The 86167-nt window shown below is 57.4% G+C and carries 64 protein-coding genes and 1 pseudogene; 31 read left to right on the forward strand and 34 right to left on the reverse strand.

The features are described from left to right. Positions 1-377: 377 nt before the first annotated feature. The 12 genes from ACFFK0_RS13410 to ACFFK0_RS13465 all read right to left on the reverse strand — a co-directional run bounded on the left by ACFFK0_RS13410 (position 378) and on the right by ACFFK0_RS13465 (position 18895). Positions 378-590, reverse strand: coding sequence for a hypothetical protein (locus ACFFK0_RS13410; RefSeq protein ID WP_377470755.1), 213 nt, complete (start codon positions 588-590; stop codon positions 378-380). A gap of 12 nt (positions 591-602) precedes the next feature. Next, positions 603-3122: a beta-mannosidase gene (locus ACFFK0_RS13415; protein WP_377470756.1), complete on the reverse strand. Its 2520-nt coding sequence runs from the start codon at positions 3120-3122 to the stop codon at positions 603-605. Positions 3123-3146: 24 nt separating this feature from the next. Beyond that, the gene (locus ACFFK0_RS13420) at positions 3147-4715 is read right to left on the reverse strand and encodes a helix-turn-helix domain-containing protein (RefSeq protein ID WP_377470757.1); all 1569 of its coding nucleotides are present in this window, start codon (positions 4713-4715) and stop codon (positions 3147-3149) included. Then, positions 4696-6468, reverse strand: coding sequence for a cache domain-containing sensor histidine kinase (locus tag ACFFK0_RS13425; RefSeq protein WP_377470758.1), 1773 nt, complete (start codon positions 6466-6468; stop codon positions 4696-4698). The genes ACFFK0_RS13420 and ACFFK0_RS13425 overlap by 20 nt, the downstream gene beginning before the upstream one ends. A 21-nt stretch (positions 6469-6489) precedes the next feature. Further along, positions 6490-7368 carry a carbohydrate ABC transporter permease gene (locus tag ACFFK0_RS13430; RefSeq protein ID WP_377470759.1) on the reverse strand — a complete coding sequence of 293 codons (879 nt, stop codon included), beginning with the start codon at positions 7366-7368 and terminating at the stop codon, positions 6490-6492. A 17-nt stretch (positions 7369-7385) separates the two neighbouring features. Then, positions 7386-8261, reverse strand: a complete 876-nt coding sequence (locus ACFFK0_RS13435; RefSeq protein ID WP_377470760.1) for a carbohydrate ABC transporter permease — start codon at positions 8259-8261, stop codon at positions 7386-7388. Between the two features lie 58 nt (positions 8262-8319). Beyond that, positions 8320-9651, reverse strand: coding sequence for an extracellular solute-binding protein (locus tag ACFFK0_RS13440; protein WP_377470761.1), 1332 nt, complete (start codon positions 9649-9651; stop codon positions 8320-8322). 215 nt (positions 9652-9866) lie between these two features. Further along, positions 9867-11222, reverse strand: a complete 1356-nt coding sequence (locus ACFFK0_RS13445) for a GH1 family beta-glucosidase (protein WP_377470762.1) — start codon at positions 11220-11222, stop codon at positions 9867-9869. A gap of 849 nt (positions 11223-12071) precedes the next feature. Continuing rightward, the gene (locus ACFFK0_RS13450; RefSeq protein ID WP_377470763.1) at positions 12072-14129 is read right to left on the reverse strand and encodes a methyl-accepting chemotaxis protein; all 2058 of its coding nucleotides are present in this window, start codon (positions 14127-14129) and stop codon (positions 12072-12074) included. A gap of 324 nt (positions 14130-14453) precedes the next feature. Then, complete coding sequence (locus ACFFK0_RS13455; protein WP_377470764.1) at positions 14454-15680, reverse strand: multidrug effflux MFS transporter; 1227 nt, start codon at positions 15678-15680, stop codon at positions 14454-14456. 133 nt (positions 15681-15813) lie between these two features. Further along, complete coding sequence (gene pdaA, locus ACFFK0_RS13460; protein WP_377470824.1) at positions 15814-16581, reverse strand: delta-lactam-biosynthetic de-N-acetylase; 768 nt, start codon at positions 16579-16581, stop codon at positions 15814-15816. Positions 16582-16825: 244 nt separating this feature from the next. Further along, on the reverse strand, positions 16826-18895 hold the full coding sequence (locus ACFFK0_RS13465; protein WP_377470825.1) for an RCC1 domain-containing protein: 2070 nt from the start codon (positions 18893-18895) through the stop codon (positions 16826-16828). Between the two features lie 276 nt (positions 18896-19171). Between ACFFK0_RS13465 and ACFFK0_RS13470 the strand changes: the two genes are divergently transcribed. Then, complete coding sequence (locus ACFFK0_RS13470; RefSeq protein WP_377470765.1) at positions 19172-19999, forward strand: sugar phosphate isomerase/epimerase family protein; 828 nt, start codon at positions 19172-19174, stop codon at positions 19997-19999. 39 nt (positions 20000-20038) lie between these two features. On the opposite strand, the gene ACFFK0_RS13475 is transcribed toward ACFFK0_RS13470, so the two are convergent. From ACFFK0_RS13475 to ACFFK0_RS13485, 3 genes are read right to left on the reverse strand one after another with little or no spacing between them, the layout of a single operon-like run. Continuing rightward, complete coding sequence (locus tag ACFFK0_RS13475) at positions 20039-20683, reverse strand: flavin reductase family protein (protein WP_377470827.1); 645 nt, start codon at positions 20681-20683, stop codon at positions 20039-20041. A gap of 26 nt (positions 20684-20709) precedes the next feature. Continuing rightward, a complete protein-coding gene (locus ACFFK0_RS13480) occupies positions 20710-21366 on the reverse strand; it encodes an alpha/beta hydrolase (RefSeq protein ID WP_377470829.1) in 657 nt (218 codons plus the stop codon). A gap of 2 nt (positions 21367-21368) precedes the next feature. Continuing rightward, the gene (locus tag ACFFK0_RS13485; RefSeq protein ID WP_377470766.1) at positions 21369-22340 is read right to left on the reverse strand and encodes a ring-cleaving dioxygenase; all 972 of its coding nucleotides are present in this window, start codon (positions 22338-22340) and stop codon (positions 21369-21371) included. Between the two features lie 148 nt (positions 22341-22488). Here ACFFK0_RS13485 and ACFFK0_RS13490 point away from each other — a divergent pair, with 148 nt between their 5' ends. Together ACFFK0_RS13490 and ACFFK0_RS13495 are read left to right on the forward strand one after the other, a co-directional pair. Continuing rightward, positions 22489-22803: a helix-turn-helix domain-containing protein gene (locus tag ACFFK0_RS13490; RefSeq protein ID WP_377470832.1), complete on the forward strand. Its 315-nt coding sequence runs from the start codon at positions 22489-22491 to the stop codon at positions 22801-22803. Positions 22804-22846: 43 nt separating this feature from the next. Next, complete coding sequence (locus ACFFK0_RS13495) at positions 22847-23209, forward strand: VOC family protein (protein ID WP_377470767.1); 363 nt, start codon at positions 22847-22849, stop codon at positions 23207-23209. A gap of 103 nt (positions 23210-23312) precedes the next feature. On the opposite strand, the gene ACFFK0_RS13500 is transcribed toward ACFFK0_RS13495, so the two are convergent. Then, on the reverse strand, positions 23313-29561 hold the full coding sequence (locus tag ACFFK0_RS13500; RefSeq protein WP_377470768.1) for a S8 family serine peptidase: 6249 nt from the start codon (positions 29559-29561) through the stop codon (positions 23313-23315). A 221-nt stretch (positions 29562-29782) separates the two neighbouring features. Here ACFFK0_RS13500 and ACFFK0_RS13505 point away from each other — a divergent pair, with 221 nt between their 5' ends. The 3 genes from ACFFK0_RS13505 (at position 29783) to ACFFK0_RS13515 (ending at position 35450) form a co-directional block, all read left to right on the forward strand. After that, complete coding sequence (locus ACFFK0_RS13505) at positions 29783-31543, forward strand: HNH endonuclease (RefSeq protein ID WP_377470769.1); 1761 nt, start codon at positions 29783-29785, stop codon at positions 31541-31543. Positions 31544-32331: 788 nt separating this feature from the next. Beyond that, the gene (locus tag ACFFK0_RS13510; RefSeq protein ID WP_377470770.1) at positions 32332-34650 is read left to right on the forward strand and encodes a multicopper oxidase family protein; all 2319 of its coding nucleotides are present in this window, start codon (positions 32332-32334) and stop codon (positions 34648-34650) included. A 164-nt stretch (positions 34651-34814) separates the two neighbouring features. Beyond that, positions 34815-35450 carry an FMN-dependent NADH-azoreductase gene (locus ACFFK0_RS13515; RefSeq protein ID WP_377470771.1) on the forward strand — a complete coding sequence of 212 codons (636 nt, stop codon included), beginning with the start codon at positions 34815-34817 and terminating at the stop codon, positions 35448-35450. A gap of 264 nt (positions 35451-35714) precedes the next feature. Here the strand turns inward: ACFFK0_RS13515 and ACFFK0_RS13520 are convergent, their stop codons facing one another. Continuing rightward, positions 35715-36152 (reverse strand): threonine/serine exporter family protein, encoded by a 438-nt coding sequence (locus ACFFK0_RS13520; protein WP_377470772.1) that lies wholly within the window; start codon positions 36150-36152, stop codon positions 35715-35717. Further along, positions 36149-36922 carry a threonine/serine exporter family protein gene (locus tag ACFFK0_RS13525; RefSeq protein ID WP_377470773.1) on the reverse strand — a complete coding sequence of 258 codons (774 nt, stop codon included), beginning with the start codon at positions 36920-36922 and terminating at the stop codon, positions 36149-36151. Before ACFFK0_RS13525 ends, ACFFK0_RS13520 begins: the two co-directional genes overlap by 4 nt. A 188-nt stretch (positions 36923-37110) precedes the next feature. Here ACFFK0_RS13525 and ACFFK0_RS13530 point away from each other — a divergent pair, with 188 nt between their 5' ends. After that, positions 37111-37995 carry a YitT family protein gene (locus ACFFK0_RS13530; protein ID WP_377470774.1) on the forward strand — a complete coding sequence of 295 codons (885 nt, stop codon included), beginning with the start codon at positions 37111-37113 and terminating at the stop codon, positions 37993-37995. A 56-nt stretch (positions 37996-38051) separates the two neighbouring features. Here ACFFK0_RS13530 and ACFFK0_RS13535 read toward each other — a convergent pair whose 3' ends face one another. The 3 genes from ACFFK0_RS13535 to ACFFK0_RS13545 all read right to left on the reverse strand — a co-directional run bounded on the left by ACFFK0_RS13535 (position 38052) and on the right by ACFFK0_RS13545 (position 39812). Then, positions 38052-38795 carry an MBL fold metallo-hydrolase gene (locus ACFFK0_RS13535; protein WP_377470775.1) on the reverse strand — a complete coding sequence of 248 codons (744 nt, stop codon included), beginning with the start codon at positions 38793-38795 and terminating at the stop codon, positions 38052-38054. Between the two features lie 182 nt (positions 38796-38977). Continuing rightward, complete coding sequence (locus tag ACFFK0_RS13540) at positions 38978-39532, reverse strand: class I SAM-dependent methyltransferase (protein ID WP_377470833.1); 555 nt, start codon at positions 39530-39532, stop codon at positions 38978-38980. 73 nt (positions 39533-39605) lie between these two features. Next, positions 39606-39812: a hypothetical protein gene (locus tag ACFFK0_RS13545; RefSeq protein WP_377470776.1), complete on the reverse strand. Its 207-nt coding sequence runs from the start codon at positions 39810-39812 to the stop codon at positions 39606-39608. A gap of 144 nt (positions 39813-39956) precedes the next feature. On the opposite strand from ACFFK0_RS13545, the gene ACFFK0_RS13550 reads away from it, so the two are divergent. Continuing rightward, entirely contained in the window at positions 39957-40340 is a 384-nt protein-coding gene (locus ACFFK0_RS13550) for a RidA family protein (RefSeq protein WP_377470835.1), read from the forward strand. 86 nt (positions 40341-40426) lie between these two features. Here ACFFK0_RS13550 and ACFFK0_RS13555 read toward each other — a convergent pair whose 3' ends face one another. From ACFFK0_RS13555 to ACFFK0_RS13575, 5 genes are all read right to left on the reverse strand, one after another. After that, a complete protein-coding gene (locus ACFFK0_RS13555; RefSeq protein ID WP_377470778.1) occupies positions 40427-40813 on the reverse strand; it encodes a VOC family protein in 387 nt (128 codons plus the stop codon). A gap of 325 nt (positions 40814-41138) precedes the next feature. After that, on the reverse strand, positions 41139-42014 hold the full coding sequence (aguB, locus tag ACFFK0_RS13560; RefSeq protein WP_377470779.1) for an N-carbamoylputrescine amidase: 876 nt from the start codon (positions 42012-42014) through the stop codon (positions 41139-41141). A 25-nt stretch (positions 42015-42039) separates the two neighbouring features. After that, on the reverse strand, positions 42040-43077 hold the full coding sequence (locus ACFFK0_RS13565) for an agmatine deiminase family protein (protein WP_377470781.1): 1038 nt from the start codon (positions 43075-43077) through the stop codon (positions 42040-42042). A 137-nt stretch (positions 43078-43214) separates the two neighbouring features. Beyond that, positions 43215-44675, reverse strand: coding sequence for a DUF4832 domain-containing protein (locus tag ACFFK0_RS13570; protein WP_377470782.1), 1461 nt, complete (start codon positions 44673-44675; stop codon positions 43215-43217). A 64-nt stretch (positions 44676-44739) separates the two neighbouring features. Then, the gene (locus tag ACFFK0_RS13575) at positions 44740-45447 is read right to left on the reverse strand and encodes a DNA alkylation repair protein (protein WP_377470836.1); all 708 of its coding nucleotides are present in this window, start codon (positions 45445-45447) and stop codon (positions 44740-44742) included. A 509-nt stretch (positions 45448-45956) separates the two neighbouring features. Between ACFFK0_RS13575 and ACFFK0_RS13580 the strand changes: the two genes are divergently transcribed. The 8 genes from ACFFK0_RS13580 to ACFFK0_RS13615 all read left to right on the forward strand — a co-directional run bounded on the left by ACFFK0_RS13580 (position 45957) and on the right by ACFFK0_RS13615 (position 54322). After that, positions 45957-46805: an AraC family transcriptional regulator gene (locus ACFFK0_RS13580; protein WP_377470783.1), complete on the forward strand. Its 849-nt coding sequence runs from the start codon at positions 45957-45959 to the stop codon at positions 46803-46805. 133 nt (positions 46806-46938) lie between these two features. After that, positions 46939-47535, forward strand: a complete 597-nt coding sequence (locus ACFFK0_RS13585; RefSeq protein WP_377470785.1) for a glycerol-3-phosphate responsive antiterminator — start codon at positions 46939-46941, stop codon at positions 47533-47535. Between the two features lie 138 nt (positions 47536-47673). Further along, positions 47674-49041 (forward strand): alkaline phosphatase family protein, encoded by a 1368-nt coding sequence (locus ACFFK0_RS13590; protein WP_377470786.1) that lies wholly within the window; start codon positions 47674-47676, stop codon positions 49039-49041. Further along, positions 49013-49948 carry a carbohydrate ABC transporter permease gene (locus tag ACFFK0_RS13595; RefSeq protein ID WP_377470787.1) on the forward strand — a complete coding sequence of 312 codons (936 nt, stop codon included), beginning with the start codon at positions 49013-49015 and terminating at the stop codon, positions 49946-49948. Before ACFFK0_RS13590 ends, ACFFK0_RS13595 begins: the two co-directional genes overlap by 29 nt. A 26-nt stretch (positions 49949-49974) precedes the next feature. Continuing rightward, on the forward strand, positions 49975-50802 hold the full coding sequence (locus tag ACFFK0_RS13600; protein ID WP_377470789.1) for a carbohydrate ABC transporter permease: 828 nt from the start codon (positions 49975-49977) through the stop codon (positions 50800-50802). Between the two features lie 38 nt (positions 50803-50840). Then, on the forward strand, positions 50841-52157 hold the full coding sequence (locus ACFFK0_RS13605; RefSeq protein WP_377470791.1) for an ABC transporter substrate-binding protein: 1317 nt from the start codon (positions 50841-50843) through the stop codon (positions 52155-52157). 18 nt (positions 52158-52175) lie between these two features. Beyond that, complete coding sequence (locus ACFFK0_RS13610) at positions 52176-53036, forward strand: HAD-IIA family hydrolase (protein ID WP_377470793.1); 861 nt, start codon at positions 52176-52178, stop codon at positions 53034-53036. Positions 53037-53311: 275 nt separating this feature from the next. Next, a complete protein-coding gene (locus ACFFK0_RS13615; protein WP_377470794.1) occupies positions 53312-54322 on the forward strand; it encodes an AI-2E family transporter in 1011 nt (336 codons plus the stop codon). Positions 54323-54537: 215 nt separating this feature from the next. Here ACFFK0_RS13615 and ACFFK0_RS13620 read toward each other — a convergent pair whose 3' ends face one another. From ACFFK0_RS13620 to ACFFK0_RS13630, 3 genes and pseudogenes are all read right to left on the reverse strand, one after another. After that, entirely contained in the window at positions 54538-62304 is a 7767-nt protein-coding gene (locus ACFFK0_RS13620; RefSeq protein WP_377470796.1) for an S-layer homology domain-containing protein, read from the reverse strand. Between the two features lie 504 nt (positions 62305-62808). Further along, complete coding sequence (locus ACFFK0_RS13625) at positions 62809-63237, reverse strand: catalase-related domain-containing protein (RefSeq protein ID WP_377470838.1); 429 nt, start codon at positions 63235-63237, stop codon at positions 62809-62811. After that, positions 63232-64433 (reverse strand): annotated as a pseudogene (locus ACFFK0_RS13630) (catalase); the annotation flags it as partial. The pseudogene ACFFK0_RS13630 and the gene ACFFK0_RS13625, both read right to left, overlap by 6 nt. Before the next feature lie 167 nt (positions 64434-64600). Between ACFFK0_RS13630 and ACFFK0_RS13635 the strand changes: the two are divergent. The 4 genes from ACFFK0_RS13635 (at position 64601) to ACFFK0_RS13650 (ending at position 68677) form a co-directional block, all read left to right on the forward strand. Further along, positions 64601-65590 carry a dimethylarginine dimethylaminohydrolase family protein gene (locus ACFFK0_RS13635; protein ID WP_377470798.1) on the forward strand — a complete coding sequence of 330 codons (990 nt, stop codon included), beginning with the start codon at positions 64601-64603 and terminating at the stop codon, positions 65588-65590. A 233-nt stretch (positions 65591-65823) separates the two neighbouring features. After that, positions 65824-67104: an ArsB/NhaD family transporter gene (locus ACFFK0_RS13640; RefSeq protein WP_377470799.1), complete on the forward strand. Its 1281-nt coding sequence runs from the start codon at positions 65824-65826 to the stop codon at positions 67102-67104. 98 nt (positions 67105-67202) lie between these two features. Continuing rightward, a complete protein-coding gene (locus ACFFK0_RS13645) occupies positions 67203-67880 on the forward strand; it encodes a TerC family protein (RefSeq protein ID WP_377470800.1) in 678 nt (225 codons plus the stop codon). Positions 67881-68065: 185 nt separating this feature from the next. Continuing rightward, positions 68066-68677, forward strand: coding sequence for a hypothetical protein (locus ACFFK0_RS13650; protein WP_377470802.1), 612 nt, complete (start codon positions 68066-68068; stop codon positions 68675-68677). A gap of 44 nt (positions 68678-68721) precedes the next feature. Here ACFFK0_RS13650 and ACFFK0_RS13655 read toward each other — a convergent pair whose 3' ends face one another. After that, positions 68722-69087, reverse strand: a complete 366-nt coding sequence (locus tag ACFFK0_RS13655) for a group I truncated hemoglobin (protein WP_377470803.1) — start codon at positions 69085-69087, stop codon at positions 68722-68724. A 181-nt stretch (positions 69088-69268) separates the two neighbouring features. Here ACFFK0_RS13655 and ACFFK0_RS13660 point away from each other — a divergent pair, with 181 nt between their 5' ends. The 5 genes from ACFFK0_RS13660 to ACFFK0_RS13680 all read left to right on the forward strand — a co-directional run bounded on the left by ACFFK0_RS13660 (position 69269) and on the right by ACFFK0_RS13680 (position 74869). Continuing rightward, entirely contained in the window at positions 69269-69964 is a 696-nt protein-coding gene (locus ACFFK0_RS13660) for a response regulator transcription factor (RefSeq protein WP_377470804.1), read from the forward strand. Beyond that, positions 69957-70964, forward strand: a complete 1008-nt coding sequence (locus tag ACFFK0_RS13665) for a sensor histidine kinase (protein WP_377470805.1) — start codon at positions 69957-69959, stop codon at positions 70962-70964. Before ACFFK0_RS13660 ends, ACFFK0_RS13665 begins: the two co-directional genes overlap by 8 nt. A gap of 101 nt (positions 70965-71065) precedes the next feature. Beyond that, positions 71066-71830, forward strand: coding sequence for an ABC transporter ATP-binding protein (locus tag ACFFK0_RS13670; protein ID WP_377470806.1), 765 nt, complete (start codon positions 71066-71068; stop codon positions 71828-71830). Then, positions 71820-73769, forward strand: a complete 1950-nt coding sequence (locus ACFFK0_RS13675) for an FtsX-like permease family protein (protein ID WP_377470808.1) — start codon at positions 71820-71822, stop codon at positions 73767-73769. Before ACFFK0_RS13670 ends, ACFFK0_RS13675 begins: the two co-directional genes overlap by 11 nt. Before the next feature lie 140 nt (positions 73770-73909). Continuing rightward, entirely contained in the window at positions 73910-74869 is a 960-nt protein-coding gene (locus tag ACFFK0_RS13680; RefSeq protein ID WP_377470809.1) for a hypothetical protein, read from the forward strand. Here ACFFK0_RS13680 and ACFFK0_RS13685 read toward each other — a convergent pair. From ACFFK0_RS13685 to ACFFK0_RS13695, 3 genes are read right to left on the reverse strand one after another with little or no spacing between them, the layout of a single operon-like run. Continuing rightward, positions 74829-75443, reverse strand: coding sequence for a DUF4097 family beta strand repeat-containing protein (locus ACFFK0_RS13685; RefSeq protein WP_377470811.1), 615 nt, complete (start codon positions 75441-75443; stop codon positions 74829-74831). The genes ACFFK0_RS13680 and ACFFK0_RS13685 overlap by 41 nt on opposite strands. Next, positions 75440-76975 carry a hypothetical protein gene (locus ACFFK0_RS13690; RefSeq protein WP_377470812.1) on the reverse strand — a complete coding sequence of 512 codons (1536 nt, stop codon included), beginning with the start codon at positions 76973-76975 and terminating at the stop codon, positions 75440-75442. The genes ACFFK0_RS13685 and ACFFK0_RS13690 overlap by 4 nt, the downstream gene beginning before the upstream one ends. Beyond that, a complete protein-coding gene (locus tag ACFFK0_RS13695; protein WP_377470813.1) occupies positions 76972-77847 on the reverse strand; it encodes an ABC transporter ATP-binding protein in 876 nt (291 codons plus the stop codon). Before ACFFK0_RS13695 ends, ACFFK0_RS13690 begins: the two co-directional genes overlap by 4 nt. Positions 77848-78061: 214 nt before the next feature. Here ACFFK0_RS13695 and ACFFK0_RS13700 point away from each other — a divergent pair, with 214 nt between their 5' ends. Both ACFFK0_RS13700 and ACFFK0_RS13705 read left to right on the forward strand, forming a co-directional pair. Further along, a complete protein-coding gene (locus tag ACFFK0_RS13700) occupies positions 78062-78802 on the forward strand; it encodes a response regulator transcription factor (RefSeq protein ID WP_512700673.1) in 741 nt (246 codons plus the stop codon). After that, positions 78786-79895, forward strand: coding sequence for an ATP-binding protein (locus ACFFK0_RS13705; protein WP_377470815.1), 1110 nt, complete (start codon positions 78786-78788; stop codon positions 79893-79895). Before ACFFK0_RS13700 ends, ACFFK0_RS13705 begins: the two co-directional genes overlap by 17 nt. 12 nt (positions 79896-79907) lie before the next feature. Here the strand turns inward: ACFFK0_RS13705 and ACFFK0_RS13710 are convergent, their stop codons facing one another. Then, positions 79908-81125: a stalk domain-containing protein gene (locus ACFFK0_RS13710; RefSeq protein ID WP_377470816.1), complete on the reverse strand. Its 1218-nt coding sequence runs from the start codon at positions 81123-81125 to the stop codon at positions 79908-79910. 204 nt (positions 81126-81329) lie between these two features. Here ACFFK0_RS13710 and ACFFK0_RS13715 point away from each other — a divergent pair, with 204 nt between their 5' ends. The 4 genes from ACFFK0_RS13715 (at position 81330) to ACFFK0_RS13730 (ending at position 85871) form a co-directional block, all read left to right on the forward strand. Further along, positions 81330-83069 carry a LytS/YhcK type 5TM receptor domain-containing protein gene (locus tag ACFFK0_RS13715; protein WP_377470818.1) on the forward strand — a complete coding sequence of 580 codons (1740 nt, stop codon included), beginning with the start codon at positions 81330-81332 and terminating at the stop codon, positions 83067-83069. A gap of 12 nt (positions 83070-83081) precedes the next feature. Then, on the forward strand, positions 83082-83879 hold the full coding sequence (locus tag ACFFK0_RS13720) for a LytR/AlgR family response regulator transcription factor (protein ID WP_377470820.1): 798 nt from the start codon (positions 83082-83084) through the stop codon (positions 83877-83879). 151 nt (positions 83880-84030) lie between these two features. After that, on the forward strand, positions 84031-84354 hold the full coding sequence (locus tag ACFFK0_RS13725) for a DUF485 domain-containing protein (RefSeq protein WP_377470822.1): 324 nt from the start codon (positions 84031-84033) through the stop codon (positions 84352-84354). Next, positions 84351-85871 carry a solute symporter family protein gene (locus ACFFK0_RS13730; protein ID WP_377470823.1) on the forward strand — a complete coding sequence of 507 codons (1521 nt, stop codon included), beginning with the start codon at positions 84351-84353 and terminating at the stop codon, positions 85869-85871. Before ACFFK0_RS13725 ends, ACFFK0_RS13730 begins: the two co-directional genes overlap by 4 nt. Positions 85872-86167 lie beyond the last annotated feature (296 nt).

Consider the following 86167-nt stretch of genomic DNA (forward strand, 5'->3'; position numbering starts at 1 on the left):
CCTGTTAGATTCCATATTGAATTCTCTTAACGGAGATGTCCAGATTTAATTCTAGCAGCAATAACGCCTCCGAAATCCGCTAAACTTGTTAGACATGGCGTCTCGAGCCAAATAACGGTTTCGGACACCGTTAAGGCTCACACAAGGTTTTCCGCATACCAGACTGGTTTGCTTGAAATCGTTAGGGAAAAAGCGGATAACCATAAGAAAAACTCCTATCGGAGTAATTCGAAGATGAGCGACCGCGTAAAGCGGAAGTTTTTATCGCCAGTCAGAAAGCTCAATTCGCAAAGCGAATTTTAAACTTTCTGACATAATAAAAAGCCGTCCCCCAAGCACAATAATCTGCTTGAGAGACGGCCTCCGAGTTTCTATTTTCATTGCCCTAATCGGGAAGAAAGCATCTTCGTATACAGACCCAACGCTTCCTTCAGCCACTTGGCCTGTTCCAAAGTCAGCTCGATGCTCTCGCTGCAGCCCTGTCCGTCGCTTTGGCAAAGCCACAGCGGATGCAGCGCCTCCGCCGACTCATCCAAGGTGGCGTAGTTGAGCTCCAAGGTGAGATTGCCGTTCCTGCAAGCGGGAAGCACTTCATTCGCCTCCTACTTCACATTGATAGCGGTCACTTGGAGCCCTTGCAGCGGCACGGCTCCGCCGCAAGGCCGACTCACGAGCACCTTCGCCGTTTCGCCGGGCATCAGATCGAAGAAGTTGTCGCTAAACCGCACATTGCCCTGCGGCAGATCGATCGTCACCATCCTCGCCATGCCGCCGATTGCCGTAACGCTCACGCTCTGCTCCTGCTCATTGACCACTATCTTCAAACTCGCAGCCGGAAGCCGCAAATCCTTCTGGTCGCACAAATAAGCGGTATTCGCAGGCGCCTCAAAGCCCTCGGCCGTCAGCTTGACGACAACGTCATCCGCCGGCTTGCCTGCCAGTGCCTCCGTCTCGCTCAGCTCGCCGACCTGCACCGCCCCGTTTGACGGAACCTCCGCCGGGAACGACCGCGCATACAGCTCATTGCCGTAAAAATCCAGCACCTGCAGCCGCACAGAGCCCCGATAGCTCTCGATCCGGTCGTTGACGACCCAGACCGCAAGCCGTCCCTGCTCCGGCTCATAGTCCAGCGACAGCAGCACCGGGTGGTAAAACCTCTTCGCATAATGATACGACGCCTTCGGCAGCAGCTCGTAGTCGATCAGCGACCAGCTCGTCCCCGGCCAGCTGTCATTCAGCTGCCATACCAGCGAGCCGCTCGTCCGCTTCTTGTTGCGCCGATAGTGCTCGATGCCGAACTTCAAGCCCTCGGCCTGCGTCAGCATCGAGAACTTCATGTACTGCTCGATATCCTGAGGGATGCCGGTGTACCCCTCCATCAGCAGAATGCCCTTCTGATGCGCGGTATCTTTATTGCGGTACGCCATCTCCGCCGAGCCCCAATAAAATTCCCCGGCCGGTATATGCCGCTGCAGCGTATACCGGTTGGCCGAAGCGTGCATGCCGAACTCCGAGCTGAACAGCGTAAAGTCCTTCTTGTAGTTCTTGAACGTCACGCCTTCTATGCTGTAATCGAGGATCGGCGCCTCGCCGGATTTGCGCGGGTAGACGGACCCGTGCCATACCTGCCAATTATGCCGGTCGCCGGCATCGGGATCGTTGGCGTCATTGCCCCCGAACGGCGATGACGGCCAGTAAGGACGGCTGTCGTCCAGTTCCTCCAGCACCTCCGGAATGAGCTCGTGATAGATCCGCTCCCCATAGAACGGACATGTGATATCCCCGCCGGATGTCTTCATATCGTACAGCCAGTCGATTTCGTTGTTGCCGCACCATAGCGCAAGACAAGCGTGGTTCCGCAGCCGCTTCACGTTATAGACGACTTCCCGGCGTACGTTCTCCATAAAGTCGCGGTTGAAGTCCGGGAACAGCGCATTCGCGAAGGCAAAATCCTGCCATACGAGCACGCCGAGCCGGTCGCATTCCCGGAAAAATATATCCTTCTCGTATATCCCTCCGGCCCAAACACGCAGCATATTCATATTCGCTTCGACGGACAGCTCGATCAAATCCGTATACCGCCGATCCGGTGCGGCCCCGATCATATTGTCGACCGGAATCCAGTTGGCCCCTTTGGCGAACAGCTTCACCCCGTTCAGGACGAACGCGAACGCCGGACGGCCTTGCTCGTCCTCCAGCTGCAGCTCGATCGTCCGAATACCGAAGTCCTGCTCGAACCTATCCACGACCTCCTCGTCGGACAGCAGCTCGACGATGAGCCTGTACAGCTCAGGCTGCCCGAGGTCATGCGTCCACCACAGCTTCGGCTCTGTGACCATCAGATCGGCAGAAGCGACAGCTGCTCCGCCGGCCCCAACCGGAATGCGCGCCGACGCCGCCTGTTCCCCTCCGGGCGCCACGAGGCGAACCTCGCAGGCCGTCGCCCGCTTGCGCTCATAACGCTTCACCTCGATATCGACGCGAACCGTGGCCTGCTCCGCCGCCTGCTCTACGGTCCTTGCATATACGCTGTCCAGCTTGGCATAGCGGTAGCGCACCAATCGAACGCCGCCCCAGATGCCGACGGTTACGATGCGCGGCCCCCAATCCCAGCCGAAATTCATCGCCGCTTTGCGGACCCAGGGCCGCTCCTTCGTATAAGAGGACCATTGGAGCTGCTCCTTGTCACGGTTATGCAGCCGCAGCGGATCGAGCTTGACCGCAATCGTATTCTTGCCGTTCTTCACGATTCTCGTCACGTCGAAGGTATGGCCCATTAGCGCATTGCTCGTCGTCCCGATCTCCAATCCGTTGACGAACACGGTCGCGAACGTATCGAGGCCCTCGAAGATCAGCTCATGCTTCTCTTCTTTATCCCCTAGCCGATACTCGAACTGTGTGCGGTACCACCACTCTTTGTCCTCGATCCAGCGGGATTTGAGATCGTTATGTCCGAAGTACGGATTGTCGATCACCTTCCGCTCCACAAGCGCCGAATGAATGTCGCCCGGCACCTTCGCCGTCATCCAGAACCGGTCGTCCAGCCCGGGCGCCGCCAGCTCGAGCGGCCGCTTCTCTCCCGCTTCCACATGATGAATTCTCCACAAGCCATTCAGCTCCATCTGTAGTCCTCTCCCACATTAACGTTATTCTTCCCGTGCCGGCTCCGCGTGAAGCGGGTCGCTGCGGTACTCGCTCGGCGTCTTCCCCGTAAATTTCTTAAACAGCTGACCGAAATATTTGACATCCTCATAGCCGAGCTTCTGGGCGATTTCACTGATCTTGGCCGGGGATGCGGCCAGCAGCGCTTTAGCCCGGGCGATCTTCTGCCGGGTCACATAGTCGCCGAACGTCATCCCCGTCTCCTTCTTAAATACCTCGCTCAGGTGGCTCGGATGAAGGTGAACTTGTCTCGCTACGTGCTGAAGACCAACATCGTCTTCCAGGTTCTGTTCAATATACGTCATGGCCTTCCGGACATGGGTCGTCTGCCCGTCCGCCAGACGGTTATGATACAGCTTCATGATCGCATGCAGATACCGGAACAGGTCTTCCTGCGGCAAGCCGGAGACCGCAGCGGCCTGAATGGAGCCGTCGTCTACAGCGGCTTCCCGCCCTGTCATCGCCAGCACACGGCGCAGCCAGCGAACCCCGCTTTCCTCCGCCGAACGCAAAGACGCCTGCAGCGAATCGACGGTCATCTGCGGGTCCTCCAGCCTCGTCTGCACATAGCGCTGCGCCCAGCTCCGCAGCGCGATCGGGTCGTTCTGCAGCAGAATGGCGGCCAGCTCTTGCTCGTCGGTCTCATTACAGATGCTCGAGCCGCCCCTGCGATGCTCGATTTGGTCGTAGGTCCATACGGCTTCGGGCAGCAGTCCCCGGTAACGAAACGCCTGCTCCGCCGTTTCATAAGATTGATGCAGCTGTTCCGGCTTCGCAACAAGCCTGCCTCCGGCAGCCGTTAATCGGCATCTTAGCAGATTCTCGATTTGCCCGATCATGCTGCGGGACGGCATCCCGGAATCAAGACCTTCCCGGGTGCGGACGACGGCGACGATCTTATTTTTCAAGAGCAAGGTTTCGCATACCATCAGCTCATTCAGCATATTGTCCACGGCGAACAGCAGAAGCTCGGACTTGTGCGTCTCCCCCCAGCCTTCCGCGCAGACGATGATAACCCGGTACCCGTTATGCGGTTCCGTACCGGAAAACAATCTCACGAGTGCAGTCGACAGCAGCTGCATATCGGCGCCGCCCGAGCCGCCCTGCATGACGAGACGTTCGAACAGCCGGTTGCGCGCCTCCCGGTTGCGCTGGAAATCGTGGCTGACCGCGGCCCACTTCTCTTCGACGCGCCGCTTGGCGGCCAGCACCGTCTTGACGATTTCCTCCGGCCTGCTCGTCTTCAGCAAATAATCGCCAACCTGCTGGCGGATCGCCTGCTGCGTATAGGTAAAATCGTCATAGCCCGATAGGATGACGACCTCCAGGTCCGGAAGCATCTCCCTCGCCTCTTCCGCCAGCTGCAGCCCCGTCTTGCCGGACATCCGGATATCCGTCAGCAGAATATGGGGGCGCTCATTCGGCATACGCTCCAAAGCTTCTTCGGCGGACTCCGCGGGCTCAAGCAGCTCAAGGCCGTACTCCTCCCATTTGATGACCTGGGCCAGCCCTGTCCGGATGATCACTTCGTCGTCAACGATCATGATTTTCATAGCTTCCCTCCAACATCGGGATCGAGAATGAAATCCGGGTTCCCGCCTGCAGCTCGCTGTCGATCGTGAGTCCGAACTGCGGACCGTAGTGAAGCCGCAGCCGCTCATGCACATTGCGCAGCCCGTAGCTGCTGCCTTCGCGCTCGAACTGCTCGTCCGTCAGCTCCAGCTGCGCGCGCACCCGCTCCAGCTGCTCCTGCGTCATGCCGATGCCGGTATCCTGCACCAGGAAATGGATGTACGTTCCGACCCGCTCCACATACACCGTGATTTTTCCTAGTCCGGGCTTCTTCTGAATGCCGTGAATCATCGCGTTCTCGACCAGCGGCTGAAGCAGCAGCTTGAGCATCGTCGCCTCTTGAATCGTCGGATCGACGACATATTCCAGCTCAAACTTGTCCGGATAACGAATCGACTGGACCTGCGTATAGTTCTTAATGTGGGCTAGCTCCTGATGCACCGTACAGAAGTCTTTGCCCTTGTTCAGGCTGAAGCGGAGAAACTCGCTTAGCGCCCCGACCATGTCCGTGATCCGTTTCTCGCCCGTCATCAGCGAAATCCAATGAATCGACGATAGCGTATTGTACAGAAAATGCGGGTTAATCTGTGCCTGCAGCGCCCGCATATCCGCTTCCTTCTTACGGGTCTCGTTCTGAATGAGCTGCTCCTTCAGGCGGGCGATGTGCATCCCCAGGCGATTGTAGCTGGCGGCGAGCCGTCCGACTTCGTCTGGCGAGTCCAGCGGATATTGCGGAAGCGGCTGGTCCGGATCGACACGGCCAAGCAGCCGGGTCAGCACCGTTAGAGGCTTCGTCACCCGCTGCACGAAAATCAGCACCATGACGCCGGTCGCCGCAACCGCGATTACGATAGCGAGTACGGTCAGCAATAAAATGTATTGATTCTGCGAGCCGTATTGCCGGTACGGCAGCACCTGAAGCAGCGTCCAGCCTGCTTGCGGCGCCTTGTAGAACAGAACGGTTTTCTTGCCCGCACCTTCCCCGTAGGTGACCGAACCGGAGCGCCCCGGTCCCAGCCGGCTCGTAATCCCGGCCAGCAGCGACTCGATCGGCCGGCTCAGCCATGTCTTATCCGTAGAGGAAAGAATGTCCCCCTTCTCGTTCACAAGGGCAAACGTGCTTTGGGCTCCGCTCCCGGAGGGATCCGCCCAGTAGCGCGATATCATCTTCTCGTCCAAGCTGATCGCCAGCCATCCTACCGTCTGATACGTGCCGATCGCGCGCAGGGGGCGGACGAAGGAGAGCACCTCGGACTGTCCGGCATACGTCGTAATCGGATACAGCCCGGTCCACAGCTTGCCCTCCACCTGCGACATATCGAATTGCCGCGGCAGCGCCGATTGATAAATATTAGCCGTCGAGACGGCGCTTATCGAATTCCTCGGATAGATTGTGATGTCCGCGATATACCTCTTGGAACTGGCCAGCGTAGACATCAGCCCGAGAATGCGCGCACGCATCGCCTCATCCTCCACATTCCCGCTCAGCCACGTCTGCACATCGCTGAGGCCGATCAGGAAGATGGAAATATTCTCAACGTCCTGAAGCATGAAGCTGACGTTCCCTTCGATCTGGCGAAGGGTATCGATGCCCGCCTGCTTCGCATTGCTCTCGGTGATCCGTGAAGAAAGGATGAAGCTTAACCCCCCAAGCAGCAGCAAAGGGATGATCGTAGCGACCAGCATGGCGAGCGACAGCCTTCTTCGCAAAGAGCTCCTGAGCCATTGTCCCATTCGATACATCCCCTTGTCCGGTTATCCTTTGACGGCTCCGGCCGTCATCCCCTTCATTACCTGTTCCTGGAATATCAAGTATACCAAGATGGTCGGAATCACAGCAATCGTCATCGCCGCAAGCGTCAGGCTGTAATCCGTAGCGAAACCGTCGGCGAACGTGGCGACGCTGAGCGGCAGCGTCTTGAGCGCCGATTTGCTGATGAACACCAGCGAGAAGGAATAATCATTCCAGAAGTGCAGGAAGCTGATGATTCCTACGGTCGACAGCGCCGGGGTCGAGACCGGCAGCATAATGCGGAAGAACACGCCCCACAGCCCGCTGCCGTCCATGTAAGCCGCTTCTTCGATTTCTTTAGGGAATGTGACCAAATAAGCAGTCAGGATGAAAATCGCCGTCGGCAGCGCAAACGCCACGTAAGGCAGAACGAGCGCCGCATACGTATTCAGGATCGACAGCTGCTTCATCAGGATGAACAGCGGCACCAGCGTGCTGTGCATCGGAATCAGCATGCCGACGACGAAGAAGCCCATGACGAAGCCCTTCAGCTTGAAATTGAACCGCGCCAAAATATACGAGGACAGCGCCGAGATTACCAGCGTCAGCGCAAGCGACACCAGGGAGACGATCGCCGAGTTCATAAACGCCCTTCCCATCTTGGACGTATCCCAGGCACGGGTGAAGTTGGACCACTGTAGTACGGCGGGGAAGCCGAACGGGCGGTTCATGAATTCGACGTTCGTCTTGAATGCGCTGATGAACAGCCAGAACAGCGGGTAGATCGTGAGCAGGCCGTATACCGCCAGTAGCAGCAGGACAACGCCTTCCTTCCATTTTCGCTCCCGAAGGCCGCCCTTCTGCGAAACGACCCGGGGACGCGTAACCGTAACATTGCTCATGTGAAGCTCCTCCTTCCTTACAATTTGGCCGCTCTATTCGAGAGCCATTGGCTCGTTCCGATAAAGATCAGGCTGATCAGGACGATTGACGTGGAGATGGCGCTGCCGAAGCCGTACCGGTATACGGTAAACGTGGAATTGTACATGTAGGTAGCAAGCAGCTCGGTAGCGTGAGCCGGGCCGCCCTTGGTCATTACGTACACCAGATCGAATGATTTCAAGCTGCCCGAGATGCAGAGGATGATCGCCACCTGCACCGTGCTCCAAATCATCGGCAGCGTCACGGAGAACAGCTTGCGTGCGCCGGTGGCTCCGTCGAGCAGCGCCGCATCGTGAATGTCGCCGGGGATGTTCTGGAATGCCGACGAGAAAATGATCAGGTACAGGCCGACGAAGCTCCAGACGAGCGGAGGCACCATCGAGAAGATCGCGATGCGCTCATCGGACAGCCACTGCAGCTTCCAGCTGCCGAGCTGGAGATAATCGAGCAGAAAATTCAGAATGCCGATCTGCGGGTGATAAATGTACTGCCAGATCATACCGATGATGACGGACGATAAAACCATCGGAATGAAGATAGCCGAGCGGAGGAAACGCTGCAGCATATTGTTCTTATGCAGGACAATGGCCAGGATGAGCGCGATCGGGATTTGTCCGAATACGGAGGCCAGAACGAAGACGACGTTGTTTTTGAGCGCCCGCCAAAACACCGAATCGTGAAAAATTTCAACGTAATTCTTGAGGCCGATGAACTTCATCGCCCCCATGCCGTTCCAGTTAAAGAAACCGTAGTAGGCGGACCAGATCACCGGAACGAACACGAAGAGCGTATAGATCAACAGTGCAGGCAAGAGGCCTGCGATCAGAAACCGCCGGATGTGTCCTGCTGTCATGGTCTCACAGCCTTTCTAAATAATGAGCCCTCCGTGAGGAGGGCTTGGATGAGAGCTCTTACTTGCCCAGCGCTCCGGCTTGGGCGTCCTGGATCTTCTTGGCGATCGCTTCCGCGCTGCCGCCGCTGAGCAGCTCCTGCAAACCGTTGTTGACCGCGTCGACAGCCGCGGAGCTCAGCTTGGAATCGTATACCGGGGAAATCTTCGTATTCTTCATCAGCTCATACAGCTCGGCGAACAGCGGATGCGCCTTGGACTTGTCGAGCTCGATCTTGTAGCTGACAAGCGTGGAGCTCTCCAGCGTAGCCTTCTGGCCTTCCGGACCGGACAGTGCATAGAGCAGCTCCATCGCTGCGTCCTTCTTCGCGCCGATTACTTTCTTGCTGACGCCCATTCCGGTACCGACAACGCCGGCCGTCTTCTGCGCTTCGCCCTTGCCGCCTTCAATCGCAGGCAAAATCGTCAGGTGCGTCGTGGCGAGGATTTCCGGCGGAGCCGTCTTGACCATGTTCGCTACCGCCCATCCGCCGTCGATGAACATTGCGGCCTTGCCCTGGTTGAACAGCTGCTGCATCTGGTTCTCGTCGATGCTGTTGAAGCCGTCCTGGAACGCCTTCGCCTTGCCGAGATCCTGCAGCGTCTTCAGTGCCTGGACAAACTCCGGATCGGTAAATTTGGCGCCGTCTTGCGCAGCCGCTTTCAGGAACCAGTCCGTACCGGTAACCCGGTCGCCGACCGTACTGAAAATCGTCGATTGCGCAACCCAGTTCGCCTTGTTGCCTAGCGCGATCGGAATGATATTGTTCTTGTTAAACGTATCGACAGCCGCCATCAGCTCATTCCACGTCTTCGGCACCTTCACGCCGTACTTGTCGAAGATGGCCTGGTTATAGAACACAAATGAGCTTGGCGCCAGATTCATCGGAACGGAGTACGTTTTGCCTTCGACCGTGAAGCCGTCCAGCGCGTTCGGAATGAAGTTGCTTTTCCACTCCGGCTTGCTGTTCAGGAACTCGTCGATCGGCTGCAGCAGGTTTGCGCTAACGAATTCCTTCGTCATCGCATCCGGCCACATCACGAACATGTCCGGCATTTCGTCCGCCGCCGCTGCCGTCCGCAGGCGTGTCTTCAGCCCGTCCGTCGGCAGCGCTTCGACCTGCAGATCGACGTTCGGGTGCGACGCCTTGAAGTCGTCGAGGATTTTTCTCATCGCAACGGCCTTGGCATCCTGCCCCGACCAGTTGTTCCATACCGTAAGCGTTACTTTCTCTTGGCCGCTCGCCGCACCGGACGAGCCTGCGGCGCCTTCGGACTGCTCGCCCGCCCCGCAGCCTGCCAGCAAGCCGGCGGCCAAGGCGGCGGAGAGACCTGCTCTATATATCTTCTTCATCTTGTTATCCTCCTCTGGGCATTCAAGTGGTTACGTTCTCATTGTAGAGGGTGCGCTCCGGTTCGGTAAGGGGACGATCATCGGCACCAGGGTAGAAAAATATCGGCTTGGTTCGGATCCACGTTTGACCGGCCTGCCCGGTTATGAGATTAGCCGGGGTTTGCCCCGGGGATGCCGGGGTTGCCGGGAGAGCCGGCTCGGCCGGGCGAGCCGGACTAGCGGCTCTCCAGCTCCAGCCAGTTTTTCCGGATCAGCTTCCGATACCAGTAATAGCTCTCCTTCGGCGTGCGCTTCAGGGTGCGGTAGTCGACGTGGACGAGTCCGAAGCGGCACGAATAGCCGAATGCCCACTCGAAATTGTCCATAAGCGACCACGTCAGATATCCCTTCAGGTTCACCCCCGATTCGATGGCGCGTCCCAGCTCGGCGATATGATTTTGCAGGAAAGCGATTCGCCGCCCATCGTCGACCTTGCCGTCCACCACCTCGTCATTGAAGCACGCCCCGTTCTCCGTAATGTAGATCGGGATGCTGCCGTAATGATCCGTGATCCAATTCAGCATCAGGTACAGGCCTTCGGGGAAAATGAACCAGCCCTTGTCCGACTTCTCATAGCCAAGGTCGACGTGCTCGAGATCGAGATAATTGTTGCCCGGCTTGCTGCGGACGATATTGCCGCCGTAGAAATTCAGACCGAGGAAATCGATCGGCTCGGCGATAAGCTCCATGTCGCCCGGAAGGATGTCCGGCTCGGCTCCCTTCGTCTGGAACCACGCCTTCATCCGGTCCGGATACGTGCCCTTGAACACCGGCTCGACAAACCAGTTGTAAATGGAGAAGGCACGATAAGCCGCATCCACATCGTCCTGCTTGCGGGAGAACGGCTCGTACCAGTACATGTCCGGGGCATAGCCGATCTGCCCTTGGGTGCCAAGCTCGCGGAACTTGCGAACAGTAAGACCATGCGCTACCAGAACATGGTGGGCAACCTGAAGGGCCGACGGCCAGCTGCGGATGCCCGGAGCATGGCGGCCGAGCAGGTGGCCGTTAATGGCGATGCACCACGGCTCGTTGAACGTCATCCAGTGCTTGATCATGCCGTCAAATTCGCGGAACATCGTCTCGGCAAACCGCACGAACGCATCGATCGTGCCGCGGCTCTCCCAGCCGCCCTTCTCCTGAAGCGCCTGCGGCAGCTCCCAGTGATACAACGTGCAGAACGGCTCGATCCCGTTCTCCAGCAGCTTCGCGACGAAGCGTTTGTAATGCTCGATGCCCTTCGGGTTGATTGGCCCGTCGCCCTGAGGGTAAATGCGCGGCCAAGACACGGAGAACCGGTATGCCTTCACGCCCAGCTCCTTCATGAGCGCGATATCTTCCTCGTAGCGGTGATAGCTGTCGCAGGCGACCTCCGCGTCGTCGCCGTTCCAGATCCGGCCCGGTATGGCAGCCAGTTCGTCCCAAATGCTCGGCCCGCGTCCGTCCTCCTGCAAAGCTCCTTCTATTTGATAAGCCGAAGTGGATACGCCCCATACGAAATCGGGCGGGAAAGAAACGATCGTGCTCATCATCGTCAGCTCCTTAATGAATTCTTATCAGGGACTAACTTTACCATAGCGGACTCGGCAGACAGGGTAGAAAATCATCGGCTTTACGGAGGGGAAATTTAGGCAGTTTATTGGCCTTGTCCAGCACGCTCTTGATGTGCTCCGGAGGCAGCGTCGACATGTCCGGGTGACTCCACAACCTAAATTGAAGCATGATTGCTTGTAATGGTTGCTTGTAATGGTTGCTTATAATGTTTGGCTTGTAGCGGTTACTTTTGGTGATTGCTTATTGCTTGTAGCGGTTGCTTGTAGTGGTTGAATATGTAAGCCTGCAAATATACAGGAATCTATTGAGCGGAATTGTTTATTGCGGTTCGTTGGTGCAAAAATGCAGGCTTCTGAACCCGAAACGACCTCTCTCACGCAATTCACAGAATATTACTGTACTTCCTGCATGCATTCCTTCCATAGGGCTCGAGTTAGAGCACTATTCCTGCACTATTGCATTCACCTTAGCTCGAAGAATTATTCCACGACGAATGTGGCAAGGCAACCGCGCTGCAGCGTCCGTAAGGGCATGCCATCCCCGCTGAGAATGGCAGACCTGCGCACAAGGATAGCCCCCTTGTCGCCCTAAACTGACGAGCGCGTTTACGGCGTTATGCCGGCTGTGAAACGTGGTGCCAGCCCCTCGGCTTCGATCCTCCAGCTTAACGCCACGGCGTTATGCCGGCTGTGAAACGTGGTGCCAGCCCCTCGGCTTCGATCCCCCCAGTTAACGCCACCTCAGCTAACCGGAGCATATACAGCAAAATATTCCCACGGAAAGCAAAAAAAAAGACGCCGGTTCCCCGGCGCCCTTCCTGCAAAACGTTACAATTTAAACTTCTCCACAATCTCCTTCAGCGCTTCCGCGTTCGAAATGCTCTCCTTCGTTTTCCGTTCCGCGAGCTCGGCAAGGGATACGTTCTCCGCCGTCGAAGCGGCGATTTCGTTAATCCCCTTAGCGCTGCTGTCCACCGTCGTTGCGGTTCCTTTGACCGAGCTGCTGATTTGGCCAAGCGCCTCCTCCAAACGGTTCGACAACGATTGAATGTTGGCCATCATCGCCGATATGGTCGTCGCATCGGAATTGTATTTTTCGCTGCTGGCAATAAACTTGCTGTAATCGTTTCGAATATCCTTATCCAGCAGCATTAGCATCGTCTCGGAGCTGCTCGTCATGTTGCCTACCGCCGTATTGACTTCCGCCACGATCTTCTGAATATTGGCTGCCGTGTTCGACGACTGTTCCGCCAGCTTCCTGATTTCCCCCGCCACTACGGCAAAGCCCCGACCGGCTTCTCCAGCTCTTGCCGCTTCGATCGCCGCATTCAGAGCCAGAAGATTCGTTTGGGAAGTGATTCCCAGGATGACGTCGGCCAGTGCATTAATATTTTCCACGGTTTTCGAGTGTTCGATGGCATGCTCCATCTTCACTTTCACATCATCGTATATCCCGTTGGTACGGTTCGTCGACTGTTCCGCATCCGCTTTCAGCTCATGCGCTTTCTGAATGATTTCCGCTGACAGCTGAGATCCTTGATTCACCTTGCTGGAGATATCCGACATTAACGCGACGACCTCCGTTACCGAGCGGGAGATCGCCTCCGCAGAAGCCGCCGTCTGGGCCATCCCCGCCGATAGCTCCTCGGTTACCGCCGAGCTTTCGTTGGAGTTCGTATATACCGTGTCAATGAAGGAACTGACCTCGTCCGTGTTTTTGCTGATTTGCTCGGACGACCGCTTCAGCAAATCGACCATCGAGCGCAGCGCCTCCCGCATCTCCATCATCGACCTGGACATCTCTCCCGTCTCATCCCGGTTCTTAAGGAGCTTGGCGTATGAGGCATCCTCCGTCAGATCGAGCCCGGCCGTTTTGTTGATCAAGCGCGTGACCATGGAAATAGAGGAAGCGATGTTATGGGAAACCATGTAGACGACGACTGCCGCCGCCAGCAAAATGATCAGCCCGACCAGCAGCAAGTAAGCAGCCATCCCTTTGGCGGAGCTTTTCAGATCGGAAACATCCAGCGAGAGAATGAGCGCCCATTTCGTTCTGGGAATGGAGGACACGATCGCAATCCGCTCCACCCCGTTCTCCGTGTAAGTGATGGAGGAAACCGGAATGGCCCCTTCGGCCTTCACCTTTTCGGCTATTTGTTTGAACGTTTCCGTTTCTGCGGGCTTCCCGATCAGCGATTTATCGGCATTATAGATATAGTTGGCCTTCTCGTCGATGAGAACGGCTTGGCTGGTTTTCGACTCGCCGAGCTTTAAAGTGCTCAAATACGAGGCCATGCTTTCAGCGTAAATCGACGTGCCGATATAGCCCAAAATCTTGTCGCCATTCTTCTCCATGATCGGATGGGTAATAACGACAATCTGCGTGTTCGTCGATTTGGAGGTTAATGTCTCGCTAATTTGCCCTTGCTTGGATTGGATCGTCGCAACGTTATAGCTCCGTTCCTTCAAGCTTGCGCCGATCAAGCTTTTATCCGTATTGCTGACCATCGTCCCGTCTTTATTGACAATAAATATCCGTTCCAGGTTTTTCTTGCCTTCCGAATATTTAACCAGCATATTATAGACAGCATCGGCATCCTTACCGGAAGTCAACAGGTTCTGTACCTCCGCAGTCGATGTTAAATAACTCGGCAAGAGGGTTTCTTTATCCAACAAACCGGATATGACGTTGACTTGGCTGGAGACGGTATCCAACGCCGCAGTTTGGGCCTGCTTCTCAAGCGTTTCGCCTACCTTGAGATTGACTAATACCCCCGAGGCTGCAATAGAAACGATTAGTATTCCCAGAAATACAGCCAACAATTTTTGTCTGATGCCGAACCGGATGAACCTCCGGCTTGCCTTACCTTTTTTTCCGCTGAACATGGTGTCCTCCCTTTAGGTCTGCTCTTGCTGCCTATTAATTAATATAGCGATGATGAAGCGCTGTGACTCCCTCCTGCCAGAAGTTACTTATTCAAATTTACACATTCTTCACATATCGATTGAATACCTCCCAATTTGTATACATCAATCGACAAATTTCGCGAACCCTAGGCATTCTTTAACGGGCATCCGGATTACGGCGTCAAGGTCTTGCCGGCGGCCCCGAACGGGACAATCCCTACACAAAGCAAAACGCCGCCCGCGGCCCCTACGGGAGCAGCGAGACGGCGTTTGCCCTCTTCTATCTATGAAAAGAAACGAATATTACCCAGCCCCGACCTGATTCCTGCGAATCAGCAAAACATAACACAGCACGGAGCTGAGCGAGGTAGCCGCAATGAGCACCCCCAAAGGCAGGGCCGTATGGCCGCCGCCGATGCCCGCAAGCGGGGACGTCACCGCACCGAACAGGAGCGACAGTACCCCGAGCAGAGCCGCCGCGCTGCCCGCCGTCTTCGCCTGGTTCTGCAGGGCGAGCGACGAGCTGGTCGGGCCGACGACGCCAACGCTGGACACGATGAGGAAGAAGGCCGGCCATACACCGCCTAGTCCGCCCCCGGCAAGCAGCGTGCCGAGCAGCAGCAAGCCGCCGACCGCAGCAAGGATATATCCGCTGACGAGCAGCTTGATCTCGGCCACTCTTCCTACCAGCTTCCCCGTCACCTGCGAGGCCAGCACGAAGCCGAGACCATTCACTGCGAAGATCAGGCTGTAGAACTGCGGGGAAACGCCGAAAATATTTTGCAGAACGAATGAAGACCCCGATAAATAAGCGAATAATGCAGCCGTCACGAAGCCGGACGAGAGCGCATACCCCATAAACACCCGATCCCGAAGCAGCGTCCCGAACACCGCTGCCGTTTGCCCGACTCCCCCGCCGGAGCGCCGATGCGCCGGCAGCGTCTCGCGCAGCCCGAGCAGCACCGCAAGGAACATCACGACACCCACCGCGCCGAGTACAATAAACACACCGCGCCAAGACGTGAACCGCAGCAGCTGGCCGCCAATGATCGGCGCGATAATCGGCCCCGCTCCGTTAACGATCATCAAGAGCGTGAAAAATTTCGTAAGCTCCGTACCGGAAAATAAATCACGCACCACAGCCCGCGAAACGACCATCCCCGCAGCGCCGGCCAATCCTTGTAAGGCCCGCAGCCCGATCAGCCACCAAATGTCGGAGCTGAACGCAATGCAAACCGAGCAAACCGCGTAGAGAGCCAAGCCGACCAGCATCGGCGTCTTCCGGCCCCGCATGTCGCTGATCGGGCCGGCCAGCAGCTGTCCGACCACAAGTCCGATTAGATAGAGCGTTAAACTAAGCTGGACGGATGATTCCGTTGTTCGAAACTCCGTAACGATGGAAGGCAGCGCCGGCAAATACATATCGATCGTTAGCGGCCCCATCATTGCCAGAGAGCCCAGAATGGCCACCAGCCCGGCCTTAGACTGCCGCGGTTCGGACCGGACCGGCAGCTGTTTCTCGTCATTCATTACCGTTCACCTCAGCTTTATTCTTGATGCGATATAATTCAACTATTGTACTCATTTCGGCGGCATCGGTAAATAGCGGATGGCGGCAAAAAAGACCGGGGTCTGCGATCCCGGTCTCTGCCTGCTTGCCTTATTAATAATTTTTCACCGTCAACTGATCCAGACTCTTGAACTCATACCCCTGCCGCCGCGCCTCGTCGATGATCGCCCCCATCGCGTCGGCGTTATCCTTCGAAACCGAATGCAGCAGAATGACGGCGCCCGGGTGGAGCTGATTCACCACTTGCGTGAACGCATACGACTTCCCGCGCTGGGCCTTCGTATCCCAGTCCTTATAGGCGATAGACCAGAATACGTTCGTGTAGCCGAGCTCCTTGGAAACCGCCAGTGTCCGTTCGTTGAAAATGCCCCGCGGCGTCCGCAAATACGCCATCCCCGTCTGTCCGGTCAGCGCTGCGACCGCCTCCTTCACCTTGTCCAGCTCGCTCTTGATGCGCTCCGGCGGCAGCGCCGACATGTCCGGGTGGCTCCATGAGTGATTTCCTACGATATGCCCCTCGGCCGCCATCCGCTTAACCAGCTCCGGCTGATCCTTTACATAATGCCCCGTAACGAAGAAGCACGCCGGCACTTGTTTCTCCTTCAGGACATCAAGAATTTGCGCCGTAAAGCCGTTCTCGTATCCGTTATCGAACGTCAGATACAGCTCCTTCTTGCCCGTATCCCCCAGGAAGATGGCGCCATGCTTCTCCAGCAAGCTCTGAAATCCTTCCCGCGCGATCGACGGCAGCTTGCCGTTCTTGCTCTTCGCAAAGCCGAAATGATACGGCTTGCCGCCTCCCGCCGCCTGGGCGGCAGCCTCGTCCGCTGCCGGTATGACACGGGACGAGAGCACCGGCATCAGACGTGTTTCGATCACAGACTTCATGCCTACGAAACCTAATACAAGCAGCACCGCCGCCGTCACCGCCGCGGCATACTGTATCATCCGCTTCATGCTGCGCTGTTCCTCCTTCGGAAATGGATGTTAGCTGGGAAAGTACCATGGCTTACTATTCCTCTCTTGCATGAAGGTTATGTGCGGACGGGAGCTAAAGTGCAAAAAGCGCCCCTGGGAAAGGAGCGCTTCGCTTACGAAATGGCGGTTAGACCGGAGGCGGCAGTGGTGGAAGATGTTCGATATAACGTGTAGACAAATATTGCAAGAGCAGGGTAAACACACCTCTTGCCGTGTCGATGGAACTCCCGAACGGATTCGGATTTTCATTCAAGTAGGCGAGCATCTTGCCGACCGTGATATGATCCGGGTCCGCCTCTGGCTGGGACGCCGCGATGCCGTCCAGCACAAGCTCCAGCTCGGCTTCCTGTATAATCGGGATCGCTGTACCGTCAAGCCCGGAGATGCCCTGGCCGTACATGTTCACCACCGCGCCCTCCGCGATCGTAACCGTTGTCGGGGCGTTTAACGTATCTTCAACGTAGTAGGCGTAAGTCTGGAGAATCAGCGTTCGCCGGTCTTCGCTCAGGAACACTTCCTCCGGATTGCTCCCACCATCGTACTTAATACTGTCACCATAGGCGTATGTGAGAAATTCCGGATCCAGCGGCTGATCGAAATAGATCGTAACCTCTTGAATGCGCGACTCGCCTTCCCTGTAATCGAAATACTGCGCTGTGGATGCATACATCGGCTTCGGTCCCGCCGTGTTGTCCGGCGCCGCGCCGCGGGTAATGGCGAGCGGAATAGTGGCGACTTCGGCGTAGCCGGCATAGTTATCCTTCACCACAATTTGAAACTCGTTCATGCCTGCAAATAAAGGAATATGATAGTAGAAGCTCCTGTCGTTGCTATCGACAATTTCATAGCTGTACCGGTAGCCGATCATATCCAGCTCGATGTCGACCGCATTCACCGTATTCGCCACTTCGTAGGCGAACGGCTCGTTCGGCTCTTTTGGCGAGATCGGCACGCCGTTCACCTTGACCAGAATTTGTTCGATGTAATTGCGATAGTCGCCAGGGGGATATTCCTCCAGGAATTTAGCTTTCTTCAGAGCGATTCCGCTGATCCCGGATTCGCCGTTCCCATACTGGCCCTCAACACCTCTCCCCCATGTGTAAAGCTCGTCGTCCGTGACAACAACACTATTCACATTCCGTGCTGAAATGTTCGACACAACGGGTACCGTAGACAAACCGAGATCTACAGGAATCGCATTCGGCTGATACGTCGAGGCATCCCGCAGCGTCATGGAGCCTTCCCCTTTTCCCCAGCCGTATACCGTTCCGTCGTTAATCAGCGCCAGACAATGCGAGAATCCGCAGCTAATCTGTTGGACCGGTCCCGGGAATCCACTCACTAGAACCGGCTCGGCGAAGTTATTGTCAGTCCCATCCAACCGGACCCCCCACTGATACACACGGCCGCTGCTTGTCAGAGCGGCGGCGCGCTGCTCGCCGGCGGCGATATCGACGATATACTCGCCTTCGGCAAGCTCGAACGGAATTTCTCTCGGCACAGGGTTCTTCATCGTCGTATCATTGGAGCCCAGTACACCGTACCGGTTATCTCCCCACGCATAGACGGCGCCGCTGACGGTCAGTGCCAGACTGGCGTCGCCGCCGGCTGCAATCTTGTCAACCGCCCCGTCAAAGCCGCTTACCTCGTAGACGGAAGACGTTACATCACCCGTAACGTCGGGATCGGCCCCCGTTTGTCCATAATAATTGAAGCCCCATGCAAAGACGCTTCCCGCAGCCGTTAGAGCTAGCGTATGCTCCCTGCCTGCGGCTACGGCTTCAACCCCCGATAATCCCGGCACCTGATTAAGTCCCGGGGCTGGGGCCGAATCGCCGATGCCAAGCTGCTTATTGTTGTTGCCGCCGGACGTCCACACCGTCCCATCAGAGCCCTTCACCAATGCTATGTGCACGTTGCCCAGCGTCAGATCCCTAATGTCGTTCTCAACTCTGGCATCAAATACCTTCTTAGGCGAGGTCACTCTCATATCGGTTTGCCCGGGAATCTGCTGATAATCATTCCCGCCCCATAAATAAGCATTGCCGTTGGTAGTGACGACGCCCGCCGTCGTTCCTGCCGAGGTAGGCAGCTTGGCGATGCCCACGCTGATTTCCGCTGCGGAAGCCCCATTCGTGGGCAGCAGCAACGAAGCTAGCAGTGCGAAGATGCCGAGCCCTATCGTTCCTTTCTTCATGCGTATCACCTTTCTGTCTCCTATACTGGTAGCTACTACTATATATCGGATACGCTTGTGAAGTCTGTTACATCGGCAACATTTTCTGCTGAAATTCATAGATGCGTAAACTTCCGGAACAAGATGGAATTGCCGGCCCCGGAACCGTTATAATGAAAAGGATGAAATAGGATTCAGGCCGGCCGTTGCCGTTGGCGGAAAGATCGGGCTGCTGCGGTATGCCGCAGAATGTCGGGCGGGCGGCTCAAGAAAATGAAGATGGTGGAGGCGGACTAGATGGGTTTCGGTTCTTTGGCACATTTGGGCGGCACTATGCCGTTGAAAGCGCTTGTGGAGCAGCTTGGCGGGTATGGGCTTGATTTTGTGCAGCTGGCTCTGGCAAAGGCGATCGGCGACATCGATACGAGCAACGGAAAGCTGAGCCCTGGGATGGCGAATACGATCGCGGAGCATTTCAACCGGCATGGCATGCGGGTCGGGGTGCTCGGCTGCTACATCGACATGATTCATCCGGACCCGGTGCGCCGGCGCCACGATTTGGATCGTTTCAAGGAGCATTTGCGTTATGCCCGCGACTTCGGCACGAGCATTGTCGCTACGGAGACAAGCTCGCTGACGACGTATCGGGACAGCGATCCGGAAGCGTACCTGGAGCGAGGGTGGCAGGTGCTGAAGCAGTCGGTGGAGGAGCTTGCCGAGGAAGCGGAGCGTTGGGGCGTCATTGTCGGCATTGAGCCGGTTGCCGTACATACCGTCAGCTCCCCGCAGCGGATGGCGCAGCTGCTCGAGGAAGTGCCGTCGAACAATATCGGCGTTGTGTTTGATCCGATTAACCTGCTGACGGCGGACAATTTTGCTCAGCGCGGCCAGATTGTGGACGATGCGTTCCGCTTGCTGCGGGATCGCATGGTGCTGGTGCATTTGAAGGATGCCCGCGTGGAAGGCGGACAGCTCATCGGCGGCAAGCCGGGCGACGGCGATTTCGATTACGCCGCGTTCTTGAAACGGCTGCAGCAGGAAAAGCCCCATATCGACGTATCGATCGAAAATACGGGGCCGGACGATATCGCCCGCATCGTAAACATGCTTCGGGCTGTTGTATAAGTAACGAAGCCGCGCTCGGCTGGAGCGCGGCTTCGGCGTTTAGCGCGGACGTTCGACGGTGAATCGCTCGCCGAGGCGGGAATAATCGTCGCCGGCGAGGCGGGCGACCGGGCGGAGCCGCTCGACGTCGATGTCCGGTGGCGCTTGCCGCGTTTCGCCGTCTGGGCCGGCGGTGTAGAGCGAGGCATCGACATGGAAGCGGACGACGCGCCCGATCAGCAGGTCGCACGCCGGCGCCTCGCCGGTGCCGCCGAGCGGGATCGCGCGCTCGAGCACGCACTCGAGGCGCACCTTGGCTTCGGCGAGCCCGGGCACCGCGACCGCCTCGCTCGCCACCGGCGTGAGCCCCGCGAGCGCGGGCTCGCTCTCCTCCGGCGGCAGCGGCGCCGCCGTCATGTTCAGCGCGGACACGTACGACTCGTCCGCGATGTGCACCACGAACGCGCCCGACGCGAGCGCGTTCCGGGCCGTGTCCTTAAGCGCGCCGCCCGGTTTGCGCTGAACGGACACGGACACCATCGGCGGCCGGGCCGCGACGATGTTGAAGTAGCTGAACGGCGCCGCGTTCAGCACCCCTTGCTCGGACAGCGTCGTCACGAGCGCGATCGGGCGCGGCACGACCGTGCCGATCAGCAGCCGGTAATTCGCCCGATCGTCCTGCTGTCCCGGATCAATCGAGAGCATCTCCCTTGGTTCCATGACCACGGCACTCACCCCTTAGCGTCAGACTGCGAAGCCTCGCCGCCAGACGGTCCGCCCGGCACGAACTGCCGCGCAAACCACTCGCTCGCCGCCGCGACCTCGGTCCGCGTCAGCTGATGGCCCGCCCGCTCCCAATGAATGTCCACGTCCGCACCCGCACCGCGCAGCAACCCGGCCAGCTCCTCCGTCTCCTCCGGACGGCAGATCGGATCGTTGTGTCCGGCACCAATAAATACCGGCACGCCGGCAAGCGATGGCAGCTTCAACCCCCGCAGCGGCACCATCGGGTGGTGCAGCACCGCACCTCGCAGCGCGCCCTCATAATGGAACAACAGGCTGCCCGCGATATTCGCGCCGTTGGAATAGCCGACCGCAACGAGGCTGCTGCGGTTGAAGCCATACTGTGCCGCAGCCTCGTCCAGAAATTCGTTCAGCTCCTTCGTCCGGAAGACGAGATCCTCCTCGTCAAACACCCCTTCGGCCAGCCTGCGGAAAAAGCGGGGCATGCCGTTCTCCAGCACGTTGCCGCGCACGCTCAGCACGCCCGACGCCGGCGACAAATACTGTGCCAGCGGCAGCAAATCCTGCTCCGTACCGCCTGTTCCGTGCAGCAGCAGCAGGGTAGGCGCCGCCGGATCGCTTCCCGGCTCATACACATGGATCATCGTCATCCCCGTTCCACTCCTTCCGGCTCCCGCACCCGAATCGGCAGCAGGTTCGCTTCAATAGCCTGCCGATGCGGCTCATACCAGTCCGGGAGCATCAGCTTTTCGCCCAGCTTCTCGAACTCCTCATCGACCGCAAAGCCCGGATCGTCGGTGGCTATCTCAAACAGGATGCCGCCCTCCTCGCGGAAGTAGATCGAGCGGAAATAGTTCCGGTCCAGCACCTCCGTAGGCTGCAGGCCATGCTCGCGTACCCGCTGCTGCCACTGGAGCTGATCCGCCTCGTCGTTCGCCCGCCATGCGATATGGTGAACCGTACCCGCACCGCCTGCGCCCCACGGCATATCGGCCGCTCTCAGGTCGACGATATTCCCCAGAGAGCCCTCCGACCGGAACCGGATATAATCTCCCTCCGCGCCAACGCGGGTAAGGCCCATCAGCTGCTCCAGCCGGTCAGCCGTCTGCCCGGCGTGCACGCTGTACAGCAGTGCGCCGCCGAACCCCTTGATCGCTACGTCCGGAGTTACCCCGGCGAACGACCATTCGCTTGCCTCCCCTTCGGCCCGCTCGACAATCTCAAGCCGCAGCCCGTCGGGATCGCTAAACTGCAGGAAGCTCTCGCCGAAACGCTCCGCCTCCATCACCGACACCCCGAGCTTCGCCAGCCGGTCCCGCCAGAACGATGCGGCACCCGCCGGTACGGCGAACACCGTCGTCCCGACCTGCCCGCCGCCGACCCGGCCGCGCCGCGCTCCCGGGAACGGAAAGAACGTCATCGCCGTACCAGGTGCGCCGGCCTCATTGCCGAAATACAAGTGATACACTTCCGGTGCGTCAAAATTAATCGTCCGCTTCACCAGCCGCAGCCCCAGCACACCTGCATAGAAATCGACGTTTTGCTGCGGGTCGCCCGCAAAGGAAGTAACGTGATGTATACCGGATGTCCGTTGTACTTGTGTTTGTTGTTGGCTCATTACCGATCCACTCCTTCAAATTTTGATATCTTTAATTTAAGATAATTATATTCCGTATTTGTGCATCCGTCAAGCAATGAGTTTTCAAGGACCTTCCAGGTGCTGAAATAGCCCAAATGATTGAGCTGCCGCAGGTACGCGACTTTGCCTGGCCGCCGGTTGCTCCGTCCGCGAGCTCGATCGCCGCTGTCAGGAGCTGACCGTCCTCGGTCCGAAGCGGCTGCTGATGGCGACCCGTTCTATTCAAGCCCGAATGCGGATGATGTTCAATCCCGAGCTGGACGTGTATGATGTGATGTCCTACTATGGATATTATGAGTATGCCCACTTCGCCAAAGACTTCAAAAGGTGTATCGGCATCACGCCGATCCAATACCGGATGTGGGTGCGTCAAGCTTCTCTGGGGAGGGCCGCGGATGTCGTATTTTTACATGACGGAGACGATACGGCTGTGATAGATTGAACCTGACAGCCCGGCTGTTCCAATAAGTTAGGAGGATGACCCGATGATTACAAAAATCGCTACGGCCGCCGTGTACGTGGAAGATCAGCAGCGCGCCAAAACGTTCTGGACCGAGAAGGTCGGCTTCGAGCTTGTCCGCGAGACCCCGATGGGCCCCGGCGCCTTCTGGCTCGAGGTTGCTCCGAAGGGCGCCCAGACGGCGCTTGTGCTTTACCCGCGCAGCATGATGAAGGATGCCGATACGATGCGTCCGTCGATCGTGTTCGAATGCGGCGATATCGAGGCCACCTATGCCGCAATGAAGGCGAACGGCGTGCAGTTCGAGGGTGAGCTGCAGAAGATGCAGTGGGGAACTTTTGCCCAATTCAAGGATGAGGACGGGCACACGTTCTTGTTAAAGGGCTGAGGCAGCCGCTTCACAGCTATTCACATCGCATAAGTAAGACCGAACAAATCGAAGAGGACCGCCCTTGCGTCAACGCACGGGGACGGTCCTCTTCGAATACAACTTATTCCATAAACTTCACATGCTTCATCAGCCTGTATACCATCGTTGCCAATTCAGCCCTCGTGGCGGGGGCTTCCGGCTTCAGCCCGGAGCCGTCGCCCGTTAACACTTCGGACTGCACCCACAGAGCCATGCTCTCCTTCGCCCAATCCGCGATGCGATCCCGGTCGCCGTACGAACGGAGCGCATCCGGGTAGCTTGCATCCGATGCCTGCCCGGCATAATGCGCCATGCGGCTCATGATGACAGCCAGCTCCTGCCGGGTCACGAGCTGCTCCGGCCGGAACGAACCGTCTTCATAGCCGGAAATCAAGCCCGCCTTTACGGCTGCCGCTACACTGCCGTAGTACCAGTCACCTCTCGCCACATCGCGAAACGCTGCGGTCTCACCGGCGCCCAAGCCAAGTGCGCGTACCGCCATGGCAACCGCCTCGGCGCGTGTGACCCGCCGGTCCGGCGAGAATTGATCCGGCGCCGTGCCGTTTACGATTTGCCGTGTGGCCATCGTCTGCACCGTCTGTTGAGCCCAATGCGAAGACATATCGGTAAAAGATACGGGCTCAACCCGCACGACCGTATATATGCTGTTACCGTTCCGCTTGAATACGACCCGGCTCATTCCGTTCTCATGCCGGACTGTAGTCGGCACGGGCACGAATTGCCCGGAGGCCTCGTTATACCACAGCACAATCGTATTGGCTGGGGGCAGCTCGCCCTTCACCGAGATCGTCCGCTCTACGAAAACCGGAAGTTCATCGATAGAGGCCGATTGCCCGCTGCTCCCGGTAACCCGCATGGTGAACTGCAGCGGAACCCCGATTGGCTGCATCCCGCCCGCCGCTTCGATCAGCTTGCGGAACTTCGCCACGTCTTTATCGTCCGCCTCGGCAATGACTACCTCGAAGCGCAGCTGCTCGGACGACACTCCGAGCCGTGCGGCATACTCGCCCAGCGGCAGTTCGGAAACCGGTAAGAGATACGAGCCTGCCGGCGCTTCCACCATCAGCTTGAGTTCAGCCCCGGTAGACTGCATATCGGCTATGAACGAAGGGGTAAGGACGACCCGGGCGGCTGCACCGTTGCCAACGACAGACAGGCGCACAGCCCCTCCATCCTCCCTGATCATATCCGGAGTTATCTCCGTTAACACGATCTGCTCGCTGTCGTTATTTTTTGCCGGCTGAGCGGGCTTAATCCCCGCGGCAATCGGCCCGCCGTTTTCGCCCGTCGAATCCGGTTCCTCCGGCCTGGCGTCCACACGCAGGATGAACTCCGTCTTAACCGTAGCCCCATCCGGGTCCGACACCGTTATCGTCACCGGTGTCTCGCCGGACTGCTTCGGCGTGATTGCGATATGCGCACCCACTACGGCAGCGTCGGCGATATTCGAGTTATAGACCGATGCCTGAACCGTCAGCGCATCCCCATCAGGATCATAGAAATATGGCGTCCAATTGAGTCGAATTGCACTGTCTCCGGCCGTTGCCGTCATCTTTGGAATGTCTTTCCCCCGCATCGGAGCGCTGTTCTCGACCATAATTTTTCGAACCGCTTGAAAGCCGCCCTGAACCGTTGTTACGGTAACCTCCGTCTCCCCTTTGCGGAGTGCGGAAAGCTTGCCGTCTTCGGTGACCTCGGCATAAGCGGGGCCGGTAATCGACCATCTCACGGATGGATCGGCGGCATTATCCGGCTCCACGATGGCCTTCAAAGCAACCGGCTCGTCGCCTGGCCGGAGGACCAGCGTTTCATCGGAATCGAATCGGATGCCGGCTACGGCGGCAAGGGTGATTGCCTCCACGCTGACCGTCATCCCGTCCGATTGCCCGCCGCGAACCGTTAACCGGAAACGGTACGGAGTATTATTGACGAGACCCGATACCTCAGCCGTTCCCTGCTCCATGTCAATCACCGCGTCGACGGGCTTCCATGCCGCTGCATCCGGGTCCCAGCGATCGATGTCATACGATGCGGCGCCGACAGCCCGCTTCCACGATAATGTAACGCGGTCATAGCCGATTGAGTCCGCCCGGAAAGCTTCGACCGGTTCCGAAAGCGTGGTCAGCTCAATCGAGTTGGATTCCCCTTGATTCGGTCCGCCCTCCACAACGAGCTTGAATCGGTAGGTCTGGTTCGGCACAAGCGACTCTGCACGAACTGACGCAGCGTCCGCGGCGAGAGCCGGTCCTTTTGCTTCGTCCCAGCTTATACCGGAGTCGGCGGATTGCAGCAGTCGAACCGAGATTGCGGCATCTGCCGCCGTCCACTCCAATATGGCTCCGTTCGATGTGATGCCGCCTTCCCTTATGCGCAGATCGGCGATCGGCTCGGCGGAGGTGACGGCGGGGACGGAATTGGACAGCCCCTCATGCACCCCGCCTGTAATTTCAAGACGGAAGCGATAGCTTTGAGCGGGACTAAGACCCTTCACTTCAGCCGTATTCGACGTGCTCGTCAGCACATCCGTTACCGCGGCCGACCACGTCGCGCCGTCGTCCGCCGATTGCACGACACGCAATGCAGCTGCATCGCCGATTGCCGGCCATTTCAGCTGAATTTGTCTGGACGCAATAGCACCGACTCCAAGGCCTGTGAATGGAACGGCATCCGTTCGAACCGATACCTCGTTGGACAAGCCTTCATTCTTGCCGCCGACGATGCGCAGACGGAAGGAATAGGCACGATTCGGAAGCAATCCGCTTATGGCCGCCGATACCGCATCCTCAGACAGACCGGTTAGCCGCTCCGTCCACGCCCCTCCTTCCTCGGCGCCCTCGACCACGATGCTTGCCGCTCCTTCGGCTTTCGTCCATCGCAGCTGCACGGAATCGCTCGAATGACTCTGAACGTTTAGGTCGGTCACCGCCGAAGGCGGCAGCACCGGCGTGACGATCGCCCGGATCATGGCATCGCTCTCCGCATCCGGCGTATATCCTCCGCTGCCGCGTGCAAACGTACGGCCCGCAATCCCCGCGGAACGGTCCAGTCCGATTCCAAGCGCAGTGGCTCCAACCGCCTCCGGCTTCGAAACGACTACAAAAACATCGTCATATAAATCTAACGGCTGCGGGAGCAGCACTGTGTTCCAGCCTTCCTCCAGCAAGGCCTCCGCGAACGCTGACCCGATCGCCGCCCCCGGTCCGCCCGAAGCCTCCACATGGTGGACGCTGAGCTGCACGATACCCGGTTTGGCCGTCCCTCCGGTCGAGCCCGCTTCGAAGCTCACTCCCTGCAGCTGCCTCCACCCGTTCGGGGATATCCGCAGCGCCCAAGCATTCTTATCTTGTTGGAACGGCACGAACTGCTCCGCTTGTCCGTCATCGTACGCCAAAAGATCGGAATCGAGGGATTCGCTCCAAGCCTCGAGCCGGACATCGACGTTCCTCACTTCGTTGCCGACGACCTCCACCGGAATATCGGCGTTGCGATATCTCGGCGCCGTTACCCGCATTGTATACATGCCGTCGGGGACATCGCTCATCGAGAAGGTTCCGTCCGCTCCCGTATACGTAATCGGCACTCCCATATATTCGCGCAGACGGAGTGTCGCATTCGGAATCGCCATCCTGCTGACGCTGTCGACGACATGTCCGGTCAGCTGTCCGTAAGTGATCGGCTCCAGAACGAAGTTCAGCTGCTGCTCGCCGGCAACAACCAGCTGCCTCTCTATCGTTTTAAAGCCCGGCGCGCTCACTCGGAGCGTATAGCGGTCCTGATCGTTCTTGGACTGCAGTGTATACATGGTGAAGCTTCCGGTTTCAAAATCCGAGCGGACCGTGCGTCCCGTCTCAACGACCGTCACTTCCGCAGCGATCGGATAAGCTTCCACAGGATCGGGCTCGTACACGGCAGCGGCGACTTGTTTGACGCCCGCCAGCGCGGATGCAGCTTCATTCGGCTCCAGGCTCGCTGCGGATGTCCCGCCGACGCTTTGACTGACCGGGGAGATGATAACATTCCCGCTCACCGAAGCGGGGTTCTCCGGTGCGCTCGTCGCAATCCGCAAGTTGTCGATAGACCATCGCTGCGGATATCGTTTGATCAGCCGAATATGCAGGGGCTCCGTCTGGCGGGCGAACTCGCTGAGATCGACAGAAACTTGCTCCCATGATTCGCTTGATACTTCGAAGGCCCTGCTATGTTTGCCAGTTATAGAATAATAGCCGTACAGCATTCCGCCGCTAGCCCACGAGTCGAATTGCAAATAAGCCTTATCCAGCTGCCGCATGTCGACCATCAGTTCGATTTCGCTAGCCGTACCCCCTGACGACGAAGCGATGTGCTCGCCGCCCGCCGGCAGCGGATTCACGCTCTTTTCCCGCGTCCATCCGTCGAGCTTCAAGGGACCCGCGTTATGTTCAAAATCAATCGTCCGCCCCGGCAGCAGACCAAACTCAGCGTTCATCCATTTCGGCTCCGAAGCTTCCTTATTGCCCGCCTCGTCGACGGCTTCGACATGCACGCGAATGCCCGGCGCTTGAACTACCGAACCCGGTATCGACGCTGTATATGCCGCTTCGGTACGTCCCCCGCTTTGACGCACCATCGGAATGGACGCCACCTCCGCACCTTGACCGTCCTCCACTTTGAGCCGCACGTCTTGAATCGAATAATTGTCATACACCACAGCGCTTACGGTCTGTTCCAAACCGACGAAACCCTCGTCTCCCACATCGGCGGTTACGTAAAGCTCGGGAGACTCCAGATCGCTGGCGGCCTGCAGCACCTGCCCGCTGATCGTACCGGCATGATCGGGCATGACGGAGGACACTGCCGCAAGTGCGTTAACCACGCCATAGCCGTAAGCCTCGTTCGGCGAGGCCGGATACTTGCTGTCCGTTGCCGGCGTCGCGGTCCCCTTCAGAATGTCCTCTACTTCCGCAACGGACAATGAGGCATCCGCAGATAGCAGAAGCGCCGCCGTTCCGGCAATATGCGGAGCCGCCATCGAGGTTCCTTCGTTCACCTTATATCCGCCGCCGGGTTTTGCCGATCGGATATTGACGCCGGGAGCGGCGATATCCGGCTTCTGGATGCCCGGGTACGGGGATGGGCCCCGGCTGGAAAATGACGCGATGGCATTGTTCGTATCTACAGCCGCGACCGAGAAGCTCTCCGGGTAATTGCCCGGAGGAGTAAGCGTAGAGCTTCCTGGCCCTTCGTTACCTGCGGCGAAGACGGGGACGATGCCGGCGTCTCGCCACTTCTGAATCACCTCGCGATAATACTCAACCACCCTAGTGGTTTTTATACTCCAAGAATTGTTGACAATATCCGGAGCTAATTCCGGATCGCCATTCGGCGCCAGCATAAATTCGCAGGCCGCCATCATGTCCGACGTTTCGCCCAGCCCCATGGCCGCAATCCAGGTGGCCTCCGGCGCTACGCCCGAGATATGGCCGGTATTCGGATCCGAGCCCAAAATCGTTCCCGCTACATGCGTACCATGACCGTCCGGGTCATACGGAAGCTGGCTGCCGTTCGAATCGAACCAGTTGCCGGCAGGGTTCGGATGGTCGGGATCGTTCGGGTTGTAGCCTCTCCACTTCCGCATCAGCTCGGGATGCGTCCAATCGACGCCGGTATCAATGATACCGACAACGACCCCGGCTCCTTTGACATTATAGAGACTCCACACTTGATCAGCTAAAATTTTGCCTATATTCCATTCCAACAGGCCGGAATCCGCATCTGCCTTCATGGCCGCCATAGACTTGACCGGCTCCGGGGGCGGCGCAGGTATGATGTCGATTTTCTCGTCCAGGGTAATTCTCACGACTTCCTTCCGCTGGGCCAGCTTCTGTATAACCGACCGGTCCGCCCGCACAGACAGCATATTGATGATGTAAAAGCTTTTGTAATCCTGCACGCGGCCCTGACTCTTCTGCACGTCAAGATAGCCGATCATGCCCTGCTGCGTATCTTCCGCAAGCGTCTTCAGCGAGGACACGACCTCTCTATGCGCCGCTTTCTTCTTGTCATAGCTGGTCGCCGCGCGGCCCGATCGCTTGCTCTGCGTTTCCAGACGCTGCTTCGCCGTTCTCGCTGCCGCCGCCGTATCTACTTGATCCGATAGCTCGACAAGCACCGAAACGTACTCGTTTTTCTCCAACTCATCGAGTACCGGCTGCTCGATCTTGCTCTTCGCTTCCACACGCGGCTTATCGGCGGCGTATGTCGGCGATAGATTCATAAACGAGATAAAGAATAACAATAAAGCCAACAATATCGGCAGCTTTCTCACTCTCACCGGGTATCTCCCTCCCATTTCCTTGTCATAAACTACCATATCGGAATTTTATCGTAAAAGAGAGAGAGACAGTTTTAAAAAAAATTATGAATGCGGGACAGCCGATACGCAGGTATATGCGGATGATGCAATTCGCTGTGCTCTGGCAGCGGAAGTTACAAGAACGCAGGTGTTGTGTATACTAAAGAGACAGGACATTGCGGGAACGGAGAAAATGACGGATGGACATCAAAGAGCAAGAGCCGCGCAGAAGAAGAAAGCACGGATCCGATACTCCGCTCTCGGAGGTTCCGGTTCCCCATTCGGACGGCGGCCCCGCCGCCGGTGCGGTACAGGCTGAAGAGCGGCATGCGGGAGGCAGCAGTCGGTACGCAAGGCAAGAGAGGCTCGTTGAAGAGCAAGGCAGAGAGCATGAACGTCGTCCGCACGACGGACTGATCGACGGGCAGGCGGAATTTGGGTTTGAGGTGCAGACAGATGAGCGGCAAACCGCTCAGGGAGGCGGAGTGCTTACCGTGCAAGCGGAATCAAAGCTGTGTGTGCATTGCGGTCAATGGTACCCGCTGAGCGAGTTCAAGCGGCGCACCGGACGGAGGTCCGGACGTACCGGCCGCCGGGGCGCTTGCCGGACCTGCCGGCTGCGGGCAGGGGAGCCGCCGCTTGGCGGAGCGGTTTCCGGCAGCGGGAAGCTTGGGCGAGCCGGTTACGGGAGCGAGCAGCTTCGTGGAACCGGTCGTGAGAGTGAGCAGCTTGGCGTAACAGGTAACAGAGGTGGGGAGCTTCCCGGAACGGGTTACGGGAGTGGAGAGCTTCGTGGGTCCGGCTACGGGAGAGAGGAGCTTCGCGGAAACGGCTTCATGAGCGAAAGGGCGGACGTCGATAGTGTCGGGGCACTGGGAGCCACATCGGCGGCTAGCTCCGGAAAGCTGCCGAGGGAGCCGTCACCAGGTTGGAGCGATGAGGCGCCGAATGACCGGAAGTCTACGAGCAGCAGCGGCCTGCCGGAGAATTCGGCGGCGGTAAGCGGCCATGGGAACTTGGTGGAGGCTAGCGGCCATGACAACTCGGCGGCGGCAAGCAGCCATGCCGTACTTGACGGTTCTCCGCCCATGATTGATCGACGGCGGTCCGACTTGGATGCCGCAATTGGCCGCATGGCGGCTGTAAGCGCTACCGGCAGCGCTCCGCGCAAGCGCCGGCGGCGCCGCCGCAAGAACGCGGGAACGGCGCAGCCGCCCGCGCCTGGAGCCGTTGCCGCGGCAGCGGCAACCACTGCCGCAGCGGCGCCCGCCCCGGACCCGGCTGATGCCGGGTCTCGGGCTCGCGCCGGCGCGGCTGCGCCGGAGGCGGCCCCCCTGGACGGGGCCGCCCACCCCGGCGATGCCCCCGCTGGGGCATCGCCAAACCCGGGCGCGGCCGCCGAGCCCGCCGCCGCGCCCCGCAAAAGGCGCCGCCGCCGCGGCCGGCGCAGCGCCAAGGCCGCCGCTCGCGCGCTGCTCGCCGGCGGCGACAACCCCGCGCCCGCGGCGGAAGCGCCAGCCATCCCGCCGCGGCGTGTCCGCCGGCCGCTGCCGGTGCCGCCGCCGCGGCCTCCCGGGCCGGACGCTTCGGTGCTGCGCCCGACTCGCGCCGGCGTCATCAAAATGCGCGGCCGCACCGACAAAGGCCGGCGCTGGGTGCAGGATACCGACCTGGCCACAGCCGTCAATCTCGTCGAAGAGCACGCCGCCGTCGTCATCAACTCCTATACGATCCGGCGCATCTATACGAACAAGTCGTTTCGAAGCTATATTTTGACACGGGACCGATACACGTGCTTCTTTTGCGGCGAATACGGCGACACGATCGACCATCTCGTGCCCCGTTCGAAGGGCGGGCATACGACGCCCGTCAACTGCGTGTGCGCCTGCCACCTCTGCAACCAGAGCAAAGCCAGCCGCGACCTCGACGAATTTTATGAGGACGACAATGAAGAAGCTTAAATATCCCTCTAAAATGGACGATCCCCGCACCTGAACCGGTACGGGGATCTTTATCGTATTCGCGGAAACCGCGAGCTAGTTCCAATGTTGACCTGTGGCACGTAAGCGACAAAAGCCCTGCCTCTCTTCTGTCCTTGCGGCTCCAATGACCGCTCCAGTGTTGAATTCGTGATCCGTTGTCCATCCTACTTGCAGCCTGAGTAAGAGAAAAGCTTGGAGGTTTGTTGAGGATTGTCGTGAGGAATCCTGCTAAACGCGGAACTAAAGGGGTTACCTTCAAATACTTTACTATCTTACCTGATCTGGAACGCTTTAGCAAGCACAGAATGCTGGAAAAATCAATTATAATTAATTGAACCTAAATCCAATCGCATGAAATTAGACTGATTTGAATGGGTTTTCGCTCAAACTTATTCGAATCCGCGGGAATGGGCCGGTTTCAAAAGACAGCCGTACACCCACGCATCCCGGCCGATACCGATTCCTATTCATGCGTACAGCTTGGGGCCGGCACCGGATGGACGGCACCGTTAATCGCCAATTTTGCGCCTGGAATATCATCGGTCACGAAAAAAGAAGTTCGATTCGGGCGCCCCCATAATACTGTACGGATTTGCAACTATGTCCGATTTCTATCAGCATGGGTGCATGACCCTCTCCAACGGCTTCATTATCCATCCTCCCCCCAACCAAAGTCGGGGCCGGACTTCCAACCTGCGCCGGTGTGCACGCCTCCCTTGGAACGTTACAATGGAGCCATCACGCTAGACGTTCAGGGGGATATTCACGTGTACTCACTATGGTCAGGCCTAGAGCTGCCGGCTCTGGCATTGCAGTTCATATTGGCTTGGATCGCAGCGTCCAAAGCCACTCGTATAGTCTACGGCGGAAGCACAGGTGTGATTCGCCGCCGCCTCGCCAAACAATGGGGCTGGTCCTTCCTGCTCCTCCTCCCTGCCGCAGGCGCCGCGGCCTGTATGTGGATGCTGATGTCCGCTTATCCGCCCGCCCTGTGGGAAGAACGACTTTACTTGGAGGCGCCTCTGCTTTTACTTCCTTTGGCCGCTGTCTGGCTGCTGTCCGTTCCGTCTCTGATCGGCGCCGGCGTTGCCGCCAGGAGTGCAGCTAAGCTCGAAGCCAAAGAGTCTGCTCCCGATATGGATGCTTTCACCTCCGTCGCAGCCTCCGAAGCCCCTAGCGCCGCGGCAAGCGCAGAGCTGAAGCTCCTTCGCAGAGCGGCATCGCCGTGGCTGACGCTTCCCTACGCCGCTTCGGCGCTTGGAGCGGCCGCGGCCTTATATTTCAGGATTGTCCCGCCTGCCTCTCTCAGCTGGCAGGAGCTTGCCATTCCGCTTGCCGCCGTGTTGGTCGCTCTGACTGCGCTATGGATGAGCCAACGCAGCCGGGCCGCAGCTGTCGAGCGTACGGGCGCCGCGGTGCGGGGGCCGCTTTGGAAACGGGCCGTGAGCGGTGCGGCCATCCTCGCGGCCGTTGCCGCCTCCGCCGCTTACCCGATCTACGCGGCTTACCAAAGCAGCTTGCTGCCCGGAGAGCTGAATATGATGGCGGGTCCTGTGGATGACGGCATCCCCGGTACAGCTGTCATCGGGGCCAATAACTTAGCTGCGGGTACTGTTCAAGCCGGACACCTTCACAGCATGACTGGCGCCTCGCTCGCCGCCGCAGCCGCCGCCCCCGCCGTATACGCTGCCGAGCCACGCGCTCGCCAGCTGACCGTTGATCAGCTGACAGGGCCTCAGACAGGCGATCCGGACCGGAGCTTCGAGCTGACCGCCCGCCGGGCCGTCGTCACCTTAAGCTCCGGCAAGCAGGTTGACGCCTGGACGTTTAACGGGGAGCTGCCGGGCCCCGAGCTGCGAATGAAGAAGGGCGAGCTGATCGAGGTGACGCTTCGTAACGAAGATATCGATGCGGGGGTAACGCTGCATTGGCACGGCCTCGATGTGCCGAATGCGGAAGACGGCGTCGCCGGCGTCACGCAGAATGCCGTTATGCCGGGCGAGACACACACGTACCGATTCCGCGCCATGCAAGCCGGAACGTTCTGGTACCATTCGCACCAAGTGTCGTCGGAAGCTGTCCGGAAGGGACTGTTCGGCGCTCTGATCGTCGAACCCGAAACCGCCGATATCCCTGTCACCAACGGCACCGCTGGCACCACTGGCACCGTTGAAACTTCCGGCACCATTCCCGCCTCGGCACCGGCACAGCCTGCGATGGATATTCCTGTCGTCACCCATGTTTGGGATGGGGCGGGTCTGGCCATCGGCTCGTCCGATACGCTGCAGCGGTCCAGCATCCCGGCCGGAACGAAAGTCCGCCTGCGGTTGCTCAACACCGACGACTGGGCACGCCGAACCTATGCGCTGATTGGCGTTCCGTTCCAAGTAGCCGCTATCGACGGTACCGACCTGCACGAACCGAGCATTCTGCAAAACACCCGGCTTGAGCTTACAACAGGCGGACGCTATGATGTCACCTTTACGATGCCGGACCGGCCCGTGTTCCTGAGCATCGGGGATAGTTCCGATAGCGGTCTCCTGATGAGCCCCGACGGTCAAGGGAATCCGCCGCCGATTCCGGCGCTGGCGACCTTCGATCCGCTTCATTACGGAACGCCGCAAGCCGCGCCTTTCGGTGCGGACAGCCGCTTTGACCGCGAATTCACGATGGTGCTCGATCAGAAGCTGGGCTTCTACAATGGCAATTTCGATCTGCTGTATACGATGAACGGCGCCGTCTTCCCTAAGACGCCTTCATTCCTCGTCCGGGAAGGCGATCTTGTCAAAGTGACGATCGTCAACCGCAGCTTCTTCGACCATCCTATGCATTTGCACGGGCACCACGTCCTCGTCCTTTCGCGGAACGGCGTTCCGGCGGACGGCAGTCCATGGTGGTCGGATACCCTGGATGTGACCCCCGGTGATACGTTCGAGCTTGCATTCCGCGCCGATAATCCCGGCATCTGGATGGATCACTGCCATAACCTTCAGCACGCGGCCGCAGGTATGTCCATGCATCTGATGTACGACGGCGTCACAACGCCCTACAGCGTGGGCTCCGCCACTACTAACCATCCGGAATAATTCCCCCGTCCGTGTTCCGTCAGCCGCTTCCTTTACTGGATGCGGCTGTATGATTTTTTTACAAATAATCAAATTACTTTTTATAACCTACATACTTGAAATACGTTGCACACTCCATTATACTTACTTTTGTGAAGTTAATAATTTTTTCAGGAGGAATTATCATGTCTACTGTTCTGTACATTACGGCGCACCCGCACGACCATCAAACCTCGGTTTCCATGGCCGTCGGCAAAGCGTTCGTCGATAGCTACCGCGAGGCGAATCCGCAGGACGAAGTCATCCACCTCGACCTGTATAACCTGAACATTCCGCATATTGACGCCGACGTGTTCAGCGGCTGGGGCAAGCTTCGCTCGGGCTCCGAGTTCTCCGCTCTGTCTGCCGAAGAGCAGGCCAAAGTCGCACGTCTGAACGAGCTTTCCGATCAGTTCGCCGCCGCTGACAAATACGTGTTTGTCTCCCCGATGTGGAACTTCTCCTTCCCGCCGGTGCTGAAGGCATACATCGACTCGTTCTGCGTCGCCGGCAAGACGTTCCGCTACACCGAGTCCGGCCCGGTAGGCCTGCTCGGAGGCAAGAAAGCTCTGCACATCCAGGCGAGCGGCGGTATTTACTCCGAGGGTCCTGCAGCTGAAGTCGAGAATGGCCATCGTTACCTGAGAACGGTACTCGGTTTTGTCGGCATTACCGACGTTCAAGCAATCTTCGCGGAAGGCATGAACGCGTTCCCGGACAAAGCGCAAGCCATCAAAGAAGCCGCAATCGCTAAAGCCGTGGAAGCCGCAAAGAGCTTCTAATCTTTCAAGAGAAAAAAGCCGTCCCTTAAGCAGATCGATCTACTTAAGGCGACGGCCTTTTTTTGCAAGGTAAGATGCATATAACACAATTGGCTCCGCTTACATTCCTGATTATTGCGGCATATCGGCGTTTTTCAAAAAATTAATAGTTTTTCCGCTAAACCACACAAATTGCAGTTTATTGCTGAATTAGCTTGAGGAATTCCGCCTAGCCATTAATGCAGCTGCCGTTGCACACCGGTACTATACTAGTCGCCCGGCAAATCAGCCCACGTTCTGCTTCCGGCGCATGAGCAGCTGATTGAGCACCTCGGAGAAGACGAGTCCGATCGCGATCGCTCCCGACAGCATGAACGCCTTAGCCGCAAGCTGCAGCGCCTGGTCGTACTGATTCTCCACAACGTTGCGCATCGCATCGTAGGCAATGCCGCCAGGCACGAGCGGGATAATGCCGGCGACGCTGAAAACAATAATCGGTGTCCGGAACAGCTTGGCCAGCACCTGACTTGTCACCGTTACCGCGAAGGAGGCGCACAAGGTCGCGATGATCGGATCGATAGCATGCTCGTATGCCATAAGCACATATACCAGCCACCCGGCCATGCCGACGAACCCGCATCGCAGCAGCGTATCCCGCGGCACGTTGAATATAATTCCGAACCCTGCCGAGGCGATAAAGCTCGTTATCAGCTGTGCAATCATAGACCCACCCCCTTGGAAAACAGCGACAGCACAAAGGCGACGCCCGAGCCGATCGCGAATGCGGTCAGGAACGCTTCCGCGCCCTTCGATATGCCCGACACCAAGTGGCCGGCCATCAGATCCCGCACCGCATTGGTAATAAGCACGCCCGGTACGAGCGGCATGACGGAGCCGACGATGATCGCATCAAGATCGCGCCCCGCTCCGTAATGAACCATGACGAAGGCAACGACGCCGATGATCCAGGCCGCCAGAAACTCCGCAAAAAACTTAATCGCCACCAGACGATGGAACCAATACGAGCCGTAATATCCGATTCCGCCCGCTAGGCAAGCCGCGCCAAAATCGTACCATTCCCCCTTGAACATAATAAGGAACGATCCGCTTACAAGCGCAGCCGCAACAACCTGCAGCCAAAGCGGATAAGACGTACCGGAGGCGTCGATCTGCCTCAGCATGGCGAGCGCCTCTTCGGCGGAGAGCCCGCCGCTGCTGATTCGGCGCGAAATCGCGTTCACCAGCGTCACCTTCCGCAGGTCGGTCGACCGCTCGGAGATGCGCACCATCCGCGTCGTCGGATGCGCGGAGCCGCCGTCGGCTGTAAATATAATCGCCGTTGGCATAACGAAGCTTTGCGCATCCTGAAGTCCTAACGCAGCGGCGATTCGCGTCATCGTATCCTCAACGCGGTACGTTTCGCCGCCGGATTGCAGGATGATTTTCCCGGCTATGAGGCAAGTCTCGATGGTGGCATTGAACTTCTCATCCATATATGCAGGCTCCCCCGGCTGTTCAGTAAAGAAGCCACCCGTGCACATGCAGGTGGTTTCTCCTATCCTATCATAGGAACAGGCAGCTGACAAAGGCGAACCTCGGCAAAAATAACCACGAATCGACAGGGTCCGCAGGTTCTTTATAAGAATTATTTATGATATCATATACAAGGGGGGTGTATCTTATGAATACTGCGAATGAGAACACCATCAAACATACAAGGCTTTCCTACGCCAAGCTGCTGCGCCGGATTTTGTTTCTCTTCCTCGGAGCCTGCATGGTGTCGGTCGGACTGGAAATTTTCCTTGTGCCTAACAGCATTATCGACGGCGGTATCACCGGGATTTCCATTATCGCCTCACACTTGAGCGGCTGGCCGCTCGGCTTGTTCCTGACCCTGCTCAACCTGCCGTTTTTATTTCTAGGGTACAAACAAATCGGCAAAACGTTCGCGATATCCACATTGTTTTCCGTCCTTGTGATGTCGATCGGCACGACCTTGCTCCATCCGGTTCCTCCGATCACCATCGATCCGCTGCTGGCGGCCGTGTTCGGCGGCATCATTCTCGGCATCGGCATCGGATTGGTCATTCGCTCGGGAGGCTCCCTGGACGGCACGGAAATTGTCGCGATTCTGCTGAACAAAAAGCTGCCGTTCTCGGTAGGCGAGACGGTGATGTTCTTCAATATTTTTATCCTCGGCAGCGCGGGGTTTGTGTATCAATGGGATCATGCGATGTATTCGCTGATTGCGTATTTTATCGCATTCAAGACGATCGACGTCACGATCGAAGGCTTCGACGAGTCGAAGTCGGTATGGATCATCAGCGACCAGTATAAAGTGATCGGCGATGCGATTATCGACCGGCTCGGCCGCGGCGTCACGTACCTGCAGGGCGAAGGCGCCTATACCGGCGATGACAAGAAGGTTGTCTTCTGCGTTATCAACCGCCTGGAGGAAGCGAAGCTGAAGTCGATTGTCGACGAGCTTGATTCGCACGCGTTCCTTGCCGTCGGCAACATTCACGACGTGAAGGGCGGACGGTTCAAGAAGCGGGATATTCACTGACCGGCATGAAAAATGGAACAACCTAGTCTGCTTTGGCAGGCTAGGTTGTTTTGGCATTATCGGCTTTCGGCAATCAGCTGACGCAGCTGCTGTCCTGCGCCTTCGGCGATGAGCCCTCCGTGGTAACAGACAATCGCTTCGATGTCGAGCTTCGCCAGCTTATGGAGAGAGCGCATCGCCTCCTCCATATCGAGTGTCGTTTGCGGGACAGGCCGGTGCAGCGCCCCGTTCACGATCAGCATGGCGTCGGCGGCGATCAGCGTCTTGCTTCGCTTTACATACAAGCTGATGTGTCCGTCCGTATGACCGGGAGTATGAATGACCTGGATGCCCCCGCCATACGGCAGCTCGTCTCCATCCGCCACAGTATCGGTCACCGGTGCCTTCGGAGGCTGCGAGAACATCGCCAAAGCTTGGCGTCGTACCTCATCCGGGAACCTCTCCAGTACGGGAGCCATTCGTTCCGGGGTCGTCTTGATCAGCGGCAGCTTCCCCTCGATATAAGGCCGGTCCAGCTCATGCGCATAGACGGTAAGGGAACTGCCGGATTGCCCGATGAGGTCGGGCAGACTGCCGATATGGTCGAAGTCCTGGTGCGTAACGACGATCGCCTGGAGACTGGCGGGATCGACGCCGTCCTTCCGCATAGCGGCGTGGATAAGCGGCAGCGAGCCGGGCATGCCGGTATCGATCAGTACGGCCCCGTTCTCATCCTGAATGAGCGTCGGACATAGTACCGATTTGCCTCCGAATCCGTCGATCTCCAGTTCAAGCATGTGAACACCTGGTGCAATTTTCATACGGCTAACCTCCTGGGAATGGGAATTGGGCAGCAATCCATTCTAAGTTGTACCAAATCGCCCCAGTAAGGTCAATACTCAAAATAATTATTATATCATAAAAATAATTTTTTGTCAATATGTAAAATTCACAAAATTGGATGTCCGTTTGTTACAATATTTTCGCTTTGGGATAAGCTCACTTACTTCACACATACCCCTATGCCGATAAAATAGCGCACCCCGTCCCGCGGCTTCTCGAACGTCACTCCGCGCTGATAATAGATGTCGACGTCGGCGTAGCGTTTGAACAGCTCCCCGAACTCCTCCGGCGTCAGTTGGTGCACATGGAACGGTTCGCTTGTCGGCATCCCCCGGCCGCGCCCGAACGGAGACGACAGCACTAGTATTCCCCCGGGCTTTAGCATCCGGTAGAGGTTGTCCATCAGCGCCGCTTCGTCGGCGATGTGCTCGAACGTTTCAAAGCAGAGGATCGTGTCAAACTGCCCCAGCCGCTCCGGAAGGGAACGATCCGCGGCGTCGCCCTGGAGGAACGTAATTTTTTGATGATGGTATTCGCGTTTTGCGTAGCGCAGCGTCTCTTCGTCGAGATCCACCGCCACTACCTCCGTCACTTCGCGCTTCCGTTCTTTCGCGATCATGTGGCTCCCGTATCCGGTGCCGCAGGCGAGATCAAGCACCCGGCCTCTCGCATACGGCGCAGCAAAATAATACCGGCTCACATGCTCCAGCAGCATCCCGTTCGTCGGCTTCAGCTGCTTCGGGATGATGCGCTCTCCTGTCCATTCCAATCCATGCACCGCTTTCCGGTTAATCGTTGTTGGCTGTCGATTTCAGATACGGCCGTACCGCTTGCAGAGCTTGAACGATCGCATCGAGCCGCTCCACATGCTCAAGCTGCAGACTGACGTACTTCGGCCGAATCCCGGAAGAGCTCAGCTCCAGCATCGCCAGCCCTTTCTCTTTATCTACCGATACCGAGAACTCGTCCTGATCATGCACATACTCCCAGCCCATCCGCATACTCCTCCAAACACAGCTTTCCTGTATCGTACCATACTTATCCGTCGCAGTGCTGTTTCATTTTCTTGCACTGTTTTGCCGGAACCCATTGTATAATTCACAGCTAAGAAACGTTGCAGAGGAGTGGTATTCATGAATTTGAAGAGGCAGCAAGTGTTCACAGGGTCTCCTTGGGAGCCGGTCGTCGGCTATTGCCGGGCTATTCGAGTAGGTGACCGGATCGAAGTAGCCGGTACAACGGCCATGAAGGATGGCGAGGTCGTCGGGGAAGGCAGCCCGTATGAGCAGACCGTCTTCATCCTGCAGACGATTGAGAAGGCGCTTCAAGAGCTTGGCGCGGACTTATCCCACGTCGTGCGCACGCGTATGTTTGTCACGGATATATCCCAATGGGAGTCGATCGGCAGAGCTCACGGCGAATTTTTCCGCGACATTCGGCCGGCTGCTTCCATGGTTGAAGTGAAGGCGCTCATCGACCCGCGTCTGATTGTGGAGATCGAGGCGGAGGCTATTGTCGGGTAATCATTGGAGAAGATAATGTGTGCCTTCTGATCATACGGAGAATAGGGCTGCCGCAGCAGCCCTATTCTCCGATCATTATTTTCCGCTTAACAGCTGATCATCCATAAGACGCCGAACTTGTCTTCCACTTCGCCGTACGACCCGCCCCAGAAAACCGGTTCTAGCGGCTGCCGCACTTGGCCGCCGGCTGCGAGCTTCTCGAACGCGTTTCTGCCTTCGGCTTCGGCTTTAAACTGCAGATTCAAGCTGATGTCGTTTCCCCGCGTTAATGGCGTCATGGAATCGGCCATAAAGAACGTGACCCCGGCGGCCGTAAAGCACATATGCATGACTTTGTCCTTCAGCCCTTCAATCGGCTCGGGAGCATCGCCATACGTCATGACGGAGTTGATCTCCCCGCCGAGCGCACCGATGTAGAACTCCGCTTGCGCCCTCGCATCCTCTGAAAATAAAAACGGTATCAGCGTTGCCATTACTCTCATCCTTCCCAGCTTGATTTGAACTGCCTCCGATTCCAATATAGCAGTTCTGCGTGGGCGGGATTTCTTTTCAATTGCTGAAATTGACGGCGGCCTGCGCCTGCCCTGGATAGCGGTTTTGAAGGTGTTATTTTGCTTGTTATCCTGCGGATGAAACAAATCACGGTTCCGTGGTGGCTCGGTGCCCGGAAGACGACCCTCTTTGGGCGGTCTTGGGACGCTGTGGCGGTTCGATGCCGAGAAGACGCCCCTTTCTATATCGGCGCAGCAAACGCAAAAAAGCCGCAAGCACCAAAAGGCCTGCGGCTTCCACTCGATATTAAATCATTCTTTCCCCGTCATACGTCGCGATCACCTTGTACAGATCCGGACGGCGATCGCGGAAGATGCCCCACTCAATGCGCTGCGTCTCGAGCTGATCCAGATCGAACTCCGCAACGAGCACCGTCTCTTCCGTACGGCCGGCTTCGGCAACGAAGTTGCCCTGCGGGCCGGCGATAAACGACGAGCCGTAGAACGTAATCGAGGAATCCTCATCGGACTCCACGCCGATCCGGTTCGATGCGATTACCGGCATCAGGTTGCAGGCCGCATGGCCGCGCATGCACATTTGCCAGTGGTCTTTGGAGTCGATCGAGCCGTCCTGCGGCTCCGAGCCGATCGCGGTCGGGTAGAACAGCAGCTCGGCGCCCATAAGCGCCATCACGCGCGCCGCTTCCGGATACCACTGATCCCAGCAGACGCCGACGCCGATCTTGGCGTACCGCGTGTTCCACACCTTGAAGCCCGTATCGCCCGGGTTAAAATAAAACTTCTCCTCATACCCCGGACCGTCCGGAATATGGCTCTTGCGGTACAAGCCCAGCACCGTGCCGTCGGCGTCAATGACCGCCAGCGAGTTGTAGCGGGCGTAATTCTTCTTCTCGTAGAAGGAGATCGGAAGTACTACCTGCAGCTCCTTCGCAATTGCGCGGAAGTGCTGAATCGCTTTATTTTGCTCAAGCTCCGTGGCGTAGACGTAGTAGTCGGACTTTTCCTTCTGGCAGAAGTACGGCGTCTCGAACAGCTCCTGGAGCAGGATGATTTGCGCGCCTTGTGCAGCGGCTTCCCGCACCAGCTTCTCGCCCTTCGCAATGTTCTCTTCAATATTCGTCGAGCAGCTCATTTGCGTAGCCGCTACTTTTACTTTTCTCATGGTTTCTCCCCCTATCCTTTGAAAATTAAGGCATTTGCTGTGTCGTACAGTGAACGTTGCCGCCTTCTTTAATGATGGCCATACCGTCTACCGTGCGGATGCGGCGCTCCGGGAATGCAGCCTGCAGCGCTGCGACAGCTTGCTTGTCGGTCTCTGCGGCCGTACCGCCGAAGATCGGCAGGATGATGCCGCCGTTCACAAAATAGAAATTGAGGTAGCTCAACGTCAGTCGCGAGTCTTCGAAGTCCACCCGCGGCGGCTGCGGCAGCTCGATGATTTGCAGCTCGCGGCCTTGGGCATCCTTTGTAGAGCGAAGTATGCTCAGGTTCTCTTGTGTAATTTCATAGTTGGCGTCCGAAGGATCGTAGCAGGTCTGGATAATCACCTTGCCCGGCGCCGCGAAGCAGGCGATGTTATCGACGTGACCGTCCGTTTCGTCGCCGTCGAGGCCGCGCTTCAGCCAAATCACCTTGTCGATATTGACGAACTTGCGGAGCTCTTCTTCGATATGCTCACGCTGCAGCTCCGGATTGCGGTTCGTGTTCAGCAAGCACTCTTCGGTCGTAAGCAGCGTGCCTTCGCCGTCGACATGGATCGAGCCGCCTTCCATCACAAGCGGCGCATCGAAGCGGCGTACGCCGTAATGCTCAAGAATTTGCGGTGCAACCGCGTCGTCGAGGTCCCACGGCGAATATTTGCCGCCCCAGGCATTAAACTTCCAGTTTACGCCGGCTACCTCGCCTTGGCCGTTTACGACGAACGTCGGACCATTGTCGCGCAGCCATGCGTCGTTGTGCTCGATCGGCAGCAGCTCGATCGGATGTACAGTCGGACCTTCCCGGTGGAGCGCTTCGCGCACCTTCTCGGCATCAGCCGCATTGACGACTACGCCTACCGGCTCGAATTCGGCGATGGCGCGAATCACCTGCGTGTAGCCGCCGCAGACGTTGGCATAATCGTCCGGGTAAACCATGGAGGCCTGAATCGGCCAAGAAATCAACGTGCGTGTATGTGGAGCCCACTCCGGGGGCATGCGATAATTCAGTTCTCTTGGATACGTCATGTCGGCATCTCTCATTTCTATGAGTATTCGGGATCAGCCAGCCATGTTGCCGTTTGTTGCTCGTGCTCGTCCCTGAGCCGACCCAAACAACATCATACATGAAACGTCCCTCGCACTCAATGAATAAATCTGGTCGATCAGGTGAGTGATTTCCCTAATCCGGCCAGCCATGCCCGCAGGCGCTCCAAAGCGCCGGGCATCCTCACCTGCAGCGAACCGAGCTCGTAGCGTCCGTCAGCCTGCTTTCCTTCCATAGCGAACTCGACCCCCGGCCGCCCCGTATCCGGATCGACGAGCGCGAGCCGCAGCGAATACAGGCCTTCGGGCAGACGGCTCGGCAGCCGAACCACGACATGGCTTGCCGTCTCGCCCGGCAGCCATGTCTGTGCCAGCCCCGTCACCCGCTCGCTGGCCACCGTCTCGCCTTGCCCGCTAACCAGCGCCACCTCTAACGGCCAGTCGTAATAGAACGAAGCAACTCCATCATTGCGCATCTTCAGCGATACCGGAACTTCGCCGCCTGTAACGGCCGATTCCGGATAGCTCAACTCGGCGACGCGCAGCCGATATCCCATTCGCTTCAGCAGCTTATCCATATTCGCCTGCTCGGCGGCGTTTACCTCCAGTCCCGCAGGGCTGCTCGGACCGAGCCAGGAGACGTGACTGCGCTCCACCATCTGCAGCACTTCGTTCACCCGGCCGTTTTGCACGTAGCTTCGTACCTGTCCGGCGTTGGCGAATTCCCCTCCGCTCGGCGCCTGCTTCCAAAAGTCCGGCATGCCGGGCAGCCTGACGTCGCCTGCCAGCAGCGACAAGTACCCGTTCTCGAACCAATCCACGAAATCCGCCGTCGCCCCCGGGCTCCCGAACATGTCGTTATACAAGCCGATCCCGTGTCCGCCGGCAATCGGGTAAGGCCGCCTCATCAGCAGCCGCTTCGTCGGGAACGCCTCCAGGTAATGCTTCACATAACGGTCAGAGGTCGCCATTGGAGGGAAAGGAATGTTCATCGTATCGTTGCTGTAGGTGTGCCACTCGCCCCAATGCCCGAGGCTGCCCAGTGCGATGAAGGCGACCCGCGGGTCTTTATCGTATCGCGCTCCCAGCGCGGCGATCGCTTCTTTGTGCCGCTGAATGAACGTCTCGTTGCTATAGTTCGGACTGAATCCTTTGCCGACCTCTTCATCATATTGGATCCCGTCGCGCCCAATCTCTTCATAGAGCCAATCCGGAATGTCGCGGTGGGCCTTGTCGGTTGCATAGTCGGCGACGAACCGGAAGATGACCCGTACGCCCTGCCTGCCCCATTCGTCAAGCTTGAACCTCCGCTCCAACCCGGCAAAATCATACCGTCCCCGCTCCGGCTCCAGCTCCCGCCATGTGACTACCGCATACACCAGCTTATGCGGCTGGCGGTACGGTCCTTGGTCGGCCGGGGGCGCGAAGCCCATAAAAGGATTGTATAGCACGGTCGTCAGCTCGCGCGGCGCCACCGTCACTTCGTCCGCAGCCGCTTCGCCCGGAGCCATGCCCGCGACCGTACCCGTGGCGGCAACGACGGCAAGCCCGATTATTGCACTCTTCATCCACATTTGCATGCTGACTGCCCTCCGCCTTCTTGCTGCAATGATCTATCTAAAGTCACGGCTTACGCACTATATTTTAGCAAATGCAAGTCTTCTTCTTCACGCCCAGCTTGCCGGCTTGCCCTACTTTGCGGATATAGTCCGCTGCCAGCGGCACTTTGCATGCGGTATCGCCTACATGGACATCCACTTTGCCGATTTTCTCCGCGATGCTTACAGCCTCGGCATGAAGCTCGGTGATGTAGCTGCCGACCGCAATGACGAATCCGTTCATCACGTAGCGCACCCGGTTTCTCTCTTGATGGACGGTCTCTTCCACCCGCCTGAGCAGAGCACGGAACTCGCCCAAATCAAGCCGTTCGTCCGGCGTAATCGCGATGTAATTCGCATAGGTGCTCCAGCCGCACGTGGCGACCATCTCTTCCGGCGATTCGATCCATTCCTTGGCGAGCTCCACCGCATAGGGGCTTTCGGCGGCGATCCAGGCTACGGTGTATTCGGCGATCATATACCAGTTCGCTTTGCGCACCCACGCCTGCAGCAGCTCTTTGGTAACCGCCTTCGGATTGACGGTCAAGCCCGCAAGGTACATGGCATCGCCGTTTCCCGTTTCATAGAGCGCTTTGGCCAAGTCCTGATCTTTCTTGACATCTTTCACCAGCTTCTTCAGATCGCCTACCTTGACGCCGAACAGCGGCTCCTTCGCTCCGTGGCGCAGGAAGATTTGCTTCGTTTGATGCGAGCCCATCGCCTCGAGCTTGTCCATAACGTCTTGTATGGTCATCGACATGTACGACTCACCCTCGTTTCAAAATGTCCCCCTACTGGGTTCGACCGGTCATTAACAAAATCCTCTACATCTTGATCGTAAAGGCTCGTTTCAATTCTTTGCAAAGCAGGTACCCAGCGCCAAAGCCAACCGCGATGCCAACGCTGTTGAACGTTGCGGCAGGTATGTCTGGAAGCAAGAGCGAGAGACTGACAAGCAGGGTTGTCCCTTCCGATTTCACATACGGATGCACCGCAGCATGAGCAGCCTTCATTGCAATGCAAAAAGGAATGTCAAGGCGCTCGACTGCCTTTTATCCAGCCTCCAATTCCCGCCTATCCCACCAGCTTGCCGCCTTCGTCCAGTCGATTCTCCTTTCCTTACGCGATACCTCGTGCACTCTTCTTGATCTTCGACTATAGTAAAATTAACTTCCTTATTCTCTCGTACCTGTCACCTCCGAGCACGGAATGACCGGAAGAGAGTCGGACGGCGTGATAGGATCATGACATGGAGGTATCGGGATGGAATGGCTGACGCGAATGAAGGATGCGCTGGACTTGATCGAATGCCGCATGGAGGAACCGCTCGATATCAATGAAATTGCAAAGGTCGCTTATTCGTCGCCGTTTCATTTTCAGCGGAAGTTCCACATCTTGACTGGGTTTACGGTCGCGGAGTATGTGCGCAGGCGCAAGCTGACCTTGGCCGCTCAAGAGCTGGCGGTTTCTTCGGCGAAAGTGATCGACATTGCGCTGAAATACGGCTACGAGTCGCCAGAGGCGTTCGCCAAGGCGTTCCGCAAGGCGCACGGGATCACTCCCTCCGCGGCGCGCGAGCCCGGCGTCAAGCTCAAAGCGTTCCCCCGCATTACCTTTCATCTATCCTTGAAGGGAGATAAGGAAATGGACTACAGAATCATAGACAAGGCCGCATTCCCGGTAATCGGCAAGGCGGTTCGCCTAACGTGCAAGGACGGCGAGAACTTGCGGGAGATTCCGAAGCTCTGGGGCGAGTTCAAAGCGGACGGCAGTGAGGATAAGCTGATCATAACTACAGGCGCCAAGGAAATCCTCGGCATCTGTATGGATCACACAGGCGAAGACTTTACGTACATGATCGCTGTGGAAGGAGACGCTGCCTCGGCTGAATTCGAAGTGCGCAGCATTCCTGCGGCTACCTGGGCGATATTCACTTCCGTTGGCCCTATGCCGGGAGCGATTCAACAAGTTTGGCAGCGCATTTACCAGGAGTGGTTCCCGGCCACAGGCTACGAGCATGCCGGAACGGCCGAAATGGAAGTCTATCCGCCCGGCGACCCGAATGCGGACGATTACCGCTGCGAAGTATGGATTCCGATTGTGAAGAAATAAGGGAGACCGGTTGCCTCGGGCAGCCGGTTTTTTATGTGATTTTGATAAAATTCATGATTTCAATTAATACCTAGTTAACACTAGGCTATTAACATTGTAGATAACTAGGTAATAGAGAGGAATCCTTCCCTCCATGTCCTTATTGTACAAAATAGGCAATAACCCGATTATCGCAGCAGTTCGATCACCTGAGGACGTCCAACAGGCGCTGGACAGCCGGGTTGAGAACATCTTCTTCATGGGCGGCAACGTTAAGGAAATCATCCACGCCGTCCGTTTGACGAAGGAGTCTAAGAAGGGTGCATTCGTTCATCTGGATCTGATTCGCGGCCTGTCGAGCACGGACAAGGAAAGTGTCGATTTCATCTCCGATTACGTCGGTGCCGACGGGATCGTCACACCGAAGAGCCATCTGATTAAGGAAGCGAAGCGAGCCGGTCTTTACGGCATCCTTCATCTGTTCGTTCTTGATTCTTTAGCGCTGCGGAACGGACTGAAGCTTGCCGCTAACGTTCAGCCCGATGCAATCGAGCTGATGCCCGGGGTCGTGACCAAAATCATTCAATCGTTCGCAGATTCAATGCCCGATACCCCGATCGTGGCCAGCGGTTTGATTCAAACGAGAGAAGAAGCCGCGGAAAGTCTTCATGCCGGGGCAACCAGCTTATCAGTCAGCGATGCGAGCTTATGGAACTTTACTTTCGCAGATTTGCGGGCAGCCGCCGTCTAGCCCAAATTGCATATATCGAAGTTTGGAGTGAGGGAGAAGAGAAAGCTCTGAACAACGAACAGGGACATAGTCCTTTGTTTGTTGTCGGCGCTTTCTCTTTTTTGCTGTCCGCTTGAACTATAACCAGGAGGGATTTAGATGAACATGAACGCCGAATCCAAGCAAAACAGACATGTAGTGATCATCAGCATCGACGGTATGGCGAACTACTACTTGCAAGATCCAAACGTACGCATGCCGAACGTCAGAAGGCTTATCGGCAGCGGTGTTGTCGCGGCAGGTATGGAGAGCGTGTTCCCGACGGCAACCTGGGCGATTCACTCCAGTATGGTGACCGGGACGTATCCCCGCAAGCATGGCGTGCTGGGCAACTGGACCGTCGAGCGTCCGAAGCATCGCGTCGGCGAGTTCTTCGGAGACCGAATGTACGATCAGCCTGACGTTCTCCGCTGCGAAACCTGGTATGATGCGGCCAAACGGGCGGGCTGGACGACCGCCTCCATCTGCTGGCCGGTCACCCGCGGCGCCAAAAATATCGATTTCAACATTCCTGAGTTCTATGAGCAGGAGCTGTTCGATTCTCTGTGCACTGCCTCGTATTGGGAGGAGCTCAAGGCCACCGGCTTGCCGATGGAACGATACGGCGAATGGAGCCGGGACCATGCACGCGGACCTATGCAGGATTGGCTGACGACCGAAATCGCCAAATATACGATCCGCATTCATCGGCCGAACCTGCTGCAGCTGCACTATTTGCTGCCGGACAGCCTGCAGCACGATTACGGTATCCGTTCCAAGGAAGCCTATTGGTCGCTGGAGTACGTAGATGAACGGATCGGGGACGTGTTAAAGGCGCTGGAGGACAACGACCTCCACGATATGACGGACGTGTTCGTCGTCTCCGACCACGGCTTCGTAGACACGACAAAGACGTTCTATCCGAACGTGCTGTTCCGGCAGAAGGGCTGGTTTAACACGGAGCAGCCGGGCCGCAGCCAAGTGATTGCTGTTTCTAACGGGGGCTCGGGCTTTGTATATGTGCTCGAGGAGGACCCTGACCGTCGGGCGGCGTTGGTCGCCGAAGTGCGGCAGACGCTGCAGCGGGCCGAAGGCGTCGGCCGGCTATTCGAGCAAGAGCAGTTTCCCGCTCTTGGCCTTCCCGCTCCCGGAGAGCTCGATACGTTCCGCCCGGACTTCGCCTTCGAAGCGGATATGGATAGCTTTGTACATTTTGGCCATGAAGGCGATGAAGTCATCCGTCCACTTACCAAGTTCAAAGGGATGCACGGATACTTGCCGCAGAGGGACGAGCTGAAGGCCATATTCGTTGCAGCTGGCCCTTCGATTCAAGCAGGCGTTACCCTGCCGGAAATCCGGCTCGTCGACATCGCGCCGACGATCGCCCGCCTTATCGGGGTAGAGCTCGGCAGCGCGGACGGTTCGGCACTGGATCAAATATGGAAGGAGGAGATGCAGCTTGGAAAACTCTATTCCGCTCAGCGGTAAACGGACTCAACGGACATCGGTGCTGCGGTGGCGCAGATTGCTCCCGAAGCTGTGGATTCCGTTTGCCTTCCTGCTGCCTGCGTTTGCGTTGTATGCGATATTCTTTATTTTCCCGTTCCTGTTCGCGGTCGGTTTGAGCTTTCAGGAATGGAACCTCATTAGTCCGGATAAAAAGTTCGTCGGTCTCGCCAACTACCAACATCTGCTCAAGGACGAAGTGTTCTGGATTTCCTTGAGCAACTCGGCCCTCTACGTGCTGTACACCGTGCCTTTCAGCATCGGCCTCGGTCTGCTGCTGGCCTTGACGGTGGAAAGCTTGCTGCGGGGCAAGAAGCTGTACCGCCTGATTTTCTTCCTGCCGGTCGTCTCTTCCATTGGCGTTATCAGTATCGTATGGAGCTTAATGTACAACCCGGACGTAGGGGCTATTAACGTGCTGCTGCGAAGCTTCGGCATCGATGGGCCGAACTGGTCGAACAATCCGGCAACCGCTCTGTGGGCGCTTGCCATCGTAGGGATTTGGAAAGGCTTCGGCTACAACATGGTCCTGTACATTTCCGGCTTGAAGTCGATCGACCGCAGACTATACGAAGCGGCTGCGATGGACGGCGGAGGACGATGGGCGCAGTTCCGGCACGTCACGCTGCCTTTACTGTCGCCGGTAACATTTTTCATTCTGGTTATGAGCATCATCTCTTCCTTCCAGGTGTTCGCAACCATCCAGATTATGACCCGGGGCGGACCGAACAATGCGACGAATGTGCTCGTGTACCAGATTTACCAGGAAGCGTTCCAGTTCTTCAATATCGGCGTAGCGATGGCATCGTCCGTCGTTCTGCTGCTTCTCGTCGGAGTGCTTACGATCATCCAATTGCGCCTGTCGAATCACACAGTCCACTACCAATAATTCATCTTTGGAAAGGAGCTTCCGCCATGAACCGTACGCTACGGCTTGTCGAGGAAGGAACGAAACACCTCTTCCTGCTTGCGGCCGCATTCATCTGCCTCATCCCGATACTCTGGATGCTGGCCACTTCCTTGAAGGCTCCGCAGGATGTGTTTGCCGGCCCGCTGTTTTGGACAAACCAGTTGAACTTGGACGGATATATGCGCGTACTCCGGGACATTCCGGTCGGGCTATGGGCCTGGAACAGCGCGTTTACCGCCGGCCTGCAGACGCTCGGGCAGCTGGTTGTCGGAGTTGCGGCCGCCTACGCGTTCGCCCAATATCGTTTTCCCGGCAGGGATGCGTTGTTCTTCTTCGTTCTTATGACGATGATGATCCCTCAGCAGGTAACGATGGTGCCGACTTACATGATCGTGAACGAGCTGAATTGGCTGAATACGTTTGCCGGCGTCATCGTCCCGCATCTCGCGAGCGGCTACGCTATCTTCCTGCTGCGGCAATCGTTCATGACCGTTCCGCGCGAGCTGGGTGAAGCCTCCGTGATCGACGGCTGCCGACCGCTGGGCACGTTGTGGCATGTATATTTGCGCCTGTCCGGTACGGTAATCAGCGCTTTGGCCGTCATTTTGTTCGTCGGCAACTGGAATGACTACCACTGGCCGCTGCTGATTCTGTCCGATAAGAGCATGCAGACGCTCCCGGTCGCTTTCGTCCAATTCCGGGAGGAGGAATCGCTGGAGTGGGTGCCGACGATGGCCGTCGCCACGCTTTCGATGGTCCCCGTGCTCGCCTTGTATTTGCTGGCCCAGAAGCAATTTATCGAAGGCTTTATGAATAGCGGCTTGAAGGGGTAATTGCCCCACTACATATAACCCAGGGAGGAACAACACTTATGAAAAAAATGTTTAGAACCCCTCTAATCGCCGTTTCGTTATCCGCCGCCTTGACGCTGTCCGCTTGCGGCAGCAGTGAGTCCGCTTCTTCCGCCAATTCGGCCGCAGGCGGACAAGCAGGCGCTGCCGCCAAGAGCGATGAAGTCGTCGAAATCGAATTCCTTCACGGCCACGCCGGCGACAACATCGACAAGCTGATTGAGGAGTATCACAAATCGCAAAGCAAGGTTCGCGTCAAGCCGGTATTCGTGCAGGGCTCCTACGAGGGCATTATCGAGAAGCTGCAGGCGCAAGCAGTCGCGAAACAGCTCCCGGACGTATTCACGAACGGCTATGTATATACCCGCTTCGCTATTGGGACGCTTCCGGTCGTGCCGGTATCCCAGTTTATCGAGAAAGAGAAAACCGACCTGTCGGACTTCTTCCCGCAGATGCTTCAGCTCGGCAAAGGCGATGACGGCAAACAATACGCCATGCCTTTCGCCGTGAGCACGCCGATCCTGTATTATAACGCCGACCATTTTAAAGAAGCCGGGCTTGATGCGGACCATCCGCCCAAGACGTGGCAGGAGCTGCGGGACGCGGCCAAGAAGCTGACCGTGAACGGGCGATACGGGATTTTCTTTAACTATCAAGTAACCGGCAACTGGATGTATCAGGCAATGACGGAAACGGCCGGCGGCCAGATGATGTCCTCGGACCTGAAATCGGTCGGCTTCGATTCCGATGCAGGCCGTAAAGCGCTGCAGTACTGGGTGGATCTGGTTAACGTCGACAAGTCGATGCCGAACTTGGACAGCAAGCAGGCGTCGCAAAGCTTCCAGGCCGGCAACATCTCGATGTATGTCGATACAACCGCATCGCTGACCGGCTTCCGCAAGCAGTCGCAGTTCGATCTGCGTACCGGCATTTTCCCTTCACTGGACGGCAAGCGCGTCGTTCCTGCAGGAGGTAACAACCTGTTCATTCTGTCAAAGGATCCGAAGAAGCAGGAAGCCGCTTGGGATTTCGTCAAGTTCGCCACGTCTCCGAAAGCGACAGCCATGGTGGCGCAAGGCTTCGGCTACATGGTCACGCGCAAGAGCGCCTTGGAGGACCCGCAACTGATGGGCAACTACTTGAAAGAGGTACCGGCTGCTAAAGTGACTTACAATCAAGTCGAGAACATGGTGCCTTGGTACAACTTCCCGGGTGCGGCCGGCTCGAAGGTATACAAAATCGTGCAGGACAACATTCAAGCCGCCCTGCTTCAGCAGAAGACGGTCGATCAAGCCATCAAAGAAGCGGCGACTCAGGCAAACGCGCTGCTGAAATAAGAGCGGAGGGTAACGAGTTTGGCACAGCATGGTTTTCTCCCGAGAATGCAAGCATACTTCTTTGACTTGGACGGCTGCATCTACCATGGCGACCGGCTATCCGCAGGCGTCGTCCCGCTCTTGGATCGGCTCCGGCAGCAAGGTCTCTCCTATGTATTCCTGACGAACAACTCCCGGCTCGGTGCGGCTGAAATCGGCTCCAGGCTGGAAGCGATGGGACTTACCGTTCCCGATGACCGCATCCTTCCGGTAACCGATATTGCCGGCAAATATCTGCGGGACAAGTACGGTAAGCTCTCTGTCAAGACGATCGGCAGCGATAGTCTCGCTCGAAATATTGCCGAAGCAGGACATACCCCGATTGCGTGGGATGCCCCGGGCGCCGATGTGGTGATCGTGGGGCGCGATACCGAGTTTCACTACAACAAGCTGCAGCGCATTGCAGCCGACATCGGCCATGGCTCGAGACTGATTGCGACCAATCCGGACCGATATCACCCGGGGCAGTTCGGCGAGCGCGTTCCCGAGACGGGCTCCCTGCTTGCCGCCATTGAGGCCGTCACAGGGAAAACAGCGGAATGTATCGGCAAGCCGGAGCCGTATATGTTCGAGCAAGCCATGCAGCTTTGCGGCGCCGCTCCTGACAGCTGCGTGATGGTCGGTGATAACCTGGAGACGGACATTCGTGGAAGCCGCCAGGCCGGACTGCGCTCGGTGTGGATTACAAATGGCAGCGCCCCCGGTCCTGCTGCAGAAGGTGGCGCGGAGGTGCTTGAAAGCCGTTCAAGCGCGGCCGGATTCGCTCCGTCGGGTCCTGCCCGCCCCGATGTAGTCGTGAACGATATGGAGGAACTATATCAGCTTGTCATGCAAGGATAAACGGCTTCGCCGTCCTTCAGGACGAGCGCGTTTACCGTAGCGGAATCAGCCAAACATAAGACAGCGTGAGCCGTCACGTGAAGGAGCCTCTCTCCGGGTATGGGGGGGGCTTTTTTCTCGTCGGGTTTAAGCTGTGATAGCGGGCTCTAGTATTTTGTCGTATAGTATAGATATTGTCACCTGACAGCTGTTTCTGTCGATGCAGCTATTTCTGATTCTTGCCGTCTGGTTGGTCGCGCAACCTGTAAGGCTACCCTCAAAGGAGACCGTTGCCGATGGATTTTATGAAGCAAATGTTTTCGAACCTGTCTGTCAGAAGATTCGGTATCCTTGCGCTGATCTGCGTGCTTCTCTTCCTCATCAAAGATATGCTCAATATCGTCCTGCTGACCTTCCTGATCGCATTTGTGATGAACAGCTTGCAGAAAGCGCTGTCCCGGCCGATCAACCGCATCATTCCGATCAATAGCAAAATCATTGTCGTGCTGCTCTACCTCGCTTTGGTCGCACTGCTTGTCACTTCGATCGCCCACTACTTGCCGACGGCGGTTATCCAAATCAGGCAGCTCAAGGATCTGATTCTCAGCTTCCGAAATGCGCCTCTTCCCGAGGACGAAGTGGCCCGGTTCATCGTCATGTGGGTGAAGGATCTCAACCTGCAGCTCTATGTGAAGCAAAGCTTCGAATACGTGATGCGCATCAGCAACTGGGGGGCGACGTTCGTCTTGTCGCTGATTCTGAGTCTGGTGTTTATTTTGGAGAAGAACCGCATTGCCGCCTTCACCTCCCGCCTCAAAGACAGCAAAATTTCATGGCTGTACAACGAGCTGGAGTATTTCGCGAAGAAGTTCGTGCTCTCCTTCGGCAAGGTGCTGGAAGCCCAAATTTTGATCGCGCTCTGCAACACCGTGTTTACCGTAATCGGGCTGTGGATCCTCGGCTTTCCGTATTTGTTTGCCCTGTCGATCATGATTTTCCTGCTCAGTCTCGTTCCTGTCGCCGGCTTTATCGTATCTTTGGTTCCACTCTGCATTATCGGCTACAACTTGGGCGGCATTATGATGGTCCTCTACGTGATCTCTATGATCGCCGTATTGCATGCGATTGAAGGTTACCTGCTGAATCCGAAGCTGATGTCGTCCAAAATGAACCTGCCGATGTTCTATACCCTCATCGTTCTCGTATTCTCGGAGCACTACTTGGGCGTGTGGGGCTTGATCGTCGGCATTCCGATCTTTGTGTTCCTGCTGGATATTATCGATGTGGATACGACCCGGAAGAGTTAGCTGTATGTTGATTAAGACCGGAGGCTCTGCCTCCGGTCCTTCGTATGCCCGCCAGAAGCCTGCGTAAATACAAGAACCTGCACTTTTACATGAATCCATCTGCTCAACATGTTGGAGATACCTACATGTCGAAAGCTGAAATAAAGACCTGATCCGAAGCCTTTCCCGGATCAGGTCTTTTAGCTGCTCTTACGTCCCTCGTGCCGCTTTGCAGCTTACTGCTCCTGCTTCCGCAGCAATCTGCCAAGCACAATGACGGCTTGCGCTCTAGTCGTCACACCTTGAGGAGCGAAGGTATCGGCCGTCATGCCTTGCATGTAACCTTCCTGAAGCGCCAGCACGACCTGCTCCTGCGCCCATCCCTGAACGCTCCCGCCGTCGGTGTACGCATCCAGTACGGATGCCGTGCTGCCCGTCGACTTCAGCTTCAGCGCTTCGTGCGCCCTGCCGATCATAACGGCCATCTGTTCGCGGGTAATCGTGTCATCCGGACCAAAGCGTCCGTCGGCGAGGCCGGTTGCGAGACCGTGGGAGGCTGCGGCGATCACCGCTTCGCGATACCATGCGCCGCTGTCCACATCGGTGAACGCCGCGGCGGTATCGGCTCCCCCTGCAGGCACCGGCAAGCCGAGCGCGCGAACCAGCATCGCCGCAAACTCCGCTCTCGTTACCGTCGCTTCGGGACGGAACTCCTGTGGCGTAACGCCGTTGACGAGCAGCCGCCGCGCCATCGCATCGATGTCCTGCTCAGCCCAATGTCCGGCTGTATCGGCAAACCGCCGCTCGAGGCTCATGACAGAGTAAGGCGCTTCCGGCTCCATATCAAACAGCAGCTGCTTTCCGTCCGCACTCTTCTTGCTGCGAACATAGGTCCACTTGGCGGCAGCTTCATCATACCGGTATACTTCCGGCTGCCCGAATGTGGATTTACCGCTCAATTGACCTTGGTAGCCTGGCTGCGCTGCGAAGGACAGCTTCACCGACTTCCCTTCGCTGTGGGCCTCGGCCGTCACGGTGACGACATCGGTCAGCAGCCGCAGCGACTCATTCTGGAGACGAGCCGCTTCAGAGGCAGCTTGCGTCAATGAAGCACCTGCCTTAGCGGCAGTCAATCGTACGATGGCTCCGTCAGCGATTTCATCCATACGAAGCATTGACGCATCCACCTCTACGCCCATCCAGGCCGTTTGGAGCAGCAGCCTTGCTTGTGCCGCAGCCAGCTGCTTCACCGCCCCGGCCGGAAGCTGCACGACGAGTTCATCGGCCGGTTCCTTAATGTCGACATACAGCTTTTGCTGTTTCTTGCCGTCCTTTAAGGCCGCTTCCACGGCAGACTTCTCGATTTCGATCAGGAGCGCCATCCCGCCGGAGGCCGTAGAGCGCTTCTCCATCCGCGCTCCGTCGCCAAGGTTCAACGGGTCCTTCGTGGAGCCTGCCGAGCCGCCCCCTGCGTTGTTTCCGGGAGCTCCGGGGGTAGACGGGTCAGACGGATCGGATGGATCGGACGAAGGCCCCGAATAGGTGACTTGGATCGTGTACGTCGTTTCCTTCCGGCCTTCCTGCTGTACCTGAATCCGGATGATACCGTCCTGCGGGATCGTCACAGACTTTGTTTCTCCGCTCTTCACCGATTCCGCCCCTATTGTCAGCTGTGCGCCGGAATTCGCAGCCGTCGCCGTAACGCCGAGCTGCTTCGTTCCCGAAGGAAGCTCTAACTTGTACGTCGTTATATACGCCCCGAATCTCGGCGACAAGCTTCCTTGGCCGAACGTCAATCCGCTTAACAGCGCACTGCTTTTATCCTGCAGCGTCAATGTCCGTTCCGCCGAGCCGTTTCCGGCAAGATCCGGTACAACCCCGCCCTGCAAGCTCAACGTTTCCGTTCCCGACAGCGTCAGCGGAACGTTCAGAGCCAGCACCGCCTCACGGGTATCGGTCTGGCTGTACACCGTGGCGGTCACCGCCGATACGATCGATGCGGACGAACCGGCGAGCTGCACCTTGCCGGCGTCGAACGTCAAGCCAATCGGCTCATTGAACCGGATGCGGATCGTTCGGCCTCCATTCTCCACCCAGGCTTCTTCCGCGACCGGTCCGGCCTGATCCAGCTCCGTCACATGGAACTCCCGCGGCGTCAATGCCTCCGCGCTTAACGCGGTGTTCGCATAGCTCGTAAAATAGCTCCTATCCATCGTGAGCCAATATCGCGCATCCTTCACGAGAGGCGTCTTCGGTACGAAGCGAATCGTACGCGAGAGCATCACCGCAGGGTCGGAAGCGCTAGCCTCGGCTCCGATGAAGCTCGCGGTACCCGGAACAGCCGTATTCCCCGCATCGGTAACCGCAACCGCGGCTTCACTCAGCGGTACGACTTTCACATACTTGGACAGTACGATGTCTACATAGCTTCCGCCCTCATACGTAACTCCCGTAACCGTGTCAATCACCGGCGCATCCCGGGATACGAGACCGGCGTTCACCTCCGTATGCGGCGGCGGCACATCCAGCTCGGCGCTGTACAGCGTCTCGTAGCCGGCCTTCTTCCACTGCACTCTCCACTTGCCCGGCGGCACATCCCAGCCGTATTTGCCGGCCTTATCGGTCTGCTGCGGGTTGCCCTGATCGTATTCCCCGGCGTTCCAGCTCTGCCACGTTCCAGTCCGCTCATCCAGAACCTCTACGGTCGCCGTCACATCCTCCAGAGGGTTGCTCTTGACCGCTTCATACACGTATCCGCTCGGATCGTAGATCCACTTCGGACTCAGAAGCTTCCGGCCCTTCTTCTTCCGCTTATCCGGATTGTCGTTGCACTCATTGTAGCCCGAGCCGACGGCGTCAATCTGCTCATCAACATAGTTATCGATCTTATCCTCGATGATGCTCGTCGCTACGCCGGCGACTGCCGCGCCGGGGCCGGTAAGCGCCATGGCGGCGACGCCCGCGTTCATAGCCGTCTTCGCCACTTCCCCAAGCACGACGGCGGCGAGCGCCTTACCGGCCTCCTTGGCCGTCGTCGGCATTTCGTCCAGGCAGTCCAGCCCGCTTTCGACGTTGTACATGATTTTGTTGATTTTCTCCGCGTATTCCTGATAGCCCTCGAACTGGTCCTTCACCTCGGAGATGGAGTCGTTCACGCCATCGACTTCCGTCTTGATCTCCATAAAATATTCCGCCGTATCCCCCCAACTCCCGCCGCTCGCGAACGCCGCAGTCCGCATGTCAAGGGAGGCGAGCTTTTCCGGGACTATATAGCTGCGCGGCATGTAGCCCTTCATCGTGACGGACATCGACTTCTCCGTCTCCGCCATCTCGTAAGCCGTTTGCACGGCAGGCACACCGGAGCGCTGCGCCGCCGCCTGCTCCTCGGCGGAAGGCTTGTAGCTAGACTCCGGATCTACCGTAAGCGTGACGCTCATTCTCGCATTGTTCAGCTGAGGGAAACGAATTTGGACCGCCCCCGCGTACTTCCCGCCTGTCAGCTGGAACGGGGTCACCGATACGACTTCAAAATCTCTCATCTTCGGCGGAAGCGACGCTCGAAGCTGATCGAGATTCGGCAGACTTCCGTCATATGTCCGCTCCGGACGCTTGACGTCATAGTCGACATAGATGCCGCCCAGCGCATCGTGCGTCGTAGGCACGACCGCCCGGAACAAGTCGCCTTGCCGCTCGGCCGGCACCGGCTCCCCTTCCTGGCCGTCCATGTACATGCGGACATTCTCAACCATATCGGGATTTGTGAATTTAAAATCAAACTGGAACGGATTCCCCGGCACAACGGTGTACACGATATTCGGCGCTTCCTGCCCGGTCTTTACCGATATCCAGCGCCCGGCCGGCGCCTGGGAGAAGGCCATCTCTACCAGCTGCGGACCGTTGCTGTCGTATTGAAGGTACGTTTTATTCGAGCGCAGCTCCACGTTGTTGACATTCGCCGTCGCCCAAAGCGCATGCAGACTCGAGCTGCCGAGATCGTTCAAAGTAACCGGCGCTTTCCACTGTCCGGACATACTTGCCGTCGCTGTGCCGATCTTCACTTCGGTATCGTAAATATGGACGGTGCTTCCTGCAGGCGCATAGCCGCTAACGACGGTTTGCATGCCCGGGTCGGATACGCGCGCAGGCGCGTCCAGCGTAATTCTTGGCGCATCGAGGTGGATGGTGCCAAGCAGCTCTTCCACGCTCTGCGAATCCAGACTCGCTTGAATTCGCGCCGTCGCCATCACGTTATTTTTGTTAAACGACGGGTCGATCCGAAGCTTATACGAGACTGCACCTTGCTCGCCGTCGGCGACATCGCCAAGCGGCACGCGAAGCGTCCCCCCCTCGACGGCCGCCCCCGGCTTCCCGCCGCTGACCGCCAGCCGCCCCTGGCTGTCGGCAACGATCGTCATCCCTTCGGGAATATCAAGCAGCAGCGCGGCATCCGCCGCAGTTTTACCGGTATCGTTGCTGTATACAGCTCTCAGACCGATCGTGCTGCCCGGCAGCGCCTGTGTCGATTCCGCCGAGAAAGAGTTCCCCGACTGGTTGGCAAAATAGCTCGTCGGACTGAACGCGATCGTCCCGATATTCTTGATTTGATTTTGCGCGATCGTGAAATCCACTGTTGCATACTCGTAACGCCACTTGTAGTCCTGATCCCGGCTCGAACGGGTGATCTGCATGCGGTAGCTGCCGCCCCGCGGGACGTTCACCTGGAACGGATCGGATTGGAAGCTGTCATCCCACACGGAATCAATCCATCGCTTGCCGCCGCTCGGCAGCAGCTCGTAAACGGATGCGGAGTAATAGCTGCTGCGGCTGACCTCCACGCGGCCCTGCACCCGTGCGCCGGTCTCCTCCAGCCGAATTTCCGCTGTGGCGTTCGATTGGTCATCCATGATGACTTCCTTACAGGAGCTCACATACGCATAGATGGCACCGGATACGCAGACTTGCACCGGCGTACCCGGACTGCCGCCGAGTGTGACGGCATTGGAGTAATAGGTGCGCACCCAGCCGAACCTGGATTGGATAACCGATAAGAAATTTTCGTTCTCCATGTTCAGCGGACCTTGCCACTCGGTATCCAGCGCTTTCTTGAACACCCGGAGATTGATGACGCCGCGGTCGGGCTGCTTCACCGGGATATCGAGCAGTGTCGTCGTTCTCGGCTGAACCGCCGCCGTAATCGGACCCGAGCTGTAATAGTAAGAGTATTCCGCCGCCTCCAGCACGACGTCTCCCGCAACCAGATGCTCAAACCGGACTTTGCCATCCAGACTCGTGCGTCCTTTCACCACATTCGTAATGCCCTTGTACGTTTCAGTAGCAGTCACGTAAGCGTTGTACACCGGCTCTCCTGCCGGATTTTTCACCGTGAGCTCCAGATTGCCGCGATCCGGAGCGATCACGTGCACGGTGAGCACGTTATCACCGGCACCCAGCTTCAGGCTCAGCGGGCCGGCGGCAGCAAGCTCGTAGTACATCTTGCTCAAATCGACTTCCGCCGTTATGGTCTGATCGCGCAGCAAGCCGTCGCGGGAATCGGTCATCCCGTCCTCTCCCGTCGAGGCCATATGCAGCTGCTGCCGGTACTCGTCCCATAGCGTTACCGGCACATCCGGCACCGGCTTCCCTTCCTCGTTCAACACCTTCACCCGAACCCGCGCCGGTAACGATACGGGGACTGTCGCTTCCGCCACTCGACCGGACTCTACGCGCACACCCTCGAGTCGGCCGATTTCATACATATAGTCGGACGTATGCAGAACAATCTCGTAGTCGTCGCTAGGCCACAGTCCCTCGACCGGTCCACGCAGCGCTTCGGCGAGCGTCAGAGGTACTTCCCCTTCCGTCGGATGCAGAAGCGTGAGGATCGCGCCTTGGAGCTCGGCCGGAGAAGCACCGCTGAACGTGAGCTTCAGCGCGCCGCCGACGGCGACCGGCAGATCGTCAGCCGTCTTCTCCTGCACCTTGCCGCCGCCGGTCAGCGTCAGCTTCAGCTTGCTAAGCTCCGTCGTATCCGCGGTCAGCTGGAAGCTTCCCTTATACAAGCCCGGCACACCCGCAGTCTGCATCAATGGAACGGATTCCGTAAATTCCTGCACCGTGCCGCCGCCCCGTGCTTTGTAGGATACCTCCACCGCTGCAGCCCGATTGGGGTCTCCCGTGGCGATCAAATTGATCTTTGCCCCCTGCACGAGCGGACCCCGCTGCGGTCCGCTCTCTCTGGTCCAAATAAGGTTCAGCGGCAGCTCCGTCGGCGGCGGATTCTCTCCTCCGCCGTTCTCCCAGGTATAGGTCGGCCCCTTCAGGCTCATATGATAACGGCTGTCGATCGCGTCGACTTGGAATACGTCGTCGGCATCCGGTTCGCGCGCCAGTCCCGTGAACGTATAGCTCCGGCCCGCGGAAGCCGGTACGTAGGCGGCGGGTTCTCCGTTCCTATAGATCGCATAGCCGGTCACGCCGTCCGGGTCGACGGCTTGCGGCCAGCTCAGCGTAAGCGTATCGGTCCCGATGCCGGATGCCGTCAGCTCGCTGCCAGCCGGCCATTCCGGCGCGGTTCCGTTCGTAGCGATAAAGTAATCAAAGAGCGTTAACTCAACCCCTGCAATATTCTCCGTATAGAATGAGTAGAACGTAACGGTATTGCCCGTGTCGCTCACTGTCGGATTCTTGCTCGGCTTCAGCAGCGGATACGGCGTACCCGGCACGTCCACCTTGCTCGACGTCAGCCCCTCGCTATCCGCTACATATACTTCGGTCTCATCACGACTGCTGTTGGTTTCCAGCTCATACGCGACATAAGCCCCATTTCTGCTGATCGAAGCATGGTCGCTGTCTCCGGTATGCTCGGAGCCGTCCGTCTGCATTGATACCCGGCGGAACATATTCTCGTTCGTGTGATAGACGAAAATGTCCTTCGAATTGTTCGTATCGCCGGAAACCAGGTCGTCGCGATAGCTCGTGAAGGCCAGCTTCAGCCCGTCGCTGCTGAGCGAAGGCCCCGTCCCTTGCGTAACCCGCTGCAGCGCTTTTGCGGGATCGGACGCATGGCGGTCCAGCAAGTAGACGCTCTCCGTACCGATGTAATCTTCCAGGTCGGTCAGCTTGGCCTTGGACACAAAGGCAATCCGGCTTCCGTCCGCACTAAGCGATGGCGCCCAGCTGTCATTGTTCCACGTCTGTTCCTTCGGAACGCTGATTCGCTCAAGCTTATTTCCCGCCGCCTGGCGGTCGTACAGGTAGACGTCCCGCTCCCCGTTCACATCGTTCGCTACCAGTCCATTCGCTTCGGTATCGAACGCAACAAAACGTCCGTCTGCGCTGATGGAAACGTATTCACCATCCCCCGAGCGCCATTCGTTGGTCGAGCTGATTCCGTTCACCGTTACCAGTTCATCCGACTGCAGGTCGTACCAATACACCTTCGTTCGTCCGCTTATGGTGTTCTCTCCGTACGTGTAGGCAAAATATCGCGCATCCGGCGTCATATCATACCGAATGACCGAACCTTCCCGATCCGGTGTGCGTATCCGCAGGTATTGCCCCGTTTGGCGATCCTGCACCATGACGATCTTTTGTCCGGACCCGTGCTCATCCTCCGGCTTATAGGTCATGAACGCCAAGTATCGTTCATCTGCGCTGAGCTTCGTGATCGGCGTGTCCGCTGTTGCGTACACCATAGACATGAAACTGCGATTCAGCTTGCCGAGCAGGTTCCAGGATAACGGACTGACGGCAAACTTGGAAATAGCGGGGACTTGCGGCTGCACAGGCAGCTGTGGCAGCTGTGGCAGCTGCGGCGGCTTCGGTGCGGCTATCCCGTCATCGGGGCTGTAAACCGTCTCAGTCACCGCCGACGACCCATCGATTGCCATAGCGGCGGTATCCGCCGCAACCGCTCCATTAGGCATCACCGATGTCGACAGTAGTGCCATGGCCAGGATAGCGGCCAACCGGTTCTTCATAACCTTGAATTTCGTAAATATCATGCCATTCCTCCGTCAACTTGTTACGTTCCGTATCAGTATAACGGGATTTAGGCAACGTTGTCGTGATCTGCGTTACATTTTGTAAATAAAATTTATTTAAGCTAGCTTGGCTCCTTACGCTTCCGGCGGTAGAGCTGCTTGCTGGAGGGTGATGCCGTTCGTTAGCGGATTTTGAGGGTCCTATTTTACCGCTATCGCCCTTTTCATTCAAAATAGAGGACTTTCGTGGCGCTATCGAATGCCAATTGATTGAATTAGGCTTGATTTTCCCTGACTGCTGGAAAATAACGCCTCCAAAACCCGCTAAACTTGTAAGACATCAAGTCTCGAGCCAAATAACGGTTTCGGAAACCGTTATAGCTCCCAAAGTTTCCGCATACCGGGCTGTTTGACGGATTCGCTGCATACATACAGGAATCCCTCGAACAGCTAGCTTGCCTGATTTTGATTACTGCGAAAATGCAGCGAAAACAGCCCGCCACACGGCAGGCTGTCCACCAACTCCTAATACCGATCCGACTCATGGCCCATACCGTCCGCCCTCTTCGCCGCTGCATCCGCAGCCGCCGAGCTGGTATGCCCCATCTCCTGCTTCGCCCGCTCCAGACCCTCGCGAACCCGTTTGCCGTAATCCGCATCCGCCTGCGTGAAATGGCTGATCATCTGCTCCTGAATATGCGGCCTGCACACCTTCAGCGCGCCCACCAGGTTCGAGATCAACTCTTCCCGCTCCACCTCGTCGAAAGCGCGGTACGTCTGGCCGGCCTGGGCAAAATCGTTCGTCCGCTGAATCTTCTCCCGGATCAGCTTCGCATCGTAATGCGGCTCGTGATCCTTACCGCGCTTCGGCGCCTCGACCAAACCGCCGAGCGTCGAAGGCTCGTAGTCGACGTGCGGATTTTGCCCCGGTGCCATATCGACCCGGTATTCCATCTGGCCGCCCCGCTGATTCGTCGCCACATGCTTCTTCGGCGCATTGACCGGCAGCTGCAAGTAGTTGCTGCCCACGCGGTACCGCTGCGTATCGGAGTAGGAGAACGTCCGGCCCTGCAGCAGCTTGTCGTCGGAGAAGTCGAGCCCGTCCACCAACACGCCCGTACCGAATGCCACCTGCTCCACCTCGGCAAAATAGTTCGCCGGATTGCGGTTCAGCACCATGCGGCCGACCTTCAGGAACGGGAACTGCTCCGGATCCCACAGCTTGGTCGGATCGAGCGGATCGTAATCCAGCTCCGGGTGCTCGTCATCGCTCATGATCTGCACGCACAGCTCCCACTCCGGGTAATCCCCGCGCTCAATCGCTTCGTACAGATCCTGCGTCGCATGGTTGTAATTCGTCGCCTGGATGTGATCGGCTTCATGCTGCCGCAGGTTCTTGATGCCCTGCTTCAGCGGCTCCCAGTGATATTTCACCAGCACGGCCTCTCCATTCGCATTGACCCATTTGTACGTATTCACGCCGGACCCCTGCATTTGGCGATAGCTCGCGGGAATGCCCATGGCGAGAACACGAACGTGACCATGTGCGTCGACTCCGGCGTCTGTGACAGAAAGTCGAACATTCGTTCCGGATCGGGCAAATTGCTGACCGGGTCCGGCTTGAAGGAATGCACCATGTCCGGGAACTTGATCGGATCGCGAATGAAGAAAATTTTCAGATTGTTCCCGACAAGATCCCAGTTCCCGTCCTCCGTATAAAATTTCACCGCAAACCCGCGCGGGTCCCGCAGCGTCTCCGGCGAATGGACGCCCCCAATGACCGTGGAGAACCTTACAAACACCGGCGTCCGCTTCCCGGCCTCTTGGAACAGCTTCGCTCTCGTATACTTGCCGATCGGCTCGTCGCCCACTTTGCCGTACGCTTCGAAGTAGCCGTGCGCTCCGGCTCCGCGCGCATGCACGACCCGTTCCGGGATACGCTCGCGGTCGAAGTGGGAGATTTTCTCCAAGAGGTGGTAGTTTTCCAGCGTTGTAGGTCCGCGGCTGCCGACCGTACGGACGTTCTGATTGTCCGCGATCGGATGGCCTTGGCGATTCGTCAGCGTTTCCGCCGTCTCGCCTTCAGCAAAGCGGGTGTCCTCCGAGCCCCCGACTCCGGTGACGGCTGTGCCGTCCCCATTCTTGTTCATATTTGCCACGAAGAAGCCCCTCCATTAATCGATGTCGTTGGTTATCGTATCCAGCCCGGAGCGAACTATGCAATATTTTCCAAACCGGCTCAGGTATGGTCCCCGGCTAGAATGAGCGGCGCCCGGCAACACTAGGAGGTACGACTTCCGCAGAGAGGAGATTCGTTATGGACGGGAACGCGAAATATATGTCCAAGAGTCTGGTCAACAAGCCCTTTCACGATAAGGAGCTGCTGCGGGACATCTGGGGTGACGGCTGGGGCGTTTCGAACGACATCGGACGGATCGGGAAAATACTGATGCACCGCCCCGGCAAGGAAGTATTGCATCTTCATCGCCATGCGCGCGAAATCGAGGCCGGGTCGGTCTTCAATCACGAAATCCGCGGCCATAGTCTTCAAGATGACGATAACGGCGGGCTTCCCGATCCGGACAAGCTTCAGGCCCAGTTTGACGGGTTATCCCGGGTTCTGCATAAAGAAGGGATCGAGATCCTCCCTCTGGAAGGAATAGCGGAAGGGTGGCCTGAGCGGCTGTTTACCCGAGACCTGGGACTTGTCATCCCCGGCGGCGTGGTTTTGTCCCGCATGGCGCTGTATTTGCGGTACGGCGAAATTCGGCTTGCGGCGCAAACGTTCAGCCGGATCGGCATGCCGATTCTCGGGATGATCCAGGGACACGGTCTCGTTGAGGGCGGAAGCTTCACCATGCTGGACGACGCGACGGCGCTGATCGGCCGTTCGGAGCGCGTAAATCTGGAGGGAATCGAGCAAATCCGGCACATTCTCGCGATTCAGGACATCCAGCTGCTGGTCATCGAATTGCCGTCAACCATCATTCACTTGGACGAAGCTTTCCTTATGATCGATCACAGCAGGGCGCTCGTGAATACGGCGCTGCTGCCGTTCTGGTTCCTGGACGAGCTGCATCAGCGGGGCATTACGCTGCTGCATGTCGACCCGAAGGACCCCCCGCTCACGATCAATGCCCTTACGGTTGCCCCGGGCCGGGTCGTCTTTCCGGCATCCGGCGTCCGCACGATCGAGCTGCTGGACCGCCACGGCATTCAAATCATTCCGGTGGAGGTCGACGAAATTTTCAAGCTTGGGGGAGGCATTCACTGCGTGACGCTGCCGCTGACGAGAGCGCAGACTTGACTTGACAGAAACGCGAAGACAGGGTACATTGATGGTGCAAGTGCATATCCCGGAACATGAAAGCATAAGTTGATATTGGAATAACCGCATATCGGAATGAAATCGGAGGAGCCTGTCACCAAGGGCTCCTTTTATTCATTTCTGAGCTTGAGCCCTTTCACGGGCTCTTTTTGTTGTGCGGAATTTCTATTTTCCGGGAACACTAGTCCTATACTTTCAAACGGGAGGTCGCTATGGAACAACAAGCCATTATCGCTATCGGTATTTTTCTGCTGACTTACGGCATGATTATTGCCGAGAAGGTGCACCGCACCATTGTCGCCATGATCGGCGGGGTCCTGATGGTCGTCCTCGGCATCATCGATCAAGAATCCGCTCTGCATCACATCGACTTCAACACGCTGGGGCTGCTCGTCGGTATGATGATTATTGTCAGCATTACCGCCGAGACCGGACTGTTCAAGTATTTGGCCATGATCTCCGCCAAGAAGGCGGGCGGCGATCCGGTACGCATCATGCTGTATCTCGCCCTGATTACGGCCGTCGGCTCCGCGTTCCTGGACAATGTAACGACGGTGCTGTTAATGGTGCCCGTAACCCTCAGCATCACGCGGCAGCTGCAAGTACCGCCGGTGCCTTATCTGATCACGCAAATTCTCGCTTCCAATATCGGAGGCACCGCGACGCTGATCGGCGATCCGCCGAACATCATGATCGGCAGCGCCGTGAAGGAGCTTACGTTTATGGCTTTCATTTATAACCTCGCTCCCTTCGTCGTTGTGCTTATGGCGGTCATCCTGCCGATCTTCGTGCTGCTGTTCCGCAAACAGATTCAAACGACGCCGGAGCTCAAGCAAAGCATTATGGCTGTAGACGAGAAGGCGCTCATCACGGACCGCAAGCTGCTGATCAAGAGCTTGTCGGTGCTTGGACTTACGGTAATCGGCTTCTTCCTGCATCAGCTGCTTCATCTCGAGTCGGCGACAGTCGCCTTGGCCGGCGGCTTTCTGCTGCTCCTGCTGACCGGCGAGCACGCCATGGAGGAGGCCTTCACGAAGGTGGAGTGGACCACGATCTTCTTCTTTGTCGGATTATTTGTTCTCGTCGGCGGGTTGGTGGAAACCGGAGTTATTTCCAAACTGGCCGCTCAGGCCATTGAGCTCACAGGAGGGAACCCGGCAGCCACCTCCATGCTCATCTTGTGGCTGAGTGCGATCGCTTCCGCTTTCCTGGACAACATTCCGTTCGTCGCTACGATGATCCCGATGATTCAAGAGATGGGCAACATGGGCGTATCCAATCTCGAGCCGCTTTGGTGGAGTCTCGCGCTCGGCGCATGCCTCGGAGGCAACGGTACGTTAATCGGCGCCAGCGCCAACCTGATCGTTGCCGGCATGTCGGCGAAGGAAGGCTATCCGATCCGGTTCGTCACTTTTATGAAGTACGGATTTCCGCTCATGCTGCTATCGATTGGAATGGCTACCGTCTATATCTATCTTAGATACTTAATTTAATAGGCAATATTGAAAAATCCCAAAATTCCGCGAAACCGGAAATGGCGGCCCCTCGTACTGAATCCTATATCGAATCAACCAAACGAGGGGTGTTCATTATGGATTTCTTGTCTCCGGACTTTTGGTCCGCCTTGCTGGCTATCGTTATCATCGATTTGGTGCTTGCCGGGGACAACGCGATTGTCATCGGCCTGTCGGCGAGGAACCTGCCGAAGGACCAGCAAAGGAAAGTCATCTTCTGGGGAACGTTCGGCGCCATCGCCATCCGTTCGCTGCTCACGCTCGCCGTCGTCTGGCTGCTGCAAATCCCTGGACTGCTGTTGCTGGGCGGCGCGCTGCTCATCTGGATCGCCTTCAAGCTGCTCGTCGAGGAGAAGAAGCACGATGTCGGTGCCGCTGCCAGCCTTTGGGCCGCAGTGCGGACGATCATCATCGCCGATACCGTGATGGGACTGGACAACGTACTGGCGGTTGCCGGCGCGGCTCATGGCGACTTCGTACTGGTTGTGCTCGGCCTGCTCGTCAGCGTCCCGATTGTCGTCTGGGGCAGCACGCTGATTCTGCGCTGGGTGGAGCGGTTCCCGATTATTATCTACATCGGCTCCGGCGTGCTTGCCTGGACCGCTACGAAGATGATTACCGACGAGCCGTTCCTGAAGACGTTTTTCGCCGAAAACTCATTGCTGAAATGGGTTCTAACCGTAGTCGTTGTAGCCGGCGTGCTGCTGCTCGGCAAACTTCGCAATCAACGAAAGGCCTTGGCGAAATCATTATAACCCGGCCCCCTTCCCGCCCGCAGGCTTACAAAGAGGGATAGCATTTCATGCAAGCTTTAAGGAAAGAAACGGCTTCCGAACCTTCGGAGGCCGTCTTTTTGTTTCGCGCTTTATTGACTTATATTGTAGATATGTTACAATTTACGTAAATAAACAACCATAATTCTGATATGAGGTGACCGCCCATGATGAATCTGCAGCCTGCCCAATCCGGCCGCACTGCGTCTTCCCTGGACTACAGTCAAGCGTTGGAGCATGCGCTCCGCCTATTGCCGATCCCGGAGGGGTATACCCTTCGGCACGCCCGCCCCCGCAAGCAGAACGGGGCCGGCGTCTGGGTGTTCCGTTACGAGAAAAGCTCTGAAGACAACCTTGGCTGGGGCGGGGAGCACTATTCTTTCGTCGTCGCTATGGACGCACCTGCGATCCTTGGATTCACCTGGATGGACCGAAGGTTTACCGCAGGCGCACTCCCCAGTCCCGAAATGACAAGAGAAGCTGCCCGGGATTTCCTCAACAAGCTCGAACCCGGACTATTCGACCGGCTGCAGAACCTCTGGATCGACCGCCATGACGAAACGATTCGCATCCATGACGGCCTTAGTCAAGCCGGCGCCTCTCTCGTCATATCCGGCATGAAATACAAGTGTTACCGGCAGGAGCATGACGATTACGCATGGGTCATTGTCGGACCCGACGGGCAGGTTATCACCTTCGAGCAAGGAATCCTATGGGACAACGGGCGGGTTACGGAAAAATGGCTTCACGACAGCTGGGCCTCGGCGTTCGAGGAATAACGAAAAGGCGCGAAACCGCCACGGCAGCTTCGCACCTGATCACCTTACTTATGCAAAATATCGTCCTTCAGCGTTGACACGTGCGCGAGCACCTGACCGATATCCGACTCGCTCACCCCGAAGTGGGCCAGAGCATCGTGCAGGTGCTTCGCAATCGCCGCGAAGTGCTCCTCCTGCAAATTCATCCCTGCGTGCGCCTTGGCCATCGAATGGCCGGTGTACTGATTCGGGCCGCCAAGGGCAAAGCTGATGAACTTGGTCTGATGCATACGCTGCTTCTCCATGTCCGTGTTCTTAAAGAAATGATTCACCGTATCGTCGGCCAGCACCAACTCATAGAAATAGTCGACCACCTTGCCGATGGCTTCCTCTCCGCCGACCTTCTCGTAAAGCGTTCCCGCAGTTTGCATGATATCCATCCTTCTCATTCAGGTTCCCCGTTAGACTGCCCCTATAATTGGGAAATATATCATAGGCCCTACCCGGGGACAACTCTTCCGGCCCGACTGCGGACATCTGCGGTTGTCGCATAGGGATTTATTTTCCATTACAATGGACATGATACCGATCTGCAAAGTGTGGTGACTGTCCTTGTTTACGCTCTTATTGATTGAAGATGACGCGACGCTCTTCCAGGAGCTGAAAGAACGGCTCGTGCAGTGGAATTATACCGTTCACGGCATTACGGATTTCGCCAAGGTGCTGGAGCAATTCGCGGGCGTCAACCCGGATCTCGTCATTATCGATATTCAGCTGCCCAAATATGACGGGTTCCACTGGTGCCGCCAAATCCGGGCCCATTCCAACGTACCGATCCTGTTCCTCTCCTCCCGCGATCACCCGTCCGATATGGTCATGTCGATGCAGCTCGGCGCCGACGACTTCGTCCAGAAGCCGTTCCATTTCGACGTGCTGATCGCCAAAATCCAGGCCATCCTCCGCCGCGTGCACAACTACGGAGCGGAGCCGGTTAGGCTCAAGACGTGGTGCGGCGCTGCGGTCGATTATGAAAACAATACCGTCACGAATGCGGCCGGCTCGATCGAGCTGACCAAGAACGAGCTTCACATCCTGAAGCTGCTGATCGAACATAAAAACAAAATCGTCAGCCGCGAGCAGATCATCACAAGCTTGTGGGACGATCAGCGGTTCGTCAGCGACAATACGCTCACGGTCAATGTGAACCGGCTGCGGAAGAAGCTCGACGACATCGGCCTGGGGCCTTATATCGAAACGAAGGTCGGCCAAGGCTATATGGCCGTCGAAGAGGCAAACGTCCATGATTAAAACCTATCTCGCCGAACGGCGAAGCTGGCTGCTGTTCTTCGCCGCACTGCAGCTGCTGCTGCTCCTGATCGCCTATCTGGATGCGGCGATGCCGCTCTGCTCCGTGCTGTATATCGTGTTCTTATCGGCGCTGTGCTTCATCGGCTTCTTCATTTATCGCTATCACCGGGAAACCCGATACTATAAGCAGCTCCTGGAATGGGAGGAGCAGCTCGACCTTACGGGCCTCGCCGCGGCGGAGCGCCCGTTCGAGCGCATCGCCGAAGCCGCCTTGACGAACCAGACCGAACGGCTCCGGCAATCGGCTTCCCGCCACCTGACGATGCTGGAGCAGGAGAAGGACGAGCTGCTGTCCTGGATTCATGATGTGAAGACGCCGCTGACTGCGATGCGCCTCATGATCGATAGAATGGAAGACGAGCGGTTGAAGGCCCCGCTCTTGTACGAGTGGCTTCGCCTGCATCTGCTGCTCGATCAACAGCTGCATCAGAAGCGGCTGCCCTTCATGGAGAACGATTTGCTTATTGAGCAGGTCGACCTGGAAGCCGTATTATTCGCGGAAATCAAGACGCTGCAGTCGTGGTGTATTCACAAGGGCATCGGCTTCGACATGGACCTGGAGGTGCGCGAAGTGCTCAGCGACGCCAAGTGGCTCGCCTTCATCGTCCGGCAGCTGCTGACGAATGCGGTCAAATACAGCGAAGCCTCTTCGGACGTTACCGTGGTCAGCTTCGTTCAGGACGGGCATGCGGTGCTGGAAATCCGGGACACCGGGCGCGGCATCGAATCCAAGGATCTGCCCCGCATCTTCGACAAAGGGTTCACGTCGACCGGCCATCACGCAGACGGCGCCGCTACCGGCATGGGCCTATATTTGGCCCGTACGGCGGCGCAAGCTTTACACATCCTTATCGGAGTTCAGTCCGAGCCGGGGGCTGGTTCGTCGTTCACCCTCCGGTTTCCGAAGCGGAATGCGTTCACGCAAATGACCGGCATGTGACAGCTTTGTCACATGCCGATGTTGTTTTGTTAGCCGAATCAAACGAAAGCGGCCCCCTCCATGCTTATAATGAAATCATCTACGGGAAGGAGTGAATCGGCATGGCCGCCATCTTGGAAGCCGTCAAAATCCATAAAAGCTACGGCAACAAGTACAATAAGCAGGAAGTATTGAAAGGGCTCGATCTAAGCATAGAGGAAGGCGAGTTCGTCAGCATTATGGGGTCGTCCGGCTCCGGCAAGACGACGCTCCTCAACGTGCTCTCCTCGATCGACAAGGTGAGCGGAGGCTCGATCCGCATCGAAGGCCAAGACATTACCGGTATGAAGGAGAAGCAGCTGGCGGATTTCCGGAAGCGGCATCTGGGGTTCATTTTCCAAGACTACAACCTGCTGGAGACGTTAACCGTAAAGGAAAATATTATGCTCCCGCTCTCGGTCGCCAAAGTATCCCGGGCGGAGGCGGAGCGCAAATTCCGGGAGGTTGCGGAGCAGCTCGGCATCTATGAGTTGAAGGATAAGTATCCGAACGAAATTTCCGGCGGGCAGAAGCAGCGTACCTCCGCAGCCCGGGCATTCGTGCATGAGCCCGGTTTGATTTTCGCCGATGAGCCGACAGGGGCGCTGGATTCGAAGTCCGCCTCCGACCTGCTGAACAAGCTCAGCCTGATGAACCAGCGCAGGGGCGCCACGATCGTCATGGTTACGCACGATCCGGTTGCGGCCAGCTACAGCGGCAGAGTGATTTTCATCAAGGACGGGCATATTTACACGCAGCTGTACCGGGGACAGGAAACGCGGCAGTCGTTTTTCCAGGACATCATGAAGACGCAGGGCGTGCTGGGCGGGGTGCAGGATGAACATTAGTCAGCTCATTCGGCAAAATTTGAAGGCCAACCTGAAGCATTACTATCTCTACGTGTTCGCCCTGATTTTCAGCGTCGCGCTGTATTTCGCCTTCGTCACGCTGCAGTACGATCCGGCGCTGGAGCATATGAAGGGCAGCATCAAAGGAGCCGCCGCCATCCGAACCGCATCGATTCTGCTTGTCGCGATCGTGGCTGTCTTCAATCTGTATGCCAATAATATCTTCATCAAGCGGCGAAGCAAGGAGATCGGACTGCTGCAGCTGATCGGGATGACGAAAGGCACGATCTTCCGCATCCTGAGCGTGGAGAACGGCATCCTGTATTTCGGCGCACTGATCGCCGGCGTGTTCGCCGGCTTCTCCGTATCGAAGCTGGTCCTGATGATTTTGTTCAAAATCATCGAGGTGGAGGCGCTCGCTTCGCTGCGTTGGTCCAATCAGGCGCTGGTCCAGACAGTGGCCGTATTTGCGGCCATCTATGTGCTCATCATGCTCGTGTCCTACACGTTCATCAAACGGCAAAGCATCCTCGGTTTATTCCGCTTCCGGTCCCAGACGGAGGATAAGCCGTACCGCATTACCGTTACCGAGATCGTGATCGGAGCTGTCGGGCTGATCATGATCGTGACGGGCTACTACGTCTCTTCCAAGCTGTTCAGCGGGGACTACACGACGACGACGGAGCTCTTTGTTGCCATGTCGTTTATTCTGGCCTCGGTGATCGTCGGCACCTACTTGTTCTACAAAGGCTCCGTCCGGCTGATCCTGCATGAAATCCGCAAGCGCAAAGGCGGCCTCCTCACGGTCCGGGAAGTGCTGTCGCTGTCCTCGGTGATGTTCCGCATGAGGTCGAACGCGCTGCTGTTGACAGTCATTACAACGCTGTCGGCGCTGGCAATCGGACTGCTGTCGCTTAGCTATATTTCGTACTATTCGGCGGAGAAAACTGCGGAGCAGAGCGTGCCCGCCCATTTCGCCTTCACCGGGCCGAAGGAAGCGGAGCAGTTCATCGCCGCGCTGGATGCGGAGCGGATCGAGCACCGCGAGACCCGGATCGAAACGCTGCAGGCTTATATCAACTTGTCGAAAGCGGTGGAGAACCAGCCCTCCGGCCTCCTGATCGATCCGAGCAAGCTCCCGGTGTCGGTCATCGCCGATACGTCGGCGAATGTCGGAGATATGGCGGAGGGGCAAGCCGTTCTCAGCGGGTATAGCGACATCATTCAGAAATTCATGACGATCAAGAATTCGGGCCCCATTCAGCTGATGGGTGCGCAGAACACGATTGACTTGTCCTACACCGAGCTGAGAAAAGAGTTCATCCTCTCCTGGTATTTCACCAACGGAGGAGAGCCGACGGTTATCGTCGATGCGGCCGTATTCGAACGGCTGAAGACGGATCTTGCACCGGAAATTCAGAAGAAGTCATCCGTTTACATTGGTGTAGATATTGCCGACAAGAGCAAGCTTGCCGCCGCCAACGAAGCGTTTCACCGATTGGAGCTTCCGGACGAGGACTTCGCCTTCGAATCCCGCCTCGATATGAGCACGCAGCAGAAGGCCAACATGGGACTGATCATGTTCATCGTCGCCTTCCTCGGCTTAGCGTTCCTGATCACGTCCGGCTGCATCCTGTATTTCAAGCAGATGGACGAGAGCGAGGAAGAGAAGCCGAGCTGCACGATTCTCCGCAAGCTTGGCTTCTCCCCCGGCGATCTGCTGGCCGGAATCCGCATGAAGCAGGTACTGAGCTTCGGCATTCCGTTAGCCGTCGGCCTCGTGCACAGCTATTTCGCGGTCCAATCCGGCTGGTTCCTGTTCGGTACCGAGCTGTGGACGCCGATGTTTGCGGTGATGCTGCTGTATACCGTGCTGTACTCCGTGTTCGGGATATTGTCGGTGCTGCATTATAAGAAGGTGATTCGGGGGTCCTTGTAGCCCGCATCGGTCTAGAGAACGAGATCGAGCACGACGTTCTGCCAGGAACACATTTGGACTTTGGTATGTTTTGCCATATGCAGCTCTCCTCTACAATGGAAATCAATGATGACGATCGAAGGTAGATAGGAGAGCTGACGATGAGCACTTTGATTTATGACGAAAAATACCGGAGCCGTGCTGCTTCAGGGACACACCGGACACGGCCGGGACGCCCGAACGTCCGGCTGTTCGAAGGGGAAGCCTGGCTCGTCGGCATCGGCGCGCTGGGGCTCCTCCTCGCGGCCGGATGTGCGGTGTGGATGCTTTTGTACGGATCGGCAGTAGGAGCGGAAGGCCGTATTTCGGACGCCTTCTCGTTTAACGCGGCGCTCGGGGTTTTTATTCTTTCGACCGCGGCGATTCTCCCCTATTCGGGTATGCGCGCGCGGGGAAGAGCGGTGTTTCGCCGCGCTTACATAGCGCTCGCTCTGTACTCGTACGCTGCGGAAAATATCCAGCACTTTCGCGGCGTCAACCCGAGGTTCGCGAAGAATGGTACGGTATTTGACGAAACCGTCGGCATCCTGTTCGCCCTTGTTGCGCTCTTGCTTGTCGTCTTTTATACGGTGCTGGCCGTACAATTTTTCCGCCGCAGATCGCTCGAGCTCCATCCGAAGCTCGTAACCGGTATCCGCTATGCGATGATCGCCGTGCTGTTCTCGTTCGCCGCGGGCATCTGGATCTCGATGAACCAGGGCCGGCTCGTCGGCGAGCACGGTAACATCATGTGGCTGCACGGCCTCGGCTTCCATGCGCTGCAGGCGGTGCCTGTCGTCGCTTGGCTGGCGGAACGCACGACGCTGACCGACCGGGCGCGAAGCACGCTGATCCATGTTACCGGCGCAGCCTATGTGCTCGGCCTGGCAGCCATCGGCTGGCAAACGTATCTCGGCCGGCCCATACTGGAATGGTCCGTGTGGCCGGTCGCCGCGGGACTCTGTTTCTTGGCAGCTCTGGCTGCCGGCGGGCTTGCCTTGCGCAAGGCGATCTTGGACGCCGGAAAGAGTTCCCCGCACATTAGTTCGTACGAAGCTCAATATTGCCGGAGGTCGATTTGATCGTTACGTTGGCGGCTCCTCCCCCCTGCTTCTCCGAACCATGCTCGACAAGCTGGCCGCCATCGGGGGAAGCTGTCGCTGCATAGGAGGACTTGATTTCGCCCGATCGGGTGCTGGCATGAACATGATCCGCTGATCCTGCAACGGCGACTCCGCCGGAATCGGTGGTGATTACAAGCTCCTTGACTCTCACATCGCCTACGCTGATCGAACCCGACACGGACAAGAGGCCGATCGTCTCGACGGCCCCGGACGGGACCTCGATAACCAGTTCCGGCTGAGCGAAATGAATCATCCCTTCCGGCGGCTTCACCGTCACTTGGAGGTGTCCATCCTTCAGCACCGCAGGCAGCGCTTGCTTCGCATCCCACCGCACGGTAATCCGTCGGCCGCTTGAAGGCAGCAGGCGGATCGCATTCGCATCGGTTTGAACTGTGATTCGCTGTACCTGGCTTTCCTCGAACGTCCCGACCGTCGGCTCGGCAGCCGGCTGGCAGCCGGAGACAACGATAATTGCAATGGCCGCTAAGGCCGATCTGAACGAAACGACTCGTTTTATTAGCTGTCCTCTCATCGAACGATCCCCCATTTCGGCAAATTCCCCTTCCGTATGCCCTGAATCAAAAAATAAAGCAGCATCACAAGCGTCGCTGAAACATAGATGGTTGCGGAGCCCGCCGATATGCCCAAGAAATCCAAGTAGGACACGCGACTCATCGGTCCGGCATACCACCAGATCAGGTATAAGACTTCAAAGGCTTTTCTCGTGCCGCCGATAGACCCCAATGCGAGAGCCAGCGTCGGGACAAAGACGGAGCCGGTCCCCCACGAAAGTACATGCTCCCATTGCCCATCCAGCATATAGCGGACGAGGACACCGGAGCCGGCTATCATCGACACGACTATACCGGCCATCCAAGCCGCGCACCGTCTGCGAAGCGATGAGCAGCTGGACGCAGCCAGCTCCTTGGTCGAATAGTACGTTTCCTTCGTCCCCATCTGGGACCATACGGGCAGGGGAACCAGCATGAGAAGCGGCAACCAGCCCTGCAGGCGGTCCGGAGGGATGAGCAGGCCGGTAACTGCCGCCGCCGCTAGCAGCATGGTCCACCACTTGGGGATATGGCGAAGCATCACGGTCAACTCGGCCAGAACCAGTCTTCCCATCGGTACGCCTGACTTCACGGCGGCGGACAACACTGCCGGGGGCGGTTGATTGTCCCGTACTGCTGCATTCGGGAGGAAGCTCGGCTTTACCGCAAGACGCAGGGCAGCGAATCTGTCGAAGACGACAGCCGCCAGAAGAAGCAGGCATCCTGCCGCGAGCAGCCACACCATACGCGAAAGCAGCAGATCGAGCCCCCACGGCACCCCCTCCCAGCGAAAGACCGGCGTCTCCCCTGCGACCTTGTAATAGCCGAAGCTGCCTGCATCTTGAATGCCGGGAAGATGAGGAAAGTGGGCCGCCGCATCCTGCGCCATATGGCTTAGCACGACATGAATGCCGAACAAATCATGCGCGGGATCGGTGGCTTCCATCGAGACCGCCCCGCCTGCCAGCCAAAGGACGAAGAACAAAATATTGCCCAAAGTCCCCTTCATGCCCGGAATCGCATCGAAAACCACGGTGATGGCCGCTAGCAGTATGAACGACGGTACGGTAATGAACAGCATGGGGGCCGCATACCCCCAAAGCTCGAGCTGCCTGTCCTCCCCCCGCAGCAGCTGCATGAACATGAAGGCGGCCGCAAACAACAAGGCAAGGACAAGCAGAACAACGTAATTGCTGACGGCCTTCATCGTCAAATAGCGCAGCTTGCTGACGGGGGTGGCGGCGATGATCTGACCTACCTGCAGCCGGGCATCCTCCGACACTTGACTTCGCAGCATATAAAATCCGAACAGCCACAGCAGCATCGCCGACAGCATCGCAGCCATACTGCCCAGCCATGCGGAATCGTAAATGCCGCGAACGCCCCCGATGTAGAACACTTCGTAGCCCGCAGAGGAGGCCGGTACGCAGGCATAACCGAGCAGCAGGTTGATGGCGATGACGGCCAGAAAGGCGGAGCTGCGCATTTGCTTGATGAGATGGCCCCGAATCATGGGGTCACCTCCCATTTGGATGCCGTGTACAAGTAAGCATCCTCCAGGGCAGGAGGCAGCAGGGCCGCCGGCAGATCGGGCTCCCTCTCGGAGACGATCCGTACGTGCACACCGTCCCGGCGATGGATCGCGGCGCTGACCGGATACGTTTCCTGAATGCGGATAAGCTCCGAAGACGGGACGACAACGTTCCACACTTTGCCTTCCACGATTTGCAGCCACTCCTCCGGCTCGGCGTATCGAACCAGCTTTCCCTTCAGCATGACCGCGATTTGAGGGGCGACCGTTTCAATATCCGTAACAATATGCGTCGATAGGATGACGATCCGGTTCGATGCCAGCATGGACAATATATTGCGAAACCGGATCCGCTCCTCCGGGTCGAGCCCCACTGTCGGCTCATCGACAATTAACAGCGACGGATCGTTTAGCAAGGATTGGGCAATCCCGACCCGCTGCTTCATACCGCCTGAAAATCCCCCCAGCAGCCGCTTGCTGTCCGCCCCCAGATTCAGCATCTCTAACAGCTCTTGAATGCGCCGTTTCGCCGATTTCCGGGACAGCCCCTTCATCGCGGCGATGTATTCCAGAAATTCAACGGGTGTCATATTCGGGTACACACCGAATTGCTGCGGCAAGTACCCCAGCACCTCACGCAGCCGGTTCGGGTGTTTGGCGATGTCCGCTCCGTCCCATAGGATCGACCCTTCCGTAGGCTTCTCGATCGTGGCCAGCAGCCGCATTAAGGTCGACTTGCCGGCGCCGTTCGGACCCAGCAATCCGACGATTCCCGGCCCCAGCCGCAGCGTAATGCCTTGTAACGCCTGTTTGGCTCCATACGTTTTCGTAACTCCATTCAAAATCAGCTCCAAACGGAATCCCCTCCATACCCTCTGCGGTTTGATTTCTCTCTATTTAGCGTAGACGCCGAAAGTAAAAACAAAGTAAAAATAACGGAAAATCGAGACCATGAGCCCTGCTCGAAGACAGGATGCCGTAGTGAGAAAGTAAATCAGAGGAACGGGGCGAGCTCTCTATGATAAAATGCTAGTAAATATTTGGAATTGGGTTTGGGAGGAACATCGCTTGAGCAGCAAAGAGAAGATTCTGTTGATTGACGACGAGGAAGGCATCCTTACCCTGCTGGAAATTACGCTTCGGAAGGAACGGTTCGAAGATATCACCCGCTGTACGACCGGCAGCCAGGCGCTGTCCTGGATCAAGACCCGCACGTTCGATCTGATCCTGCTGGATGTGATGCTTCCTGACTGCAACGGGTTTGATCTGTGCCGGGACATCCGCAAGCATACCGAAACGCCGATTATGTTCATAACGGCTTGCGGGACGGATCTGGATAAGCTTACAGGACTCGGTATCGGGGGTGACGATTATATCACGAAGCCCTTCAACCCGCTCGAGGTTGTCGCCAGAATGAAAGCTTTCTTCCGCAGACAGCAGATTTCCCAGTCGTCCGTGAAAGAGAAAGCGTCTGGCAAAATGTACGATTTCGGAACCTTCTCGCTGAACACGGCGGATGCAACGCTCACCGTCGGCGGCGTCCCGGCCGAATGTACGGCGAAAGAATTGGAGCTGCTCAGCTTCTTTTGCCGGAATCCGAACCGTTTGTTCAGCACGCAGCAAATCTACGAATACGTCTGGGGCGGCTCCGGCTACGGGGAAGAAAAAACCGTTGCGATGCACATTTCCAAAATCAGAAAGAAGCTTCGGGATGATCCCAAAGCCCCGGAAATCATTGTGAATCTGCGCGGACTCGGCTACAAGTTCATTCCTCCGGCCAAGGGAGTGCGAGATGAAGATCAAGCTTAGATGGATTGCGTATTTTCTGACCGGCGTGCTTGTTTGGGTGCTCGGCATGGGGATCGCCGTCGGCCTGATTATCGAGCTGATCTTTCCTTTGTTTCAAATTGCCGAGGATTCGCCCGGCTACGATAGCCTGGTGCTGATCACGCTTGGTTGCAGCGTACTTGTCTGCGGCGTGTTGTTCAGCTGGTACTTTGGCGGTCCGCTCACCGTGCTCCTGTCATGGATTTTCCGGCTGTCGCAGGGCAGCTATGAACCTCCCCCCTGGATGGACGGCATCTATACGAGAGCCGGTAAGCTGAGATGGCGGTATTCGCTCTACAAAGAGGTCATTGCCCATTTGCTGGCTTTGGCGGAAACGCTGAAACGGTCGGAGATGGAACGGAAGCAGCTGGAGGAAGCGAAGCGGAGCTGGCTTGCCGGCATTTCGCATGACTTGAAGACTCCGCTCACTTATGTGTTGGGCTATTCGGCGCTGTTAATCAATGAGGATTACGTATGGAGCGAGCAGGAGATCCGGTCCTTCGCCCGGGAAATTCATAACAAATCGGTGCATATGGAGGAATTGATTCACGATTTGAGCTTATCGTTTCAGATGGATCATGCCCGGTCTGCGCTGCCGATGAACAGAGAGGTAATCAATGTCGGGCTACTGCTGGAGGAGCTGGTGTCGGATGTCAGGAGGGACCCTCGGGCTGCCGGCTATGAGCTGAATGTGCGGAAGGAAGAGGACGTGCCGGGGGTATTCGGGGATAGGCGGCTGCTGTACCGTGCTTTCCAGAACCTGATCATGAATGCCGTCATCCATAATCCGCCCGGCACTCGTATCGGGATTGAGATATGGCGCGAAGGGAGCCGCCGCGTACGGATTACGGTAACGGATCATGGAACCGGCATGGACAAGCACACGCTCGAAAACCTGTTCAACCAGTATTACCGCGGCACGGCCACGAACGCCACGCCGTTCGGTACCGGCTTAGGCATGGCGATCGTGAAGAGCCTGATTATGGCGCATGACGGAGAAATCGACGTGCAAAGTGAACCCTTCGAAGGGACTTGCTTTACGATTACGTTACCATTGGCCGAGGCTGCGGGTTGAAACGGATTACCGTCACCCCTTCGGGGGCAGCTTCACATCCAGTTCAATGTGATGAATCCCCGATGTGATCGATTGGAAATCGGTTGTAACCGATTCAACGTACTCCCCTTTATTTCTTACCCTGACCAGCATCGTACGGGGCTCACCGTCATCCGGTACGTAGCGGGCCGAGATCGTGTACCGCGCGAACGGAACGTCCTGCAGTCCGAATCCGTCCCCGGAATTTTCGCCGTAAGCTGTGATTGTCTTACCAGAGCTGCCGTCGAGCAGCGGGCCGTCCGGAATGAGCGTCAGCTCGACGCGTTCGCGGTCGGGCGGCGGCAGCAGCGGATCGTCAGGGTCCGCATAGTCCGCCATGTAGAGGAGTACCTTGCCGGCGCACGAATAGCAGCCTTCCGGTCTCGGAGCGGACGAATCCCATGTAAAATTGCGCACGGCTCCCGTGTTGCCTGCAAAGGGTTGATCGACATCCGGCGTGAGTTGTACCTCGAATTCGCCGCCGTTCATCTTGCGCTTAATGCTTGCACTCATGTTCCATGTGACGGCAATCGGCGGCAGCTCAATGCGATAGCGTCCTTCCGCATCCGTAATCGCAATCGCGTTGCTGTTGTAGAGCAGCAAGTTATCTGCGACAATCTCCGCTCCGGCGAGCGGCTTGCCCTGACCGTCTACAGCCATGCCTTTGACGACATATGGCTCGGCCCCGCCGGAGGGCTCGCCGATGGACGGGTCACCATCATTGCCGATGTTGCCGTTGTCGCCCATGCCTTCACCGCTGCCGTCGCTGCTGACTTGAATCGCATACGACGCCCCTCGATCCGCGAACGTCACTCCGTAACCGCTGTTCTCCGAGACGAACCGCAGCGGTACCATCGTATTGCCGTTCATAATCTGGGCCGGAACCTCCAGGAGGGCCGGCTCGCCGTTGACCCTGGCGGCTCTGCTGTCGATCGTAAGCTCGATGATCAGATCGTCCCGGATGCCAAGCGCCTGCCTCGCGCCACTGTTCCACTCAACCTCGAAGCCGAGCGTTTCAAACAGCGTCCGGAACGGAACGAGCGTCGTTCCGTCCACAATGACCGGCTCCGCCTCCTCGAAGGTCAGAAGTTCGCCATCGACGTATACTTGAATCGGCTTTGCCTCCGCTGTAACTGTAACCTGCCAAACCGCTCCCAATAGAAGCAGTCCCAGCATGACTTTCCACATCGTCCGGCGCTTTCTTCTTAGCATGATTGCACTCCCCAATCGGTTAATTCCTGGTAAAACAAAATCATTATAGTTCAACCGAATTGCACGCAGAAGTTACTTTCCAGCTATGACGAGTCATTTTCTTCTTCGTGACCGGTTGATGTACGGTGTGAAGGCGACTATGCTAAAAGCATATACATATATCGTTGAGCGAAAGCATCGGAACGGACGGAAGCGAGTGAAGCCATGGAATATTTGACGTTGCTGCTTTTCGAGCGGATGGGCATCTTGCTGATCGTGACCTTCATGATTACGCGGACCTCCCAGTTCCGCTACTTCTTGGACAGAGGCAAAGGGTTCGGACAAGGGCTGCTCTATTCCGTCTTCTTCGGCTTCGTCAGCATCGCCGGCACTTACGCAGGCGTTACCGTCGGGCCGGACGGCTTCAGCTCGGCGTTCTTGACAGGCGCCTTAGCCGGGAATGAAGCGATGGCCGACTCCGCACTGATCGGCATTATTGTGGCGGGTCTGCTTGGCGGTGCCTGGGTCGGTACCGGCGCGGGGCTCCTGTCGGGACTTCACTCCGCATGGATGGGCGGATTGACAGGGCTGCCGGACCTGTTCATCTCGCCTCTCGTCGGTCTGATCTCCGGCTTCATTGCCCGCTTCTTCGCCGAAGAGCGCGTGATCGCGCCGGTGAAGGCGCTGTTCATCAGCGTGTTTCCGCCGATTGTCGCCATGGGAGCGCTCCTAATCGTCCATGAGTCGTCAGCCGACGCCATTCGAATTGTGGATATGATCGGCGTCCCTATGGTCATAGCGAACAGCATCGGTGTCGGTATTCTCGTCGTCATGATTCAAGCTGCCATTAGCGAGGAAGAGCGGGCGGCGGCGCTGGAGACCCAGAGAGCGCTTCACATTGCCGAGCTGGTGCTGCCTTACTTGAAGCAGGGGCTGACGTACACGACGGCGGGCGCCACCGCCGACCTCCTGCTTCGGGAGCTGCGCGCGGATGCCGTCGCCGTCACGGATACGGAGCGCATTCTCGCATATGCGGGCATCTCCCCCAAACACCGTGTCAAGGGTGAGCCGATTCAAACCTATGTCTCGCAAATCGCTCTGCTGACCGGAGAAATTCAGGTAACCAGAACGAAGGAGCAAATCCAGCCGCATCACCCTGCCCTCGGCGCAGCGATTGTGATTCCGTTCCGCAGCGGCGGCAAGGTGGCGGGGCTCATCAAGCTCTACTTCCAGAGCATGCGCCAGATTCGGCCTGTCGAAGAAGCGCTGGCCAGAGGGCTGAGCAAGCTGATCTCCATTCAGCTCGATATGGCTATAGCCGAGCAGCTGCGGGGGCATATGAAGGATGCCGAGTTGAAAGCGCTTCAAGCGCAAATCAATCCGCATTTTCTGTTCAATACGCTGAACGCGATCGTGACCTTGATCCGGATCGACCCGGATACGGCAAGACGCGTTACCGTGAAGCTCGGCAGCTATTTGCGGATGAATCTGACGATGATGCAGTCCGCACTGGTGCCGCTGGAGCAGGAGCTGGAGCATTTGCAGGCGTATTTGGGCATTTTGCAAATTCGCTTCGAGGAGAAGCTGTCGGTCCAGCTGTGGTGCGACCCGGGCCTGGAAACGGTCCGCATCCCTCCCTCCACCTTGCAGCCGCTGGTCGAAAATTGCATTCAGCACGGCTTCAAGGGGAAGACGGATACCGGGAAAATATCCATCGCCTGCAAGCGCATGCAGCAGGGCGTACATATCGTCATTACGGACAACGGCTCGGGTTTTGACGAACGCAAGCTGGATCAGCTGGGCGCTATGCCGCTGCCCAGCAGCGGGAGCACCGGGCTCGGGCTGCATAACGTCAATCAGAGGTTGATTCATCTCTTCGGGACGGGGGCCGGATTGCGGTTTGCGAACGTGCCGGACGGCGGGGCCCGCATCGAATTTACGATTCCATCACCAAATCCAGTATAGGGCGGGTGCCTGATGAAGGTTATGATTGCCGAGGATGAACGGCTGGCTCGCGATGAGCTGATGTATTTGCTTAGCCAGGAAGACGATGTCGAGATTCTTGCGTGTGCGGACAACGGTACGGAGCTGCTGGAGCTGGTCAGGCTGCAGCGGCCCCATGTCGTATTCCTCGACATCCATATGCCGGGATTGAACGGGGTGGAGACCGCGGAGCGTCTGCAGCGGCAGGGCTCCGCTCCCTATATCGTCTTCGCTACGGCTTATGAACAGTTTGCCCTTGACGCCTTCCGTCTGGAAGCGGTCGATTATGTGCTCAAGCCTTACGAAGAGGAGCGCTTGCGCAAGACGCTGCAGCGCATTCGGGCAAGGCTGTCGGAAACGCCGGCGTGGCCGGCTTCCGCGGCAGGAGCGCTCCCCCCGCCCCTGCCCGCGGAGGCCGCTCAGCTTCACGCCAAGCCGCCGGCGGCAGGAGTGAAGCCGAAGCTCCTGATCGAGGACGGCAGCCGCATGCTCGTGATCGACCCGGCTGCCATTGCCTATGCGGTGAAGGAAGAGAAACGGACGCTCATCCATATGGCGGACGGACAAGTGCATACTGCACGCCAGACGTTACAGGAGCTGGAGCTCCGCTTCGGTCCGTATGCTTTCTTCCGCTCCCACCGAAGCCACCTGGTCAATGTCGACTGCATCGAAGAGATCGAGCCGTGGTTTAACGGTGCCTACAACTTGATTCTGAAGGACGCCCGGCACAGCCGTATCCCTCTTTCCCGCGGGGCCGCCAAGGAGCTGATGCATCGATTGCAGGGCATGTAATTCAGGTGCGGTTTTGTGGCGTTAACGCCTCGTTTCCGACATTTCGAGCCAGGTTGGGCATTATCCTCCGTTTGCCATGATATGCTTGTAAAGCGCTTACAAGGGAATAGTCGGAGCAGACAAATAAACGTTCATACAAGGAGGAGTCCCCATGAAAGCCCGGCCTGAAGCCACTTCCTATTCCAAAATTGCGGCATCCGCGCGCTTCCGTGAGCTGATGTCCCGCAAGAAACGCTTTATTTTGCCGATGTCCATCTTTTTTCTGGTGTTTTATTTTATTTTGCCGATCCTCACTTCCTATTCCAAAGTGCTCAATGAAAACGCAATTGGACCGATCTCGTGGGCATGGGTGTTTGCCTTCGCGCAGTTTATTATGACCTGGGTGCTCTGTTCCTTGTACTCGCGCAAATCCGTCGAGTTCGACGCTCTGGCCGAAGAGATCAAAACGGAAGCCCGTCAGGAGGTGCAGGGATGAATACAGCCTTCCTTCTCTTTCTGATCATTGTTGCGGGGACGCTCGTCATTACTTACTATGCAGCTCGAAAAACGAAATCGGCCAGCGAGTTTTATACCGCAGGCGGCGGACTGACCGGCTGGCAGAACGGTCTCGCCATCGCCGGCGATTATATGTCGGCCGCCTCCTTCCTCGGCATCGCCGGGATGGTCGCCCTGTCCGGCTTCGACGGCTTCTTCTACAGCATCGGCTTCCTTGTCGCCTATCTCGTCGTTCTGTACCTGATTGCGGAGCCGCTGCGCAATCTCGGCAAGTATACGATGGCCGACATGATCGCCGCACGCTTTAACGACAAGACCGTGCGCGGCGTCGCCGCTCTCAACTCCATCACCATCTCCATCTTCTACATGATTGCGCAGCTCGTCGGCGCCGGCGCTTTGATCAAGCTGCTGCTCGGCCTCGACTATATTACCTCCGTCCTGATCGTCGGCGCCCTTATGACCGTCTACGTCGTGTTCGGCGGGATGACGGCGACGAGCTGGGTGCAGATTATCAAGTGCGTGCTGCTGATGGCGGGCACGTTCATTATCTCGCTGATTGTGTTCGCCAAATTCGATTTCAGCGTCTTCGCCATGTTCGAGCATATGAAGACGGCTACGCCGCTCAAGGAAGCGTTCCTCAATCCGGGGAACAAATTCAAGGACGGCCTCGATACGATCTCGCTCAATCTGGCGCTCGTGCTCGGAACGGCGGGGCTGCCGCACATCCTGATCCGTTTCTTCACGGTGAAGGACGCTCCTACCGCCCGCAAATCCGTTGTCGTCGCTACGTGGATCATCGGCATCTTCTATGTCATGACCATCTTCCTGGGCTTCGGCGCCGCCGCCTTCGTCGGCAATGACGCCATCGTCAAAGCGAACGCAGCCGGCAACATGGCGGCTCCGCTGCTCGCAAAAGCGCTTGGCGGCGACTTCCTGTTCGCCTTCGTCTCCGCCGTAGCGTTCGCTACGATCCTGGCTGTCGTTGCCGGGCTCGTGCTGTCCGCCGCATCCGCGTTTGCCCATGACTTCTACGGCCATATCGTGCGCAAAGGAGCGGCTACCGAGAAGGAGCAGGTCCTGTCGGCGAAGCTCGCCTCCGTCGGCGTAGCGATCATCTCGATCATTTTGGCGCTGTTCGCCCAGAAGCTGAACGTCGCGTTCCTTGTATCCCTTGCCTTTGCCGTCGCAGCCAGCGCGAACTTGCCGGTGCTCGTCTTCACCGTATTCTGGAGACGCTTCAATACGGCCGGCGCCGTTACGGGCATGCTGACCGGACTCGGATGTGCGCTGCTGCTCGTGGCGATCAGCCCGAACATTTGGGACCCGGCGGCGGGCAAAGCGATTCTCGTCGGCACTCCGCTTATCTCGCTCACGAATCCCGGCATCATCTCGATTCCGGTCGGCTTCCTCGGCGCTTTCCTCGGCACGTTCCTGTCGGCGAAGCGCGATGACGCCAAGTATGATGAAATTCTTGTTAAGGCGAATACGGGCATGTAAGCGCAAGCGCCCTGCCGCTGCAGTTGGAGGTACACCTTGCGGCCTATGTTCAACAATCATGACATCGTGCTTTATACGGTCCTAGGAATTAGGGAGTTTGAAGGTGTTATTTTGCATGTTATTTAGCCGGGGCCCCAAATAAAGGTTCCGTAGGGTCCTATTTTTCCCGAGTTGTCCTGAAAAAGCCCTGATTTCCCGCTTTGCTGTTAAATACGGGTCTGCCGATCCGTCATTTCTATTAAGCCCCCTAATTGGATTGGAGAGTATCTAGGGAAATAAGGTACTATTAATTCAAG

The sequence above is a fragment of the Paenibacillus chartarius genome (assembly GCF_042432825.1).
Lineage (GTDB): Bacteria > Bacillota > Bacilli > Paenibacillales > NBRC-103111 > Gordoniibacillus > Gordoniibacillus chartarius.

Coding starts and splice junctions, on each gene's coding strand:
- ACFFK0_RS13465 (WP_377470825.1), bottom strand. CDS start 18,895: ATGAAGAAAGGAACGATAGGGCTCGGCATCTTCGCACTGCTAGCTTCG.
- ACFFK0_RS13445 (WP_377470762.1), bottom strand. CDS start 11,222: ATGATGAGCACGATCGTTTCTTTCCCGCCCGATTTCGTATGGGGCGTA.
- ACFFK0_RS13710 (WP_377470816.1), bottom strand. CDS start 81,125: ATGCTAAGAAGAAAGCGCCGGACGATGTGGAAAGTCATGCTGGGACTG.
- ACFFK0_RS13715 (WP_377470818.1), top strand. CDS start 81,330: ATGGAATATTTGACGTTGCTGCTTTTCGAGCGGATGGGCATCTTGCTG.
- ACFFK0_RS13495 (WP_377470767.1), top strand. CDS start 22,847: ATGATTACAAAAATCGCTACGGCCGCCGTGTACGTGGAAGATCAGCAG.
- ACFFK0_RS13470 (WP_377470765.1), top strand. CDS start 19,172: ATGGGTTTCGGTTCTTTGGCACATTTGGGCGGCACTATGCCGTTGAAA.
- ACFFK0_RS13590 (WP_377470786.1), top strand. CDS start 47,674: ATGAACATGAACGCCGAATCCAAGCAAAACAGACATGTAGTGATCATC.
- ACFFK0_RS13540 (WP_377470833.1), bottom strand. CDS start 39,532: ATGCTGCTGGAGCATGTGAGCCGGTATTATTTTGCTGCGCCGTATGCG.
- ACFFK0_RS13480 (WP_377470829.1), bottom strand. CDS start 21,366: ATGATCCATGTGTATGAGCCGGGAAGCGATCCGGCGGCGCCTACCCTG.
- ACFFK0_RS13670 (WP_377470806.1), top strand. CDS start 71,066: ATGGCCGCCATCTTGGAAGCCGTCAAAATCCATAAAAGCTACGGCAAC.
- ACFFK0_RS13655 (WP_377470803.1), bottom strand. CDS start 69,087: ATGCAAACTGCGGGAACGCTTTACGAGAAGGTCGGCGGAGAGGAAGCC.
- ACFFK0_RS13675 (WP_377470808.1), top strand. CDS start 71,820: ATGAACATTAGTCAGCTCATTCGGCAAAATTTGAAGGCCAACCTGAAG.
- ACFFK0_RS13515 (WP_377470771.1), top strand. CDS start 34,815: ATGTCTACTGTTCTGTACATTACGGCGCACCCGCACGACCATCAAACC.
- ACFFK0_RS13430 (WP_377470759.1), bottom strand. CDS start 7,368: ATGAGCAATGTTACGGTTACGCGTCCCCGGGTCGTTTCGCAGAAGGGC.
- ACFFK0_RS13580 (WP_377470783.1), top strand. CDS start 45,957: ATGGAATGGCTGACGCGAATGAAGGATGCGCTGGACTTGATCGAATGC.
- ACFFK0_RS13645 (WP_377470800.1), top strand. CDS start 67,203: ATGGATTTCTTGTCTCCGGACTTTTGGTCCGCCTTGCTGGCTATCGTT.
- ACFFK0_RS13585 (WP_377470785.1), top strand. CDS start 46,939: ATGTCCTTATTGTACAAAATAGGCAATAACCCGATTATCGCAGCAGTT.
- ACFFK0_RS13690 (WP_377470812.1), bottom strand. CDS start 76,975: ATGATTCGGGGCCATCTCATCAAGCAAATGCGCAGCTCCGCCTTTCTG.
- ACFFK0_RS13605 (WP_377470791.1), top strand. CDS start 50,841: ATGAAAAAAATGTTTAGAACCCCTCTAATCGCCGTTTCGTTATCCGCC.
- ACFFK0_RS13450 (WP_377470763.1), bottom strand. CDS start 14,129: ATGTTCAGCGGAAAAAAAGGTAAGGCAAGCCGGAGGTTCATCCGGTTC.
- ACFFK0_RS13435 (WP_377470760.1), bottom strand. CDS start 8,261: ATGACAGCAGGACACATCCGGCGGTTTCTGATCGCAGGCCTCTTGCCT.
- ACFFK0_RS13520 (WP_377470772.1), bottom strand. CDS start 36,152: ATGATTGCACAGCTGATAACGAGCTTTATCGCCTCGGCAGGGTTCGGA.
- ACFFK0_RS13665 (WP_377470805.1), top strand. CDS start 69,957: ATGATTAAAACCTATCTCGCCGAACGGCGAAGCTGGCTGCTGTTCTTC.
- ACFFK0_RS13725 (WP_377470822.1), top strand. CDS start 84,031: ATGAAAGCCCGGCCTGAAGCCACTTCCTATTCCAAAATTGCGGCATCC.
- ACFFK0_RS13425 (WP_377470758.1), bottom strand. CDS start 6,468: ATGGGACAATGGCTCAGGAGCTCTTTGCGAAGAAGGCTGTCGCTCGCC.
- ACFFK0_RS13635 (WP_377470798.1), top strand. CDS start 64,601: ATGGACGGGAACGCGAAATATATGTCCAAGAGTCTGGTCAACAAGCCC.
- ACFFK0_RS13575 (WP_377470836.1), bottom strand. CDS start 45,447: ATGACCATACAAGACGTTATGGACAAGCTCGAGGCGATGGGCTCGCAT.
- ACFFK0_RS13620 (WP_377470796.1), bottom strand. CDS start 62,304: ATGATATTTACGAAATTCAAGGTTATGAAGAACCGGTTGGCCGCTATC.
- ACFFK0_RS13730 (WP_377470823.1), top strand. CDS start 84,351: ATGAATACAGCCTTCCTTCTCTTTCTGATCATTGTTGCGGGGACGCTC.
- ACFFK0_RS13570 (WP_377470782.1), bottom strand. CDS start 44,675: ATGCAAATGTGGATGAAGAGTGCAATAATCGGGCTTGCCGTCGTTGCC.
- ACFFK0_RS13455 (WP_377470764.1), bottom strand. CDS start 15,680: ATGAATGACGAGAAACAGCTGCCGGTCCGGTCCGAACCGCGGCAGTCT.
- ACFFK0_RS13415 (WP_377470756.1), bottom strand. CDS start 3,122: ATGGAGCTGAATGGCTTGTGGAGAATTCATCATGTGGAAGCGGGAGAG.
- ACFFK0_RS13650 (WP_377470802.1), top strand. CDS start 68,066: ATGATGAATCTGCAGCCTGCCCAATCCGGCCGCACTGCGTCTTCCCTG.
- ACFFK0_RS13600 (WP_377470789.1), top strand. CDS start 49,975: ATGAACCGTACGCTACGGCTTGTCGAGGAAGGAACGAAACACCTCTTC.
- ACFFK0_RS13705 (WP_377470815.1), top strand. CDS start 78,786: ATGAAGATCAAGCTTAGATGGATTGCGTATTTTCTGACCGGCGTGCTT.
- ACFFK0_RS13720 (WP_377470820.1), top strand. CDS start 83,082: ATGAAGGTTATGATTGCCGAGGATGAACGGCTGGCTCGCGATGAGCTG.
- ACFFK0_RS13545 (WP_377470776.1), bottom strand. CDS start 39,812: ATGGGCTGGGAGTATGTGCATGATCAGGACGAGTTCTCGGTATCGGTA.
- ACFFK0_RS13525 (WP_377470773.1), bottom strand. CDS start 36,922: ATGGATGAGAAGTTCAATGCCACCATCGAGACTTGCCTCATAGCCGGG.
- ACFFK0_RS13440 (WP_377470761.1), bottom strand. CDS start 9,651: ATGAAGAAGATATATAGAGCAGGTCTCTCCGCCGCCTTGGCCGCCGGC.
- ACFFK0_RS13685 (WP_377470811.1), bottom strand. CDS start 75,443: ATGAGAGGACAGCTAATAAAACGAGTCGTTTCGTTCAGATCGGCCTTA.
- aguB (WP_377470779.1), bottom strand. CDS start 42,014: ATGAGAAAAGTAAAAGTAGCGGCTACGCAAATGAGCTGCTCGACGAAT.
- ACFFK0_RS13485 (WP_377470766.1), bottom strand. CDS start 22,340: ATGAGCCAACAACAAACACAAGTACAACGGACATCCGGTATACATCAC.
- ACFFK0_RS13530 (WP_377470774.1), top strand. CDS start 37,111: ATGAATACTGCGAATGAGAACACCATCAAACATACAAGGCTTTCCTAC.
- ACFFK0_RS13555 (WP_377470778.1), bottom strand. CDS start 40,813: ATGGCAACGCTGATACCGTTTTTATTTTCAGAGGATGCGAGGGCGCAA.
- ACFFK0_RS13565 (WP_377470781.1), bottom strand. CDS start 43,077: ATGACGTATCCAAGAGAACTGAATTATCGCATGCCCCCGGAGTGGGCT.
- ACFFK0_RS13535 (WP_377470775.1), bottom strand. CDS start 38,795: ATGAAAATTGCACCAGGTGTTCACATGCTTGAACTGGAGATCGACGGA.
- ACFFK0_RS13505 (WP_377470769.1), top strand. CDS start 29,783: ATGGACATCAAAGAGCAAGAGCCGCGCAGAAGAAGAAAGCACGGATCC.
- ACFFK0_RS13640 (WP_377470799.1), top strand. CDS start 65,824: ATGGAACAACAAGCCATTATCGCTATCGGTATTTTTCTGCTGACTTAC.
- ACFFK0_RS13420 (WP_377470757.1), bottom strand. CDS start 4,715: ATGAAAATCATGATCGTTGACGACGAAGTGATCATCCGGACAGGGCTG.
- pdaA (WP_377470824.1), bottom strand. CDS start 16,581: ATGCCGGTGCTCTCGTCCCGTGTCATACCGGCAGCGGACGAGGCTGCC.
- ACFFK0_RS13615 (WP_377470794.1), top strand. CDS start 53,312: ATGGATTTTATGAAGCAAATGTTTTCGAACCTGTCTGTCAGAAGATTC.
- ACFFK0_RS13680 (WP_377470809.1), top strand. CDS start 73,910: ATGAGCACTTTGATTTATGACGAAAAATACCGGAGCCGTGCTGCTTCA.
- ACFFK0_RS13625 (WP_377470838.1), bottom strand. CDS start 63,237: ATGGAATACCGGGTCGATATGGCACCGGGGCAAAATCCGCACGTCGAC.
- ACFFK0_RS13475 (WP_377470827.1), bottom strand. CDS start 20,683: ATGCTCTCGATTGATCCGGGACAGCAGGACGATCGGGCGAATTACCGG.